This is a genomic window from Pseudomonas sp. SG20052 (assembly GCF_031766055.1).
In the GTDB taxonomy this organism is placed as follows: Bacteria; Pseudomonadota; Gammaproteobacteria; order Pseudomonadales; family Pseudomonadaceae; genus Aquipseudomonas; species Aquipseudomonas mandelii.
The window spans coordinates 5,781,354-5,894,381 of record NZ_CP134498.1; the positions used below are offsets into that span (position 1 = coordinate 5,781,354).

108 protein-coding genes, 4 tRNA genes and 1 pseudogene (2 of these 113 running past the window's edge) are annotated in these 113,028 nt (G+C 59.2%); 52 read left to right on the forward strand and 61 right to left on the reverse strand.

Going from position 1 to position 113,028, the window contains the following annotated elements; all coding sequences use genetic code 11:
• From acs to RHP74_RS26575, 4 genes are all read left to right on the forward strand, one after another.
• A protein-coding gene (gene acs, locus RHP74_RS26560) for an acetate--CoA ligase (protein WP_311096683.1) crosses the window boundary here: on the forward strand, positions 1 to 1,533 show its 3' portion. Its footprint begins 405 nt before the window's first position; 1,533 of the gene's 1,938 nt are visible here — the last part of the coding sequence; the start codon falls outside the window, past its left edge; the stop codon is at positions 1,531 to 1,533.
• Between the two features lie 175 nt (positions 1,534 to 1,708).
• The gene (locus RHP74_RS26565) at positions 1,709 to 2,725 is read left to right on the forward strand and encodes a class I SAM-dependent rRNA methyltransferase (RefSeq protein WP_010467591.1); all 1,017 of its coding nucleotides are present in this window, start codon (positions 1,709 to 1,711) and stop codon (positions 2,723 to 2,725) included.
• A 104-nt stretch (positions 2,726 to 2,829) separates the two neighbouring features.
• Complete coding sequence (locus tag RHP74_RS26570) at positions 2,830 to 5,784, forward strand: DUF748 domain-containing protein (RefSeq protein ID WP_311096684.1); 2,955 nt, start codon at positions 2,830 to 2,832, stop codon at positions 5,782 to 5,784.
• The gene (locus RHP74_RS26575; RefSeq protein ID WP_154501766.1) at positions 5,784 to 6,080 is read left to right on the forward strand and encodes a DUF2845 domain-containing protein; all 297 of its coding nucleotides are present in this window, start codon (positions 5,784 to 5,786) and stop codon (positions 6,078 to 6,080) included. The genes RHP74_RS26570 and RHP74_RS26575 overlap by 1 nt, the downstream gene beginning before the upstream one ends.
• Positions 6,081 to 6,365: 285 nt before the next feature.
• Here RHP74_RS26575 and RHP74_RS26580 read toward each other — a convergent pair whose 3' ends face one another.
• Positions 6,366 to 6,719 (reverse strand): BON domain-containing protein, encoded by a 354-nt coding sequence (locus RHP74_RS26580; protein ID WP_010467586.1) that lies wholly within the window; start codon positions 6,717 to 6,719, stop codon positions 6,366 to 6,368.
• Positions 6,720 to 7,031: 312 nt separating this feature from the next.
• A complete protein-coding gene (locus RHP74_RS26585) occupies positions 7,032 to 7,439 on the reverse strand; it encodes a pilin (protein ID WP_311096685.1) in 408 nt (135 codons plus the stop codon).
• Positions 7,440 to 7,664: 225 nt separating this feature from the next.
• Here RHP74_RS26585 and pilB point away from each other — a divergent pair, with 225 nt between their 5' ends.
• Genes pilB through yacG form a run of 5 tightly spaced genes read left to right on the forward strand, consistent with a single transcriptional unit; the run spans position 7,665 to position 12,276 of the window.
• Positions 7,665 to 9,365, forward strand: coding sequence for a type IV-A pilus assembly ATPase PilB (pilB, locus tag RHP74_RS26590; RefSeq protein WP_010467584.1), 1,701 nt, complete (start codon positions 7,665 to 7,667; stop codon positions 9,363 to 9,365).
• A 2-nt stretch (positions 9,366 to 9,367) separates the two neighbouring features.
• Positions 9,368 to 10,585 carry a type II secretion system F family protein gene (locus tag RHP74_RS26595; RefSeq protein WP_010467583.1) on the forward strand — a complete coding sequence of 406 codons (1,218 nt, stop codon included), beginning with the start codon at positions 9,368 to 9,370 and terminating at the stop codon, positions 10,583 to 10,585.
• 1 nt (position 10,586) lies between these two features.
• A complete protein-coding gene (locus RHP74_RS26600) occupies positions 10,587 to 11,459 on the forward strand; it encodes an A24 family peptidase (protein WP_311096686.1) in 873 nt (290 codons plus the stop codon).
• Positions 11,456 to 12,079, forward strand: a complete 624-nt coding sequence (gene coaE / locus RHP74_RS26605) for a dephospho-CoA kinase (RefSeq protein WP_042932554.1) — start codon at positions 11,456 to 11,458, stop codon at positions 12,077 to 12,079. Before RHP74_RS26600 ends, coaE begins: the two co-directional genes overlap by 4 nt.
• Positions 12,076 to 12,276, forward strand: coding sequence for a DNA gyrase inhibitor YacG (gene yacG, locus RHP74_RS26610; protein WP_154913029.1), 201 nt, complete (start codon positions 12,076 to 12,078; stop codon positions 12,274 to 12,276). Before coaE ends, yacG begins: the two co-directional genes overlap by 4 nt.
• A 3-nt stretch (positions 12,277 to 12,279) precedes the next feature.
• Here yacG and RHP74_RS26615 read toward each other — a convergent pair whose 3' ends face one another.
• From RHP74_RS26615 to RHP74_RS26625, 3 genes are all read right to left on the reverse strand, one after another.
• Entirely contained in the window at positions 12,280 to 12,495 is a 216-nt protein-coding gene (locus RHP74_RS26615) for a hypothetical protein (protein ID WP_010467577.1), read from the reverse strand.
• A gap of 63 nt (positions 12,496 to 12,558) precedes the next feature.
• Complete coding sequence (locus RHP74_RS26620; RefSeq protein WP_083375730.1) at positions 12,559 to 13,248, reverse strand: energy-coupling factor ABC transporter permease; 690 nt, start codon at positions 13,246 to 13,248, stop codon at positions 12,559 to 12,561.
• Entirely contained in the window at positions 13,245 to 13,712 is a 468-nt protein-coding gene (locus RHP74_RS26625) for a hypothetical protein (protein ID WP_010467572.1), read from the reverse strand. Before RHP74_RS26625 ends, RHP74_RS26620 begins: the two co-directional genes overlap by 4 nt.
• A gap of 129 nt (positions 13,713 to 13,841) precedes the next feature.
• Here RHP74_RS26625 and RHP74_RS26630 point away from each other — a divergent pair, with 129 nt between their 5' ends.
• From RHP74_RS26630 to RHP74_RS26650, 5 genes are all read left to right on the forward strand, one after another.
• The gene (locus RHP74_RS26630) at positions 13,842 to 14,468 is read left to right on the forward strand and encodes a DUF1780 domain-containing protein (RefSeq protein WP_007970534.1); all 627 of its coding nucleotides are present in this window, start codon (positions 13,842 to 13,844) and stop codon (positions 14,466 to 14,468) included.
• The gene (locus RHP74_RS26635) at positions 14,465 to 14,992 is read left to right on the forward strand and encodes an MOSC domain-containing protein (protein WP_010467568.1); all 528 of its coding nucleotides are present in this window, start codon (positions 14,465 to 14,467) and stop codon (positions 14,990 to 14,992) included. Before RHP74_RS26630 ends, RHP74_RS26635 begins: the two co-directional genes overlap by 4 nt.
• Before the next feature lie 51 nt (positions 14,993 to 15,043).
• Complete coding sequence (locus RHP74_RS26640; protein ID WP_008028730.1) at positions 15,044 to 15,217, forward strand: DUF3094 domain-containing protein; 174 nt, start codon at positions 15,044 to 15,046, stop codon at positions 15,215 to 15,217.
• A gap of 60 nt (positions 15,218 to 15,277) precedes the next feature.
• Complete coding sequence (locus tag RHP74_RS26645) at positions 15,278 to 16,576, forward strand: NAD(P)/FAD-dependent oxidoreductase (RefSeq protein WP_010467566.1); 1,299 nt, start codon at positions 15,278 to 15,280, stop codon at positions 16,574 to 16,576.
• 304 nt (positions 16,577 to 16,880) lie between these two features.
• Positions 16,881 to 17,279, forward strand: coding sequence for a hypothetical protein (locus tag RHP74_RS26650; RefSeq protein ID WP_010467563.1), 399 nt, complete (start codon positions 16,881 to 16,883; stop codon positions 17,277 to 17,279).
• Between the two features lie 162 nt (positions 17,280 to 17,441).
• Here RHP74_RS26650 and RHP74_RS26655 read toward each other — a convergent pair.
• From RHP74_RS26655 to rluD, 7 genes are all read right to left on the reverse strand, one after another.
• Positions 17,442 to 17,518, reverse strand: a tRNA-Pro gene (locus RHP74_RS26655).
• Positions 17,519 to 17,613: 95 nt separating this feature from the next.
• Positions 17,614 to 17,689 (reverse strand) — tRNA-Lys (locus RHP74_RS26660).
• A gap of 5 nt (positions 17,690 to 17,694) precedes the next feature.
• A tRNA-Pro gene (locus RHP74_RS26665) sits at positions 17,695 to 17,771 on the reverse strand.
• Positions 17,772 to 17,780: 9 nt separating this feature from the next.
• Positions 17,781 to 17,856 (reverse strand) — tRNA-Asn (locus RHP74_RS26670).
• 300 nt (positions 17,857 to 18,156) lie between these two features.
• Positions 18,157 to 20,721 (reverse strand): ATP-dependent chaperone ClpB, encoded by a 2,565-nt coding sequence (gene clpB / locus RHP74_RS26675; RefSeq protein ID WP_010467561.1) that lies wholly within the window; start codon positions 20,719 to 20,721, stop codon positions 18,157 to 18,159.
• A 156-nt stretch (positions 20,722 to 20,877) separates the two neighbouring features.
• A complete protein-coding gene (gene pgeF / locus RHP74_RS26680; protein ID WP_077749385.1) occupies positions 20,878 to 21,597 on the reverse strand; it encodes a peptidoglycan editing factor PgeF in 720 nt (239 codons plus the stop codon).
• Positions 21,594 to 22,556, reverse strand: coding sequence for a 23S rRNA pseudouridine(1911/1915/1917) synthase RluD (gene rluD / locus RHP74_RS26685; RefSeq protein WP_007942311.1), 963 nt, complete (start codon positions 22,554 to 22,556; stop codon positions 21,594 to 21,596). The genes pgeF and rluD overlap by 4 nt, the downstream gene beginning before the upstream one ends.
• Positions 22,557 to 22,707: 151 nt before the next feature.
• Here rluD and RHP74_RS26690 point away from each other — a divergent pair, with 151 nt between their 5' ends.
• The 4 genes from RHP74_RS26690 to RHP74_RS26705 all read left to right on the forward strand — a co-directional run bounded on the left by RHP74_RS26690 (position 22,708) and on the right by RHP74_RS26705 (position 26,999).
• The gene (locus RHP74_RS26690; protein ID WP_311096687.1) at positions 22,708 to 23,730 is read left to right on the forward strand and encodes an outer membrane protein assembly factor BamD; all 1,023 of its coding nucleotides are present in this window, start codon (positions 22,708 to 22,710) and stop codon (positions 23,728 to 23,730) included.
• A gap of 113 nt (positions 23,731 to 23,843) precedes the next feature.
• Positions 23,844 to 24,077 (forward strand): PP0621 family protein, encoded by a 234-nt coding sequence (locus RHP74_RS26695; RefSeq protein WP_010467554.1) that lies wholly within the window; start codon positions 23,844 to 23,846, stop codon positions 24,075 to 24,077.
• Positions 24,067 to 25,656: an ATP-binding protein gene (locus tag RHP74_RS26700; RefSeq protein ID WP_311096688.1), complete on the forward strand. Its 1,590-nt coding sequence runs from the start codon at positions 24,067 to 24,069 to the stop codon at positions 25,654 to 25,656. The genes RHP74_RS26695 and RHP74_RS26700 overlap by 11 nt, the downstream gene beginning before the upstream one ends.
• A 2-nt stretch (positions 25,657 to 25,658) precedes the next feature.
• On the forward strand, positions 25,659 to 26,999 hold the full coding sequence (locus RHP74_RS26705; RefSeq protein ID WP_010467552.1) for a sigma-54 dependent transcriptional regulator: 1,341 nt from the start codon (positions 25,659 to 25,661) through the stop codon (positions 26,997 to 26,999).
• A gap of 129 nt (positions 27,000 to 27,128) precedes the next feature.
• On the opposite strand, the gene thiO is transcribed toward RHP74_RS26705, so the two are convergent.
• The 7 genes from thiO to RHP74_RS26740 are packed head-to-tail and all read right to left on the reverse strand — an operon-like array spanning position 27,129 to position 33,897.
• Positions 27,129 to 28,229, reverse strand: a complete 1,101-nt coding sequence (gene thiO / locus RHP74_RS26710) for a glycine oxidase ThiO (RefSeq protein WP_311096689.1) — start codon at positions 28,227 to 28,229, stop codon at positions 27,129 to 27,131.
• Positions 28,230 to 28,287: 58 nt separating this feature from the next.
• Positions 28,288 to 28,689, reverse strand: a complete 402-nt coding sequence (locus RHP74_RS26715; protein WP_083375726.1) for a type IV pilin protein — start codon at positions 28,687 to 28,689, stop codon at positions 28,288 to 28,290.
• 14 nt (positions 28,690 to 28,703) lie between these two features.
• Positions 28,704 to 31,814: a PilC/PilY family type IV pilus protein gene (locus RHP74_RS26720; RefSeq protein ID WP_311096690.1), complete on the reverse strand. Its 3,111-nt coding sequence runs from the start codon at positions 31,812 to 31,814 to the stop codon at positions 28,704 to 28,706.
• Entirely contained in the window at positions 31,801 to 32,271 is a 471-nt protein-coding gene (locus tag RHP74_RS26725) for a PilX N-terminal domain-containing pilus assembly protein (protein WP_042932549.1), read from the reverse strand. Before RHP74_RS26725 ends, RHP74_RS26720 begins: the two co-directional genes overlap by 14 nt.
• Positions 32,268 to 32,981, reverse strand: a complete 714-nt coding sequence (locus tag RHP74_RS26730) for a PilW family protein (protein WP_077749391.1) — start codon at positions 32,979 to 32,981, stop codon at positions 32,268 to 32,270. The genes RHP74_RS26725 and RHP74_RS26730 overlap by 4 nt, the downstream gene beginning before the upstream one ends.
• The gene (gene pilV / locus RHP74_RS26735; RefSeq protein ID WP_042932547.1) at positions 32,978 to 33,427 is read right to left on the reverse strand and encodes a type IV pilus modification protein PilV; all 450 of its coding nucleotides are present in this window, start codon (positions 33,425 to 33,427) and stop codon (positions 32,978 to 32,980) included. The genes RHP74_RS26730 and pilV overlap by 4 nt, the downstream gene beginning before the upstream one ends.
• Complete coding sequence (locus RHP74_RS26740; RefSeq protein WP_010467543.1) at positions 33,424 to 33,897, reverse strand: GspH/FimT family pseudopilin; 474 nt, start codon at positions 33,895 to 33,897, stop codon at positions 33,424 to 33,426. Before RHP74_RS26740 ends, pilV begins: the two co-directional genes overlap by 4 nt.
• 131 nt (positions 33,898 to 34,028) lie before the next feature.
• Between RHP74_RS26740 and RHP74_RS26745 the strand changes: the two are divergent.
• A pseudogene (locus RHP74_RS26745) lies at positions 34,029 to 34,556 on the forward strand (GspH/FimT family pseudopilin); the annotation flags it as partial.
• Here RHP74_RS26745 and ispH read toward each other — a convergent pair.
• The 6 genes from ispH to murJ form a co-directional block, all read right to left on the reverse strand.
• The gene (gene ispH, locus RHP74_RS26750; protein ID WP_010467539.1) at positions 34,554 to 35,501 is read right to left on the reverse strand and encodes a 4-hydroxy-3-methylbut-2-enyl diphosphate reductase; all 948 of its coding nucleotides are present in this window, start codon (positions 35,499 to 35,501) and stop codon (positions 34,554 to 34,556) included. The pseudogene RHP74_RS26745 and the gene ispH sit on opposite strands and share 3 nt — an antisense overlap.
• Before the next feature lie 157 nt (positions 35,502 to 35,658).
• Entirely contained in the window at positions 35,659 to 36,096 is a 438-nt protein-coding gene (gene fkpB, locus RHP74_RS26755; RefSeq protein ID WP_010467538.1) for an FKBP-type peptidyl-prolyl cis-trans isomerase, read from the reverse strand.
• 7 nt (positions 36,097 to 36,103) lie between these two features.
• Positions 36,104 to 36,616, reverse strand: coding sequence for a signal peptidase II (gene lspA / locus RHP74_RS26760; RefSeq protein WP_010467537.1), 513 nt, complete (start codon positions 36,614 to 36,616; stop codon positions 36,104 to 36,106).
• Positions 36,609 to 39,440 carry an isoleucine--tRNA ligase gene (ileS, locus tag RHP74_RS26765; RefSeq protein WP_010467536.1) on the reverse strand — a complete coding sequence of 944 codons (2,832 nt, stop codon included), beginning with the start codon at positions 39,438 to 39,440 and terminating at the stop codon, positions 36,609 to 36,611. Before ileS ends, lspA begins: the two co-directional genes overlap by 8 nt.
• Positions 39,441 to 40,391, reverse strand: a complete 951-nt coding sequence (ribF, locus tag RHP74_RS26770) for a bifunctional riboflavin kinase/FAD synthetase (RefSeq protein ID WP_010467535.1) — start codon at positions 40,389 to 40,391, stop codon at positions 39,441 to 39,443.
• Between the two features lie 129 nt (positions 40,392 to 40,520).
• Positions 40,521 to 42,059, reverse strand: a complete 1,539-nt coding sequence (gene murJ, locus RHP74_RS26775) for a murein biosynthesis integral membrane protein MurJ (protein WP_311096691.1) — start codon at positions 42,057 to 42,059, stop codon at positions 40,521 to 40,523.
• A 252-nt stretch (positions 42,060 to 42,311) separates the two neighbouring features.
• On the opposite strand from murJ, the gene rpsT reads away from it, so the two are divergent.
• Positions 42,312 to 42,590: a 30S ribosomal protein S20 gene (gene rpsT / locus RHP74_RS26780; protein ID WP_008154937.1), complete on the forward strand. Its 279-nt coding sequence runs from the start codon at positions 42,312 to 42,314 to the stop codon at positions 42,588 to 42,590.
• Positions 42,591 to 42,775: 185 nt separating this feature from the next.
• Here the strand turns inward: rpsT and RHP74_RS26785 are convergent, their stop codons facing one another.
• The 5 genes from RHP74_RS26785 to rplU all read right to left on the reverse strand — a co-directional run bounded on the left by RHP74_RS26785 (position 42,776) and on the right by rplU (position 46,536).
• Positions 42,776 to 43,240, reverse strand: a complete 465-nt coding sequence (locus RHP74_RS26785) for a CreA family protein (protein ID WP_010467533.1) — start codon at positions 43,238 to 43,240, stop codon at positions 42,776 to 42,778.
• A gap of 12 nt (positions 43,241 to 43,252) precedes the next feature.
• A complete protein-coding gene (gene proB, locus RHP74_RS26790) occupies positions 43,253 to 44,371 on the reverse strand; it encodes a glutamate 5-kinase (protein WP_010467532.1) in 1,119 nt (372 codons plus the stop codon).
• Between the two features lie 123 nt (positions 44,372 to 44,494).
• Positions 44,495 to 45,718 carry an Obg family GTPase CgtA gene (cgtA, locus tag RHP74_RS26795; RefSeq protein WP_010467530.1) on the reverse strand — a complete coding sequence of 408 codons (1,224 nt, stop codon included), beginning with the start codon at positions 45,716 to 45,718 and terminating at the stop codon, positions 44,495 to 44,497.
• 193 nt (positions 45,719 to 45,911) lie between these two features.
• Positions 45,912 to 46,187: a 50S ribosomal protein L27 gene (gene rpmA / locus RHP74_RS26800; protein ID WP_003215862.1), complete on the reverse strand. Its 276-nt coding sequence runs from the start codon at positions 46,185 to 46,187 to the stop codon at positions 45,912 to 45,914.
• A 34-nt stretch (positions 46,188 to 46,221) separates the two neighbouring features.
• Positions 46,222 to 46,536, reverse strand: coding sequence for a 50S ribosomal protein L21 (gene rplU, locus RHP74_RS26805; protein WP_003176051.1), 315 nt, complete (start codon positions 46,534 to 46,536; stop codon positions 46,222 to 46,224).
• 240 nt (positions 46,537 to 46,776) lie between these two features.
• Here rplU and RHP74_RS26810 point away from each other — a divergent pair, with 240 nt between their 5' ends.
• From RHP74_RS26810 to RHP74_RS26820, 3 genes are all read left to right on the forward strand, one after another.
• A complete protein-coding gene (locus RHP74_RS26810; RefSeq protein ID WP_010467528.1) occupies positions 46,777 to 47,745 on the forward strand; it encodes a polyprenyl synthetase family protein in 969 nt (322 codons plus the stop codon).
• A 179-nt stretch (positions 47,746 to 47,924) separates the two neighbouring features.
• Complete coding sequence (locus RHP74_RS26815) at positions 47,925 to 48,266, forward strand: zinc ribbon domain-containing protein YjdM (protein WP_010467527.1); 342 nt, start codon at positions 47,925 to 47,927, stop codon at positions 48,264 to 48,266.
• A gap of 205 nt (positions 48,267 to 48,471) precedes the next feature.
• Positions 48,472 to 48,729, forward strand: coding sequence for a hypothetical protein (locus RHP74_RS26820; RefSeq protein WP_010467526.1), 258 nt, complete (start codon positions 48,472 to 48,474; stop codon positions 48,727 to 48,729).
• Between the two features lie 113 nt (positions 48,730 to 48,842).
• On the opposite strand, the gene RHP74_RS26825 is transcribed toward RHP74_RS26820, so the two are convergent.
• The 3 genes from RHP74_RS26825 to RHP74_RS26835 all read right to left on the reverse strand — a co-directional run bounded on the left by RHP74_RS26825 (position 48,843) and on the right by RHP74_RS26835 (position 50,590).
• Positions 48,843 to 49,460, reverse strand: a complete 618-nt coding sequence (locus RHP74_RS26825; protein ID WP_010467525.1) for an FKBP-type peptidyl-prolyl cis-trans isomerase — start codon at positions 49,458 to 49,460, stop codon at positions 48,843 to 48,845.
• Positions 49,461 to 49,586: 126 nt separating this feature from the next.
• Positions 49,587 to 49,892 (reverse strand): DUF6482 family protein, encoded by a 306-nt coding sequence (locus RHP74_RS26830; RefSeq protein ID WP_145308778.1) that lies wholly within the window; start codon positions 49,890 to 49,892, stop codon positions 49,587 to 49,589.
• A 209-nt stretch (positions 49,893 to 50,101) separates the two neighbouring features.
• On the reverse strand, positions 50,102 to 50,590 hold the full coding sequence (locus RHP74_RS26835) for a TIGR00645 family protein (RefSeq protein ID WP_007943976.1): 489 nt from the start codon (positions 50,588 to 50,590) through the stop codon (positions 50,102 to 50,104).
• Positions 50,591 to 50,761: 171 nt separating this feature from the next.
• Between RHP74_RS26835 and RHP74_RS26840 the strand changes: the two genes are divergently transcribed.
• Complete coding sequence (locus RHP74_RS26840; RefSeq protein WP_311096692.1) at positions 50,762 to 52,591, forward strand: hypothetical protein; 1,830 nt, start codon at positions 50,762 to 50,764, stop codon at positions 52,589 to 52,591.
• A 24-nt stretch (positions 52,592 to 52,615) separates the two neighbouring features.
• Here RHP74_RS26840 and RHP74_RS26845 read toward each other — a convergent pair whose 3' ends face one another.
• Positions 52,616 to 52,936 (reverse strand): hypothetical protein, encoded by a 321-nt coding sequence (locus RHP74_RS26845; RefSeq protein WP_010467520.1) that lies wholly within the window; start codon positions 52,934 to 52,936, stop codon positions 52,616 to 52,618.
• 317 nt (positions 52,937 to 53,253) lie between these two features.
• Entirely contained in the window at positions 53,254 to 55,692 is a 2,439-nt protein-coding gene (locus tag RHP74_RS26850; RefSeq protein ID WP_010467518.1) for a Lon protease family protein, read from the reverse strand.
• Between the two features lie 276 nt (positions 55,693 to 55,968).
• Here RHP74_RS26850 and RHP74_RS26855 point away from each other — a divergent pair, with 276 nt between their 5' ends.
• The 4 genes from RHP74_RS26855 (at position 55,969) to RHP74_RS26870 (ending at position 59,541) form a co-directional block, all read left to right on the forward strand.
• A complete protein-coding gene (locus RHP74_RS26855; protein WP_010467516.1) occupies positions 55,969 to 56,457 on the forward strand; it encodes a DUF3015 domain-containing protein in 489 nt (162 codons plus the stop codon).
• Positions 56,458 to 56,550: 93 nt separating this feature from the next.
• Positions 56,551 to 58,404, forward strand: coding sequence for a DUF4105 domain-containing protein (locus tag RHP74_RS26860; protein ID WP_311096693.1), 1,854 nt, complete (start codon positions 56,551 to 56,553; stop codon positions 58,402 to 58,404).
• Between the two features lie 215 nt (positions 58,405 to 58,619).
• Positions 58,620 to 58,976 (forward strand): hypothetical protein, encoded by a 357-nt coding sequence (locus tag RHP74_RS26865; RefSeq protein ID WP_010467512.1) that lies wholly within the window; start codon positions 58,620 to 58,622, stop codon positions 58,974 to 58,976.
• A gap of 70 nt (positions 58,977 to 59,046) precedes the next feature.
• Positions 59,047 to 59,541, forward strand: a complete 495-nt coding sequence (locus RHP74_RS26870; RefSeq protein ID WP_311096694.1) for a GreA/GreB family elongation factor — start codon at positions 59,047 to 59,049, stop codon at positions 59,539 to 59,541.
• Positions 59,542 to 59,708: 167 nt separating this feature from the next.
• Here the strand turns inward: RHP74_RS26870 and ettA are convergent, their stop codons facing one another.
• A complete protein-coding gene (ettA, locus tag RHP74_RS26875; RefSeq protein WP_010467508.1) occupies positions 59,709 to 61,373 on the reverse strand; it encodes an energy-dependent translational throttle protein EttA in 1,665 nt (554 codons plus the stop codon).
• Positions 61,374 to 61,659: 286 nt separating this feature from the next.
• Between ettA and RHP74_RS26880 the strand changes: the two genes are divergently transcribed.
• The 5 genes from RHP74_RS26880 to RHP74_RS26900 all read left to right on the forward strand — a co-directional run bounded on the left by RHP74_RS26880 (position 61,660) and on the right by RHP74_RS26900 (position 70,028).
• The gene (locus RHP74_RS26880; RefSeq protein WP_311096695.1) at positions 61,660 to 65,508 is read left to right on the forward strand and encodes an EAL domain-containing protein; all 3,849 of its coding nucleotides are present in this window, start codon (positions 61,660 to 61,662) and stop codon (positions 65,506 to 65,508) included.
• A gap of 217 nt (positions 65,509 to 65,725) precedes the next feature.
• Positions 65,726 to 66,979, forward strand: coding sequence for a serine hydroxymethyltransferase (glyA, locus tag RHP74_RS26885; protein ID WP_010467504.1), 1,254 nt, complete (start codon positions 65,726 to 65,728; stop codon positions 66,977 to 66,979).
• Positions 66,980 to 67,233: 254 nt separating this feature from the next.
• Positions 67,234 to 68,547, forward strand: coding sequence for a C4-dicarboxylate transporter DctA (locus RHP74_RS26890; RefSeq protein WP_010467502.1), 1,314 nt, complete (start codon positions 67,234 to 67,236; stop codon positions 68,545 to 68,547).
• A 67-nt stretch (positions 68,548 to 68,614) separates the two neighbouring features.
• Entirely contained in the window at positions 68,615 to 69,319 is a 705-nt protein-coding gene (locus tag RHP74_RS26895) for a FadR/GntR family transcriptional regulator (protein ID WP_010467500.1), read from the forward strand.
• Positions 69,320 to 69,344: 25 nt separating this feature from the next.
• Entirely contained in the window at positions 69,345 to 70,028 is a 684-nt protein-coding gene (locus RHP74_RS26900) for a GntR family transcriptional regulator (protein ID WP_083375717.1), read from the forward strand.
• 99 nt (positions 70,029 to 70,127) lie between these two features.
• Here the strand turns inward: RHP74_RS26900 and yjiA are convergent, their stop codons facing one another.
• The 3 genes from yjiA to RHP74_RS26915 form a co-directional block, all read right to left on the reverse strand.
• The gene (gene yjiA / locus RHP74_RS26905; RefSeq protein WP_077749403.1) at positions 70,128 to 71,096 is read right to left on the reverse strand and encodes a GTPase; all 969 of its coding nucleotides are present in this window, start codon (positions 71,094 to 71,096) and stop codon (positions 70,128 to 70,130) included.
• Positions 71,097 to 71,258: 162 nt separating this feature from the next.
• A complete protein-coding gene (locus RHP74_RS26910) occupies positions 71,259 to 71,456 on the reverse strand; it encodes a YbdD/YjiX family protein (RefSeq protein WP_010467494.1) in 198 nt (65 codons plus the stop codon).
• Positions 71,457 to 71,470: 14 nt separating this feature from the next.
• Positions 71,471 to 73,537, reverse strand: coding sequence for a carbon starvation CstA family protein (locus RHP74_RS26915; RefSeq protein ID WP_169858201.1), 2,067 nt, complete (start codon positions 73,535 to 73,537; stop codon positions 71,471 to 71,473).
• Between the two features lie 159 nt (positions 73,538 to 73,696).
• Between RHP74_RS26915 and RHP74_RS26920 the strand changes: the two genes are divergently transcribed.
• On the forward strand, positions 73,697 to 74,065 hold the full coding sequence (locus RHP74_RS26920) for a PilZ domain-containing protein (protein WP_311096696.1): 369 nt from the start codon (positions 73,697 to 73,699) through the stop codon (positions 74,063 to 74,065).
• A 128-nt stretch (positions 74,066 to 74,193) separates the two neighbouring features.
• Here the strand turns inward: RHP74_RS26920 and radA are convergent, their stop codons facing one another.
• The 3 genes from radA to katB are packed head-to-tail and all read right to left on the reverse strand — an operon-like array spanning position 74,194 to position 77,751.
• Positions 74,194 to 75,561 carry a DNA repair protein RadA gene (radA, locus tag RHP74_RS26925; RefSeq protein ID WP_010467488.1) on the reverse strand — a complete coding sequence of 456 codons (1,368 nt, stop codon included), beginning with the start codon at positions 75,559 to 75,561 and terminating at the stop codon, positions 74,194 to 74,196.
• A 45-nt stretch (positions 75,562 to 75,606) separates the two neighbouring features.
• Complete coding sequence (locus tag RHP74_RS26930; protein WP_145308797.1) at positions 75,607 to 76,149, reverse strand: ankyrin repeat domain-containing protein; 543 nt, start codon at positions 76,147 to 76,149, stop codon at positions 75,607 to 75,609.
• A gap of 60 nt (positions 76,150 to 76,209) precedes the next feature.
• A complete protein-coding gene (gene katB / locus RHP74_RS26935) occupies positions 76,210 to 77,751 on the reverse strand; it encodes a catalase KatB (RefSeq protein ID WP_311096697.1) in 1,542 nt (513 codons plus the stop codon).
• Between the two features lie 285 nt (positions 77,752 to 78,036).
• Here katB and mscL point away from each other — a divergent pair, with 285 nt between their 5' ends.
• A complete protein-coding gene (mscL, locus tag RHP74_RS26940) occupies positions 78,037 to 78,450 on the forward strand; it encodes a large-conductance mechanosensitive channel protein MscL (protein ID WP_311096698.1) in 414 nt (137 codons plus the stop codon).
• Between the two features lie 49 nt (positions 78,451 to 78,499).
• Here the strand turns inward: mscL and RHP74_RS26945 are convergent, their stop codons facing one another.
• Positions 78,500 to 79,276: a ferredoxin--NADP reductase gene (locus tag RHP74_RS26945; protein WP_010467481.1), complete on the reverse strand. Its 777-nt coding sequence runs from the start codon at positions 79,274 to 79,276 to the stop codon at positions 78,500 to 78,502.
• Positions 79,277 to 79,621: 345 nt separating this feature from the next.
• Between RHP74_RS26945 and RHP74_RS26950 the strand changes: the two genes are divergently transcribed.
• Entirely contained in the window at positions 79,622 to 80,332 is a 711-nt protein-coding gene (locus RHP74_RS26950) for an autoinducer binding domain-containing protein (RefSeq protein ID WP_311096699.1), read from the forward strand.
• A gap of 188 nt (positions 80,333 to 80,520) precedes the next feature.
• The gene (locus RHP74_RS26955; protein WP_311096700.1) at positions 80,521 to 81,645 is read left to right on the forward strand and encodes a class I SAM-dependent methyltransferase; all 1,125 of its coding nucleotides are present in this window, start codon (positions 80,521 to 80,523) and stop codon (positions 81,643 to 81,645) included.
• 80 nt (positions 81,646 to 81,725) lie between these two features.
• On the opposite strand, the gene RHP74_RS26960 is transcribed toward RHP74_RS26955, so the two are convergent.
• Genes RHP74_RS26960 through RHP74_RS26970 form a run of 3 tightly spaced genes read right to left on the reverse strand, consistent with a single transcriptional unit; the run spans position 81,726 to position 84,401 of the window.
• Positions 81,726 to 81,893 carry a DUF2474 domain-containing protein gene (locus tag RHP74_RS26960; RefSeq protein WP_010467474.1) on the reverse strand — a complete coding sequence of 56 codons (168 nt, stop codon included), beginning with the start codon at positions 81,891 to 81,893 and terminating at the stop codon, positions 81,726 to 81,728.
• 57 nt (positions 81,894 to 81,950) lie between these two features.
• Positions 81,951 to 82,958, reverse strand: coding sequence for a cytochrome d ubiquinol oxidase subunit II (gene cydB / locus RHP74_RS26965; protein ID WP_010467472.1), 1,008 nt, complete (start codon positions 82,956 to 82,958; stop codon positions 81,951 to 81,953).
• A gap of 3 nt (positions 82,959 to 82,961) precedes the next feature.
• Positions 82,962 to 84,401: a cytochrome ubiquinol oxidase subunit I gene (locus RHP74_RS26970; RefSeq protein WP_311096701.1), complete on the reverse strand. Its 1,440-nt coding sequence runs from the start codon at positions 84,399 to 84,401 to the stop codon at positions 82,962 to 82,964.
• A gap of 486 nt (positions 84,402 to 84,887) precedes the next feature.
• On the opposite strand from RHP74_RS26970, the gene RHP74_RS26975 reads away from it, so the two are divergent.
• From RHP74_RS26975 to RHP74_RS26985, 3 genes are all read left to right on the forward strand, one after another.
• Complete coding sequence (locus RHP74_RS26975) at positions 84,888 to 86,126, forward strand: MFS transporter (RefSeq protein ID WP_311096702.1); 1,239 nt, start codon at positions 84,888 to 84,890, stop codon at positions 86,124 to 86,126.
• Between the two features lie 86 nt (positions 86,127 to 86,212).
• Positions 86,213 to 86,491, forward strand: a complete 279-nt coding sequence (locus RHP74_RS26980) for a type II toxin-antitoxin system RelE/ParE family toxin (protein ID WP_311096703.1) — start codon at positions 86,213 to 86,215, stop codon at positions 86,489 to 86,491.
• A 13-nt stretch (positions 86,492 to 86,504) separates the two neighbouring features.
• The gene (locus tag RHP74_RS26985) at positions 86,505 to 86,792 is read left to right on the forward strand and encodes a HigA family addiction module antitoxin (RefSeq protein ID WP_311096704.1); all 288 of its coding nucleotides are present in this window, start codon (positions 86,505 to 86,507) and stop codon (positions 86,790 to 86,792) included.
• A 6-nt stretch (positions 86,793 to 86,798) separates the two neighbouring features.
• Here RHP74_RS26985 and RHP74_RS26990 read toward each other — a convergent pair whose 3' ends face one another.
• Positions 86,799 to 87,350, reverse strand: a complete 552-nt coding sequence (locus tag RHP74_RS26990; protein ID WP_311096705.1) for a DJ-1 family glyoxalase III — start codon at positions 87,348 to 87,350, stop codon at positions 86,799 to 86,801.
• Positions 87,351 to 87,417: 67 nt separating this feature from the next.
• Entirely contained in the window at positions 87,418 to 87,876 is a 459-nt protein-coding gene (locus RHP74_RS26995; RefSeq protein WP_010467460.1) for a DUF4879 domain-containing protein, read from the reverse strand.
• Between the two features lie 215 nt (positions 87,877 to 88,091).
• On the opposite strand from RHP74_RS26995, the gene RHP74_RS27000 reads away from it, so the two are divergent.
• Entirely contained in the window at positions 88,092 to 89,387 is a 1,296-nt protein-coding gene (locus RHP74_RS27000; RefSeq protein ID WP_010467459.1) for an NCS2 family permease, read from the forward strand.
• Complete coding sequence (gene trmA, locus RHP74_RS27005) at positions 89,384 to 90,463, forward strand: tRNA (uridine(54)-C5)-methyltransferase TrmA (RefSeq protein WP_311096706.1); 1,080 nt, start codon at positions 89,384 to 89,386, stop codon at positions 90,461 to 90,463. The genes RHP74_RS27000 and trmA overlap by 4 nt, the downstream gene beginning before the upstream one ends.
• A gap of 54 nt (positions 90,464 to 90,517) precedes the next feature.
• Here trmA and RHP74_RS27010 read toward each other — a convergent pair whose 3' ends face one another.
• The 3 genes from RHP74_RS27010 to RHP74_RS27020 form a co-directional block, all read right to left on the reverse strand.
• Positions 90,518 to 90,964 (reverse strand): DUF2442 domain-containing protein, encoded by a 447-nt coding sequence (locus RHP74_RS27010; protein WP_311096707.1) that lies wholly within the window; start codon positions 90,962 to 90,964, stop codon positions 90,518 to 90,520.
• The gene (locus RHP74_RS27015) at positions 90,961 to 91,389 is read right to left on the reverse strand and encodes a DUF4160 domain-containing protein (protein WP_311096708.1); all 429 of its coding nucleotides are present in this window, start codon (positions 91,387 to 91,389) and stop codon (positions 90,961 to 90,963) included. Before RHP74_RS27015 ends, RHP74_RS27010 begins: the two co-directional genes overlap by 4 nt.
• 211 nt (positions 91,390 to 91,600) lie before the next feature.
• Entirely contained in the window at positions 91,601 to 91,807 is a 207-nt protein-coding gene (locus RHP74_RS27020) for a 4-oxalocrotonate tautomerase family protein (protein WP_083375707.1), read from the reverse strand.
• A gap of 115 nt (positions 91,808 to 91,922) precedes the next feature.
• Here RHP74_RS27020 and RHP74_RS27025 point away from each other — a divergent pair, with 115 nt between their 5' ends.
• The 3 genes from RHP74_RS27025 (at position 91,923) to RHP74_RS27035 (ending at position 94,275) form a co-directional block, all read left to right on the forward strand.
• Positions 91,923 to 92,834, forward strand: a complete 912-nt coding sequence (locus tag RHP74_RS27025) for a LysR family transcriptional regulator (RefSeq protein ID WP_010467449.1) — start codon at positions 91,923 to 91,925, stop codon at positions 92,832 to 92,834.
• Positions 92,835 to 92,974: 140 nt separating this feature from the next.
• On the forward strand, positions 92,975 to 93,415 hold the full coding sequence (gene aroQ, locus RHP74_RS27030) for a type II 3-dehydroquinate dehydratase (RefSeq protein WP_077749419.1): 441 nt from the start codon (positions 92,975 to 92,977) through the stop codon (positions 93,413 to 93,415).
• A gap of 5 nt (positions 93,416 to 93,420) precedes the next feature.
• Positions 93,421 to 94,275 carry a shikimate dehydrogenase gene (locus RHP74_RS27035; RefSeq protein ID WP_083375706.1) on the forward strand — a complete coding sequence of 285 codons (855 nt, stop codon included), beginning with the start codon at positions 93,421 to 93,423 and terminating at the stop codon, positions 94,273 to 94,275.
• 71 nt (positions 94,276 to 94,346) lie between these two features.
• Here the strand turns inward: RHP74_RS27035 and RHP74_RS27040 are convergent, their stop codons facing one another.
• Complete coding sequence (locus RHP74_RS27040) at positions 94,347 to 95,024, reverse strand: TetR/AcrR family transcriptional regulator (protein ID WP_042932539.1); 678 nt, start codon at positions 95,022 to 95,024, stop codon at positions 94,347 to 94,349.
• A gap of 102 nt (positions 95,025 to 95,126) precedes the next feature.
• On the reverse strand, positions 95,127 to 97,028 hold the full coding sequence (quiC, locus tag RHP74_RS27045; protein ID WP_311096709.1) for a 3-dehydroshikimate dehydratase QuiC: 1,902 nt from the start codon (positions 97,026 to 97,028) through the stop codon (positions 95,127 to 95,129).
• A gap of 386 nt (positions 97,029 to 97,414) precedes the next feature.
• On the opposite strand from quiC, the gene RHP74_RS27050 reads away from it, so the two are divergent.
• Positions 97,415 to 98,716: an MFS transporter gene (locus RHP74_RS27050; RefSeq protein ID WP_010467439.1), complete on the forward strand. Its 1,302-nt coding sequence runs from the start codon at positions 97,415 to 97,417 to the stop codon at positions 98,714 to 98,716.
• A 49-nt stretch (positions 98,717 to 98,765) separates the two neighbouring features.
• On the opposite strand, the gene RHP74_RS27055 is transcribed toward RHP74_RS27050, so the two are convergent.
• A complete protein-coding gene (locus RHP74_RS27055; protein WP_010467437.1) occupies positions 98,766 to 99,644 on the reverse strand; it encodes a DMT family transporter in 879 nt (292 codons plus the stop codon).
• A gap of 227 nt (positions 99,645 to 99,871) precedes the next feature.
• Positions 99,872 to 100,648: an IclR family transcriptional regulator gene (locus RHP74_RS27060; protein ID WP_010467435.1), complete on the reverse strand. Its 777-nt coding sequence runs from the start codon at positions 100,646 to 100,648 to the stop codon at positions 99,872 to 99,874.
• Positions 100,649 to 100,901: 253 nt separating this feature from the next.
• Here RHP74_RS27060 and RHP74_RS27065 point away from each other — a divergent pair, with 253 nt between their 5' ends.
• Both RHP74_RS27065 and RHP74_RS27070 read left to right on the forward strand, forming a co-directional pair.
• On the forward strand, positions 100,902 to 101,795 hold the full coding sequence (locus RHP74_RS27065; protein WP_077749423.1) for a neutral zinc metallopeptidase: 894 nt from the start codon (positions 100,902 to 100,904) through the stop codon (positions 101,793 to 101,795).
• Positions 101,796 to 102,755 (forward strand): alpha/beta fold hydrolase, encoded by a 960-nt coding sequence (locus tag RHP74_RS27070; RefSeq protein WP_311096710.1) that lies wholly within the window; start codon positions 101,796 to 101,798, stop codon positions 102,753 to 102,755.
• A gap of 98 nt (positions 102,756 to 102,853) precedes the next feature.
• Here RHP74_RS27070 and RHP74_RS27075 read toward each other — a convergent pair whose 3' ends face one another.
• From RHP74_RS27075 to RHP74_RS27085, 3 genes are all read right to left on the reverse strand, one after another.
• A complete protein-coding gene (locus RHP74_RS27075; protein WP_311096711.1) occupies positions 102,854 to 103,447 on the reverse strand; it encodes an HAD family hydrolase in 594 nt (197 codons plus the stop codon).
• Entirely contained in the window at positions 103,444 to 104,313 is an 870-nt protein-coding gene (gene tesB / locus RHP74_RS27080) for an acyl-CoA thioesterase II (RefSeq protein ID WP_311096712.1), read from the reverse strand. Before tesB ends, RHP74_RS27075 begins: the two co-directional genes overlap by 4 nt.
• Positions 104,314 to 104,416: 103 nt before the next feature.
• Positions 104,417 to 104,986, reverse strand: a complete 570-nt coding sequence (locus tag RHP74_RS27085; RefSeq protein WP_010467427.1) for a GNAT family N-acetyltransferase — start codon at positions 104,984 to 104,986, stop codon at positions 104,417 to 104,419.
• Positions 104,987 to 105,059: 73 nt separating this feature from the next.
• On the opposite strand from RHP74_RS27085, the gene RHP74_RS27090 reads away from it, so the two are divergent.
• The gene (locus RHP74_RS27090) at positions 105,060 to 105,980 is read left to right on the forward strand and encodes a histone deacetylase (RefSeq protein WP_010467425.1); all 921 of its coding nucleotides are present in this window, start codon (positions 105,060 to 105,062) and stop codon (positions 105,978 to 105,980) included.
• Positions 105,981 to 106,262: 282 nt separating this feature from the next.
• The gene (locus RHP74_RS27095) at positions 106,263 to 107,504 is read left to right on the forward strand and encodes a TIGR03862 family flavoprotein (protein ID WP_174604227.1); all 1,242 of its coding nucleotides are present in this window, start codon (positions 106,263 to 106,265) and stop codon (positions 107,502 to 107,504) included.
• Between the two features lie 162 nt (positions 107,505 to 107,666).
• On the opposite strand, the gene RHP74_RS27100 is transcribed toward RHP74_RS27095, so the two are convergent.
• Positions 107,667 to 109,001: a DEAD/DEAH box helicase gene (locus RHP74_RS27100; protein WP_077749917.1), complete on the reverse strand. Its 1,335-nt coding sequence runs from the start codon at positions 108,999 to 109,001 to the stop codon at positions 107,667 to 107,669.
• Between the two features lie 77 nt (positions 109,002 to 109,078).
• The gene (yedA, locus tag RHP74_RS27105) at positions 109,079 to 110,005 is read right to left on the reverse strand and encodes a drug/metabolite exporter YedA (RefSeq protein WP_288112833.1); all 927 of its coding nucleotides are present in this window, start codon (positions 110,003 to 110,005) and stop codon (positions 109,079 to 109,081) included.
• 163 nt (positions 110,006 to 110,168) lie between these two features.
• On the opposite strand from yedA, the gene RHP74_RS27110 reads away from it, so the two are divergent.
• Positions 110,169 to 110,624 (forward strand): Lrp/AsnC family transcriptional regulator, encoded by a 456-nt coding sequence (locus RHP74_RS27110; protein ID WP_010467415.1) that lies wholly within the window; start codon positions 110,169 to 110,171, stop codon positions 110,622 to 110,624.
• 288 nt (positions 110,625 to 110,912) lie between these two features.
• Here the strand turns inward: RHP74_RS27110 and RHP74_RS27115 are convergent, their stop codons facing one another.
• Positions 110,913 to 111,428 (reverse strand): Bro-N domain-containing protein, encoded by a 516-nt coding sequence (locus tag RHP74_RS27115; protein WP_311096713.1) that lies wholly within the window; start codon positions 111,426 to 111,428, stop codon positions 110,913 to 110,915.
• 714 nt (positions 111,429 to 112,142) lie between these two features.
• Between RHP74_RS27115 and RHP74_RS27120 the strand changes: the two genes are divergently transcribed.
• Positions 112,143 to 113,028, forward strand: partial view of an AAA family ATPase gene (locus RHP74_RS27120; RefSeq protein ID WP_154501821.1) — the 5' portion only. 110 nt of this gene lie beyond the right edge of the window; 886 of the gene's 996 nt are visible here — the first part of the coding sequence; the start codon lies at positions 112,143 to 112,145; its stop codon lies beyond the right edge, outside the window.

Genomic DNA, 113,028 nt, shown 5'->3' on the forward strand with positions numbered 1-113,028 from the left:
ATCTACATGCCAATGATTCCCGAAGCGGCCTACGCCATGCTCGCCTGTACGCGGATTGGCGCGGTGCATTCGGTGGTGTTCGGTGGCTTCTCTCCAGACTCTGTGCGCGACCGGATTCTCGACGCCGACTGCCGCACGGTGATCACTGCCGATGAAGGCGTGCGCGGCGGCAAATTCGTGCCGCTCAAGCAGAAGGTCGACGAGGCGCTGCAAAGTTGCCCGAACGTCAGCACCGTCATCGTCGTCGAGCGCACCCAAGGCAAAGTGGACTGGGTTGAAGGTCGCGATCTCTGGTATCACCAGGCGCTACGCGACGTCAGCGACGATTGCCCGCCAGAGCCCATGGACGCCGAAGACCCGCTGTTCATCCTCTACACCTCCGGCAGCACCGGCAAACCCAAAGGCGTACTGCACACCACCGGCGGCTATCTACTGCAAGCGGCGATGACCTTCAAGTACGTACTCGACTACCGCGATGGTGAAGTCTTCTGGTGCACCGCCGACGTCGGCTGGGTCACCGGCCACAGTTACATCGTCTATGGCCCGCTGGCCAACGGCGCGACCACGCTGATCTTCGAAGGCGTGCCAAGTTACCCGAACAGTTCGCGCTTCTGGCAGGTGATCGACAAACACCACGTCAACATTTTCTACACCGCCCCGACTGCGCTGCGCTCGCTGATGCGTGAAGGCCCAGAGCCGTTGAAGGACACTTCTCGCCAGAGCCTCAGATTACTCGGCAGCGTCGGTGAGCCGATCAACCCGGAGGCGTGGGACTGGTACTTCAACGTCGTCGGCGAACAGCGGTGTCCGATCGTCGACACCTGGTGGCAGACCGAAACCGGCGGCATCATGCTCAGCCCGCTGGTCAGCGCGCAACGGATCAAGCCCGGCTGCGCCACCCAACCGATGTTCGGCGTGCAACCGGTGCTGCTGGATGAAACGGGCAAGGAAATCAAAGGCGCCGGCAGCGGCGTGCTGGCGATCAAATCCAGCTGGCCGGCGCAGATCCGCAGCGTCTATGGCGACCCGCAACGGATGGTCGACACCTACTTCAAGCCCTACCCCGGCTACTACTTCACCGGCGACGGCGCGCGGCGTGATGAGGATGGCGATTACTGGATCACCGGCCGCATCGACGACGTGATCAACGTCTCCGGGCACCGCATCGGCACTGCCGAGGTAGAAAGCGCGCTGGTGCTGCACGACAGCATCGCCGAGGCCGCCGTGGTCGGTTATCCCCACGACCTCAAGGGCCAGGGCATCTATGCCTTTGTCACGCCCATGAACGGCACCGAGGCCAATGACGAACTGAAGAAGGAACTGCTGGCTCACGTCAGCAAGGAGATTGGCAGTTTCGCCAAACCGGACTTGATCCAATGGGCCCCGGCCTTGCCGAAAACCCGTTCGGGCAAGATCATGCGGCGCATCCTGCGCAAGATCGCGTGCAACGAACTGGACAGTCTGGGGGACACCTCGACCCTGGCCGATCCAAGCGTGGTGCAGGGGCTGATCGACAAACGTCTGAACCAGTAACGCACCTGACAGCATCGCGAGCAGGCTCGCTCCCACATTGGCTTTGTGCGAAACGCAAAACGCTCAGCCAACAATTAGCTCTGTGGGAGCGAGCCTGCTCGCGATGGCAACACCTCGACTTCACGCCAATGCTGTTAAACTCCCGCGCCAAATTCCCTCCTGCAAGGCGCACAGCATGTCTTCCTTGAATCAGGCGCTGCGCGCCGCCCTCGATCATCGCCAGGACCTGCTCGCCGAGCTGCATCAGCAAGGCACCGATTGCTATCGCCTGTTCCACGGCAGCCAGGAAGGCGCCGGCGGCCTGACCATCGACCGCTACGGCCCGCAACTGCTGGTACAAAGCTTCCACCAGGCGCTGGAACGTGACGCACTGCTGCAACTGCACGAGACCGTCAATCAACACCTGGGCCTCGATACGCTGCTGGTCTACAACGACCGTTCCCGGGGCAACTCGCGTATCGACCGCGAAGACACCGTCTACCGCGCCGACGAGGCAGCCCTGCAAGACTTGATCGGCCATGAATGGGGCCTGAACTATCGGGTTCGCGGTCGTCATGCCGGCCAGGATCCGCTGCTGTTTCTCGACCTGCGCAACACGCGCGGCTGGGTCAAGGAGCACAGCAAAAACAAAAGCGTGCTCAACCTGTTCGCCTACACCTGTGGTGTCGGCCTGAGTGCTGCGGCCGGCGGGGCAAGTGAGGTGTGCAACCTGGATTTCGCCGAGGGCAATCTGGCGGTCGGCCGCGAGAACGGTCTGCTCAATCCGCAATTGCCGGCCATGGAATTCATCCAGTCCGATTACTTCCCGGCCATCCGCCAACTGGCGGGGCTGCCGATCAGTCAGCGACGCGGGCAGAAACTGCCGAGTTACACGCGTCTCGACCAGCGTCAGTACGACCTGGTGCTGCTCGACCCACCCGCCTGGGCCAAGAGCGCGTTCGGCACGGTCGACCTGCTGCGCGACTACCAGAGCCTGCTCAAACCCGCGCTGCTGACCACCGCCGAGAACGGCGTGCTGATCTGCTGCAACAACCTGGCAAAGGTCAGCATGGACGATTGGCGCGAGCAGGTTTTACGTTGCGCAGAGAAGGCCGGGCGGCCGGTGCGTGAGTGGACCGTGATGAAGCCGGGCGGTGATTTCCCGTCCATGGATCAACAGCCGCCGCTGAAGACGTTGATTCTGCAACTCTGATCACGCAGGAAATTTCCTACGCAAATTTCTGAAAAACCAGAAGAGTGCGTTCACTTCGGAACCGGAATCGCGTGCCATACTCCAACGCACTCCGATTCAGACAGATGAAGCCACACATGCCCAAAGGATTGATTCGCGCTATTGGCGCATTGTTGACTGCTCTGGCCCTTTATAGCCTGCTGGGGTTTCTGATTTTGCCGGGCATCGCGTTGCGGGTCGCCAACCAGCAATTGGCCAATTACGCCACGATGCCCGCGACGATTTCCCGGATCGAGCTCAACCCCTTCAGCCTGGAAGTGACCCTCTGGGGCCTGGTCATCGGCGAGCCGGGCAAAGAACAGGTCGGTTTCGAACGCCTGTACGCCAACCTTCAAATCGACAGCCTGTGGACCAAGGCGCTGCACCTGTCCGATATCGAAATGGACAAACCCAAGACCGAAATCCTTTTCGGCAAGGACGGCAAGCTCAATCTGCTGGGCCTGTTCAAGATCCCCGCCAGCGAACCGACTCCGGCCGACCCGGATGCCAAGCCGTTCCCGTTGCGTATCGAGCGGATCAAACTGGCGGGCGGCAATGTGCACTTTCAGGATTTGCGCCCCAGCGAACCCATCGAATTCCTCTACGACAAACTCGACTTCGAGCTGAAGAACCTCAGCACGCTGCCGGAAGACAGTGCCGACATGACGTTGGTGGCCATCGGCCCGGGCGGTGGGCAGCTCGACTGGACCGGTAACTTCAGCCTGATCCCGATTGCCTCCGAAGGTAAGCTCAAGATCACCGACGGCAAGATGAAAGCCTTCTGGCCCTATGTGCGTGACGCGTTGCCCCTGGTGCTCGAAGACGGTGTCGTCAACCTGAGCACTGACTACAAGCTCAACTTGTCCAAGGAAACCGAGCTGCTGCTGAGCAACGTCGCCGTCAGCGTCGCGCCATTTGCCATCAAGGCCCCGGACGGTCGACCACTGGCCAAACTCGAGCGCCTGGACATCAGTGAAACCACGGTGGACCTGGCCAAACAGCAAGTGGTGGTCGGCAAGATCCGTAGCAATAAACTGGAAACCTGGGCCGCCCTGGAAGCCGACGGACAACTCGACTGGCAAAAACTGTTCGCCAGCCAACCATCCAAAGCTGCAGTAAAAGCCAACGCCGAACCGGCGAAAACGCCGGCGGCAGCCGATTCGCCTGAAGCCGAACCCGCGCCACCGAGCAAGCCGTGGCAAGTGCTGCTCAAAGACGTGCAACTGCGCAATTACCAGGTGCATCTGGCCGACCGCAAGGCACAACCGGCCGTGGCACTGGATGTCGGTCCGCTGAACCTCGATTTGCAAAATTTCGACAGCCTCAACGGCTCGCCTTTTAACCTCAAGCTCGACACCGGCGTGGGCAAACAGGGCAAGCTCATGGCCGACGGCGTGGTCAATCTGGCACCGGTCAGCGCCAAACTGAATGTGCAAACCAAAGACATCGACCTGCGTGTCGCCCAGTCCTACATCAACCCGCTCATTCGCCTGGAGCTGCGCAGCGGCATGCTCGGCAGTGATCTGGCGGTCGATCTGAAAAGCACCGAGCCATTGGCATTCAGCGTCACCGGTAAAGCGCAGGTCGATCAACTGCACACCCTCGACACCCTCAAGACCCGCGACTTCCTCAAGTGGCAGCAGCTGGTGCTCGAAGGTCTGAACTATCAGCATGGCGACAGCCTGTCGATCGACAAGGTCAACCTGTTCCAGCCTTACGTGCGTTTCATGATCAACGATGACCGCACCACCAACATCGATGACCTGCTGATCCCGCAACCGGCCGACACCGCAGCTGCCAAGACAGCCGCCAGCAAACCCGCCAGCAAGGACAAACCGCTGGGCATCCACATTGGCGGCATTGCGATCAATGACGGTTCGGCGAACTTCGCCGACTTCAGCCTGACCCCGAACTTCGCCACGGCGGTGCAACAACTCAACGGTCAGATCGGCACCATCGACAGCCGTCAGGCGAAACCGGCCAGCGTCGATATCAAAGGCAAGGTCGACCGTTACGCGCCCGTGACCATCAAGGGTTCCGTCAACCCGTTCGACCCGATGGCCAGCCTCGACATCGCCACCAGTTTCAAACGTGTGGAACTGACCACGCTGACGCCCTACTCCGGCAAGTTCGCCGGGTACCGCATCCGCAAGGGCCGGCTCAATCTCGACCTGCACTACATCATCGTCAAGGGCCAGCTCAAGGCCGAAAACAAAGTGGTGGTCGAGCAACTGCAACTGGGTGAAAAGGTCGACAGCCCGGACGCCGTGAGCCTGCCGCTGAAACTGGCGATCGCGTTGCTCAAGGACGTCGACGGCAAGATATCAATTGAGCTGCCGGTGACCGGCGACCTGAACAACCCGCAGTTCAGCGTCATGCCGATTGTCTGGCAGACCCTGCGCAACCTCATCGTCAAGGCGGCTGCCGCACCGTTCAAAATGATAGGCGGGCTGGTCAGTGGCGGGGGTTCAGAAGATTTGGGCACTGTCTCGTTTGCGCCGGGCTCCAGTGAGCTGAGCAAGGACGCCGAGGGTTCGTTGATCAAACTGTCCCAGGCCCTAAAGGAACGCCCTGCCCTGCGCCTGGAAATCGAAGGCACCGCAGCCGCCAGCAGCGACGGTCCGCTGATTGCCGAGCAACGGCTTGAGCGCGAATACCAGTACAACTACTACAAAATGCTCCAGCGACGCGGTGACAAGGTTCCGGCCCAGGCTTCATTGCTGCAAGTGCCGGACGGCGAGAAAGGTCCGCTGCTGGAAGGGATCTACCGCACGCGCCTGAAGACCCAGCCACCGGCTGAGTGGAAGGATCTGGGCAAGGAAGAACGCACCGCAAAAATGCGCGCAGACGTGATCAAATTCTGGAGCACCAGCGACGTGTTGCTGCGCCAACTGGGTCAGGAACGCGCCAGCAGCATCAAGGATTACCTGGTGGACAAGGCCCAGATGGCCGATGACCGTGTCTACTTCATCGACGCCCAACTGGGCGAGGCGGAAAGTGACGGTCGGGTGGTAACGCCGATGCACCTGGATGCCGAGTGATGTTCAGACAAGTGTTGATCAGCCTGACCCTGGCGCTGGCGGCCAGTCAGGCCTCGGCGGCCGATACCCTGCGCTGTGGCAGTCAGTTGGTCAGCGTCGGGGACAGGTCCAGCGAAGTGCTACAGAAGTGCGGTGAACCGGTCAGCCGCGATCTGCTGGGCTACAAGCGCAGCGCCAACCGACGGGAAGAGTTTCAGGTCGAAGAATGGACCTACGGGCCCAATGGCGGGATGTATCAATACCTGCGGTTTGAAGGTAATCGCCTGAAACAGATCACCAGCAAGCGCGGTAACTGAACCTCCGATCCGGAGTGGTTACATCACAAAATGTGGGAGCGAGCCTGCTCGCGATAGCGGTGTGTCATACAGCATTGTTGTTGGCTGACACACCGCTATCGCGAGCAGGCTCACTCCCACATTGGTTTGTGTGACGCCCACAATAGAACAGGCCCCCGACACGAATGTCGGAGGCCTGTAATGGCCACATCCTTGTGGCCTTTCGCATGAACTCTCCAGATGCGGCTGGCGTATTGCTCGGCCCGCCTGCCGCGCCTTCTCCCAGTCCAGGCGAGAAGTCTGGCCTTACTCGGCTTTCAGGCCGTCAGCGGAGACCGCCTGGACGCCTTTGATTTTCTTGGCGATGGCCACTGCGGTGGTTTTCTGTGCTTCAGTCACTGCAACAGTGGACGACAGGGAAACAACACCTTTGTTGGTCTCAACCTTGATGTCGGTACCAGGAATGCCTTTTTCGGTTACCAGGTCTGCTTTGACTTTGGTGGTGATCCAGGTATCGGAGGTAGCTTCTTTGGCTTGGGTCACTTCACCGGCGGCCAGGACCATTGGAGCCTGAGTCGCTTGGGTTTGAGCGAATGCAGCGTTGGCCATGGTCAGGGTCAGCGCGGTAGCAGTAGCGGCAGCGATAGCGAACTTCTTCATACGAGTAACTCCTGTTTTTCTAGAAAGTCTGCTGCGTGTCTTGTCAGCAGGGTTACTGGGTATATTGCGAACGCTGTGCCAACTTTGAGGCAGCCAATAAATTCTTATAAAACAACGACTTATAAAAACACCTGATTTCCGGAATCATGCAAAATGCATGACTTGGTGATTCTCTACATGCAAGTTGCGGGTTTTGACGTGGGCCTAAGGCCATGAATTGTCGAGAATTTCTTTCTTTAACGAGTTTTTTCCTTCAACAGACAAAAAAATGCCCCACCTCGTGAAAGGCGGGGCATTTGTTAACCGCAAGTATCAGACGCCTGTGCAGCCTTTAGGTGCGTACTCCTGATCCACTGTGGTGGCGCAAGTCCAGCCAGTCAGAGAGCGCGTCAGGGTAATGGTTTTGCTCAAGACCGGACCTGGAGCGTTGAGGATCGTGCAACCGATGGTGCCGGTACCATCAGTCGCGACACCCGCTGCCGTGGTTGTGCAATTGGAAGTCGTGGCGGTTCCGCCCACTTTTGTCAGATCCGGATTGGTACCAGAGTTCATGAGGTCCTCAAACGGGACTTTCAACGCCGTGATCTCTGCCAGACCGGCCGTCACCTTGGCACGCGCTTGATACTTCGAATAAGCCGGCAACGCAAACGTCGCCAGAATCCCGATGATCGCCACCACGATCAGCAGTTCGATCAGGGTAAAACCTTTTTGAGTATTCATAGACAGGCTCCATGCATGAGTCGAAATCTCATGATCTGAATGAACTTCAGCACAGCCCGTGCCAAGCGCTGCGCCCCCAGTTAGCAGGGCGTGAAGCCAGGTCAGGGACCTTTCCTACCCCCAGGATCCGCACTATCTGACACTATTTGTCACCTGACGGCCGCTGGTTTGGCTCAGCGCCTTGACTAGGCTATAAGTCATGAACTGTCTGCGTCCGGTATCCCCATGAATGACATCGCCCTAAGCGGTCTGGCCAAGCAACTGGTCATGGCCGAACTGCTCACTGAGCAAATCGCGCAACAGGCGTATCTGCAAGCCCAACGCAGCAAAATCTCCCTGGTCAGTTACCTGGTGCAGAACAAGCTGGTGAAGAGCCGGCAGGTTGCCGAGATTGCCTCGGAGCATTTCGGCATGGCGCTGCTCGACCTCAATTGCCTGGACAAGGAAGCCCAGCCTCGAGGGTTGGTCAGCGAGAAACTGATCCGTCAGCACCACGCCCTGCCCCTCTGGCGCCGTGGCAACAAACTGTTCGTGGGGGTTTCCGACCCGACCAATCATCAAGCCATCAACGACATCCAGTTCAGCACCGGTCTGAACACCGAAGCCATTCTGGTAGAGGACGATAAGCTCGGCGATGCCATCGAGAAGTTCTTCGACAACCAAGCAACCGGCCTGGAAGACATGGCCGATGTTGACCTTGACGGGCTGGACATCGAGTCGGTCGACGACAACAAAAAAGACGCCATCGCCGGCCAGGATGCCGATGACGCGCCGGTGGTGCGCTTCGTCCACAAGATGTTGCTCGATGCGATCAAGAGCGGCTCTTCCGACCTGCATTTCGAGCCCTACGAAAAAACCTACCGGGTGCGGATGCGCACCGACGGCATGCTGCGAGAAGTCGCCAAGCCGCCGAGCCAACTGGCCAACCGCATTGCGGCGCGGCTGAAAGTCATGGCCAGCCTCGACATCTCCGAGCGGCGCAAACCCCAGGACGGACGGATCAAGATGCGCCTGTCCAAGACCAAGTCCATCGACTTCCGGGTCAACACCTTGCCGACCCTGTGGGGCGAGAAAGTGGTGATCCGGATCCTCGACCCGTCCAGCGCACAAATGGGCATCGACGCCCTCGGCTACGAGCCTGAACAGAAAGCCTTGTACATGGCTGCACTGAAGCAGCCACAGGGCATGATCCTGGTCACCGGGCCGACCGGTTCGGGCAAGACCGTGTCGCTCTACACCGGGTTGAATATCCTCAACACCGTGGACATCAACATCTCCACCGCCGAAGACCCGGTGGAGATCAACATGGAAGGCATCAATCAGGTCAACGTCAATCCCAAGCAAGGGCTGGATTTCGCCCAGGCTCTGCGCTCGTTCCTGCGTCAGGACCCGGACGTGATCATGGTCGGTGAGATCCGCGACCTCGAAACCGCCGAAATCGCCATCAAGGCCGCCCAGACCGGGCACATGGTGCTTTCCACCCTGCACACCAACAGCGCCGCGGAAACCCTGACCCGCCTGCACAACATGGGCATTCAGGGCTTCAACATCGCCACCTCGGTCACCCTGATCATCGCCCAGCGGCTGGCGCGCAAACTGTGCAGCCATTGCAAGAAACCCATCGAGATTCCCCGCGAGGCGTTGCTCAAGGAAGGCTTCCCCGAGGAACGCATCGGCTCGTTCACGATCTATGAGCCGGTCGGTTGCGATCAATGCAACGGCGGTTACAAGGGGCGAGTGGGGATTTATGAAGTGGTGAAAAACACACCGGACCTGCAACGGCTGATCATGGCCGAAGGCAATTCCCTGGAAATCGACATTCAGATGCGCAAGGACGGTTTTAATGACTTGCGCACCTCGGGCTTGATCAAGGCCATGCAAGGCGTCACCAGCCTTGAAGAAATCAACCGGGTCACCAAGGACTGAACATGGCGGTCAAAGCAGCAAAAATCAGCGTCTACGCCTGGGAAGGCACGGACAGGAAAGGATCAAAGATGACCGGCGAGTTGAGCGGTCTCAACCCGGCCTTGATCAAGGCTCAGTTGCGCAAGCAGGGGATCAACCCCGGCAAGGTGCGCAAGAAATCCGCCTCGATTTTCAGTTTCGGCAATCGGATCAAGGCTCAGGAAATCGCCCTGTTTACCCGGCAAATGGCAACGATGATGAAAGCCGGCGTGCCGCTGCTGCAATCGTTCGACATCATCGGTGAAGGCTTCGACAACCCGGCCATGCGCAAACTGGTGGACGAGGTGAAGCAGGAAGTCGCGGCGGGTAACAGCTTCGCCGCGTCCTTGCGTAAAAAACCGCAGTATTTCGACGAGCTGTACTGCAACCTCGTCGACGCAGGTGAGCAGGCTGGCGCTCTGGATACCCTGCTGGAACGGGTGGCGACCTATAAGGAAAAGAGCGAAAGCCTCAAGGCCAAGATCAAGAAAGCCATGACCTACCCGCTGGCCGTGGTCTTTGTGGCGATCATTGTCACCGGGATTCTGCTGATCAAGGTGGTGCCGCAGTTCGAGTCGGTGTTCAAGGGCTTTGGCGCCGAGTTGCCGGCCTTCACCGTGATGGTCATCGGCTTGTCGGAGTTCTTGCAGGCCTGGTGGTGGATGATGCTTGGCGCGTTGATCGCCGCGATCTTCGGTGTGCGCCACGCCTTTAAAACATCCGAGGCCTTTCGGGACCGCACGGACACCTGGCTGCTGAAGCTGCCGCTGATCGGCACCTTGATGTACAAGTCCGCCGTGGCCCGTTACGCCCGCACCCTGTCGACCACATTCGCCGCCGGCGTGCCGTTGGTCGAAGCCCTGGATTCAGTGGCGGGCGCGACCGGCAACATCGTGTTCAAGCGGGCGGTGCTGCGCATCAAGCAGGACGTGTCGACCGGCATGCAGCTGAATTTCTCGATGCGCACCTCAGGCATCTTTCCCAGTATGGCGATCCAGCTGACCGCCATTGGCGAAGAATCCGGCGCTCTGGACGACATGCTCGATAAGGTCGCGAGCTTCTACGAGGACGAAGTGGACAATATGGTCGATAACCTCACCAGCCTGATGGAGCCGTTCATCATGGTGGTGCTGGGTGTTATTGTCGGTGGCCTGGTGGTTGCGATGTACCTGCCCATCTTCCAACTCGGCTCAGCGATCTGACATGCCCTTGAACGAAGTCCTGATCCTCTATCCGCTGGTGTTCGTGGTCATCGCCTTGGCAGTCGGCCTGCTGGTAGGCAGTTTCCTCAACGTGGTGGTCTGGCGCCTGCCGAAAATGCTCCAACGCGAATGGCGGCTGCAAGCCCATGACGTGTTGGGTGTTCCGCCCGAGGCACCGGGCCCCGCCTACAACTTGATGCTGCCTCATTCCCACTGCCCGCAGTGCGACCATCGAATCCGCGCCTGGGAAAACATCCCGCTGCTCAGTTATCTGTTTTTACGGGGTCGATGCTCGAACTGCGCCGCGCCAATCAGCAAACGTTATCCGCTGACTGAACTGGCCTGCGGTCTGCTCTCGGGGTTTATCGCCTGGCATTTCGGCTTCGGCTGGCAGGCCTGCATGGTGCTGGTGCTGACCTGGGGCCTGCTGGCGATGAGTCTGATCGACGCCGAGCATCAACTGTTGCCGGATGTGCTGGTACTGCCACTGCTGTGGCTGGGGTTGATCGTCAACAGCTTCGGGCTGTTCGTGTCACTGCATGAGGCATTGTGGGGCGCAGTGGCCGGTTATATGACCTTGTGGTCGGTGTTCTGGCTGTTCAAGCTGCTCACCGGCAAGGACGGCATCGGCCATGGCGATTTCAAGTTACTGGCCCTGCTCGGGGCCTGGGGCGGCTGGCAGATATTGCCGTTGACCATTCTGCTGTCATCGCTCGTGGGGGCCATCATCGGGGTGATTTTGCTGCGACTGCGCAATGCGCAAACCTCGACTCCGATCCCCTTCGGACCCTTTCTGGCAATTGCCGGCTGGATTGCCTTGCTCTGGGGTGGTCAAATAACCGGCTTCTATTGGCAGTTTGTCGGTTTGAAATGAATACCCCTGTGGAAAAACCCTGGATTCTCGGCCTGACCGGCGGCATCGGCAGCGGCAAAAGCGCGGCTGCCCAGCACTTCATCGACCTGGGCGTGCACGTGGTGGATGCCGATCACGCAGCCCGTTGGGTGGTGGAGCCGGGGCGCCCGGCGCTGGCGAAGATCGCTGAACATTTCGGCCCCGGCGTATTGCAAGCCGACGGACAACTGGATCGCGCGGCGTTGCGCAAACTGATTTTTGAGGTGCCGGAGGAACGCCGCTGGCTCGAAGCGTTGCTGCATCCGCTGATCGCCAAGGAAATCACCGATCACCTGGCCAAGGCACAATCGCCTTACGCGATTCTGGTTTCGCCGTTGCTGATCGAGTCCGGGCAGTACGCCATGACCCAACGGGTCCTGGTGATCGATGCCCCGGAACAGCTACAGATCGAACGCACCTTGCAGCGTGACCAGACCAGCGAGCAACAGGTCCAGGCGATCCTCAAGGCGCAATCCAGCCGCCAGGACCGCTTGAGCCACGCCGACGATGTGGTGGTCAACGACCGCGACCTCGCCTGGCTGCACAGCGAGGTCGAACGCCTGCATCACTTTTACCTTACTTTGCGTGGAGGCCAGTCATGAGCCAGATCCCAACCGTCGAATGCCCAACTTGCGGCGCCCCCGTTGAATTTAGCCCGGAGAGCAAATTCCGGCCATTCTGTTCGGACCGTTGCAAACTGATCGACCTGGGCGCCTGGGCGTCGGAAGAACACAAGATTCCGGTCAGCCCGGACGCCGAAGACGAGATGTTCAGCGAAGACTTCGACCCGCGTCACTGACACTCAAGGCCGCATAAAGCCGTAGTCCTGGTCTTCATCGAGGTTTTCCGCCAGAAAGCGCAACTCGTCGGCCAGGTCTTCGGCACTGCGCACCGCTTTGCTCTGCTGCACCACCGCGCTGAGCAAGGCGCGCAGGCTCAATCCCGGATCAAACCCTACTTCCTGTGCGTTATCCAGACTCTGACGCAACTCCTGCCTTGCCCATTCGTACACACTCATATCGATGCTCCTGTAGGTTTTGTGGAGCATGAAAGCGTCAGCGTTTTATCGATTTGATGTGGATCAAGATTTGGGATCGTCGTCTTTCCAGGGCGCCGAAAGGTAGCGTGTGCGGTTGAAGGTCTCCAGCCATTCCGGGCTGAACACCACCAGCGCGCTGACAATCATGCCGTTGATGAAGGCTTCGGGAAAAATCAGCAGCCACAGATAACCGACAAAATCCTCAAGCCAGTACGGCATCTCGAAACGTTCGTTGAACCACAACAGCCACAGCGCCAGTAATAGACACAGCAACGCTGACAACGCCGCGGCGAAGAAGCCGGAAACGAAGATATACACAAAGGGATTACGTGGCTGCGCGCGTTCGACCAGGATCGCACAGCATTCGGTCACCAGCACCGGCAGCACAATCAGCAGCGCACCGTTGACCCCGACGGCCGCCAGGTCCTGACGCCCGAGCAGCACCAGCCCGCATTGCGCCACCAAGGCACCGACGATCGCCAGTGGCCAGTCCAGCAGCAACGTCACAGCCGTCATGCCGATGAAGTGATACGACACGCCTGTATCGAAATCACGTCGCACCAGCCACAGCATGAACAGCGCGAACACTGTGCCAAACAGCAAATGCTGACGGCGGCTGTCGGTGAACAGCTCAACCCACGGCGCACGCCAGAGGGCCCAGAGCAGCACGGACACATAAATCAGCCAGCCGACTGTCAGCGTTTGCTGGGACAGCAGCTCGGCACCGATCATGGTCCAGCCTTCTCCAGTGCCTCATGCAACTGCGCGGCCGTGGCATATTCGTGTTGCGCAACCAATTGGCCATCTTTGAGTTGCAGCCACAGCACTTTATCCACAGCCCCGGGATAACGCGGCGCCACACGCCCCTCGCGGTCCAGCATGACCCGATAGGAATAATCACGCATGGCCGGAACGGCAAACATCTTCGCGATCAGCCGTGGCATGCGCTGGATGTCCGCTAAAAACACAACGTGGCGCGCCTCCAGATAACCCTTGGGCTCGCCTTTCAGCGCAGCGTCAACCAGTTTGGCGGCGTCCATGCTTCGCGCCACCAGCAACGTCTGAGTCTGATGATCGAGCGTATAGGCCTGGTCGAATTGATCGAGCAAGGTCCAGGGCGCGAGTCGCTCGCCCACCTCCACCGCCTGGGCCCATAAGGGCAGAAGCCCCAGTAGCAACACCGGCCAATATTTCACATTCACCCCCTTGTCGGATCAATTACACACAGTGGCCATCAGTCTACACCGCCCGATCCGACTGCCCAGTGACGTCCTTTACCGGTAAACGCTTTCTGCTTGTCGCATTTGAACGCTAAGCTTGGGCCTATGGATGACTCAGATTATTTACGCCTGCTGACCATCGCGGCCGAGCAAGCCAACGCCTTTCTGTCCAATGCCCGCAAATGGGAGCGTGAGCGTTGGGTTTGTCAGCGCCTGCTGCAAGGCCTGAACATTCCCTATCGCGCCGACGAGTTCGCGCCTGCCGGGGAGCCGCCGGACGTGCTGTTTCGAGACGCCAGTTTCGAGGTGTTCTTCGTCCTCGACGAAGGCCGGCGCCTCAACGACGAATGGCGCGATGAACTGCAACGCCGGCGCAGCGCGTTTTCCCTGAGCCAACTGGTGCGTCGCGAGGCCAAGCCCCGGCGCATTCCCGCCAATGAATTCCTGCTGAGACTGGCGCCGACCTTGCGTAAAAAAGCCCACAACTACAAAGAACGCGGCATGGACCTGGGGGAACTGGACATCATTGCGTTCGCCAGCCTCAAGCGTGAAGTACTGGACCTCAACAGCCATTTTCCGCCGCCGACCGAATATTTGCGCCAGGGCTGGCGCTCGCTGTCGTTGGTCGGTCCGACCTTCGCCCGAGTGCTGTTTGCACATCCGGACGCTCCGGACTTCCTGCGCAGTAACCTTGGCCGCAGCATCGTCTTCGACGTCGGGATCAGCCTGTGAGCCCATTGCAGGCATTAATCGCCGAAGTCCCGCAAGCCGGCCGCGTGCGCTGGATCGGCGTGCGCCCGGAGCCTCACGTGCCAATGATCGAACTGGATGCCGTTGAGGCGCGACTTGAAGCCGGCCTGACTGGCGATCGAGCCCGCCCGGGAGTCCGTAACGCACGGCAAGTGACGTTGATTCAGTGGGAGCATCTGGCGGTGATCAGTTCGCTGATGGGCCGCCCGCACGACAAACCGGTCTTGCCTGAAGATTTGCGGCGCAACCTCGTTATCAGTGGTATCAACCTGTTCAGCCTCAAGGGTCGTCGCTTCCGTATCGGCCAGGCAATTTTCGAAACCACCGGCTGGTGCCAGCCTTGCGCGCGCCTGCAAAACAACCTCGGCCCCGGGACGTTTCAGGCTGTGCGCGGACATGGCGGAATCACGGCCCGAGTGCTACAAGGTGGAATCATTCGCCTGGACGACAGGGTGAGCGTCGAGCCCATTCCCGACAGCGGCTATGCTCCGTTCAACGTTCGTTAATCAGCCTGTAGCTTCTACACCTTCAGCAACGTCTACCTGACGAGGCCCAATATGACCAGCCGCCTGAACCCCGACGACCAGAAGCATGTCGAAGAGTACCTGCACCTGTCCCAGCACCGAGTCGAGCGCCGGCCTTTCCGGCCGTGGATGCTCCTGGTGGTGGTGTTGGCAGTGACCATTGGTTTAGGCCTGTTGAGCCGATTTATCAGTTACCTGACGCTATGAGCTGCCTCGCGCTCGCTCGGTTGACTGCACCGATTTCTTTTAGCCTTGCGAGATATCCCTATGACTCATCGTATTGTCATCGTTGGCGGCGGCGCCGGCGGTCTGGAGTTGGCTACCCGTCTGGGTAAGACTCTGGGCAAACGTGGCACGGCCAGTGTGATGCTGGTCGACGCGAACCTGACCCACATCTGGAAGCCGTTGTTGCACGAAGTGGCGGCCGGGTCGCTGAACTCTTCCGAAGACGAACTCAACTATGTTGCCCAGGCGAAATGGAACCACTTCGAGTTCCAGCTGGGGCGCATGAGTGGCCTCGACCGCGAGCAGAAGAAAATCCAGCTGGCCGCCACTTACGACGAAGCCGGCCTGGAACTGGTACCGGCGCGTGAAGTGGCTTACGACTCGCTGGTGATTGCCGTCGGCAGTACCACCAACGATTTCGGCACGCAGGGCGCGGCGCAGCATTGCCTGTTTCTCGATACCCGCAAACAGGCCGAGCGTTTCCACCAGCAACTGCTCAATCACTACCTGCGCGCCCATGCCGGGCAGACCGACAAGGTCGAGCAGATCAGCGTCGCCATCGTTGGCGCGGGTGCCACCGGTGTCGAACTGGCAGCAGAACTGCACAACGCCGCCCACGAGCTGGCGGCCTATGGCCTGGACCGGATCAAACCGGAAAACATGCACATCACCCTGATCGAAGCCGGCCCCCGAGTGCTGCCAGCCCTGCCGGAACGCATCGGCGGGCCTGTGCATAAAACCCTGGAGAAACTCGGGGTCAATGTGATGACCAACGCCGCCGTCAGCGAAGTGACCGCTGATAGCTTGATCACCGCCGATGGCAACGTGATCAACGCCAGCCTGAAAGTCTGGGCCGCCGGCATTCGTGCGCCGGGTTTCCTCAAGGACATAGATGGCCTGGAAACCAACCGCATCAACCAGCTGCAAGTGCTGCCAACCCTGCAAACCACCCGCGACGAAAACATCTTCGCCTTCGGTGACTGCGCGGCCTGCCCGCAACCGGGCACCGATCGCAACGTACCGCCGCGCGCCCAGGCTGCGCACCAGCAAGCTTCGTTGCTGGCCAAATCGCTGAAACTGCGGATCGAAGGCAAGGCGTTGCCGGAGTACAAATACACCGACTACGGCTCGCTGATCTCACTGTCGCGTTTTTCGGCTGTGGGTAACTTGATGGGCAACCTGACCGGAAGCGTGATGCTCGAAGGCTGGCTGGCGCGGATGTTTTACGTGTCGCTGTATCGCATGCACCAGATGGCGCTGTATGGCGCGTTTCGTACGGCGATGTTGATGCTCGGCAGCAAGATTGGGCGCGGGACTGAGCCGCGACTCAAACTGCATTAACATCTTCAGCGTCCATTAGGGCCTCTTCGCGGGCACGCTTCGCTCCTACAAGTTCACCACCGATCTGTAGGAGCTAGGCTTGCCCGCGAATGAGGCACCTCGGTCCACTTGTGTGTCCCACTGTATCTCCCCCCTCGATTCCTCCCCTTCGCTTACAAACTCCCCCTTGCGCGACACAGTAGCGATACACCCCGCCCTTTAAATGGCCACATCCGAGCAAGGCAACTCGCCCGCTACGGTTATCGCCGCACTCACGTGGCGTCCTTTATCGAACGGTTGTGTCGTGCAACCCAGGAGTATTGAAATGTCCCGTACTACCAAAAACACTATTGGCCTGCTCGGCGCTGTTCTGGCCGGCGGCATGATGTTGTCCGGTTCCGTATTCGCTGCGCAGCCGTTGACCCAAGGCTATTTGCTGGCCTCGGCCGAACAGGTGGTGAAAACCCCTGAAGGCAAATGTGGCGAAGGCAAGTGTGGCGATGCGTCGATGGCGAAGACCGATACCGATGGCGATGGCAAGGTCTCCCGCGCCGAATTCCAGAAAGTCGCGCCGAAGTCCAATTTCGACAAGATCGACACCAACCATGACGGCTTCATCGACGAGCAAGAGGCTTACGACAACGTAAAAGCCAACTTCGAAGCCAATGGCAAGAAAATGCCAAAAGGTCTGTTCGAACATTTGAAAGACCAAGACGGCGCCTAAGCCTTCAGGAATCAAACCGCGTTTTTCCTTCGAGAAACGCGGTTTTTTTTCGGCTGGCGATTTACACCTGGAAGCGCTGCCCTGGAGTTATACGATAACTGAAGTGTTGTTTTTTGCAGACAAAAAAAATCCCCGTATCTTTCGATACGAGGATTTTTAATATGGTCGGGGTAAGGGGATTCGAACTCCTGACATCCTGCTCCCAAAGCAGGCGCGCTACCGGACTGCGCTATACCCCGGTAAAAAAAAGGCACCTTTTAAAGGCGCCTTCTGCGAACAGAGCTTTTGGCGTCTGATCTTAAGATCTGATCCCAGCGTTAACTGGTTTCAAAAATGGTGGGTCGTGTGGGATTCGAACCTACGACCAATTGGTTAAAAGCCAACTGCTCTACCAACTGAGCTAACGACCCAAAAATGGTCGGGGTAAGGGGATTCGAACTCCTGACATCCTGCTCCCAAAGCAGGCGCGCTACCGGACTGCGCTATACCCCGGTTTGAAATTGGCTCCGTGACCAGGACTCGAACCTGGGACCCAATGATTAACAGTCATTTGCTCTACCGACTGAGCTATCACGGAACTACATATTTCAATTACAACGTTTGACGCTTTGTTGCACTCTCTTCGACCCGTTCGCATCGCTGCGTTCGTGTGTCTGAGGCGCGCTATTCTACAATCTTAAGCACCTCTGTCAACCCCTTAAATTGCATTCAAGTTAATGATTTGCAACTTATTTCAGATTTCTGCTTGGGGAGCAGAAACCCTTACGGGCGACTTACTGCGGGGCGCACTTTACAAGCCTTTTCCTTTCAGTTCAACAACCTGACGAAAAAAAGGCCTCGCAATGCGAGGCCTTGTTTATTTCACCGCCGTGACGGGTCAGGCAAATACGATCTCGTCGTTCTCCACCTTGCCGACAGCCGTGTCGCCAGGCATGAATCGACCGGACAGAATCAGCTGTGCCAGCGGGTTCTCGATCCAGCGCTGAATCGCTCGTTTGAGCGGTCGTGCGCCGTACACCGGGTCGTAACCCACCGCGATCAGCTTGTCCATGGCCTCTGGACTCAGCTCCAGTTTCAACTCGCGCTCAGTCAGGCGACTGCGCAGACGACCCAACTGGATCTCGGTAATGCCCGCGATCTGATCCCGCGCCAACGGCTCGAAGATCACCACTTCGTCGACCCGGTTGATGAACTCCGGCCGGAAGTGCGTGGAAATCGCATCCATCACCGCCGCGCGTTGCGCCTCCCGATCACCGACCAGTTCCTGAATCTGCACCGAGCCCAGGTTGGAGGTCATGACGATCACGGTGTTTTTGAAATCTACCGTGCGGCCATGGCTGTCGGTCAAGCGGCCATCTTCCAGCACTTGCAGCAAGATGTTGAACACATCCGGGTGGGCCTTCTCGACCTCGTCCAGGAGGATCACCGAGTAAGGCTTGCGACGCACCGCCTCAGTCAGGTAACCGCCCTCTTCATAGCCCACGTAGCCCGGTGGCGCACCGATCAGCCGGGCCACGGAATGTTTCTCCATGAACTCGGACATGTCGATCCGCACCATCGCCTCTTCCGTATCAAAGAGGAACTCGGCCAGCGCCTTGCACAGCTCGGTTTTACCGACACCGGTCGGGCCGAGGAACATGAACGAACCGCTCGGACGATTCGGGTCGGACAACCCGGCCCGGGAACGCCGCACCGCGTTGGAAACGGCGATCACCGCTTCGTCCTGACCAATCACACGCTGGTGCAACAGGCTTTCCATCTTCATCAGCTTGTCGCGCTCGCCTTCGAGCATTTTCGACACCGGAATGCCGGTCCACTTCGAGACGACTTCAGCGATTTCTTCTTCAGTCACCTTGCTGCGAAGCAACTGGTTTTCGCTTTTGCCATGCTGGTCGACCATTTGCAGGCTGCGCTCCAGGTCCGGGATCACCCCGTATTGCAGCTCGGCCATGCGGTTCAGATCACCTTTACGGCGCGCGGCTTCCAGTTCCTGACGGGACTGTTCGATTTTCTGCTGGATCTGCGCAGAACCCTGTACCTCGGCTTTTTCCGAGTTCCAGATTTCTTCGAGGTCCGAATACTCACGTTCGAGTCGAACGATTTCTTCCTGCAACTTCTCCAGACGTTTCTTCGCCGCGTCGTCGCTTTCTTTCTTCAGCGCCTGGGATTCCACCTTCAGCTGAATCAGACGGCGCTCCAGACGGTCGAGGACCTCCGGCTTGGAGTCGATCTCCATGCGGATACGGCTGGCCGCTTCGTCGATCAGGTCGATGGCCTTGTCCGGCAATTGACGGTCGGTGATGTAGCGATGACTGAGCTTGGCCGCGGCAATGATGGCACCGTCGGTGATCGCGACTTTGTGGTGAACCTCATAACGCTCTTTGAGGCCCCGCAGAATCGCGATGGTGTCCTCTTCGCTCGGCTCGTCCACCAGGACTTTCTGGAAGCGCCGTTCGAGTGCCGCATCCTTCTCTATATATTGGCGGTACTCGTTCAGCGTGGTCGCACCAACGCAATGCAATTCGCCGCGTGCCAACGCAGGCTTGAGCATGTTGCCCGCGTCCATCGAGCCTTCGCCCTTACCGGCGCCAACCATGGTGTGCAGTTCGTCGATGAACAGAATGATCTGCCCTTCCTGCTTCGACAGCTCGTTGAGCAGCGATTTCAGGCGTTCTTCGAACTCGCCGCGGTACTTGGCACCGGCAATCAGCGACCCCATGTCCAGGGACAGCAGGCGCTTGCCCTTCAGACCATCCGGCACTTCACCGTTGATGATGCGCTGAGCCAGGCCTTCGGCAATGGCGGTTTTACCCACGCCAGGCTCACCGATCAGCACCGGGTTGTTCTTGGTGCGACGTTGCAGGACCTGGATCGTCCGGCGAATTTCGTCGTCACGGCCGATCACCGGGTCGAGCTTGCCTTCTTCGGCACGCTTGGTCAGGTCGACGGTGTATTTATCCAGCGCCTGGCGCGACTCTTCGTGATTGGCGTCATTGACCGCTTCGCCACCACGCAGGTTAGTGATCGCGTTTTCGAGGGCTTTTTTGCTGACGCCCTGACCGAGCAGCAATTTGCCGAGCTTGCTGTTCTCGTCCATCGCGGCGAGCAACACCAGTTCACTGGAAATGAACTGATCGCCCTTCTGCTGGGCCAGGCGATCGGCCTGGTTAAGCAGGCGCGCCAGATCCTGCGACATGTTCACGTCGCCGGTCGGGTTCTGGATTTTCGGGAGCTGGTCGAGCTCTTTGGTCAGCTCTTTACGCAAGCTGTTGACGTCAAAACCGACCTGCATCAGCAGGGGCTTGATCGAACCACCCTGCTGTTCAAGCATGGCCTGCATCAAGTGCGCCGGCTCGATGCCGGGATGGTCAAGGCCGACGGCCAGCGATTGGGCGTCGGATAGAGCTAACTGCAATTTGCTGGTTAAACGATCTATGCGCATGGGTCACCTTCCTTTTGAGCAGGCCGGACCTATAAAACATCCTGAATGAAGAAACCTGCCAGATACCTCATTAGATGTGGTCGATTCTGGGAGATTCAAGCGTCTTGGAATTGATGTAGATCAGAGAAGTCTAGCGTTCGTACCCCAGACAGGGCACTACAGCCAGATAAGAGAGGCAAACCGACCCGTGCGTGGATTGCGGCGGTAAGAAAAGAAGCGAGGATCGGTCACGGTGCAGAAACCGCCACCATAAACAGCGGTGACACCGCGCACAGCAAGGCGCAAACGCGCCAGTTCGTAGATGTCGGCCATGAACTTGCCAGCGTTTTGGCTGGGCACAAAGGCTTTGGCCGCTTCGGGCAGTTGCTGGACGAAGGTCTCGCGCACTTCCGGGCCGACTTCAAAGGCTTGCGGGCCAATGGCCGGGCCCAGCCAGACCAGCACGTCTTCTGGAGGCACCGCCAGGCTGTCGAGCGTCGCTTCGAGCACACCTGCCGCCAATCCACGCCAACCGGCATGGGCCGCCGCGACGCGAGTACCGGCACGGTCACAAAATAGCGCTGGCAGGCAATCGGCGGTCATTGCCGCGCAGGCAATGCCGGGGGTTGTCGTCCAACTGGCATCAGCGGTTGCCGTGATATTGGGGTCGGCATGGGCCACGGCAATGCCGTGAACCTGCTTTAACCAGGCCGGCTGAATAGAGAAATGATCGGTGAGGCGTCGGCGATTTTCGGCAACCGCTTCCGGGTTGTCGCCGACGTGATCGCCAAGGTTGAGGCTGTCGAACGGCGCCAGACTGACGCCGCCCGCACGGGTGGTAACGCAGGCTTTCACCCCGGCAGGCGCAGGCCAGTCGGGAATCAGCCAGTCACTCATCCGATGAACGCCTCGCGGTCTTGCTTGAGCAGCGTCAGCAACCAGACGAAATCATCCGGCAATGGCGATTCCCAGCTCATGCGTTTACCGGTGGTCGGGTGATCCAGCTCCAGGAACCGCGCATGCAGTGCCTGACGCGGGAACGCCTTCAACGATTCGACCATGGTCACACTGGCGGCCGGTGGAATGCGGAAGCGACCGCCGTAGGCAGGATCTCCGACCAACGGGTAGTTGATGTGGGCCATGTGCACGCGAATCTGGTGTGTACGACCGGTTTCCAGCTTCACCCGCACGTGCGTGTGAGAGCGGAAACGCTCAAGTACGCGGTAATGGCTGACGGCTTGCTTGCCCCCTTCCATCACGGCCATGCGCTGGCGTTGCTGGCCGTGACGACCAATCGGCGCATTGATCTTGCCGCCGGCCGTCACCACACCGATCACGATGCATTCATAGATCCGGCTTACGCTGCGGCTCTGCAATTGCGTGACAAGCTGTGTCTGCGCCTGAATGGTCTTGGCCACCACCATCAGACCGGTGGTGTCCTTGTCCAGGCGATGCACGATACCGGCGCGGGGCACATTGATAATGTCCGGCACGTGGTGCAGCAAGGCGTTGAGCAAGGTGCCATCCGCGTGACCGGCGGCAGGATGCACCACCAGGCCCGCAGGTTTGTTGATCACCAGGATGTCATCGTCTTCATAGACGATGTCCAGCTCGATGTCTTGAGCGATCCATTCGCCCTGAGCTTCCTGCTCGGCAGTCAGTTCAAGAATGGCGCCACCATGAACGATGTCTCGCGGGCGGATAACCGCCCCATCCACAGTCAGGCGGCCGTCTTTGATCCAGGCGGAAAGGCGCGAGCGCGAGTGCTCAGCGAATAATTGTGCGGCGACTTGATCGAGGCGTTGGCCGCCCAATTCGGACGGCACCTCTGCGCGAAGTTCAATTTTATCGGACATGCTCAGACTAGGCGTCGGCACAGCCTTTGGTTTCGGCTGCGCGCTTGTGGTTAAATACGGCGTCTTTTGCCCCGAGGCTATTCAACGGGGCGCTCATCATAACAGGACGGCCCCGCCCAAGACAGCGGCCGTCATAGGGACGCAAGCCGCCATGCAAGTGAAACACCTGCTGCTGATCGCCATCCTCGCATTGACCGCTGCTTGCTCATCGAAGGAAGTCGTAGACGAAAACCTTAGCGAAGTCGAGCTGTACCAGCAGGCTCAGACCGACCTGGACAACAATAGCTACACTGCCGCCACAGCCAAGCTGAAGGCGCTGGAGTCGCGTTATCCGTTCGGGCGCTACGCCGATCAGGCTCAACTCGAGCTGATCTACGCCAACTACAAGAACGCCGAGCCTGAGGCTGCGAAGTCTGCTGCCGAGCGTTTCATTCGTTTGCACCCACAGCATCCGAGCGTGGATTACGCGTATTACCTCAAAGGCCTGACCTCCTTCGACCAGGACGTCGGCCTGTTGTCGCGCTTCCTGCCGCTGGACATGACCAAGCGTGACCCGGGTGCGGCCCGCGACTCGTACAACGAGTTCGCCCAGCTGACCAGCCGTTTCCCGAACAGCCGCTACTCGCCGGACGCCAAGCAGCGCATGATCTACCTGCGCAACCTGCTGGCGGCCTACGAGATTCACGTTGCCGACTACTACCTGACCCGTCAGGCCTATGTCGCCGCTGCGAACCGTGGCCGTTACGTAGTGGAAAACTTCCAGGAAACCCCTTCGGTCGGTGACGGCCTGGCGGTGATGACTGAAGCCTACCAGCGTCTGCACCTGGACGACCTGGCAGCCACCAGCCTTGAAACCCTGAAGCTCAACTACCCGAACCACCCAAGCCTGGTAGACGGTCAGTTCAAGCCTTCGGTCGACGAAGCCGACAACCGTTCGTGGCTGAGCAAGGCCACCTTGGGCCTGATCGAATCCCGTCCTCCTCTGCCGCCGGGCGAAACCCGCGCCAACCAGGACGTGCAGAAGCAGTTCCAGGATGCCAAGGACGCGATTCCGAACGATCTGAAGCCTAAAGATGCAGATGGCGACGTGATCGAAGAAGAGGAACACGAGTCCGAAGCCAACAGCGAAGACCGCTCGTGGTTCAGCTACATGACCTTCGGCGTGTTCGACTGACACATCGGGTTATGCAAAAAGGGAGACTCTTGAGTCTCCCTTTTTTATTGCGCTGTGCGCAGGTCAGGTCCTTGGCTAAACTGCCTGCTCATTAGCCAATAAAGCAGCTCACCATGCTTCGTTTACTGTTCTGGATCGCCCTGATTGCCGCTGCGGTATGGTTCTGGCGCAAGTTCAAGGCTTCGAATTCCGCGCCCAGGTCCTCCGCCGAGCTGGATGCCGCACCGATGGTCCGCTGCGCGCATTGCGGCGTACACCTGCCCCGCGATCGCGCGCTGAGCCTTCAACAACAGTGGTATTGCAGCCAGGCTCACCTAGAGCAAGGCCCGGGCCCAAGTGGTCGCTGAGACGTCCACTCCCGGCGGCAAACAGGCACAGCGACTGCTGCGTCTTTACCATCTCTACCGTTTAAGCGTCGGCATCACCCTCGTACTGTTGATTTCCAGCAACATGGACAACCAGCTGCTGGCCTTCGCCCAGGATGACCTGCTGCGCAGTGGCAGTTGGTTGTACCTGGTGCTGAACATCCTGCTGGTGGTCTTTTGGCAGAACACCCGACGGCCGGCACAGCTTTTCAGCCTTGCATTGGTCGATGTCCTGCTGCTGTGCGGTCTGTTCTATGCCGCGGGCGGTGTGGCCAGCGCCATCGGCAACCTGCTCATTGTCTCGGTGGCCATCAGCAACACCTTGTTGCGCGGGCGTATCGGCTTGTTGATCGCGGCGGTCGCCGCCCTTGGCATCGTCGGCCTTGGCTTCCTCCTGAGTTTCAGTCACCCGATCAGTCCCGGCGAGTACCTGCAAGTCGGCACTCTCGGCGCGCTGTGTTTTGCCGCGGCGTTGCTCGTGCAAGGTCTGATCAGGCGACTGGAAGTCAGCGAAAACCTCGCCGAACAGCGAGCCAGTGAAGTGCTTGGCCTGGAAGCGCTCAATGCGCTGATCCTGCACCGCATGCGCACGGGTATTCTGGTGCTGGACGACCAGCGGCGGGTGCGACTGGCCAATCAAAGCGCCTTGACCTTACTGGGGCAGAACGACCTCGATGGTCTGTTGATCGACGACTATTCGCCGGCCTTGGTCGAACGCCTTCAGCTGTGGTTCAACAATCCATCGCTGCGACCGCAAAGCCTGAAAATCGCCAGCAGTGGCATAGAACTGCAACCCAGCTTCATTGCGTTGGACCAAAGCCCGAACCACCACACCCTGGTATTTCTGGAGGACCTCGCCCAGATCGCTCAACAAGCGCAGCAACTGAAGCTCGCCGCACTCGGGCGCCTGACGGCGGGTATCGCCCATGAAATCCGCAATCCACTGGGCGCCGTTAGTCATGCCGCGCAGCTATTGCAGGAATCCGAGGAACTGAACGGCGCGGATCGGCGTCTGACGCAGATTATTCAAGACCACTCTCAGCGAATGAATCGGGTTATCGAAAACGTCCTGCAACTGTCCCGCCGCCAGCAAACCGTACCGCAACGGCTCGATTTGAAGCCGTGGCTGGAGCATTTCGTCGCCGAAACCCGTGAAGGCGCGACCGATCGCCAGTTGATTCACCTGCACATCGGTCCGGGCGACTTCAAAACCCTGATGGACCCGAATCAGCTGACTCAGATTCTCGACAATCTGTTGCGCAATGCCTGGCGCCATAGCGCCCTGAATCACGACCTGGCGCAGGCCTGGCTCGAGTTGTTTGTCGAGCCCGACAGCCAGTTGCCGACGCTCGAAGTCCGGGACAACGGCCCCGGCGTGGCGCCGGACCAACAAACGCATTTGTTCGAACCGTTCTTCACCACCAGTAGCCAGGGCACAGGCCTGGGGCTTTATCTGTCCCGTGAGCTGTGCGAAAGCAACCAGGCCCGCCTAGACTTCAAACCACGCCAAGGCGGCGGCTGCTTTCGCATCACTTTTGCTCACGGACGGAAACAAAGTTGAACATGAGCCCACGGCCAAAAGTCCTGATCGTCGACGACGAACCGGATATCCGCGAACTACTGGAAATCACCCTGGGACGGATGAAACTCGATACCTACAGTGCCCGCAACCTTGGCGAAGCCCAGGCCTTGTTGATGCGCGAGACATTCGACCTGTGCCTGACCGACATGCGCCTGCCCGACGGCACCGGCCTTGAGTTGGTGCAGTACATCCAGCAACGTTACCCACACGTGCCGGTGGCGATGATCACCGCTTACGGCAGCCTCGAAACAGCGATCAACGCCCTCAAGGCAGGGGCTTTCGACTTCCTGACCAAGCCGGTTGACCTGACGCGCCTGCGCGAACTGGTCACCAGCGCCCTGCGCTTGCCGGCACCGGGTGGCGCCAGTACCGCCATCGATCGCCGGTTGCTGGGCGATTCACTGCCCATGCGCAACCTGCGCAAACAAATCGACAAACTCGCACGCAGTCAGGCCCCGGTGTACATCAGCGGCGAATCCGGCAGTGGCAAGGAATTGGTCGCCCGACTGATCCACGAGCAGGGCCCGCGGGCTAATCAACCGTTCGTCCCGGTCAATTGCGGGGCAATTCCGTCAGAGTTGATGGAGAGTGAATTCTTCGGCCATCGCAAAGGCAGTTTCAGCGGCGCCATCGAAGACAAACCAGGGCTGTTCCAGGCCGCCCACGGCGGCACACTGTTTCTCGACGAAGTGGCCGATCTGCCCTTGGCGATGCAGGTCAAACTGCTCCGAGCCATTCAGGAGAAAGCCATTCGCAGTGTCGGCGGTCAGCAAGAAATGGTGGTTGATGTCCGCATCCTTTGTGCCACCCACAAAGACCTCGATGCCGAAGTCACCGCCGAACGCTTTCGCCAGGATTTGTACTACCGGTTGAACGTGATCGAACTGCGCGTCCCCCCTTTGCGCGAGCGCCGCGACGACATCGAACCGCTGGCCAGCCATGTGCTCAAGCGCCTGGCGGCCGGCAGCGGTCAACCCGCCGCAAAACTCCATCCACTCGCCCTGGATGCGCTGAAAAGTTACCGTTTTCCGGGCAACGTACGGGAGCTGGAGAACGTGCTGGAGCGGGCTTACACCCTGTGCGAGGACAAACAGATTGAAGCCAGCGACCTGCGACTGGCCGAAGGTAACTGCACGGCAGAGAGCGGCGTGCCGGACCTGACGCAAATCGACAACCTGGAAGATTATCTGGAAAACGTCGAACGCAAACTCATCCTCCAGGCACTGGAGGAAACCCGCTGGAACCGCACGGCGGCGGCTCAGCGGTTGAATCTTTCATTCAGATCGATGCGATATCGGCTCAAGAAATTGGGTCTGGATTGAGGGCTCCTTCGCGGGCAAGCCTCGCTCCTACAGGGAGTGTGTCGTTCGCAAGTGTATTGAACGACTCAAACCTGTAGGAGCGAGGCTTGCCCGCGAAAGCGATCTGGCAGGCGATAAAGAATCTTGCTGTCAGATCCGCCCGGTCGGCGCATACGGCGCAGGATCAATAATCGGCGCCCTGCCCAACATCACATCCGCAAACAACTGACACGACGCCGGCGCCAGTACCAGCCCGTTACGGTAATGCCCGCAGTTGAGCCAAAGTCCATCGAACCCCGGCACTCGGCCAATGTAGGGAATACCCTCCGGCGAACCCGGGCGCAATCCAGCCCAATGCCCCACCACTTCGGCCTCTGCCAGCGCAGGAATCAACTCTACCGCTGATGCCTTCAGACTCTCCAGCGCCGAGTCGGTCGCCGTCTTGTCGTAGCCTTCATGCTCCAGCGTACTGCCTATCAGAATGTGTCCGTCGCGCCGGGGAATCGCATAACGCCCCTTGGCCAGCACCATGCTCGGCAGGAAGTCCGCTGCGCACTTGTACAGAATCATCTGCCCTTTGACCGGCTCGACCGGCAACTCAAGGTCCAGACTCTTGAGCAAGTCACCACTCCAGGCGCCAGCCGTCAGGACCACCTGATCACCGTGTATGGGGCCCACCGAAGTCTGCACGCCGACAACCCTGTCGCCTTCGCGAATAAACCCGCTGACTTCGCACTGCTCACGAATCGTCACGTTCGGCAGCGCCAACAATGCAGCCTTCAGGGACTTTACCAGCCGTGGATTACGCACGTTGGCCACATCAGCCATATAGATCGCCCGGGAAAACCCGGGGCCCAGCACTGGTACGGCATCGTGTGCCGCCGAGATATCCACAGCCCGCAACGGACGGTTTTCCCGCTCGGCCCAGGCCAACGCCTCGGCCTCGTCATCCAGATCCAGCCAGTACAGGCCGGTGGTATGCACTTCGGGATCAACCCCGGTTGCGGCGAACAGTCGCTCACCGAGCTGCGGATAAAAATCCTGGGACCAATGCGCCAGCGCGGTGACTGCCGGACTGTAGCGCCATGGATAGAGCGGCGAAACAATCCCGCCACCGGCCCATGACGATTCCTGCCCCACGCTCGAACGATCCAGCAACACAACACTTTGCACTTCGGATGCGAGATTGAACGCCGTCAGCAGCCCTATCACGCCGCCGCCGACAATCACCACTTGCTGTTGCCTGCTCATGTTCTGATCCAACCGGTAAATAGACAGAGGGCGCAAAAAAGGCGCCCGAAAAGGGAACTCAGCGACCCCAGCAATCTTTGGTCACCAACCCGGACGTCGCATTGACCATGCTTCTGACGCCGGTGTTGGTGAGGGTGAAATCCCCGCACTTGTCGGTCGCCATTGCAGCGCCGGTCTTGCGCGTTGCTGTCAGCAAAAAGGTTTGATCGGTCAGGGTCGGGGTGATGGTGTAAAAATCGTTGCCGGCGCTCAGTCCGGTGGCAGCGGTATAGACATTGTTCTTCGAGTAGAACCGCTCAAGGATCTGTGCCTGCTCGGAGAGCAGCCCCGCCACTTCGGTGCGGCGGCCCTTTTTCACGTACTCGGTGAGGCTCGGGGCACCAATGGTGATGACGATCCCGATGATCGCAATCACGATCATGATTTCGATCAGGGTGAAACCTCGGTTGGATCTACGCATTCCTTCACTCTCACTTACTGTATTTGTCGCCACATGATGCGACGGCTGCCGCCGCCGGATTTTTCCACCAGGGTGCTGATGCCGCCACTGGAGTCGTTCACAACCTTGCGGGTCGCGCCGTTGACGATGGCGTTCAGGGTCGGGATGCCACCGGTAAAAATCACTCCGCTGGACACCGTGTCCGTGCTGTCGACCGTCCCGTCGTTATTGGTGTCGAGCACCGCATAATTGAGCATCTTACCGCTGAACGCATCCAGTTCGACCAGTTTGCCGGTACCAAAGCTGGCACACGGGTCAGTGGTGTCCACACTCGCCGTGGTAAAGACGATCCGTCCCAGCACCAGGCTGGCCTGATTGATCACCCGCTCCCCCGTCAACACGCTGTTGTACACCAGCGGCAAGTACCAGCCCTTCTCCCCCGGATAGGTCACGTCGTTCTGGCTGGTGGTGATGAACTGTCCGGTGCTGCCCGAGAACACACCGGTCACCGCTTGTGCCTGCAAACTGGACACGGTGATCTGACCCGCGCCGCCCTCCGCATCCCACACGGCGTAGAACGCCTGCAAATCCTTGTTGGTCTTGTCGGCAGTCTCGTTGAATTTGCCGGTGCCGAAAAACACTTCCTTGCCGCCCAATGAATTGTCCGCCAGCAACGGCTGCACAGTAATGGGCTGAGTGGCGCCGCCCGCCGTGGTAAACAGCGGCTTGCCGGAGAATGCCACGCCCCAGGAGTCGGGGGCGGTAGCGCTCAAATCGAACTTCCATAACCGCCCTTTCAGGTCGCCACCATAGGCGGCCTGCACCACATTCTGCGAGTTGACCCTGAGCTTCACCGACGACAGGCCATTGTTGGTGTCGGCGCTGTCGACCACGATTTTCTTGATCAACGAGCCGTCACGAACGTCCACCACGTACAACGCCGCCCCCCCGGAGTTACTGCCATAGCCGTTGGAAATGAACGCGGCCCAGCGACCGTCGGCCAAGCGTGCCACTTCCGGCCGTGCATAGGCATAACCCAGATCATTGAAAGCGTTCGCAGTACTGGCCGTGGCCGGCGCACTGATTTCCCACAGCGCCTTGAACACGTTGCCCGCTGACGCATCGAACAGCTGCAACGCATAAAAAGTCCTGCCGCCAGCCCCGGTTCCGCCAATGGCCAGGGTTTTCCAGACGCTGCTGAACTGGGCATCGAACACCCCGACCTGACCGTCGACCAGAAACTTGTGGCTCACACCGTTGATGTACATCGGGTCGGCGATGTAGCGCAGTGATGGCAACACGCTGGACGGCATGTAGGCATAACGCCGGGTGCCATTGGCCGAGTTGATGACATTCACAAACCCGTCGTTGGCATTCACCACCAGGCTGGGACTCATGGTGGCGGCTTTGGTGGTCAGGTAGGTGCTGTAAGTGGTGTCCCCCACCAGATCAGAGGCGGTCTTGTCCGTGGGTGACGCCAGTACGAGGGGTGAATTGATGATGTCGCCGAGCAGCACGCTACGCACCTTGAGCCCGGTTTTGTTGGTGCCCTTGCTCCACTCCACCAGATCGCTGCCGGTAATGCCGGTGGGCAGGCTTTGGCTGAGGGAGGTCTGTTGTGCCGGGGAAAAACTGGCATACGCCAAGGTGACTGCGGCGTTGGTCAGGGTGTTCCAGGACTGGTAAGTCGGCGCTGTGGCACCTGGGACGATCGTGGTGTCGGTGGTCCAGAGTGTCGCAGAAGTATTCACGATACCCGCCGAGGTGAAGCCAAAGGACTTGATCGTGCCGCGCCAGTCCTTGGGGTCATAAATGGTCTGAAAGTAACTCGAATTGCTGGCCAGGGTGGTGCCGCTGGTGACGCCGCTGCCACCGGAACCGGCCTTGGAGGTGATGTCGCTCAGCGCCGAGGACAGCGCACTGCTGAGTCCTGCGCTGTCGGTCGCCTGATAGTACTTGCCCTGTCCGTAGTTGGCGGCGTCCGACAGCATTTGGTTCGCGGCGGTGAAGCCCACGGTATAGGTGTTGATGTTCTGCTTGGGAAAATCCCCAGCGTTCCAGCTTTTGCCTGCCAGATCGGTTCCCGTGGAACGCATGTCGATGTCGAAGCCAAACTTGGCGATGTCGTCCAGATACAGCGTGTCGCCTTCTCCATCACCATTGAGGTTGTCGCCATCGTTATTCACGCCATCCCAGTTTGGAAGGCGAGTGCCCGCCAGTGGGTCGGTGCCCGGGAAAGTCCGGTCAAAGGTCGGCAAGCCATCGGTGATCACCACGCCATAGTTTTTCTGGCAGCGATACTGGATCGGGCTGCTGTAAGTCGCCGGTGTCGAGTTGTAGACCGGCGCCAGGCCTCGAAAATAACGGTTTATTTCATAGTAGGTTTCCGCCAGCGGTGTATTGGCCACGGCACTCAAGCCGTTGATGGCAGAGATCAGGTTGTTGTAGTTGGTATCCGCCTGGGATTGGGTGACGCTGCCGCTCACCGCAGAGAGATCGCTGATCGATCGGGCGATGAAGCCACCACCACCGGAGTTGCTGGTTGTAGGCGGATTGAACGTCGCAAGACCGATACGCAGCGAGCGATTGCTGGAGACCAGGCTTGTGGAGACATCCTGGGCCACGCTGATCCGGTATTCATTGGGAATCGCGCTGGCGCCCGTGGTGAAATCCTTGCTCGAACCGTTGGCCAACCCCAGCAGATAAGCCAGGTAGTCGGCGGTGTAGCGCGTATTTTCATTGCCCACCGGATCCGGCAGCTTCAGGCAGATGGGTGTCAAACCGAGAAAGCCGCGATAAAAACCGTACCAGTTGCCGTTGGTCGAGCAACCGCCGCGATTGAGGCTCGACAGCAAAATATTGGTATCACTCATGTTCAGGTTCTGACCGCTTAAACAGGAGGTGTTGGAACTGCAAATCGCGATCTGCCCATAGTTGGCCGCCGGATTGAACCCCGACGCCCAAATGATGTTGTTCATGCTCCCCGAGTCGTCGATCAGCAGCATGACGTTCGGAGGGACGGCTGCGCCGCTCAACAGCGGTGAATCCGACGGCGTGAAGGCATACGCCGGTGCGGACAGGTAAAGCCCCAGTACCACGCCGTAAAGCAGCTGCCACACGCCACGGCGCCCTTCAGTACTTCGCATAAATACTCTCCACGACGCTGCGCGAGTTGCCCGCGATGCCGACAGCGGTCACCCGGTAAAGCGTCGCCGAGGTGTTGCTCGGCACATTCACGGCGTTGACCGTAGTGCCGATATTCTGCACCCCGTAAAAGCCCTTGCCCGAGGCGATCCAGGTCACGCCGGGGGTCGAACCGGGGCCGGCGGCAGTGACCGTCAACGCGTCCGACGGTGGCGCGCACTGGCTGCAGACCGGCAATGAATAGCTGTCCAGTTGCACCGCGCTTTCTCCCACGCGTAATGCAGCTTCGGCGCCCTGGAACGACTGGTTGCGCAAGCTCACGCTGCCGGCCATTTTTTCCTGCAGCGTGGCGTTCTGCATCGATGAAAGACCGATCAAGGTCAGCAACAGCAGAAACACCAGGCTGACCAGCAGCGCCATACCCCGCTGGGCATGAAACGTCATGGAGGCCTCCCTCATGGCAACCTGTTGCGCAAGGCGGCAACCACGGTGAAGGTTTGATTTTTAACCCGACTGTTCGGGTCGTAGAGAGTCATCGTCAGGCGCACACTGCGAATTCGCGCGGGGTCGGATGGGTTGGCGCTGTAGCTGGAAGCGGCTACATCGGTGGCCGAATTGGCGAGACCGAAAAGCACGCTGAAGGCACTGACGTTATCGACCAGTACGAACTGGGCCGGCGTGCCGGGACCGGAGCCCATCATGATTTTGTTATTGCTGAAGCTGTAGATCAGCCGCCGTATGGGAAACGCCAACTGCCCCGATGTCAGCGCCGGTGGATTCGTATACGCCGTCGCCGTATTTCGACAGTCGGAAACCACTGTCCAGGCTGGCGCCCCGCCACCCGCTCCCACATCGGCGGCCACCAGGGTCAATTTCTGGTTGGCATTATCCCAGCTGATCGGCGTTATCTGACTGGCAGCGAAGCTCCCCCCTGTACTTGAATCGGTGATCGTCCCCAGGCAGCCAAACATGCCGACCATGCGGATTTCCTGAATCATCTTGCTGAGCACAAAACGCGCATCTTCCTGCATGGCGGCGGCGGCGTTCTGGCTGATGTAGGTGTTCTTGGCGGCGATGAAGATCTGAGCCACGCCCAGCACCACAATCAAACTCAACGCGAGGGCAATCAACAACTCGATCAGCCCGAAACCTCTGCTGGACCGCCTCAAGGGGTTGCCACCGGGTCGACCGTGGCGCGACTGGTCAAGACAAAGCTGCGGCGCGAGTTGGCGATATTGGCGGCGCGCGAGTCATCCCAGGTGATGGTGATGGTGTACACGCGCTGATTCAGCGTAACGGTGCCAGTGGCCGTCGCACCGCCGAAATTGACGATATTGGTGGTGAAGTCGTAGAGGTCCTGATCGCGGGCGACGTTCAGGTTGCCCGACGTCGGAGGCGTCACAGTGTAGTCGGCGCCGGAATTGGCGCGGATACGGTCCATCATGTCGTAGGCGATAAAACTCGCCTGGCTGGTCATCCGCGAGCTGTCGGTGTATTTCAGCGCATTGAGCTGAATCGCCGCCGCGCCCAGCAGCCCCACGGTCAGAATCACCAACGCGACCAGCACTTCGATCAGCGTCATGCCCTCCTGTGCATGTTTGCCCCGTTCCCTCATCCGCAACTTCCACCCAATAGAATTCGTCCGTTCAAACACACATTCAGCGTCCTGGTTTGCGCCCCCAATACATAGCTGATCACCACGGGTGTGGCTGGCGCTGACAAACCACCCAGATTGTTGAAATCGATAGCGGTCACTCCTGAGGGTAGCGTCAGACTCGCGCCGCTGCTCAGTGCTGGAACAACCCGCAATACATTGGCCGGCGTGTTCGTACTGTCATATACCGCCAAGTCACCGGTCCAGGCGCCACCAACAGCGACCGGACGAACCCGAATGGAGACGCCCCGGTCGATGGCCTCAAGTCGTGCGAAATTGAGTCCGCGTTGCAGGTCGCCGATTTCGGTGTCTGCCTTGGTGCCTTGCACCGACCGGGTGAACGCCGGTACGGCCAGGGTGATCAGGATCAAAAAGACCGCGAGCGAGACCAGCAGCTCGATCAGCGTGAAACCTTTTGTACGATGATCCATCGATGCCCTCCGTTGCCGTCGGCTATACCTGCTTCTACACGCTAGAACATTCGACCGCCCGGCGTGCGGTTGATTTGCCATTACTCGCGCACGGAATGCGCGGGACGCAGCACTCCACGGAGGGAGATGACATGCATCAGCGAGGTTTCAGCCTGATCGAACTGCTCATGGGACTGACAATTGCCGGGATTGTTCTGCTGTTGGTCAGTCCGGCGTTCGCGGCCCTTACAGAATCGAATCATCGCGAGGCGGCGGCAAAGTCTCTTGCCAGTGGTATTCGCAGCGCCAGAAGCGAAGCTCTCGCGCGAAATCAGACCATCGTCATTCATGGCATCAACGACGACTGGGGTCAGGGCTGGCGCATCATTCTGGATATCAGCGGCAAAGGGCCGGAGGACAGCAGCAATCCGCTGCTGATTGAGCGCGTGAGTGGCGCTCGGGTGCCGATTGTTGGCAATTGGCCGGTCAGACGATACATCCGTTTCAGCCGTATCGGCGAGCCACAGATTCCTGGCCGGGCGTTTCAAGCGGGGACGCTGCACGTTTGCACAGTCCGCGAACCGGTTAGCCAGCTTCAGGTGGTGCTGGCCGCGACCGGTCGCGTCAGCCTGCGCAGCGATAAGGCTGAGCAGGCGCTATGTCCGGAGGAAAAAAAGTTAAAGCAGGGAGCGCACACGCAACTCTTTAGGCATGGAGAATGTGATGTTCTCCTCGCGACCCGCCAATTCATCGGCCCCGGTAGCACCCCAGGCCTGCAACTGCTGGATCACGCCACGCACCAACACTTCCGGTGCGGAGGCGCCAGCGGTGATGCCGATACGCTCGACACCGTCGAACCAGCTTTTTTGCAGGTCTTCGGCGCCATCGATCAGATAAGCCGGGGTGGCCATGCGCTCGGCGAGTTCACGCAAGCGGTTGGAGTTGGAGCTGTTCGGGCTGCCCACCACCAAGACCACATCGCATTCGTCGGCCAGTTGTTTGACGGCGTCCTGACGGTTTTGCGTGGCGTAGCAGATATCGTCCTTGCGCGGACCACCGATCGCCGGGAAGCGTGCACGCAGAGCGTCGATCACGCGGCTGGTGTCGTCCATGGACAGCGTGGTCTGGGTCACGAACGCGAGTTTGTCGGGATTGACCACCTGCAGCGCGGCGACGTCTTTCTCGTCTTCAACCAGATAGATGGCACCACCGTTGCTGCCATCGTACTGGCCCATGGTGCCTTCGACTTCCGGGTGACCGGCGTGGCCGATGAGAATGCATTCACGGCCGTCACGGCTGTAACGCGCGACTTCGATGTGCACCTTGGTCACCAGCGGGCAGGTCGCGTCGAACACTTTCAGGCCACGGCCAGCGGCTTCGGTCCGCACAGCCTGGGAAACCCCGTGGGCACTGAAGATCACGATGACATCGTCCGGCACCTGATCCAGTTCTTCGACGAAGATCGCCCCGCGAGCACGCAGGTCCTCGACGACGAATTTGTTGTGGACCACTTCGTGGCGCACATAGATAGGCGGCCCGAAGACTTCCAGGGCGCGGTTGACGATTTCGATCGCCCGGTCCACGCCGGCGCAGAAGCCACGGGGGTTGGCGAGTTTGATTTGCATGCTGTGCCTCGTGTCTTGCGCGCAAGAAATTAGAACATTACATCCCTGTAGCAGCGAAGCTTGCTCGCGAAAGCGGTGTGTCAGTCGACATTGATGGTGAATGTGATGACGCCTTCGCGAGCAAGCTCTGCCCCTACATTGGACCGCATTCGGTCAGTTACAGCGATTTGACGCTGATGATCTCTACGTCAAAGGTCAATGTCTTGCCGGCCAGCGGGTGGTTGAAGTCGATGGTCACTTGCTCGTCATCGAATTCCTTCACCACGCCAGGCAGCTCAGTATTGGCCGCATCGTTGAAGATCACCAGCAAACCCGGCGACAGTTCCATGTCCTTGAACTGCGAACGCGGGATGATCTGCACGTTTTGCGGGTTAGGCTGGCCAAACGCGTTTTCCGGCTGAATCGTCAGCGTGCGCTTGTCGCCTGCCTTGAAGCCGAACAGCGCTGCTTCGAAACCTGGCAACAGGTTGCCATCGCCGACCTGGAAGGTCGCCGGGGCTTTGTCGAAGGTGCTGTCGACGGTGTCGCCGTTCTCCAGGCGCAGTGCAAAGTGCAAAGTGACTTCCGTGTTCTGGCGGATGCGTTGCTCAGCCAATACCTGTTCAGTCATGAACGGCTTCTCCGGTCTTTTTACTTTTGAACATGTCCAGCGCGAGCATAACGGCGCCGACGCTGATGGCGCTGTCGGCAAAGTTGAACGCCGGGAAATACCAGCGGTTCTGCCAATGCACCAGAATGAAGTCGATCACATGGCCCAGGGCGATGCGGTCATACAGATTGCCCAGCGCCCCGCCCAGCACCAGCGCCAAAGCGACGGCCAGCCAGGTTTCGTTGCGCCCCAGACGCTTGAGCCACACCACCAGCACCGCACTGACCACCACGGCGATCAGGGCAAACAACCAGCGCTGCCAGCCGGAGCTGTCGGCCAGGAAGCTGAATGCCGCGCCGGTGTTGTAGGCCAGGGTCCAGCTGAAATAATCGGGAATCACCACGATTTGCTGGTACATCTTCAACGAGCCTTCGAAGTAGAACTTGCTGGCCTGGTCGATGACCAGGACCAGCAAGCTCAACCAGAGCCAGCTCAGCCGTCCGAAACGGCCAGCAGCGTTAGGCATAATGACGAACCTCGCCCGCACCGCTGATGTTGTCGACGCAACGACCGCAGATTTCCGGATGCTCCGGGTTCACGCCGACGTCTTCACGGCAGTGCCAGCAACGGGCGCACTTGGCGAAGGCCGACTTGACGATTTTCAGCTTCAGGCCGCTGACTTCGGTGACTACCGCGTCCGCAGGTGCCTGAACAAAAGGCGCCACGCTGGCGGTCGAGGTGATCAGCACGAAGCGCAGTTCGTTGCTCAGCTTGGCCAGGTCGGCGCTCAGCGCTTCTTCGGCGAACAGCGTCACCTCGGCTTGCAGGTTGCCACCGACGGCCTTGGCCGCGCGCTGGATTTCCATTTCCTTGTTGACCGCGACCTTCACCGCCATGATCCGCTCCCAGTAGGCGCGGCCCAGTTCGACGTTGTCCGGCAGTTCGGTCAGGCCTTCGTACCAGGTGTTGAGCATCACCGATTCGTTGCGCTCGCCCGGCAGGTATTCCCACAGCTCGTCGGCGGTGAAGGCGAGGATCGGCGCGATCCAGCGCACCAGCGCTTCGGAGATGTGGTACAGCGCGGTTTGCGCCGAGCGGCGCGCCTTGCTGTTGGCGCCAGTGGTGTACTGACGGTCCTTGATGATGTCGAGGTAGAAACCGCCCAGCTCCTGCACGCAGAAGTTGTGGATCTTGGAGTAGACGTTCCAGAAGCGGTATTCGCCGTAGTGCTCTTGCAACTCGCGTTGCAGCAGCAGGGTGCGGTCCACGGCCCAACGGTCCAGGGCGAGCATTTCCTCGGCCGGCAGGATGTCGGTGGCCGGATTGAACCCGGTCAGGTTGGAGAGCAGGAAGCGCGCGGTGTTACGGATACGCCGGTAGGCGTCCGCACTGCGTTGCAGAATCTGCTCGGACACCGCCATTTCACCCGAGTAATCGGTGGAAGCCACCCACAGCCGCATGATGTCGGCGCCCAGGGTGTCGTTGACCTTTTGCGGCGCGATCACGTTGCCCAGCGACTTGGACATCTTGCGACCGGACTCATCGACGGTGAAACCGTGGGTCAGCAGCTCGCGGTACGGCGCATGGTTGTCGATGGCGCAACCAGTCAGCAAGGACGAGTGGAACCAGCCACGGTGCTGGTCCGAACCTTCCAGGTACAAGTCGGCACGCGGGCCGGTCTCGTGGCCCATCGGGTGCGAACCGCGCAGGACGTGCCAGTGCGTGGTGCCCGAATCGAACCAGACGTCCAAGGTGTCGCTGATCTTGTCGTACAGCGGCGCCTCGTCACCCAGCAGTTCGGCAGCGTCCATCTTGAACCACGCTTCGATGCCTTCGACTTCAACACGCTTGGCGACTTCTTCCATCAGCTCGGCAGTGCGCGGGTGCAGCTCGCCGCTTTCCTTGTTCAGGAAGAACGGGATCGGTACGCCCCAGTTGCGCTGACGGGAGATGCACCAGTCTGGACGGTTGGCGATCATCGAGTGCAGACGTGCCTGGCCCCAGGCCGGGACGAACTGAGTCTCTTCGATGGCTTTCAGTGCGCGCTTGCGCAGGGTGTCGCCGCTGACAGGCTCTTTATCCATGCCGATGAACCACTGCGCGGTGGCGCGGTAGATCAGCGGGGTCTTGTGACGCCAGCAGTGCATGTAGCTGTGTTCGATGATGGTGGTGTGCAGCAGCGCACCGACTTCGGTCAGTTTGTCGACGATGGCCGGGTTGGCTTTCCAGATGAACTGGCCGCCGAAGAACTCCAGCGATGTCACGTAGACGCCGTTGCTCTGTACCGGGTTGAGGATGTCGTCGTTGACCATGCCGTACTTCTTGCAGGTCACGAAGTCGTCCACGCCATAGGCCGGGGCGGAGTGAACCACGCCGGTGCCAGCGCCCAGCTCAACGTAATCGGCCAGGTAAACCGGCGACAGGCGATCGTAGAACGGGTGACGGAAGTTGATCAGTTCCAGTTCTTTACCGGTGGTGGTCGCGATGACCGAGCCTTCCAGGCTGTAGCGGGCCAGGCACGACTCGACCAGCTCTTCCGCCAGCACCAGCAGTTTGTCGCCAACGTCAACCAGGGCGTAGTTGAATTCCGGGTGAACGTTCAGCGCCTGGTTGGCCGGGATGGTCCACGGGGTGGTGGTCCAGATCACGATCGAGGCAGGTTTGGCCAGGGACGCCAGACCGAAAGCGGCAGCCAGCTTGGCTTCGTCGGCAATCGGGAAGGCCACGTCGATGGTCGAGGACTTTTTGTTTTCGTACTCGACTTCCGCTTCAGCCAGGGCTGAACCGCAGTCAAAGCACCAGTTCACGGGCTTCAGGCCCTTGAACACGAAACCGCCCTTGACGATTTCGGCGAGCGCGCGGATTTCACCGGCCTCGTTCTTGAAGTCCATGGTCTTGTACGGGTTGGCGAAGTCGCCCAACACGCCCAGACGGATGAATTCGGATTTTTGCCCTTCGATCTGCTCGGTGGCGTAGGCGCGGCACAGTTCGCGGGTCTTGTCCGCGCCCAGGTTTTTGCCGTGGGTCACTTCGACTTTGTGTTCGATCGGCAGACCGTGGCAATCCCAGCCCGGAACATAAGGCGCGTCGAAACCCGACAGGGTTTTCGAGCGGATGATCATGTCCTTGAGAATCTTGTTCAGCGCATGACCGATGTGAATCGTGCCGTTGGCGTAAGGAGGACCATCATGAAGTACGAACTTCGGACGATCCTTGCCAATCTCGCGCAACTTACCGTACAGGCCAATGCTGTCCCAGCGCTGCAGAATCTGCGGTTCGCGCTGAGGCAGGCCGGCCTTCATTGGGAAGGCGGTGTCCGGAAGGTTTAGCGTGGCTTTATAGTCGGTCATTTAAGGCTCTTCATTAGCGATTGGCGCTAGGTGCGACAGGGCACGGGCGGCGGCAACATCCGCATTGATCGCCGTCTTAAGCGCCTCCAGAGAGGCAAAACGCTGCTCTTCACGCAGCTTGTGGTGGAAAACCACCGTCAAACGCCGGTCATACAGATCGCCGGCAAAATCTAAAAGGTGCACTTCGAGGTGGGCTTTGCCATCACCTTGTACCGTGGGCCGCACGCCAATGTTGGCGACGCCGGGCCAGGTCTTGCCGTCGATGTCGACGTTGACCAGGTACACCCCGGTCAAGGGCACGCGACGACGCTTGAGTTGAATGTTGGCGGTGGGCGTACCCAGTTGGCGCGCCAGCTTCTGGCCATGCAGGACCCGCCCGGTGATCTGGAACGGACGCCCGAGCAGCCGCTCGGCCAAGGCAAAATCGGCAGCGGCCAGGGCATTGCGGACCTGCGTGCTGCTGACGCGAATGCCGTCCAGCTCGACGGTTTGCGCCGCTTCAACGGTAAAGCCCTGAACGATGCCAGCCTGCTGCAGGAAATCGAAATCCCCTACCCGGTCACAGCCGAACCGGAAGTCGTCACCGACCTCCAGGTGCTGGACGCCGAGACCGTCGACCAGTATGGCATCGACGAATTCGCTGGCACTGAGCTTGCTCAGCCGGTGGTTGAAGGCCAGGCACAGGACCCGGTCGACACCTTCGTCGGCCAGCAGCTGCAGTTTGTCCCGCAGCCGGGCCAGACGGGCCGGGGCCGTGTCCGGGGCGAAGAACTCTCGCGGCTGTGGTTCGAAAATCACCACGCAGCTGGGCACGCCCAACTCGATAGCGCGCTCACGCAGCCTCGCCAGGATAGCCTGGTGGCCACGGTGAACACCGTCAAAGTTGCCAATAGTGGCGACACAGCCCCGATGCTGGGGGCGCAGGTTGTGGAGGCCTCGAACCAGCTGCATAACGCGCTTCTTGCTCATAAAGTGGTCGATTATAACCACACCCGGCGGCCGACGACAGGCAACACCGTAACCCAAAGTAATCGAGCCGACAAAACTGCCGGTTCGCCCATGTTTATCGAGGCCCAAGCCTCAGCTCAGCGCCTTGCGATTGAAGTCGCGCAAACGAAAGCCCATCAACAGCAGCATGCCGAAATAACTGATCACCCCGGCAGCGACCAACGCGCCCAGGCGCAGGAACCGCTCCAGCATTTGCCCCTGATCCCAGGCCGGCATGAAGTGCATCCCGGCCAGCAGCACAGCAGACATCACCAACACCGCAATCACAAGCTTCAGACCGAATTTGGCCCAACCCGGTTGCGGTTGATACATCTGCTGCTTGCGCAGCTGATAGAACAATAGCCCGGCGTTGATGCAGGCACCGATGCTGATGGCCAGGGCCAGACCGGCGTGAGCCAGCGGGCCGATGAGCACGAGGTTGAACAGCTGAGTAACGATCAGGGTGAAAATCGCTATTTTTACCGGAGTGCGGATGTTTTGTTGCGCATAAAAGCCCGGCGCCAGCACTTTGATCACGATAATTCCGAGTAAACCGACTGAATAAGCGATCAACGCCCGCTGTGTCATGGAGGCATCAAACGCGCTGAATTGGCCGTACTGGAACAGCGAAACGGTCAGCGGCTCGGCCAGAATCCCCAGTGCCAGAGAACATGGCAACACCAGCACGAAGCACAGACGCAGGCCCCAATCGAGGATTCGCGAATATTCGTGGCGATCTTTGCTGGCGTAGGTCTTGGCCAGGGTCGGCAGCAGAATGGTGCCCAACGCTACGCCCAGTACGCCGGACGGCAACTCCATCAAACGGTCGGCGTAATACATCCACGACACGGAGCCGGCGACCAGGAACGAGGCGAAGATGGTGTTGATGATCAGGGAAATCTGGCTCACTGACACGCCGAGAATCGCCGGTAACATCTGCTTCATCACCCGCCAGACACCGCTGTCACGCAGATTCAGGCGTGGCAGCACGAGCATGCCGATCTTTTTCAGGTGCGGCAGCTGATAAAGCAACTGCGCCAGGCCACCCACCAGTACCGCCCAACCCAAGGCCATGACGGGAGGGTCGAAGTATGGCGTGAGGAATACCGAAAAGACGATCATGCTGACGTTGAGCAACGTCGGCACGAAAGCCGGCACCGAGAATCGGTTGTACGTATTGAGGACCGCACCGGCCAATGAAGACAGGGAGATCAGCAATATATAAGGAAAAGTCACGCGCAACAGATCGGTAGTCAGCTCAAATTTTTCCGGGGTATCGGTAAAACCCGGCGCGGTGGCCCAGATGACCCACGGCGCGGCGAGGATGCCCAGCGCGGTAACCAGGGCCAGTACCAGCGTCAGCAAGCCAGACACGTAAGCGATGAACGTTCGCGTCGCCTCCTCGCCCTTCTGGCTCTTGTATTCAGCAAGAATCGGCACGAATGCCTGGGAAAAGGCACCCTCGGCGAAGATTCTTCGCAGCAGATTGGGCAGTTTGAAGGCGATAAAGAAGGCGTCCGTCGCCATCCCGGCGCCAAATGTGCGTGCGATGAGGGTGTCACGAACGAACCCCAGAATCCGGGAAAGCATCGTGATAGAGCTGACGGCGGCCAACGATTTGAGCAGATTCATTGAAAGAGTTTGTGCCTGTCGATAAACAGCAGGCGAACAAAGCGCCTACTTATGCGATACTCCGCGCCGCAGCAGCACAGAGCCAAAGCTCGCGAGTTTACAGGTCAAGCGCCGGAAATAAATATCCCGCCTCTTTATACCTACCACTTAGCGGAACGTCTCAACCGCCCTTGACAAGACATCAACTCATCGGCATGATTCGCGGCCTATTTTGTTTGCTATTTCCTAAAAAGTCTTTCGAGGAGCTCGACGGTGGCCAACACACCTTCCGCCAAAAAACGTGCAAAACAGGCTGAGAAGCGTCGCAGCCACAACGCCAGCCTGCGTTCCATGGTTCGTACCTACATCAAGAATGTAGTTAAGGCCATCGACGCAAAAGACGCTGAAAAAGCTCAAGCAGCTTACGTTCTGGCTGTGCCAGTTATCGACCGTATGGCCGATAAAGGCATCATCCACAAGAACAAGGCAGCTCGTCATAAGAGCCGCCTGAACGGTCACGTCAAGGCTCTGAACCTTGCTGTAGCCGCATAAGCGATAAGCTTGTTGAAAAACCGACCTCAGGGTCGGTTTTTTATTGCCTGCGATTTGGTAAACGCCGCGCAAAAAAAATGTGGGAGTGGGTCTGCTCGCGATAGCGGTGCAACACTCAACATTGATGCCGACTGTTACACCGCTATCGCGAGCAGGCTCACTCCCACATTTCGATTTGCGCCAGCTTATTGGGCGTGCGTCCACGGCAGGATCGGGATCGCCGTCACCGCATTCTGCGGGCTGCCTTCGATCAAGCGATCGCTGTAGACCAGATACACCAGCGTATTGCGCTTCTTGTCGAGGAAGCGAACCACCTGCATGGTCTTGAACACCAGTGACGTGCGCTCCTTGAACACCTCATCGCCATCCTTCAGCTCACCCTTGAAGCTGATCGGACCTACCTGACGGCACGCGATAGACGCTTCAGCGCGATCTTCCGCCAAACCCAGCCCACCTTTCACACCGCCGGTCTTGGCCCGCGAGAGGTAGCAAGTCACACCCTCAACCTTCGGATCATCAAACGCCTCGACGACGATACGGTCGTTCGGGCCGACGAACTTGAACACCGTCGATACTTGGCCAATCTCCTCAGCCGAAGCCAGCAGCGGCATTGCCAACAGCAGACCCAACAATCCTTTTGCCACACGCATTCAAATATTCCTTCAGACCAGAATCAGGTTATCGCGGTGAACCAGTTCCGGCTCCGCCATGTAACCCAACAGACCGACAATCGCCTCAGACGACTGACCGATGATTTTTTGTGCTTCCAGCGCGCTGTAGTTGGCCAGGCCACGGGCAATTTCACGACCGTCCGGCGCCACGCACACCACCATTTCACCGCGCCGGAAACTGCCTTGAACCAGTTTGACGCCAACCGGCAGCAAACTTTTGTTGCCCTGGGACAGCGCGGTCACTGCACCCGCATCCAGCACCAGGGTGCCACGGGTCTGCAGATGACCGGCCAGCCATTGCTTGCGCGCCGCCAGCATGCCGCGCTCAGGTGACAACAAGGTGCCGATGCGCTCGCCCGCCTTCAGGCGATCCAGCACACGTTCAATGCGCCCACCGACGATGATGGTGTGCGCACCGGAACGCGCCGCCAGACGTGCGGCACGTAATTTGGTCTGCATGCCGCCCCGACCCAACGCACCACCGGTACCGCCAGCGACGGCATCCAGCGCCGGATCATCCGCACGCGCCTCGTAAATCAGGTTGGCGTCGGGGTTGTTGCGCGGATCGGCGTCGAACATGCCGTCGCGATCGGTGAGGATCACCAGCAAGTCCGCCTCAACCAGGTTGGCCACCAGCGCCGCCAGGGTGTCGTTGTCGCCGAAGCGGATCTCGTCGGTGACCACGGTGTCGTTTTCGTTGATCACCGGGATCACTTTCAGCTCGACCAACGCACGCAGGGTGCTGCGGGCGTTCAGGTAACGCTTGCGGTCAGACAAGTCATCGTGCGTCAGGAGAATCTGCGCGGTATGCCGGCCATGCTCGGCAAAGCTCGACTCCCAGGCTTGCACCAGGCCCATCTGACCGATGGCGGCAGCGGCCTGCAGCTCGTGCATTGCACTGGGTCGCACGGTCCAGCCCAGGCGACTCATCCCCGCCGCCACCGCCCCGGAGGACACCAGCACCAGTTCGACGCCCGCCTCATGCAAAGCCACCATCTGCTCGACCCAGACACTCATTGCCGCGCGATCCAGGCCCTTGCCGTCAGCCGTCAGCAAAGCGCTGCCGATCTTCACGACCCAACGCTGCGCACCTGTCACCTTGCTCCGCATCATCTTCAACCTTAGCTTGAGGGCAGCACGACCCAGCGCCGCCCGTAACGTTATTCGTGACTACCGATTTCCAGATACTAAAACGCCGCTCGATTGAGCGGCGCTTAAGTTTACTGCAACGAATCAGTCACGCACGTAAATGATTTCCGGACCGTCTTCGTCATCCACATCTTCTTCGTCCCAGTCATCGTCGCCGATGTCATGGACCGACTTCACGCCGCTGCGACGCAGGGCACGCTGGTCATCCAGCGCTTGCAACTGGGCACGGGCTTCGTCTTCGATGCGCTGATCGAGCTCGGCCAGCTCTTCCTTGTAAACCGGGTCGTTAGCCAGACGGTCAGCACGATCTTCCATGTAACGCATGATGTCGTGGCACAGACGCTCGGTGCCCAGCTTGGAGATGGCGGAGATCACATAGACCGGACCGGTCCATTCCAGGCGATCAACGATTTCCTTGACGCGAGCGTCATGCTCTTCTTCAAGGATCTGGTCGCACTTGTTCAGCACCAACCAGCGATCACGCTCAGCCAGGGACGGACTGAACTTGGTCAGTTCGCTGACGATCACTTCAGCAGCATCCGGAGCGCTGGCGTCATCCAGCGGCGCCATGTCCACGAGGTGCAACAGCAAACGGGTACGCGACAAGTGCTTGAGGAAGCGAATCCCCAGGCCAGCGCCATCGGAAGCACCTTCGATCAGGCCCGGAATGTCCGCGACCACGAAGCTCTTCCAGCGATCGACGCTGACCACACCCAGGTTCGGCACCAGCGTGGTGAACGGGTAGTCGGCGACTTTCGGCTTGGCGGCCGATACGGAGCGAATGAAGGTACTTTTACCGGCGTTCGGCAAACCCAACAGACCGACGTCAGCCAATACTTTCATTTCCAGCTTGAGATCACGCGCCTCGCCCGGTTTACCCGGAGTGGTCTGGCGCGGAGCACGGTTGGTACTGGATTTGAAACGGGTGTTACCCAGACCGTGCCAGCCGCCATGAGCCACCAGCAGTTTCTGGCCAGCCTTGGTCAGGTCGCCGATCACTTCCTGAGTGGCGGAGTCGATGACGGTGGTGCCAACCGGAACACGCAGCACCAGCTCTTCACCTTTCTTGCCGGTGCAGTCGGTGCTGCCGCCGTTGGAACCGCGCTCGGCATCGAAGTGCCGGGTGTAACGGTAGTCCACCAGGGTGTTGAGGTTTTCGTCGGCGATCATGTAGACCGAGCCGCCATCACCACCGTCACCGCCGTTCGGGCCGCCGTTTTCAATGAATTTCTCGCGACGGAAGCTCATGCAACCGTTGCCGCCGTCACCGGCTTTTACTCGAATCGATACTTCGTCAACAAACTTCATAACAAAACGCCTCTCGTCATACGGACGAGCCGAAAAAATCTAGACATAAGACTCTTGCAAAAATGAGCGCAGCGACCTCAATCAACGACCGCAAATCCAGCGCTGGAGCCCATCACAAACAGCTTTGCAAGAGACTCACCCCACAAACGAAAAAGCCCCGTCGCGAGACAGGGCTTTTCCAGCAACTACGCAATTATGCCGCGACGACTTCAGTCTTCGGGACAATGCTCACGTAACGGCGGTTGAAAGCGCCTTTTACTTCGAACTTGATCACGCCGTCGATTTTAGCGAACAGAGTGTGATCTTTACCCATGCCAACACCGTAACCGGCGTGGAATTGGGTGCCGCGCTGACGCACGATGATGTTGCCCGGAATGATAACCTGGCCGCCATACATCTTCACGCCAAGGCGTTTGGCTTCTGAGTCGCGACCGTTACGGGTACTACCACCAGCTTTTTTGTGTGCCATGAGTCAATTCTCCTAGTGAGGAATTAGGCTGAAATTAAGCCTGAATACCGGTGATTTTGATCTCGGTGTACCACTGGCGGTGGCCCATACGCTTCATGTGGTGCTTACGACGACGGAACTTGATGATGCGGACTTTATCGTGACGACCTTGGGAGATCACTTCAGCCACAACGGTAGCGCCAGCAACAACTGGAGCGCCGATGTTCACGTCATCGCCATTGGCGACCAACAGAACGCGATCAAAAGTAACGGATTCGCCGGTAGCGATTTCCAGTTTTTCGATCTTCAGGTATTCACCTGGGGCGACCTTGTATTGCTTGCCACCAGTAACAATTACTGCGTACGACATGGTATTTCTCCGATAATCCTGCTCACCCAGCTCTTTATAAGAAGAGGTATTGGCTGGCATGGCTGCATTGGGCTGGAAGGCCTGTTTGCAATTGCGTAAGGCAGGTGCTGCCCAGGAAGTTCAGGGTGCGCGATTGTACGCAAGCTGCCGGGGCGATGCAAGAGGCCGTCCATCGTGCCTTGACACCCGCCGACGTGGGTCCTAGCATGCCGCGCAACCCTTCTGGAGCAACTGTCGCTGATGCAACCCCAAGCTTTCTACCGCGCGGTGGCGGACGATTTTAGCGCCGTCGACGGCATCATCAAGAAGCAGCTGACTTCCCGAGTGCCGCTGGTATCGAAAATCGGCGATTACATTACCTCGGCTGGCGGTAAACGCCTGCGTCCCCTATTAGTGTTGCTGTGTGGCAAGGCTCTGGGTCGCGAAGGCGATGACCTGCGCCTGCTGGCCGCGACCATCGAGTTCCTGCACACCGCCACCCTGCTGCACGACGACGTGGTCGACATGTCCGGCATGCGCCGTGGCCGCTCGACCGCCAACGCCATGTGGGGCAACGCGCCAAGCGTGCTGGTGGGCGACTTCCTGTATTCGCGCTCCTTCGAAATGATGGTCGAACTGGGCTCCATGCCGGTGATGAAGATCCTTTCGCAAGCCACGCGCATCATCGCCGAAGGCGAAGTGTTGCAGCTGTCCAAAGTGCGTGATGCCAGCACCACCGAAGAAACCTACATGGAAGTCATCCGCGGCAAAACCGCGATGCTCTTCGAAGCTTCGACCCACAGTGCGGCAGCCCTGGCTGGTGCCACACCGGAACAGAGCGAAGCGCTACGCACCTTCGGCGATCATCTGGGCGTGGCCTTCCAACTCGTCGACGACCTGCTGGACTACCGTGGCGACGCGGAAACCCTGGGCAAGAACGTCGGTGACGACCTGGCCGAAGGCAAGCCGACCCTGCCGCTGATCTACACCATGCGCGAAGGCACGCCGGAGCAGGCTGCACTGGTGCGCAAGGCGATCCAGAAAGGCGGTATCGAAGACCTGGAAAGCATCCGCGAAGCCGTGGAAGCATCCGGTTCGCTGGATTACACCGCGCAACTGGCCCGCGATTACGTAGCCCGTGCAATCAAATGCCTCGACGCGCTGCCCGCCAGCGAATACCGCGATGCATTGGTTGAGCTCAGTGAGTTTGCGGTCGCCCGTACGCACTAACTGCACCGTAATACCCTGTGGGAGCGAGCCTGCTCGCGAAAGCAATCTGTCAGTCGAATGCTGACTGGCACACCGCTTTCGCGAGCAGGCTCGCTCCCACAGTTTTTGGCGTCGCCCCCTCCCAGCTAAAACCCTATATAATGTGCGCTTTTTAGCGATCCTGAATCCAAGGAGCTTTAGTGAGCACGTTGCCACCCTGCCCAAAATGCAATTCCGAGTACACCTACGAAGACGGCGCTCAGCTGATCTGCCCCGAGTGCGCCCACGAGTGGTCCGCCAGCGGCGAAGCCGAAGCGGCGTCCGATGACACCGTGAAAAAAGATTCGGTCGGCAACGTCCTGCAGGACGGCGACACCATCACCGTGATCAAGGACCTGAAGGTCAAAGGCACGTCGCTGGTGGTCAAGGTCGGCACCAAGGTCAAGAACATCCGCCTGTGCGATGGCGATCACGATATCGACTGCAAGATCGACGGCATCGGCCCGATGAAGCTCAAGTCCGAGTTCGTCAGAAAAGTCTGATTCTGTTGTCTTCCATCCCGCGCCCTGCGTGGGATGGTGCTTCACCCGCCCCGCCTCCCCCCACATATCCTCGCAATAGCCAAACGCCAGCCGTTTTGACCTTACGCAATCTTTACCCGGAAAAAATCACAAACCGCCAATAGGTCCTTGCTATTTGATGAATAAGAATTATTCTCATTGAAACCCATCAATGGAGATGAGACCCATGACTTATTTGATCGATGCCTGGCTGGACCGCCCACACCCCTACCTCAGGATCCTGCATCGGGAAACCGGGGAAGTCTGTGCAGTGCTTGAAGAAGAAGCCTTGAACGAGCTGCAGGATCAGGGTGATCTGGACGTCAATGGCTTGAGTTCCTGCGAGCCGGTGGTGCTCAAGGAACTGGTGCGCAATCTGTTTCTGTTCTGCTACGCCCGGGCGTTGCGCCCGACGAGCGATCTGAACCACAAGATCGAAGTATGAGTAGCACTAAACCCCGTAGGAGCGAGGCTTGCCCGCGAACCTGACAACTCGGTTCTGACTTGAACCGAGGTGATGCATTCGCGAGCAAGCTTCACTCCTACAGAATCAAGAGCTTACAGAACGTCGAGCAGTTCGACGTCGAATACCAGAACGCTGTGCGGCGGAATGCTGCCAACGCCTTGAGCGCCGTAAGCCAGTTCGCTCGGCACGTACAGGCGCCATTTGCTACCGGCATTCATCAGTTGCAGGGCTTCGGTCCAGCCAGCGATCACGCCGCCAACCGGGAATTCTGCAGGCTGGCCACGATCGTAGGAGCTGTCGAACACAGTGCCGTCGATCAGGGTGCCGTGGTAGTGAGTGCGCACTTGATCTTCACGGGTTGGCTTGGCGCCTTCACCTTGAGTCAGCACTTCGAATTGCAGGCCCGAGGCCAAGGTGGTGATGCCGTCACGCTTGGCGTTTTCAGCCAGGAAAGCCAGGCCTTCGCCAGCGGCCGCTTCGGCTTTTGCAGCTGCTTCGGCCTGCATGATTTCGCGGATCACCTTGAAGCTGGCGGACATTTCTTCCTGACCTACACGGCTAGGCTTACCGGCGAACGCGTCGGTCAGGCCAGCCAGGATCGCGTCCAGGTTAACGCCCGGTGGCGGGTTGTCGCGCAGTTGGTCGCCCAGCTGACGGCCAATGCCGTAGCTGACGCGGGTTTCGTCGGTGGACAGATTTACTTCGGACATGACACTGCTCCGCTGTGCGGACGGCCCGGGAACTTGCCGTGCGTGCACAGCGCGTCCCGGAGCGCCCGGAACCAAAAGGGCCAGCAGACTAGCACAGATGCCGTTGCGCTGATCAGGGGGTCATTGCTACCAGCGAGAACTGAAGGCGATCGGCACCTTCAGGCCCTCTTCTGCACTGGCACCGAGTCCGCACATTTCATCATGGACCGACGTGTGCACAAGGTTGAAAGGCAAGGTGGGGAAGCGGTGCAGCACTTGACGCGCATGCTCCACCGAACGCAGGTGGAGCATATGGTCGTGGGCATCACTTAACGGATACGCCGCCCCATGCATGCGCGCCTCCAGCAGGTAGATCCCGCCTTCCATAGAAATCAGGTTCAGCTCATCGACTTTCCCTGCGATGGCATATGCACGTAATTCAACAAGGTTCATGAATGCACCTCATACGGTGTCAAGCCAATATCAATACATGCATAGGCTTCGGCACCTCAAAGTACAAGCCACAAACGACACCGCCCGTCTGTTTGCACCTGACTGTAGGAGCGAGGCTTGCCCGCGAAGACTGTGTGACTGGCAACAACTGTATCGACTGACACGGCCCCTTCGCGGGCAAGCCTCGCTCCTACAGGGCTTTGTGAGCGTCAGTGCTTGGTCAGCTTATCCAGATAACCCATGGCAAACGCCGACACGACGAACGTCATGTGAATAATCACGTACCACTTCAAATGCTCGGGATCGACGTTCTTGGCGTCCATGAAGATCCGCAGCAGGTGGATCGACGAAATCGCCACGATGGAGGCCGCCACTTTCATCTTCAGCGAAGACGAATCCATGGTGCCCAGCCAGTTGAGCTTTTCCTTGCTGTCGTCGATGTCCAGCTGGGAAACGAAGTTCTCGTAACCGGAGATCATCACCATCACCAGCAAGCCACCCACCAGTGCCATGTCGATCAGCGACAGCAGCACCAGGATCAGGTCCGACTCGGCCATCGAGAATACGTTGGGAATGACGTGGAAAACTTCCTGGAAGAATTTCAGCGCCAGCGCCAGTAGCCCAAGGGACAGACCGAAGTAGATCGGTGCCAGCAGCCAGCGGGAGGCATACATTGCATTTTCGATAAAGCGTTCCATTGAATCTCACACGTGATGTTGAAAATGGCCGCAAGTATACCAGCCCCCTGTCTATACCCTGAAGCAGCCAGAAACCTTCGGCAAATCCGCGACCTGCGCGTGTGCCACAAAGTTTTTCTGCTAGTGTCCAGACTATTGACAGCTCAGCGACATCGGACAGGAAGACTGGAAATGGATGTGCGATTGCCAATAACGAGTGCCGGCATTTGCCTGGCTCTGCTGCTGGGCGGCTGCTCACCCAGCGATGAGAAGCGCCAGACTAGCCTCGAGGAAAAGACCGCGCAGTTCGAGAAGTCTCTGGATGCGATTGAGGATCCAAAGCTCAGGGATGCCGTTGCCGAACTCGGCGGTTCACTGCTGTTGCTCGAGCGTGCGCAACTCAAGCTCGACAGCAAACCCGTGGAAACCGAATACGGCGAAGACGCTCTCGCCGTGCTCAAGCACTACCCCACGCCTCAGGCTTTGGTCGACACCTACATCAACGGCCTGTTCGTGCTGCACAAGGATTCCAGTTCCGACTACCTGACCGACCTGCAACCGGTGTTCCCTTTCAACTTCAACATTCCGGCAGCGTTTCTCTTTCCCCATGGCCTGGAATGGCAATCGGTGACCTTGAGCAACAAGCGCGTCATCGCGTTCCAGCCGGAATGGTCGGAAACCGATCCCGGCATTCAACTGAGCCCCTCCAGTTCCAACCTGACCAACCCGGATGATCTGACGGTGACCTATCCGTTCATCGACGGTCTGGACATGGACAACAAGAACCAGCCTCAACCGGTGAGCCTGCAAGGCAAGGTCGAGGTCATCGCCCCGCGCCGGCTCTACACCTTCGACCTGACAAAAAAAGACGTTGGCCAGACCCGCACCAACGACAACCTCAGCGTCACCTTGCTGAAACTGGGCAACAACTACGCCGAAATCGAATTCAACAACAGCGCACCACTGGCTCCTGAAGTCAGCGAAACACCGTTGAATCCGCTGATCGTCCAGGCCAGGGACATCACCGGGCAATTCCTCTCGCGATCGGGTTCGATCAACGAAACCGCTGCGCAAATTGCCTTCTATCAAAAACAACTGGCGAAAATTCAGCAGCAGAAAGCCTGGAGCGAGACTTTCGAAAAGCAGATCGACGAAGAACAGCGCACCTTCGAGGCGCAGCAGAAGAATCATTACACCAAAGTGTATTTCAACGGTCCGGTCGAAACCGTTGAAGTGAGCGTTCTGGATTTCTCGGCCGCCACGCTGACCCACAAGGACCTGAACCTGTCGGTGCGCCGCTTCGACTCACACACCACGGCAAAAACCATCCAGCCACTGACCCTACCGGTGGTGGTGTATGACGATCAGGCCCCGACCTGGCTCAAGGGCGCGACATTGAATGAGGAACAGCTGAAGAAGGGCATCATCGTCAGTCAGTCGGTGGATGACCCCAGCGCCGCACGCATTGAGTTCGACCACCCCAGAAGCTTCAATGACGAGATGCTCGGTACATCGTTCAGCGCTGGCGATAGCCCGGTCACGTTCTTTACGGAGGATGGCAGTGGCAAGCGCGATGGGCCGATCGAGCTGCCGCTTGAGGCTTACGAGGTCGATCCGCTACGTGGCGCCATCACCTATGACTTGAACCTGTTTCCGGAAACACCGGCCTATGCAGTGGGCTCCATGCCGCTGTTTCTGGCGACGGTGGCCAAACAAACGCTCGACGCCCATACGTTGCCCAAAGGCCTGGAACTCAAAGGCAATGCCTTGGTGGTTGATTTGAAGCTGTTTCCTGCCCAGGAGTGGCGTTTTTTCGCCAAGGACGACTCTGGAAACTATCTGAAAGAAATCCTTTCGGTCACTCACGACGCGAGCGCAGAAGGCCCGGCGCTATTTGCCGTGCATTACTTCTATGGCCAGCCAACACGTCTGGAAACCTATCAGCGAACCGACCTCACCACGGTGCAATATGGTTTCGAGGTCAAACTGGCCAAGGCGGATTTGAGCCACCTTGATCAATAACCGGTTTCAGTGGCCCCGCCGAACTCAGCCATTGAGGTTGCGGCAACGGCCCCCGTTGATTTCCCGCAGCTGGGCTTGCAGGTGCAGGCACCAGATTTGTGGGTCATCGGCCAGTTCGTAGCCATGCAGCGTCAGGCTTTCAACAATCGTGTCGAGGATGGACTCCGCCACGAAAGGCCCATGAAACGGTCCCTGCGCCTTGATGGCGGAAGGTTGTTCGCCGGCCATTCCGGCGGCGAAGAGCAAGGTCCACATGCCCGTATCCCCCGCCAACGGACGGATGGCACACTCGATACGGGTCACAAGGCCCAGGCATTGACGGGTGAGGCAGAGGTTGCGCGACATGGCGGCGACCCTCGGTAGATCCGGTGTTCAGCCCCCACGGGAAGGCTGTCTCGATCCAGTGATTACTGTCGATATCCTTGAGCTGAGAATAGAAGAAAAGTCTGACTAGCACGTCAAGTCAGACCAGAAGGCGCCGAATGGTCATTGTGTGAATATTGGCGTCAGAGTGATGGCACTTTCTTGAAGTGGACACATCCCAAATGTGGGACTGATCCTGCCCGCGATAGCGAACTTTCAGCCAACACATGTGTTGGATGAAAGTGCCACATCGCGAGCAGGCTCGCTCCCACTGTGGATCGGGGTGATCCTCAGATCGGTCAGGCCGGTTTTGCTTCCACCAGGGCTTCCAGCGCCGCTTCTTTCTCGGCTTCCTTGAGGTCTTCTTCGCTGATCATTTCCGCGATCACGCGCAAGCGTTCCACCACCCGTGCGTTAACGCTGCCTTCGGGGAACTGGCCATCGGCATCCGGTGCACCGGCAGGCTCTCCGACCAACAGGCTCAACGCCTCGTCAGCCTGGCGCACGGCGTAGACATGGAACTGCCCCGCACGCACCGCCGAGAGCACCTTCTCGTCGAGCATCAGCGTGGCGACGTTGGCGTGAGGAATGATCGCCCCCTGCTCCCCGGTCAGCCCACGGGCTTCGCAGAGTCGGAAGAAGCCTTCGATCTTCTCGTTGACCCCGCCTACCGCCTGCACTTCACCGAACTGGTTGATCGAGCCGGTGATCGCAAAGCATTGCTTGAGCGGCGTTTTCGACAGGGCCGAAATCAGCGTGCACGCCTCGCCCAGCGACGCACTGTCGCCATCGACGTAACCGTAGGACTGCTCCAGCGCGATACTCGCGGAAATCGCCAGCGGGAATTCCTGGGCGTAACGACTGCCCAGATACCCGGTGAGGATCATCACGCCCTTGGAGTGGATCGGCTGGCCGAGGTTGACCTCGCGCTCGATGTCGACGATGCCGCTGCCGCCCGGGTAGACCGTGGCGGAAATCCGCGCCGGCACACCGAACGCCGAGTCGCCGACTTCCAGCACGGTCAGCCCGTTGCACTTGCCGACGGCGGCGCCGTCCGTGTCGATCAGGATGATCCCGGCGAGCATGTCATCGAGAATCCGCGCAGAGACCCGCCCGGTACGGGTGGCCTTGGCCTTTAGCGCCCGTTCGATATGCCCGGCATCGGTCATCTCGTCCCCCGCCAGGTGACGAATGAAGTCCGCCTCGCTGACCAGTTGGAACAGATCACCGATGCGCGCCGACAAACGCCCCTGGTGTTCGGCCAGGCGCGCGCTGTAAGTCGCCAGGCGCGCCACGGCATCGGCCGTCAGCGGCGCCATGCCTTCTTCCGAGGTGCGGGTTTTGAGCAACTGGGCGAACTGCTCCAGGCTCTCGTCGACCATCGGGATGTCTTCGTCGAAATCCACCAGGACGCGGAACATCTCCTGGAAGTCCGGATCGAGGTCTTGCAGCGTGTAATACAGCTGACGCGCACCGATGATGACGACTTTGACCTGCAACGGAATGTGTTGCGGCGTCAGGGTCACGGTGGCCAGGCGGCCCAGCTCACCAAGCGGCGATTCCATCTTCAGCTTGCGCGATTGCAGGGCGCGCTTGAGCGCATCCCACACGAACGGCTCGCTGAGCATTTTTTCCGCTTCTAGGATCAGGAAACCGCCGTTGGCCCGGTGTAATGCGCCCGGCCGCAGTTGCCGATAGGTCGTGTACATCGCGCCCTGATCGGTGCTGTATTCAATGCGGCCAAACAGGTTTTCGTAAGTCGGGTGCGGTTCGAAGACCACCGGCGCACCGCCGCTGGACGAATGACCGACCACCAGGCTCGGGGCGTATTGCTCTTCCAGCAATTTGCGGGCGACGGCGTCGGTCTTGCTGTCGTCCACCAGTTGCTCGACCACGGTCTTGAGCAGGTAGACCTGCATGGCTTGCAGGTAACCGCAAACGGCGGCGTTCTCGGCGTATTTCTCCGACAACGGCGACAGCAACGGCTGCAAGGCCAACGTGATGGTTTCTTCGTTGAGGTGGCGCAGCTGATTGCTCGACTCGCGCTTCCATTGCGGCAGGCTGGCGAGCTCTTCGTTCAGTCGCTCCTCCAGACCGGAAATATCGTCGTGAAAACGCTCGCGATCGGCTTCCGGCAACTGGGCGAATTCCGCTTCGTCCAGGGCCTTGCCTTCGCTCATGGGCGTGAACGCGATGTTGCTGGCGTCGCGGTAAAGCGCGACCTCCTTTTCCAGCGCCAGGCGCTCGATCACGTCCAGTGCCTTGTCGTAGCGCTGGTTGAAGGCGCGGTCGATGGCGCTTTTTTTCTGCTGGTAGGACGGATGCTCGAACACTGCCGGAAAAGTCGCCAGCAGGTTGTCGATCAAGCCGTTGATGTCACCGATGAAGGCGCCAGCAGTGCCCGATGGCAATTCCAGTGCACGAGGCTCGCGAGGCTCATCGAAATTATTGACGTAGACCCAGTCAGCCGGGGTCTGCAGGCGCTTGCCTTCGGCTTTCAGGTAGCGTTTGACGAACGAAAACCGGCCGGTGCCGGGCTCACCCATGACAAATACGTTGTAACCGGGGCGTGGCATGGCCACGCCGAACTGCAAGGCTTCGACCGCACGTTCCTGGCCAAGCACACCGCGAAAGGGCTCCAGATCATTGGTGGTAGAGAAGCTGAACTGTTCAGCGGAAAACGGACGGGTCAGCGCTTCAGGCGCTAGACGCAAGCTGGCAGCAACAGGATCAGGCATCGGGCTTCCTTACATCAGGCGGGGCAGATAGCGGCATTCTGGCGCTGCCCATACCTCACTTGCAAGGCGCGCCTCCAGCCAAAGCATAGACAAACCGTCATCTCCAGGCCGGCCGGGGACAAATCAATGATTTCAACGAATGTTTTGCAAAAAATCACGGAACCCCGGGAACGTGCCTAAACTCCAAACTGCGCGGCTGGATTAATAACTGGCCCACTGGCGCCGGATTGGGCCAGACCCCTTGTCCATTGGTATGCACATAAAGAGAACAAAGCTATGAAACGGATTCTTCTCGGTACTCTCTTCACCGCTGTATCCATCAACGCCATGGCCCAAGCGCCAGGCGGCCCGGATTGCGGTTGGGGCAACATGCTGTTCGAAGGTCAGCGTGGCACCCCGGCTCACTTCCTGGCATCCACCACCAACGGCACTTCCGGTAACGCAACGTTCGGTATGACTTCTGGTACCAACGGTTGCTCGACTAATGCGTCGCTGACTTATGGCGGCAAATCCTGGTTTGCCATGAATGGCATGATGAACGAGCTGTCCGAAGACATGGCCAAAGGTAACGGCGAAGCGCTGACGACCTATGCCGTGGTACTGGGCGTGGCGCCGGAAGACCGTGCGCACTTCGCCGCTGTGACTCACCAGCACTTCCAGCAGATCTTCAGCAAGGCTGACGTGACCGCTGACGACGTGCATACCAACACCCTGGCCGTTCTGAAGAACGATCCACGTCTGGCCAAGTACGCTACTCAAGCTTAAGCTCGACCCACCCGCTCCTTTCGGGGGGCGGGTTTTATTTTTTGGACCTGTCCCCCTTGGGTCTTTATTTTTTTTCGACTTAAGTTGCTCACTATGCTCAAACGCCTTGCCTGGCTGGCGCTCTGTGTCTGCGCCCCGCTGTCCGCCGCGCCACATGTCGACAATCAACGTTTGCAGCAACTGGCCAACGACCCTTTCTGGATTTCCCTGGGCCATTACGAAACCGCCAAGCTGGGCGGCTGGCGCAGCTATGTCAGCGACAAAAAGTTCTTTCTCGCACCCGACGGTAACGAACACCCCGACCGCGAACTGGCGGCCACCGTGCAGGCGCTGTACGCCCCGGCCAGTGCGGGCGAACAACATGCCCAATGTGTGTACCCGGCGCGCACCCGCTGGTTGAAAGCGCAGCTCAACCTGACTGATTTGCCGGCGCTCGATTGCACTGAGTTCACGCAATGGTTCAAGGATGTCTCGCCCCATAGCGCGGTGATGATTTTCCCGGCGGCTTACCTGAACAGTCCGTCATCGATGTTCGGCCATACCTTGCTGCGCATCGACCAGGCCGATGTGCAGATTGATCACACCGCGCTGCTCAGTTACGCGATCAACTTCGGCGCCTACATCGAAGGTTCGGATAACAGCATCCTCTACGCCTGGAAAGGCTTGATGGGCGGCTATCCGGGGCTGTTCGCGCTGGTGCCGTATCAGGAAAAACTCTCGGAATACCGCAGCCTCGAAAACCGGGACCTGTGGGAGTACCGGCTGAACCTGACGCAGGCAGAAACCGAGCGCATGGTCGAGCACGTCTGGGAGTTGAAGCAGATCCAGTTCGACTATTTCTTTTTCGACGAAAACTGCTCCTATCGCCTGCTTGAGCTGCTGCAGGTGGCGCGGCCAAGCCTGCGCCTGACCGAACAGTTTCCACTGACGGCCATTCCGACCGATACCGTCAAAGCGGTGAAAGAAGCCGGGCTGGTGGAATCCATTCAGTATCGTCCGTCCCGTGAACGGGAACTGCTGAGCCGCGCCGAGCCGTTGACTGACGAAGAACAGGAGTGGGTGCTGAAAGTCAGCGCCGACCAAAAGCAATTGCAGACACCGGCGTTCAAGGCTCAACCGCGCGACCGCCAGGCGCTGATCATCGATGCGTCTTACCGCCTCGAACGCTATCGCGCCAACGGTCAGGAGCGCGACCCTGAGAGGGCGCAACGCAGTTTCGAACTGCTGCGAGCGATCAACCAGAATCCCGCCCCTGAGCTGGACATCCCGAGGCCCGGCCTGCCCGAGGACGGTCATGAATCCCGCACCTGGCAGGCCGGCATCGGCACCCGGGGCGACAAGGCCTTTGGCGAATATGGCCTGCGCATGGCGTATCACGACCTCAACGATAACGCCGAGAGCTTCCCGCTCGGTGCGCAGATCGAAATCCTGCAGATGAAACTGCGCCAGTACGAAGGCAATGACTGGCAGTTCCAGCAACTGGACCTGGCGACCATTCGCTCCCTGACGCCGCGTAATGAGTTGTTGAAGCCATTATCGTGGCAAGTCACGGGCGGCCTGGAACGCGTGCCAGGCAAGCATGACGATGAAACGCTGGTCAGCCACGTCAACGGTGGTGGTGGCGGCACCTGGCAGTTGGGTGAAGACATGCTCGGCTTTGCACTGGGCACCGTGCGTGTCGAACACAACAACGACTTCGCGGGCTTTATCGCACCGGCGGCAGGTTTCAATAGCGGTCTGCTGTGGAAAAACCCACTGGGCAACTTCAGCCTGGAAACCAAGGGCGATTTCTTCACCAACGGCGAGGTGCGCCGCAGTGTGAGCCTCAACCAGCAGTGGGAACTGTCGCGCAACCTGGGCCTGCGCCTGAGTGCCCAGCGCGAATTCAGCCACCTCGCCTCGCCCGAGAACGAAGTGATGCTTGAGGTAAAGTGGTACCACTATTGACCTGACACCCCACCGTCCCCGTGGGAGCGAGCCTGCTCGCGATGGCGGTGTATCAGTCGACATCAGTGTTGACTGATACACCGCCATCGCGAGCAGGCTCGATCCCACAGCGGATGTGTGGTGGCCAACAGATTAATCACACGCCTTTCACAACTGCCTCACGAATCCACTCCTAGACTTCACCCATAGGCCGTCCAACGGCTCGGGAGTCGAAGATGTGGCGTTGCGCAGGTGTGCTGGGATTGTTGATGTTGATCGCGGGTTGCCAGACGACCCACGAGGATTTGATCGCCAAGGGTTATCCACCGGCGTTCGCCGATGGTTTCGATGACGGTTGCAGCAGTGGCCGACAAGCTGCCGGGGCAATCACCGGGGAATTTCGCAAGAACGTCCCGCGTTATCTCAAGGACAAGCAGTACGCCGAAGGCTGGAGCGACGGTTTTCGCCAGTGCCAGGCCATGCGCGAAAGCGAGGATCGCGAGGACTATCGCAGCCACCACTGGGACGACCGCGACAAAGCCTGGCAGCAACAAAAGGACCAGGACGCCGCCCGTGCCTATCGTTCGCAATGAGTCGCGGACAGACATCCATCGAAACTAAAAGCCTGCAACCATGGCCCAAACCCTATAACGGGAGAAAACCATGAGTCGCGCTTTCGTCAATGAAGATAACGCCGCCGCGCAAGCCGATCAGCCGGTCGAACGGCAAGTCAGCACACAGCCCAATTACGTCACGCCCGCCGGGCTGGCGCAGCTTCAGGCGAAAGTCGCCGAAGTGCAAAACCTGCTCAATGGACAGAGTGCGAAAGGCGAACTCGCGGACAAACAGCGCCTGGCCGATCTGGAACGTGACTGGCGATATTTCAATCAACGCCTGCAAAGCGCTCAGTTAGTCGTACCGGCCTCCTCGACCGATAAAGTCCAGATTGGCGCGTGGGTAACGTTTGCCGATGAACAGGGCCACGAACAGCGTGTGCAGTTGGTGGGTGAGGATCAGGCGGATGCGGCGAGTGGGCTGATCAACTGGGGCTCGCCGCTGGGGCGGGCGTTGTTGGGCGCGCAGGTCGGGGATGAAGTGGTGTGGAAGCGGCCGGTGGGGGATTTGATAATTGAGGTATTGAGCATAGAGATCGAGTGATCGTCAGGCCGTCATCGCTAACAGGCTGGCTGCCACAGTGGATTTGTGCCGCTCACATATCCCCTGTGGGAGCCAGCCTGCTGGCGATGGCCGCGCCGCGGTGTCACTGAAACCCATAAAAAAACGGAGCCCCGAAGGCTCCGTTTTTTCATGCAACCCGCCCGATATCAGGCCAGTTTCTTGTGCCGTACACGATGCGGCTGGGAAGCCGCTTCGCCGAGGCGTTTCTTGCGATCGGCTTCGTACTCGGTGTAGTTACCTTCGAAGAACACCGCTTGCGAGTCGTCTTCGTAAGCCAGGATGTGCGTCGCGACGCGGTCAAGGAACCACCGATCGTGAGAGATCACAATGGCGGCGCCCGGGAAGTCCAGCAGGGCTTCTTCCAGGGAACGCAAGGTTTCAACGTCGAGGTCGTTGGACGGTTCGTCGAGCAGCAGGACGTTACCGCCCTCTTTCAAGGTCAGGGCCAGGTGCAAGCGACCGCGCTCACCACCGGACAGGTCCTTGACGAACTTCTGCTGGTCGCCGCCCTTGAAGTTGAAGCGACCGACGTAGGTGCGCGACGGGATCTCGTAGTTGCCGATGCGGATCTGATCGGAACCGTCGGAGATTTGCTGGAACACCGTCTTGCTGCCGTCCAGGTCTTCGCGGCTCTGATCGACGCACGCCAGTTGCACGGTTTCGCCGACTTCGATGCTGCCCGAATCCGGCGTTTCCTTGCCCATCAGCATGCGGAACAGGGTCGACTTACCGGCACCGTTACCGCCGATCACGCCAACGATGGCGCCTTTTGGCATGGAGAACGACAGGTTGTCGATCAACACGCGATCGCCGTAACCCTTGGAAACGTTCTTGAACTCGATGACCTTGTCACCCAGGCGTGGACCGGCCGGGATGTAGATCTCGTTGGTTTCGCTGCGCTTCTGGAATTCCTGCGACTGCATTTCTTCGAAGCGTTGCAGACGAGCCTTGGATTTGGACTGGCGGGCCTTGGCGCCTTTGCGCACCCACTCCAGTTCTTCCTTCATGGCTTTTTCGTGAGCCGACTGCTGCTTGGATTCGGCAGCCAGACGGTCGGACTTGGCTTCCAGCCAACCCGAATAGTTGCCCTCGTAAGGGATACCGGCGCCGCGGTCGAGCTCGAGGATCCAGCCGGCGACGTTGTCCAGGAAGTACCGGTCGTGCGTGATCGCGACCACGGTGCCCGGGAAGTCGTGCAGGAAGTGCTCCAGCCAGGCGACGGAATCGGCGTCCAGGTGGTTGGTCGGTTCGTCGAGCAGCAGCATGTCCGGAGCAGACAGCAGCAGGCGGCACAGGGCCACGCGACGCTTCTCACCACCGGAGAGGAATTCGATCTTGGCATCCCAGGCCGGCAGACGCAGCGCATCGGCGGCGACTTCCAGTTGGCGATCCAGGTTGTGACCGTCGCTGGCTTGCAGGATGGCTTCGAGCTTGGCCTGTTCGGCGGCCAGTTTGTCGAAGTCGGCATCTTCATCAGCGTAAGCGGCGTAGACCTCGTCCAGGCGAGCCTGGGCGTTCTTGATCACGCTGACCGCTTCCTCGACCACTTCACGCACGGTCTTGGTCGGGTCCAGGATCGGCTCTTGTGGCAGGTAGCCGATGTTCAGCTCCGGCATCGGACGCGCTTCGCCCTCGAACTCGGTGTCGACGCCCGCCATGATTTTCAACAGCGTGGACTTACCCGAACCGTTGAGGCCGAGCACGCCGATCTTGGCGCCGGGGAAGAAGGACAGCGAAATATTTTTCAGGATTTCCCGCTTCGGCGGAACAACTTTGCCCAGCCGATGCATGGTGAAGACGTATTGAGCCATGGAGAACCTTGGGTCAGTGACAGATGAATGATTGGAGCGCAGGCGATGCCTGGCCAGACTGTGCGCGTCGTCAGATTGATAATGTATCAATGCATGAGCGCTGAAAAAGTCTGAGTCTAGGAGCTGGAACGCTCCCGCGTAACCGGCAAAGCTACCTGAATGACAGATGGCAGTCCAGCCGGGAGGGGCTGGCACTTCGCCACAACACAAGGCATGCTAGCCGCCCTCCGGGCGTCCGGCTTATAGTGCACGTCGCGCCAGTCCAGCCAAACCGCAGGATTACAGTTTGTCCAATGTCTCTCCGCCTTCGTCCGTGAGCGCACCTCATCCTGCGCCCGGCGCGCCCCTGCGCGGATCCTTGAAGGGTGCGCTGGCGATACTCGTGCTGTTGTTGCTCGCCTTGCTGTTCTGGCAGCTGCTGGATCAGCTGCGCGAAACACAGAAGCACCAGCGGCAATACACCATCGACTACACCGCCGATCTGGCCGCGCAAGTCAGCCTGAACATGGCGCTCAACGCCCAGATTGCACTGAACCTGCTACCGATCGTCGAACAACCGCAAAGTGCCGACGAACAGCAGGCGCTACTGCGCAAACTGCAACAATCGCTGCCTGACCTGCGCAGCCTGGCGCTACTCAGTCCTTCCGGCAAAGTCCTCAGTGACAGCGCCGCCGACGCCCAAGATGCCGATTACCTGGGTGAACTGGTCCGGCGCAGCCGCGCCCAGGCCCACTATTTCAGCAATGCCGACGACGGTTCAGTGGTGCATCTGCTGCTGCATCAAGCCAGCGGCAGCAGTCGTGGCTACTGGGCCCTGCGCCTGACACCGACGTTTTTCTCGTCACTGACCAAACAAAACGAAGCCGGCATCCGTCCGCTGTGGCTGGTGGAAAACCGGGTCAATCACCAGATCATCAGCCGCGATGAAGCGTCGCCTTCGGTCAAACCGAGCGCGTTATCCCCCGACGATCTGGCCAAAAGTGTGCTGACAGTGCCCCTGAGCAGCAGCGACTGGCAACTGCGCGGACTGTTCGATCGCCAGCAAGTGCTCGAACAACTGTTGCCGGCATTCATCGGCAAATGCCTGCTGGGCCTGGCCTTCTCCCTGCTGCCGTTCATCGTGTTGCTGAACATTCGCCGCCGTCAGCGCCAGTTGCATGAAGGCCGCCGCCGCTATCACGATATTTTCGAAGGCACGGGCGTTGCCCTGTGCGTACTGGACGTCTCCGGGCTCAAGACCTTCTTCGACAAAGCCCAACTGCACAGCAGCGAGCAACTCAAGGCGTGGCTCGACAGACCGGAGCAACGCCAGCAACTGCTCCAGGAACTGCGCATCACCGAGGTCAACCAGGTCGCCCTGCAATTGCTCAACGTCAACTCCTGCGCTCAGGCCTGGAAACTGTTGATTGACGGTTGCCCGCTGGACGGCACCGCCATCGGCCACCAAGTGATCGAAACGGTGTTCAACCAGCAGAGACAGCTCGAGCTGGAAATCAAACTCCAGGACCTCAATGGCCGCGACCAGCACCTGTGGCTGGTGCTGCGCCTGCCGGAAGATTACGCCGACTATAAAGCGGTGATCCTGAGCATCACCGACATTACCAGCCGTAAACTCATCGAGCTGTCGCTGCTGGAACGCGAAGGGTTCTGGTCCGATGTGGTGCGCACTGTGCCGGACCACCTGTACGTGCAGGACGTGATCAGCCAGCGGATGATTTTCAGTAACCACCACCTGGGCCAGACCCTCGGTTACAACCGTACCGAGTTGCACCAGATGGGCGAGTACTTCTGGGAAATCCTCCTGCACCCCGAAGATGCCGATGACTACCACCGCTCGCGCCAGGCCCAGCGCCACGGGGGTTACACCCAATTGCTGCAATGCCAGTTGCGGTTCCGTCATCGTGACGGCAAGTGGCGGCGTTTCGACATTCGCGAACAGGCACTGGCGCGGGACAAACACGATCAAGTCACGCGGATCATCGGCGTGGCCAAGGACATCACCGAACAGATCGAAGCCAGTGAATCCCTGCGTGACAGCGAGCAGCGCTACCGGATGCTCGCCGAAAGCATCAGCGACGTGATTTTCTCCACCGACAGCAAAATGGCACTCAATTACGTCAGCCCGTCGGTGCATGCCGTGCTGGGCTACGACGCCGAGTGGATCTTCCAGAACGGCTGGCAATCGACCATCGCCAACCCGCAGCAACTGACCGGCATTTACGGCCTGATGGATCGGGTCAGCAAAGCGCTGGATAAACCCGAGCAACTGGCGCTGCTGCGCACTCAGGTGCAGACCCAACTGTTCCTGTTCGATTGCCTGCGGGCCGACGGGCGCAAGATCCCGATCGAGCTACGGCTGGTGCTGGTCTGGGACGAACACGGGGCCTTCGAAGGCGTGCTCGGCGTCGGGCGCGACATCAGCCAGCAGCGCCGGGCCGAAAAAGACCTGCGCATGGCGGCCACGGTTTTCGAACATTCGACGTCGGCGATCCTGATCACCGACCCGGCCGGCTACATCGTCCAGGCTAACGAAGCGTTCAGTCGCGTCAGCGGTTATGCCGTGGAGCAGGTGCTGGACCAGCTGCCAAACATGCTGACCGTCGACGAGCAGCAGGAAGCCCATCTGCGTTATGTGCTCAAACAACTGCATCAGAACAGCACCTGGGAAGGCGAAGTCTGGCTCAAGCGGCGCAACGGCGAGCATTACCCGGCCTGGGTCGGCATAACGGCGGTGCTCGACGATGAAGGTGACCTGGCCAGTTACGTGTGCTTCTTCAGCGACATCAGCGAGCGCAAGGCCAGTGAGCAGCGGATTCACCGCCTCGCCTACTACGACGCCCTGACCCACCTGCCCAACCGCACGCTGTTCCAGGACCGCCTGCACACCGCGCTGCAATCGGCCGAGCGGCAGAAGTCCTGGGTCGTGCTGATGTTCCTCGACCTCGACCGTTTCAAGCCGATCAACGACTCCCTCGGTCACGCCGCCGGCGACCGCATGCTCAAGGAAATGGCCACGCGCCTGCTCGGTTGCGTCGATGATGACGACACCGTGGCGCGCATGGGCGGCGATGAATTCACCTTGTTGCTGCAACCGCGGGCCAACCGTGAGGTCGCCTTGAACCGGGCGATCCATGTCGCCGAGCAGATCCTCGCCAGCCTGGTGAAACCGTTCGTGCTGGAAGGGCGCGAGTTCTTCGTCACCGCCAGTATCGGCATCGCGCTGAGCCCGCAGGATGGCAACGAACTCAGTCAGCTGATGAAAAATGCCGACACCGCGATGTACCACGCCAAGGAGCGCGGCAAGAACAACTTCCAGTTCTATCAGGCGGACATGAACGCCAGCGCCCTGGAGCGCCTGGAGCTGGAAAGCGACTTGCGCCATGCCCTGGAACAAGACGAATTCGTTCTGTACTACCAGCCGCAGTTCAGCGGCGACGGCAAACGCCTGACCGGCGCCGAAGCGCTGCTGCGCTGGCGTCATCCACGTCGCGGCCTGGTGCCGCCGGGGGATTTCATTCCGGTGCTCGAAGAGCTCGGGCTAGTGGTGGATGTCGGTGACTGGGTGATCAGCGAAGCCTGCCGTCAGCTCAAGACCTGGCATCAGGCCAAGGTGCGGGTGCCGAAGGTATCGGTGAACATTTCGGCCCGGCAATTCTCCGACGGCCAACTCGGGACGCGGATTGCCACCATCCTCAAGGAGACCGGCCTGCCGCCGGCGTGCCTGGAGCTGGAGCTGACCGAGAGTATCCTGATGCGCGAAGTCAGCGAAGCGATGCAGATCCTCGCCGGATTGAAAAACCTCGGCCTGAGTATTGCGGTCGATGACTTCGGCACCGGGTATTCCTCGCTCAACTACCTCAAGCAATTCCCGATCGACGTGCTGAAAATCGACCGCACCTTCGTAGATGGCCTGCCGTCGGGTGAACAGGATGCGCAGATTGCCCGGGCGATCATTGCGATGGCCCACAGCCTGAATCTGGCGGTGATCGCCGAAGGTGTGGAAACCCACGAGCAGCTCGATTTCCTGCGTGAGCATGGTTGCGATGAGGTTCAGGGGTATCTGTTCGGCCGGCCGATGCCGGCGAGCCGGTTTGAGGCGCAGTTCAGCAATGATGCGCTCTTCATGTTTGATTGATTGGAGCCAACAGCTCCAATCAATCAAACATGAAGAAAGCTGGAAGCTTCAAGTGGCAAGCTTCAAGCAGTGGCCGGTCCGCTTTTGACTTGCCGCTTGAGGCTTACAGCTAGAAGCTGAATTCCTTTCGTCTGCGACATGATGTCCTTTCATATGCCATCTAAAAGCGGTTGAGTTAGAATGCCCCCCTTTTCTGCCCCGATCCTTGAGGACCGCCATGTTCAGCCGTGATTTGACTATTGCCAAGTACGACGCCGATCTTTTTGCCGCCATGGAGCAAGAAGCTCAGCGCCAGGAAGAACACATCGAGCTGATCGCTTCGGAAAACTACACCAGCCCAGCGGTGATGGAAGCTCAAGGCTCGGTACTGACCAACAAGTACGCCGAAGGCTACCCGGGCAAGCGCTACTACGGTGGTTGCGAGTTCGTCGACGTGGTTGAGCAACTGGCCATCGACCGCGCCAAAGAACTGTTCGGCGCCGATTACGCCAACGTTCAGCCACACGCCGGTTCCCAAGCCAACAGCGCCGTGTACCTGGCACTGCTGCAAGCGGGCGACACCATCCTGGGCATGAGCCTGGCCCACGGCGGTCACCTGACCCACGGCGCCAGCGTTTCCTCCTCCGGCAAGCTGTACAACGCCGTTCAATACGGCATCGACGCCAACGGCCTGATCGACTACGACGAAGTCGAGCGTCTGGCGGTTGAGCACAAGCCAAAAATGATCGTGGCCGGTTTCTCTGCCTACTCGCAGATTCTGGACTTCCCGCGTTTCCGCGAAATCGCTGACAAAGTCGGTGCCTACCTGTTCGTCGACATGGCCCACGTGGCCGGTCTGGTCGCCGCTGGCGTCTACCCGAACCCGGTTCCGTTCGCTGACGTCGTGACCACCACCACGCACAAGACCCTGCGCGGTCCACGTGGCGGCCTGATCCTGGCTCGCGCCAACGCCGACATCGAGAAGAAGCTGAACTCCGCGGTATTCCCGGGCGCCCAGGGTGGCCCGCTGGAGCACGTGATCGCCGCCAAAGCGATCTGCTTCAAGGAAGCGCTGCAGCCTGAATTCAAGGCCTACCAGGAGCAAGTAGTGAAGAACGCCCAGGCCATGGCCGAAGTGTTCATCGAACGTGGTTTCGATGTGGTTTCCGGCGGGACCAAGAACCACCTGTTCCTGCTGTCGCTGATCAAGCAGGAAATCTCCGGTAAAGACGCCGACGCCGCTCTGGGCAAAGCGTTCATCACCGTGAACAAGAACTCCGTGCCAAACGACCCACGCTCCCCGTTCGTCACCTCCGGCCTGCGCTTCGGTACTCCGGCTGTGACCACTCGCGGCTTCAAGGAAGCAGAGTGCAAAGAACTGGCCGGCTGGATCTGCGACATCCTGGCTGACCTGAACAACGAAGCGGTGATCGACGCCGTTCGTGAGAAGGTCAAGGCCATCTGCAAGAAGCTGCCGGTGTACGGCGCTTAATTGCGGCGCTAAACCGCAGCCATAAAAAACCGGCCACCTGATGGCCGGTTTTTTTTCGCCCTGGATTTGTAGGAGCCGGCACCACTGGTCAGACCGGTCATGCCAATTATGCAATTTCCGCTTGCGATCACCCAAAAACAGCGCCTAGACTGCGCCTGCACTGGACATACCGGTAAGACCACAATAATTAAGTCCTGAATCTGATGCGCCCACTCAAGCGCACGGCAGCCAGGACACCGACCAGGATTCCTCCCATGCTCAGATGGTGCTCGCGTTCAATCTTCCTCCAAGTGGTTCTCGGACTGGTGCTCGGCATCGTCTGCGGGCTGACCCTTCCTGAATACTCCGCCCAGCTCAAACCGCTCGGCGATGGCTTCATCAAACTGATCAAGATGCTCATCGGCCTGATTGTGTTTTGCGTAGTGGTCAGCGGTATCAGCGGTGCCGGCGACTTGAAGAAGGTCGGACGCATCGGCCTGAAATCGGTGATCTACTTCGAAATCCTGACCACCATCGCCCTGGTGATTGGTCTGGTGTTCGCATTCACCACCGGCATCGGCAGCGGCGCGAACATTCATCTGGATCAGCTTTCCGCTGCCGACATGGGCGACATCGCCCAGCGCGGCCAGCACATGCAAACCACCTCCCAGTTCTTGATGAACCTGATCCCCACCTCGGTCATCGGCGCCTTCGCGGAGAACAACATCCTGCAAGTCCTGCTGTTTTCAGTGCTGTTCGGCAGTGCGCTGAACCTGGTGGGCGAAGCAGCGTCGGGTATTTCCCGGCTGATCAATGAGCTGAGCCACGTGATCTTCCGCATCATGGGCATGATCGTGCGCCTGGCGCCGATCGGCGTGTTCGGCGCCATCGCCTTCACCACCAGCAAATATGGCCTGGATTCCCTGCAACACCTGGGCAGCCTGGTCGGCCTGTTTTACCTGACCTGCGTGGCGTTTGTGACATTGATTCTCGGCCTGGTGATGCGCCTTTCGGGCCTGAAGATGTGGCCGTTGCTCAAGTACCTGCGCGAAGAACTGCTGATCGTCATGGGCACCGCTTCGTCCGACGCCGTGCTGCCACAAATCATGCGCAAGCTTGAGCACCTGGGCATCGGCAGTTCGACGGTGGGGTTGGTGATTCCGACGGGTTACTCGTTCAACCTCGACGGGTTCTCGATCTACCTGACCCTCGCCATCGTCTTCATCGCCAACGCCACCGGCACGCCGCTGGCCATGACCGACTTGCTGACGATTCTGCTGGTCTCGCTGATCACCTCAAAAGGGGCCCACGGGATTCCCGGTTCGGCGCTGGTGATTCTGGCAGCGACACTCACGGCGATCCCGGCGATTCCGGTGGTCGGCCTGGTATTGGTGCTCGCGGTGGACTGGTTCATGGGCATCGGCCGGGCGCTGACCAACCTGATCGGCAACTGCGTCGCCACCGTGGCCATCGCCCGCTGGGAGAAGGACATCGATATTCAACGGGCGAACAAAGTGCTTTCCGGCCAGGTGGGGTATACCTTCCAGCCGAGAAAACCCGTCGCCCCGGCACATCAGCAGGAATTCTGAATAAACGCCGTGCCTGTCTTCGGGCAGGCACGGTCAACAACCGTTTTGGATGCTCATGGAGCGAACAGTGATTACCTCGTCGACCGTTGTGAACTCAGTCGTAGAAAAACTCCGGGCCGCTTTGGCCCGTGGTCAGTGGCGCTCCGGCGAAATGCTGCCTGGGCAGCGTGAGCTGGCCGAACAACTGGGCATCAGCCGCCCGAGCCTGCGTGAAGCGGTGATCGTGCTGGAAACCCTTGGCCTGGTGCGCTCGATGCCCGGCAAAGGCGTGGTGGTGCTGGACGCCCATCTCAGCGACAGCCAAAGCCACGACAGCGCGGTCGCCGGCGCCAGCCTGGAAGATGTCTTGCAACTGCGCTACACCCTCGAGCCGTTCATCGTCGGCCTGGTCGCGCAGTCGATCAGCAGCAAGGAGGTCGGGCAACTGCGCCTGACCTTGATGGACATGCGCGAAGCGCTGGAGGCCAACGACAGCGAGGCCGGGGTGAACGCCTACATCGCGTTCCACGAAGAACTGTTCACGCTGACCTCGAACCCGATTTTCCAGAGCGTGGTGCAGCAGACCAGCAATGCCCTCAAGCAAAGCGCCGAGGTGCTGCGCAACTCCCCCGAGCATCTGGCTGAGCGCCTTGAGGAGAACGAAGCCGTGGTGCGCGCGATTCGCAGCAAAAACAGCGCCCAGGCCAGTGCCGAGATGCGCCGGCACATCCTTCGGGAAGGCCAGCGGATGGGCATTGAACTGAATATTCCAGACGACAACTTCGGCAGTTAAAACTTCTTCGAACCGGAGACAGGCCATGAACAGCTTCGCTTCACCGCAAACACTCACTGCCCTGCCCCTTCCACCGCGGGCGGAAGATCTCTATTCGCGGATCTTCGACGCCATTCTCGAACAGCGCCTCAATGCGTCCAGCCGCTTTACCGAAGAAAGTCTGGCGCGGATGTTCAGCGTTCGACGCAGTGACATTCGTGGCGTGCTGACGCGTCTGTCTCATCAGCAAATCATCGTCCTTCGGGCGAACCATCGGCCCCGCGTTGCCACGCTCGATGCAGAACAGACTCGGCAGACGCTGCATGCCCGACGACTGACCGAGACCACCTTGGTGCGGCTGGCCTGCCGACAACCTCGTGCGCAACCCTTGAACCGCCTGCATGCCCTGCTTGAACGCGAACGCCACTGTACAGAGCGCGGCCCGGCGATCCGGTTGTCTGGGGAGTTTCATTTGCTGTTGGCGGAAATGGCGGGAAATGCACCATTGGCGCATTTTCTTGGCAGCCTGGTGCCGCTGACTTCATTGGCGATTGCGCAGTTTGATGCGCAGATGGAGGCCCCTTGCGCGTGGCATGAGGACATTATCAATGCGCTGGAGCGTGGGGATGCGGTGACTGCCGAGGCTTTGCTAAACCGCCACCTCGATATTCTTGAACAGATGTTGCTGGATCCGGTACCCATCCCAGGCAAAAATCGTGTTGCCGGTTAGATCGCCTTCACGGGCAAGCCTCGCGCCTACAAGGGCTACGCAGAACCTGTAGGAACGAGGCTTGCCCGCAAAGACGTCATCACCGATGAACACACTCTTTCAATCCGCCGCCACCCGCGCAAACCCCTCACGGATTTTCTCTTCCGGCAAATCATCGGCAATGAACACGATCACGCTTTCGCGCGCCTCGTCCTCTGCCCAATCCGTGTCCCAGTCGAATCCGTAAAGCTTCAACACGCCCTGAAACACCATGCGCCGCGGCTCGCCAACGATGTTCAATACACCTTTGTAGCGCAGCAATTGCTTGCCATGGTCTTCCAGCAGCTCGTTCATGAACTCGCTGAGCTTGTCGATATCCAGCGGCTTGTCGGTGCGCAGCACCAGGCTGGAGATCCGGTCGATGGAGGGCGCCTTGGTCACCGGACGCAGGCTGACGCCGCCGAGGTCGGCATTCAGGTTGAAACCGCGCACGTCGAGCAATTCGGCCAGGTCGATCTTGCCGTGTTCGACCACTCGAATCGGCGCGCGACGGTTGATGCGGGTCAGGCGCTCGCTCAACGCGGTAAACGTCGCTTCGTCCACCAGATCGCGCTTGCTCACCAGCAAGCGGTCGGCAAAACCGATTTGCGCCTGGGCGATGGTTTGCGTCAGGTGAGTGTCGGCGTGCGCCGCGTCTACCAGGGTGATGATGCCGTCGAGGATGTAACGCTCGCGCAGCTCTTCATCGATGAAAAAGGTTTGCGCCACTGGCGCCGGGTCGGCTAGGCCGGTGCATTCGATCACCAGACGGTCAAAGGCAATTTCGCCGCTGTCCAGGCGTTCGAGCAGCAGGTACAAGGCCTTGGTCAGGTCGGTGTGGATGGTGCAGCAGACGCAGCCGTTGGACAGCGTCATCACTTGCACCGGTTCATCGCCCAACAACTGGGTGTCGATACCGGCGTCACTGAATTCGTTCTCGATCACCGCGATTTTCAGGCCGTGCTCGGCTTTGAGCAGGTGGCGCAGCAGCGTGGTTTTACCGGCGCCGAGGAAGCCGCTGAGGATGGTTACCGGGATGGGAGAGGACAACTGGAATCTCCTGTTTCACAAAATTAAAAAGCAACACAAAACAAGTGTGGGAGCTAGCCTGCCAGCGATGGCGGACTGTCAATCAACAGTGATGTTGAATGTTCAGCCGCCATCGCTAGCAGGCTAGCTCCCACAAGGATTGCTGTTAACCCGACAACCGGGTCAACAGCACTTCGGCCCACCCTTGCCACCGTAACGAGCCTCTTGGCGTTCCCGGAAGAACATCTCGTAGCTCATCATCGGTTTGTCCGGGTGTTTGGTTTGCATATGCTCGACGTAGTTGTCGTAGTCGGGCATGCCGACCATCAGGCGCGCGGCCTGACCGAGGTATTTACCGAGGCGACTCAGGTCATTGAACATGGTGCAATCCTCGATTACGCATCCGGCACCGCCTGGAACGGTGCTTCTTTATCCGTGCGTCCTTTGCTGCCCCAGGCGGAGATACCGACCTTGAGCGCATAGAACAGGATGCTGAAGACCACGAACAGGAACAGCGCCGTCAGCGTTGCGTTGGTGTAAGCGTTGAAGATCACGTGCTGCATCTGAGTGATGTCCTTGGCCGGGGCGAGGATCTGACCGTTGGCCAGCGCATCGCTGTATTTTTTCGCCAGCGACAGGAAGCCGATCGCCGGGTTGGCGTCGAACAGCTTGATGAAACCGGCGGTGGTGGTGCAGATCAGCAGCCACACGGCTGGCAGCATGGTCACCCAGACGTAACGTTGGCGTTTCATTTTGATCAGCACAACGGTGCCGAGCATCAGCGCGATACCGGCCAGCATCTGGTTGGAGATACCGAACAACGGCCACAAGGTGTTGATGCCGCCCAGTGGATCGATGACGCCCTGGTACAACAACCAGCCCCACATCGCCACACAACCAGCGGTCGCGATCAGGTTGGCGGTCCAGGACTCGGTGCGTTTCAGCGCCGGCACGAAGGAACCGAGCAAATCCTGCAGCATGAAACGCCCGGCACGGGTGCCGGCATCAACAGCCGTCAGGATGAACAGCGCTTCAAACAGAATCGCGAAGTGATACCAGAACGCCATGGTGTTTTCACCCGGCAGGACACTGTGCAGGATCTGCGCGATACCGACCGCCAGGGTCGGCGCACCGCCGGCACGGGCCAGGATCGTGGTTTCACCGATGTCCTTGGCCACCGCTTGCAGCGCTTCCGGGGTGATTGCAAAGCCCCAGCTGCTGACGGTTTGGGCCACGGTCACCACATCGCCGCCGACGACTGCCGCCGGGCTGTTCATGGCGAAATACACACCTGGCTCGATCACCGAAGCCGCCACCATCGCCATGATGGCGACGAAGGATTCCATCAGCATGCCGCCGTAACCGATGTAACGGGCGTTGACTTCGTTATCCAGCAATTTCGGCGTGGTGCCGGAGGAGATCAGCGCGTGAAAACCCGAGACCGCGCCACAGGCGATGGTAATAAACAGGAACGGAAACAGACCGCCCTTCCACACAGGGCCAGTACCGTCGATGAACTGGGTCAGCGCCGGCATCTTCAGCTCAGGCATGGTGATCAGGATGCCGATCGCCAAGGCCACGATGGTGCCGATTTTCAGGAAGGTCGAGAGGTAGTCGCGCGGCGCCAGAATCAGCCAGACCGGCAGCGAGGCGGCTACAAAACCATAACCGACCAGCATCCACGTAATCTGTACGCCAGTGAAGGTAAAGGCTTTGGCCCAGACCGGATCGGCGGCAATCTGCCCACCGAGCCAGATCGAGCCCAGCAGCAACAGCACCCCGACCACGGAGATTTCGCCGATGCGGCCCGGGCGGATGTAGCGCATGTAAATGCCCATGAACATCGCGATCGGGATGGTCGCCATCACCGTGAATATGCCCCAAGGACTTTCGGCCAGAGCTTTCACGACAATCAATGCCAGCACCGCGAGGATGATGATCATGATCAGGAAGCAGCCAAACAGCGCAATGGTCCCGGGGATGCGGCCCATTTCTTCACGGACCATGTCGCCCAGGGAACGGCCGTTGCGGCGAGTGGACATGAACAGGACCATGAAGTCCTGAACCGCACCGGCCAGCACCACGCCGGCAATCAGCCACAGCGTACCGGGCAAATAGCCCATCTGTGCAGCCAATACCGGACCGACCAGCGGCCCCGCGCCAGCGATGGCGGCGAAGTGGTGACCAAAAAGAATGTGTTTGTTGGTGGGGACGTAGTCCAGACCATCATTGTTGAGCACGGCGGGGGTGGCCCGTCGCGGGTCGAGTTGCATCACATTGTTGGCGATGAACAGACTGTAGTAACGGTAGGCAACCAGATAAATGGCCACGGCTGCGACCACAATCCACAAGGCGTTGATCGCCTCGCCTCGACGCAATGCCACGACACCAAGGGCGCACGCTCCCACGATTGCCAGCAGCAGCCAGGGTAGATGGCGTAGCAGGCTATTATTATTTTTCATTTTATGATTCCAGCCAGGGTGGACAAGAAAGACAGCCACCCCGAGTTTAGCTCGCCTGACGGCAAAGGCCATACCCCGACATTGGTCTAGAGGACTGTCCTCACTGGCAGGCTTTGACCGTGGCGGTCTATAGTCAGCGAACATCAAGAGGATTGCGCCATGAGTGAGCTCCCCGCCGATCGCCGCCGCTTCAAACGTATTGCGTTCGATGCCAGAACAGAGCTGAGCCAGGGAGAGTTCATCTGGCCGGTAAAGCTGATCGACCTGTCACTCAAGGGACTGCTGATCGAGAAGCCCGAGCCGTGGCTGGGTAATCCGGACTGGCATTTCCTAGTGGATATTCATCTTAACGAAGACGTCGAGATCAAGATGGATGTGATGTTGACCCACGATGATCATGGTCAACTCGGGTTCGTCTGCAAGCACATCAGCCTGGAATCGATTGAACGCCTGCGGCGGTTGATCGAGTTCAACCTGGGGGATCCCAAGGAACTGGAGCGCGAATTGGGCGCGCTCATAGAAGTCTGAAGACTCGACACTGATCCAATGTGAAGCGAGCCTGCTCGCGATAGCGGTATGCCAGTCGACATAAATGTTGAATGTCAGATCGCTATCGCGAGCAGGCTAGCTCCCACAGGATTGTGCGCTGCCTGCGACTACTCGAACAATGCGTCGAGGGCCTGCTCCAGACGGGTCACGGCAATAATCTGCAACCCCGGCGGCGCCTCCTTGGGCGCATTGCCCTTGGGCACGATGGCGCGTTTGAAGCCGTGCTTGGCGGCTTCCTTCAAGCGTTCCTGGCCACTCGGCACCGGGCGCACTTCGCCCGACAGCCCGACTTCACCGAACACTAGCAAATCATGGGGCAGCGGACGGTTGCGCAAACTGGACATGACCGCGGCCATCAACGCCAGGTCGGAGGCCGTTTCCAGTACCTTCACCCCGCCGACCACGTTGAGGAAGACGTCCTGATCGTGGGTCGGAATCCCGCCGTGACGATGCAGTACCGCCAGCAACATCGCCAGACGATTCTGATCCAGCCCCAGCGTGACCCGGCGCGGGTTCGCCAAATGGCTGTCATCCACCAGCGCCTGGACTTCCACCAGCATCGGCCGCGTTCCTTCCCACGTCGCCATGACCACGCTGCCGGGAACTTCTTCTTGCGCACGAGTGAGAAAAATCGCTGACGGGTTGGAGACTTCTTTCAGGCCCTTGTCGGTCATGCCGAAAACGCCCAACTCGTTGACAGCGCCGAAACGGTTTTTCACCGCGCGCAACAGACGCAGCCGTCCATCGGATTCGCCTTCGAAATACAGCACCGTATCGACCATGTGCTCCAGCACGCGCGGCCCGGCCAAGGCGCCTTCTTTTGTCACGTGGCCGACCAGGAAAATCGCTGTGCCGCTCTGCTTGGCATACCGCACCAGCAACGCGGCACTTTCCCTCACCTGCGACACGCCGCCCGGTGCCGATTGCAGTTGTTCGGTGAAGATGGTCTGAATGGAGTCGATCACCATGACCTTGGGCTTTTCGACCCGGGCGGTGGCAATGATGGTTTCGATGCAGGTTTCGGTCATCACCCGCAGTTGATCCTGCGGCAGGCCCAGACGTCGGGCGCGCATGGCCACCTGCTGCTGGGATTCTTCACCGGTGACGTACAGCGCCGGCATGACTTTGGCGAGGTTGCACAAGGTTTGCAGGAGAATGGTCGACTTGCCGATGCCCGGATCACCGCCGATCAGCACCACCGAACCATCCACCAGGCCACCGCCCAACACCCGATCGAGTTCGCTGGACGCGGTAGAGAAGCGCGGAATCTCTTCGACGCTGACTTCGGCCAGGGTCTTGATCTGAGCCTGCTGGCCGGTCCAACCGGTGCGACCGCTGGGTGCTGCGGCGCCGCCGCTCTCGACCATGGTTTCGGTCAGCGTGTTCCAGGCCCCGCACTCGCCGCACTGGCCGGCCCACTTGGGGAAGGTTGAGCCGCACTCGGTGCAGCCGTACATGCGCTTGGCCTTGGCCATCTGAACTCCCGGCAAAAACCGCGATGATAGCTCAGCTGACGCGGATCAGCGCGGCACCGCTGTGCGGATTTCACCGTTGGCCAGACGCGCGGCGCTGTTGCCCAACGGATCTTCGGCATTCAGGTCGGCGCCCTTGGCCTTGAGCTCATCCAGCAATTCGACTCGCTTGAACAGTCCCGCGTACATCGCGGCCGTCTGGCCAGCGCCGTTACGTTGGTCGGGGCTGCAATGGGCGGCCAACAGGGTTTTGGCGATCTGGATTTCGCCCTTGAAAATGGCGCCCATCAGGGCGGTGTTGCCGCGCTGATCCTGCGCGCAGGCGTCGGCCCCGGCCGCGAGCAAACGGTCCACGGCGGCTGTCTGGCCATGATAGGCCGCAAGAATCAGCGCGGTGTAACCCTTGCTGTCGCGGGTATCGAGGGCGTAACCGGCCTCAATGAAGGTATCGAGCATCGGCACATCGCCACGGCGGGCGGCGTCGAAGTAATAATTTTTCAGTTGAGCCTTCAGCGCTGCGGGATCTTCGGCCGGCGCGCCGAATACGCTGAACGACACGCACGCCAGAAACAGCGATAGACAAAAACGCATGGCAAGCTCCTTGGTCTGACGGGACCTCGTCAGAGGCCCCGCTTTTTCAGGCAAATGCGATCAGTCCGCCAGTTTGGCCGCCAGTGCCTTGACCCGGCCCAGATCACCCTTGGCCACCTTGGTCACGCCGCTCCCGTATTCCGGGTCGGCCTTATAAAGGAAGGACAGGATGATGTGCTTGCTCTCGTCATCGGTGGTGGCCAGTGAGCCGCCGAAGCTCTCGATCAGGTCCTTGCGTTCTTTCTTGCTGAACGAGCGATACAGATCGCCGGCTTGCTTGAAGTTCTGCTCACGCTGGATCTTCGCCTGCTGCGTGCTGCCCGACAGGGCCGACTGGCTGTAACGTGCGGTTTGCGGCTCGTCACGAGGTAGCAAACGGCTCGGCTGATAATTCACGCCGCTGCTGCTATGGCCGATGTTCATCGCGCCATCCTGATTACCGTTGTTCACGGCGACCTTGGGTGCATTGATTGGCAATTGCAGCGCATTGGCGCCCAGGCGATACAGTTGAGTATCGGCATAAGAGAACACCCGTCCTTGTAATAAGCGATCTTCGGAAGGTTCGATGCCTGGAACAAGATTGGCCGGTGCCATGGCAACTTGTTCTGTTTCCTGGAAGACATTTGCCGGATTTCGGTTCAACACCATTTGTCCAACTTTTCGTTCAGGAACTCCGGGCCAGATTTTGGTTGCGTCCAATGGATCGAAATCAAACTTGTACAAGTCTTTAGGATTTAACACCTGGACGTACAAGTCCCATTTTGGAAAGTTACCCTTGTTAATATGAGACACCAAATCATTAGTCATATGACTGTAGTCTCGACCTTGAACGTTGGTTACTGCTTTTGGATCGAGGTTATTAATCCCCTGCAGACTTTTCCAGTGAAACTTCACGTAGTGAACTTCACCCTTGGCATTAACTAACTTGTAAGCATGAACACCGTTACCGTCCATTTCCCGATAACTGGCGGGTGTACCGGAATTGGAATACAACTCCGTCAGCGTGCGAGTGGCTTCTGGAACATGGGAAAAGAAATCGAAGCGGCGGGCATCATCGTCCAGGTTGGTACGTGGGTCCGGCTTGAAGGCGTGGACCATGTCCGGGAATTTGATGGCATCACGAATGAAAAAGGTCGGAAAATTGTTGCCGACCAGGTCCCAGTTGCCGTCCGCCGTATAGAACTTGGTGGCAAAGCCACGGGGATCACGCAGGGTTTCTGGCGAATGGTTGCCGTGGACGACCGCCGAGAAACGCACAAACACCGGCGTGCTTTGACCGCCAGCGAATACCTTGGCCTTGGTCAGGTCACTCAGGTCGTCCGTCACGGTAAAGGTGCCGTGGGCACCGGTGCCGCGGGCATGCACGACGCGCTCGGGAATGCGCTCGCGATCAAAGCGTTGGAGCTTCTGGATCAGTTGCACGTCCTGTAGCAGCACCGGGCCATTGGCACCGGCGGTTTGCGAATTCTGGTTGTCGCCGACGGCAGCACCGTTATCGCGGGTCAGGGGGGCAGCGTGGACGGAGAAGGTCAGCAGGCTGGCGGTTAATACGCCAAGGGTACGCCGATGGGGGAAAGCCCCAAGGCCAAGGGTCGAAGTCATATCAGGTTCCTCTGTTTTCAAGGCGCACTCCAAGTGCGCTGCCCAGAGGCTAGAGGCCCGGAGCGCAGAACATAAATAGAAAGAACGTAATGCGATGATTCAGAGAATTGTGTGGCTAATCAGCCTGTTAGCGCGTAGTTCGCGCGCGATTGCTGGCACTTTGCAAACTAAATGCCTGCAAATGTGTCGATAAACATGGGCATTGTAAGAAGGCGTTTCGAGCAGGACAGGATTTGCTGATTTACACTGCGTTCACCAACCTCATCTGTAACAAGGAAATAACCTATGGGCGTGATAAGTGAGTTCAAGGCCTTCGCGGTCAAAGGTAATGTGGTCGACATGGCCGTTGGTATCATCATCGGCGCCGCGTTCGGCAAGATCGTTTCATCGTTTGTCGGCGACGTGGTGATGCCGCCAATCGGCCTGCTGATCGGTGGGGTGGACTTCAGTGACCTGGCGGTTACCCTCAAGGCAGCCAACGGCGATATCCCAGCGGTGGTGCTGGCCTACGGCAAGTTCATCCAGAGCCTGATCGACTTCATCATCGTCGCCTTCGCGATCTTCATGGGCGTCAAAGCCATCAACCGTCTGAAACGCGAGGAGGCCGTGGCGCCCACCCTGCCGCCGGCTCCAACCAAGGAAGAAGAGCTGTTGAGCGAGATCCGTGACCTGCTCAAGGCCCAGAACAATCAGCCCTGAAGGCTGGTTGCGTACAAAAGAACGGCGCCTTCGGGGCGCCGTTTTTTTTTTACCAGAAGTTCTCCACCGCCACTTGGCCGGGTCGTCGACTGAGGCTCAAGTGCATGTCCCGCTGCTTGAGCAGCTTGCGTGTGTCATCGATCATCTGGGGGTTGCCGCAGAGCATGACCCGCGAGTGCTCGGGCGTCAGCGCCACCCCCGCCACCCGCTCCAGTTCTCCGTTGTCTATCAGCGTCGTGATTCGCCCGTTAAGGGCGCCGGGGTGCTCCTCGCGCGTGACGGTCGCGATGAACTGCAACTTGTGCGCGTATTCGGCCAGATAGTCGCGCTGCGCCAGCCCCGCGATCAGCGCCTGATAAGCCAGCTCGCGGGCTTCCCTTACGCTGTACACCAGGATGATCCGCTCGAATTTCTCCCACACCTCAAAGTCCTGCAGGATCGACAAAAATGGCGCCACGCCGGTGCCAGTGGATAGCAACCAGAGATCACGACCGTCGACGAAACGATCCAGCGTCAGGTAGCCGAAGGCCTGACGGTCCACCAACAGCGTATCGCCGACCTCCAGCCGACTCAGTTCGCTGGTGAACTCCCCGCCTGGCACCACGATGGAAAAGAACTCGAGAAATTCGTCATGGGGCGAGGAGACCATTGAATAGGCGCGCCATACCGTGCTGCCATCGGTCCGGGTAACGCCCAACCGGGCAAATTGCCCCGCCCGAAAACGAAAACCGGGGTCTCGGGTGGCCCGCAACGTGAACAGGTTGGGGGTCAACGGCTGAACGTCGGTCAGGGTCTGGCGAGTGAATTTTTCTGCGCTGGCGGTCATGGGGTGCTCCATTCAACAGATGCCCCAGTGTCCCGCAAAGCGAGTGATGTAAACACCGGTGATTTGTAGTGGCTTTAGACGAGGCACCCATGTTCTGGGGTTACTGATGCGATTGTAAGTGCCCCTCCTGTCACACTAACCAAAGGGTACAACACAAAATTCAATAGAAGCATTAGGTACCACATATAACGTTTGTTAATCCTGACTAAGAACCAGTTATTTACTTTTCAACCTTTTCAAGAGCAAAAAAATTGCAGCCTCTTCGTAGGAATACTCCTACACTCGTGACGTGCCGGATTTCGGATCCAATGTGCACCCCCAGATACCCAGTATGGAGTTACGCCAATGGAAATGTGGAAGGAATCACGTTTAAGACAGATATCTGAAGCGAGAGACGTTGGAGATGCTTATGAGATATCACTGGATTTCGTCAAAAGCCTTGGCTTTAATTTTTGTGCATTTTCAATCACTTCTCACTTACGAGGCCCACACTTCGATAGTGTGAATTTCAACAACTACCCAAGTAGCTGGAACGCGGAATATGAACAAAATCACTTCAGAGAAATAGACCCAGTAGTAGCTCATTGCAATCATTCAACAATGCCCATTTTATGGGAAGAGAAGGTTTATTCGAAGACACCAACGCTGTGGCAAGCACAGAAACAACTCGGTTTGCAGTATGGCTGGTCGCAATCGCTCCATGGCGACAACGGGCTGCGCAGCATGCTCAGCCTGGCAAGAAGCGACGGCCCCATCACCCCCTATGAATGGTATGAAAAACTGGGCTACACGATGTTCATCAGCAACCACCTGCATGGGCTCGTCGCTAAAAAATTGCCTGATCGCGTGAAGGATTACTGCAAACCGCATTTATCGGCACGCGAGATCGAGATATTGAAACTGTCAGCCGATGGCAAAACCGCCTACGAGATAGGCATCATCCTATGCATCACTGAACGCACCACAAATTTTCATATTCACCGAGTGATAATGAAACTGGGCGTCAACAACAAGCTTGCGGCAGTGGTCGCAGCCACCAGGGCGTGCTTGATCTGAGCAGTACGCCTGAATACCCAGGAGGAAAAACCTGCGGGTAATCCAAAAGAAAAAAACGTACCATTTGCGGCTCCTCCAGAGTGTTGACGAATGCACCATTACGTCGCAGTCCACTCGGACGGTCCCGCCCGCTACAACGCTTCAGGCAGCGGGACACCACACCCGTTGACTACCCAGAGCCCCGCCTCATGCCCCTGCTCGAAACGCCCTTCGCCCAACTCGATCTGATCCGTCAGCCAGAACAGCAGAACGAACCACTGCAAGCTTTCGATGCCGCAGACGAGTACATGCTCAATTATCTGGCCGAGCAGCAACCGGCCGCGGACACCCGCGTGCTGGTGCTCAACGATAGCTTCGGCGCGTTGGCCGCGAGCCTGGCGGGGCACGTTGTGGTGACCAGCAGCGGCGACTCGTTTCTGGCCTTCCAGGGCCTGGAAAAGAATCTGATCCGCAACGGCCAGGCCTTTGATGCCGTGCCGAGCGTACCGGCCAACGAAGCCTTTGCGGGGCCGTTTGACCGCGTGTTGATCCGGGTGCCGAAAACCCTGGCCTTGCTGGAAGAGCAACTGATTCGCCTGCAAAGCCAACTGGCCCCGGGTGCTCAGGTGATTGCAGCAGCGATGGTCAAGCATCTGCCCCGTGCCGCCGGTGATCTGCTGGAGCGTTACATCGGCCCGGTGCAAGCCTCGTTGGCGGTGAAAAAAGCCCGGCTGCTGATCGCAACGCCTGAAGCCAAAAGCCCTGCCGTGTCGCCCTACCCTTCACGCTATCAACTCGACACACCGGCGATCGAACTGCTGAACCACGCCAATGTGTTCTGCCGCGAAGGGCTGGACATCGGCACTCGAGCATTTCTTCCACACTTGCCACAGAACCTCGGGACAGCGCGCGTTGCCGATCTCGGTTGTGGTAACGGCGTACTGGCAATCGCCAGCGCTCTGCAAAACCCTGAGGCCCATTACACGCTGGTGGACGAGTCATTCATGGCGGTGCAATCGGCCGCCGAAAACTGGCGCGCAGCTCTGGGTGATCGTGACGTGATCGTCCGCGCCGACGATGGCCTGGCCGGACAAGAACCGCAATCGCTGGACGTTGTGCTGTGCAATCCACCGTTTCACCAGCAACAAGTCGTAGGCGACTTTCTCGCCTGGCGGATGTTCCAGCAAGCGCGCGAAGCTCTGGTAACCGGCGGTGCGCTGTACATCGTCGGCAACCGTCACCTGGGTTACCACAGCAAGCTCGCGCGGCTGTTCCGTGGCGTCGAGCAAGTGACGGCCACGCCGAAATTCGTCATTCTCAAAGCCCGCAAATAATCGCAGGTAAAAAAAACCCTCCGTGACAGGAGGGTTTGAATCCGTGCCGCAAGGCAACGGGGATGGGAATGTCGGGTGTTTCAGTGCGTGGACAGACCTGCGGCGTTCATGAACATGCGCATCAGGCTGGCCACGATAAACAGGGCCCCCACGCTACCGACCCAAATCAAGGCCAACCAACCGAGCCGCTGCCAAAGCGGTTTTTTCTCTGCCGCCTTGATTTCCTCCAGGGAATGTTTGCCAGCCATCATCTTGACCTCCTCTGAAACGGCGCAGGTTCAAGCCCTGCGCCATTGTCGTGTGCGCTAGTGATAACCGTCTTCGTGGGTCACCTTGCCGCGGAACACGTAGTAGCTCCAGAAGGTGTAACCCAGGATGAACGGGATGATGAACAGCGTACCGACCAGCATGAAGCCCTGGCTTTGCGGCGGTGCAGCAGCGTCCCAGATCGAGATCGAAGGCGGTACGATGTTGGGCCACAGGCTGATGCCCAGACCGCTGTAGCCGAGGAAGATCAGCACCAACGTCAGCAGGAATGGCGTGTAGTTCGCATTGCGGGCCACGGCGCGGATCAGACCGTACATGGTCACCAGCACCAGGATCGGTACCGGCAGGAACCAGAACAGGTTCGGCAGGGTAAACCAGCGGGCCGCGATCTCGGCATGGGCCAACGGGGTCCAGATACTGACGATACCGATCACCGCCAACACCACGAACGCCAACGGCCGCGCCAGATCATGCATCTGCTGCTGCAACTTGCCTTCGGTCTTCATGATCAGCCAGGTGCAACCCAGCAGCGCATAAGCCACCACCAACGCGAGGCCGCAGAACAGGGTGAACGGTGTCAGCCAGTCCAGTGAACCACCGGCAAACTGGCGATTGACCACTGGCAACCCATCGATGAATGCACCCAGCGCCACCCCCTGGAAGAAGGTTGCAGCAATCGAACCACCGATAAACGCCTTGTCCCACAGATGACGCTTGTGGTCCTTGGCCTTGAAGCGGAACTCAAACGCCACGCCCCGGAAAATCAGCCCGATCAGCATGAAAATCAGCGGCAGGTACAGCGCCGAGAGCACCACCGAATAGGCCAGCGGGAACGCGCCGAACAACGCCGCGCCACCCAGTACCAGCCAGGTTTCGTTGCCGTCCCAGACCGGGGCGACGGTGTTCATCATCACGTCACGGTCGGTCTTGCCCGGGATGAACGGGAAGAGAATCCCGATCCCCAGGTCGAAGCCGTCCATGACCACGTACATCATGATGCCGAAGATGATGATCACGGCCCAGATCAGCGGAAGATCAATACCCATGACTCAAATCTCCTTGGTCAGGCTGGGACCGTGGTCGTCGTCGGCGGAATCGTCGGCGGCGGACAGCGGACGGGCCGGCGTGCGTTTCTTGCCTGGACCACCTTCGGGCGTTTCCTTGCCTTCGTCGATCTTCGGCCCTTTGCGCACCAGGCGCATCATGTAGCCCAGACCGGCACCGAACAGCGCGAAATACACCACCACGAACAGGACCAGCGTGATGCTCATCTGCAGGAAGCTGTGACTGGAGGACGCGTCCGCCGTGCGCATCAGCCCATAGACCACCCACGGCTGACGACCGATTTCAGTGGTGAACCAGCCCGCGAGGATCGCGATCAGGCCGGATGGGCCCATCCACAACGCCAGATATAGGAACGGACGCGAGGTGTACAACTTGTCGCGCTTGCGCAGCCACAGGCTCCACAATCCTGTAAAGATCATCAGCATGCCCAGACCCACCATGATCCGGAACGACCAGAACACAATGGTGGAATTCGGCCGGTCTTCAGGCGGGAAGTCCTTGAGCGCCGGCACTTGCTTGTCCAGGGAATGGGTCAGGATCAGGCTGCCCAGGTAGGGAATTTCTACCGCGTATTTGGTCCGCTCTTCTTTCATGTCGGGCCAGCCGAACAGGATCAGCGGGGTCGGCTCATCGCCGTGATTTTCCCAGTGACCTTCGATCGCAGCGATTTTCGCCGGCTGGTGCTTGAGCGTGTTGAGCCCGTGAAAGTCACCGATGACCGCCTGAATCGGCGCCACGATCAATGCCATCCACATGGCCATCGAGAGCATGGTGCGGATCGCCGGGTTGTCCTTGCCGCGCAGCAAATGCCAGGCCGCGGAAGAGCCGACGAAGAAGGCAGTCGCGACGAACGCGGCCGTCGCCATGTGCATCAGGCGGTAGGGGAATGAGGGGTTGAAGATCACGGCGAACCAGTCGGTTGGAATGACCTGGCCATTAATGATTTCGAATCCTTGCGGGGTCTGCATCCAACTGTTGGAGGCGAGAATCCAGAAGGTCGATATCAGCGTGCCGATGGCAACCATGACCGTGGCGAAGAAGTGCAGATTGCGCCCGACCTTGTTCCAGCCGAACAGCATGACGCCGAGGAAACCGGCCTCAAGGAAGAACGCTGTGAGGACTTCGTACGTCAGCAACGGCCCGGTCACGGAACCGGCGAAATCCGAGAAGCGGCTCCAGTTGGTGCCGAACTGATACGCCATGACCAACCCGGACACCACACCCATGCCGAAGTTGACGGCAAAGATCTTCGACCAGAAATGGTACAGATCGCGGTAAGTGTCGTTGTTCGTCTTCAGCCACAAACCTTCGAGTACCGCCAGGTAACTCGCCAGGCCAATGGTGATAGCCGGGAACAGGATGTGGAACGAGATGGTGAACGCAAACTGAATTCGGGCGAGATCAAGCGCCTCCAAACCGAACATAAGTCTTCCTCTGTCAGGTAATACCGGCTGAAGGCTTGCGGCCTGCACCCACTGCCCCCACGGATATGGAGTGTGGCGAATTAGAATTCGTTCTTTTTTTACAAACGTCACAACGTAGGGAGTCTGGCCATCTGGCCACCGGATCATTTCCACAAGGGTCTTGATCTGGATCAAGCAATGGTTAAAAGAGTAGTCCCATTTTTGACGATGGACGGTGTGGTCTTTTGCCGCGTGACAGGTTGCCTCATAGCTCTACTCATGAACTGAAACACATTACCGGTGGGAGCGAGCCGGCTCGCGAAGCAGTGTGTCAGGCAGCAGAGGTGTCGACTGATACTCCATCATCACGAGCAGGCTTGCTCCCAAAGGGGAATGTCGGTGTTTTTGGAGATCGGTGTCTAGCTAACTAAATTTTCCCAGCCTGCAACTTCTGGTTACAGCTTGGTGATAATCTCGACCCTCACCTCGCTCAAGACCTGCCCTCAGATGCCCAGCCAAGCGCCCTTGCTGTTACGCCATCACCGCCCTTTTATCGCGTTCTGGCTGGCTCGGGTGTTTACCGCCAGCGGTTTTCAGATGCTCACCGTGGCCATCGGCTGGAATCTGTATCAACTGACCGGCAATGTGCTCGACCTGGGCTTGGTAGGGCTGGTGGAATTTGCTCCACGGGTTTTGTTCATGCTGCACACCGGGCACGTTGCGGACCGCTATGACCGGCGCAAGGTCGCGGCGATCTGCCAATCTCTGCAAGCGATGATTGCCCTCTCCCTGGCCATCGGCAGCGCAACCGACCATGTCACCCGCGAGATGATCTTCATCCTCGCGTTCCTGCTGGGGGCTGCGCGCTCCTTCGAGATGCCGACCACTCAGGCCCTGCTGCCGAGCATCGTGCCCAGCGCGCTGTTCCCCCGCGCCGTCGCCGCCGCGCAGTCGGCTCAACAATCAGCCACCATCGTCGCCCCGGCCCTTGGCGGTTTGCTCTATGCCTTCGGCAGCGTCTGGGTGTATGGCCCGACCGTGATCCTCTACCTCATTGCCTGCTTGTTGATGCTCAACCTGCCCGCCCGGCAAACACCGCTGAACAAGGGCAAGGCGACGCTGGACTCATTGCTCGCAGGCATCCGCTTCATTCGCAGTCGGCCGGACATTCTCGGGGCGATTTCCCTGGACCTGTTTGCGGTATTGCTCGGCGGGGCAACGGCACTGCTGCCGGTGTTCGCCAAAGACATCCTGTTGACTGGCCCCTGGGGCCTGGGTCTGTTGCGCTCAGCCCCGGCCGTCGGTGCGCTGCTGATGTCGCTGTACCTGGCGCGTTTTGCCGTGGAGCGCAAAGTCGGGCGGGTGATGTTCACGGCCGTCGGTGTGTTCGGCGTCGCGACCATCGCGTTCGGCCTCTCGACTTCGTTCTGGTTTTCCCTGGCCGTGCTGGTGGTGTTGGGCGCAGCGGACATGATCAGCATGGTGATCCGCGCCTCCTTCGTGCAACTGGAAACCCCGGACGAAATGCGCGGCCGGGTCAGCGCCGTGAACGGTTTGTTCATCGGTGCTTCGAACCAGTTGGGCGAGTTCGAATCCGGCCTCACCGCCCATTGGTTCGGCACCGTGCCGGCGGTGGTCATGGGCGGTATCGGCACGCTGGTGGTGACCGGGGCGTGGATCAAATTATTCCCGACCCTGGCCAATCGCGACCGCATGCATGTGTCGGAGGAAGAAGTGAAGGTCTGAAGCGGGTTCCGATCACAGTTTTGCCGACCAGGTGCAATACATAGATAGTGCTTTAAGTGTAATGTATCGCCTTACACTTCCACCCCATGATCAAATCCTTTCAACACAAAGGCCTTCGAGGCTTCTATGAAACAGGTTCGACTCGTGGGATTCGCGCAGACCATGCAAAGCGTCTGTCTCGAATGCTTCAGTTCATGGACCGTGCAGCGTTACCGGGCGACCTAGACCTGCCGGGATGGCGATTGCATCCACTGCGGGGTGAATTGGCCGAGTATTGGTCCCTGAGCGTTTCGGGGAATTGGCGAGTTATTTTTCGTTTTATCGGCTCGGATATCGAACTGGTCGACTATCTGGACTACCACTGACAGGAGGCAGGAAATGCCCATGCACAACCCGCCACACCCTGGCGAAACGCTTTTGACGGATGTATTGCCCGAGCTAGGCATCAGTGTCACAGAGCTGGCCCGCCACTTGGGGTTTGCTCGTCCACATCTTTCACGCGTACTGCATGGCCACGCGCCGATCAGTCCGGATTTGGCGGTACGTCTGGAGCGAGCCGGGATTGGCAAGGCGCGGATGTGGTTAGGGGTCCAGGCCGACTATGACCTCTGGCAAGCGGAGCATCGCGAGCAACCGGTTATCGAACCCATTGCCATCCACGCCTGACGCTTTTCAAACTACCAACTCCCCCGCCACAGCAGTCCGCGCGGCTGTACCGCACAGTTGCTCCACCAGCGCCAGCGCAAACGGCAGCGCCGCCCCCGATCCCTGGGCAGTGATGCAATTGCCGTCGACCACCACGGGCTGGTCGACAAAATTGCAGCCCGACAATTGATGGCTGGCCGATGGCAGGCAGGTCATGCGCCGCTGACGCAAGACGCCAAAGGCTTGCAACGCCAGCGCCGGGGATTCACCGATGCCGGCGAACAGGCGCCCGGCGGCGGCCTGGTCCTTGATCAACTGTTGCAGGGGTTGATGCGCGGCGAGGTGCTGGGAGCCCACCTCGCCTCCAGGCAATACGAGAAGGTCGAACGGCTGGGCCAGCAAGTCCACCAGCATTGCATCGGCGGTCAGGCGGGTACCGCGGGCACAAGTGATCATGCGTCGCCCCTCGATGCTCGCCGCCACCACCTCAACCTTGGCGCGGCGCAATACATCGATCAGGGTGACGGTTTGCAGGTCGTCGATGCCCTCGGCGAGGGTAATCAAAGCTCTATAGGTCATGGGCGCGGTCCACAGGATGATCTTTAAAGAGTAGTCAGCTTTCCTGACCCTTGTTCGAGCGCAGCCGTTACTTGATGTAAAGCTGTGTCGACATCGTGTTGCGGGGCGCGTTGATGGACGTGTTGCTGAAGGTGAAGATGCCGTCCTGCTTGCCCTTCAGATCGAAGATGTACAGATAGCCGACGGTTGTTTCTCCGGATGCGCACTCCTTCAGGTTGCCGGTTTGATAGGCACACACCGCCGTCCGGGTGCCGTCTACGTTAAAACCATCCAGCGCGACGTGCGGACTAAGGCTGCCATATCCAATTTCCAGAACGTAGACCTTGATGTCCGGACCACTGTGGTCGCAGCTCGTCTGCTCCTGTTTCTCGACAATGTTTTCAAGACCACAGCCCGGCGATTGGACCTTGATCACTTTCACCTGGCTCAACGGAGCCGCCATCGCCGCCGAAGCAGTTTGCGCCCCCAGCCACAACGCCATCGCGACGCCCACCACCGCAATCCCACGCTTTTTAATGCACTTCATAACGCCCCCCCAAAACCAGCGCGCAGTATGGCTCACTTCGCTTTACGGCAAAACATCGACGACGATCGCAGCCATAAGCAGCCATAGCCCCACGCTGCTGGTATGATGCGCGGCTTTTTCCGGCCCACAGAAAATTACCAGGCGCTATCAGCGGTCTGTGCTTTGCTGTTGAGGTCGATACATTCACGGCGCCCGGCGCGCCACGGGGAGCAGACATGCTGGAAAGGCTGTTTCAACTCAAGGCACACAACACCAACGTGCGGACCGAGATTCTGGCGGGCGTCACGACCTTCTTGGCCATGGCCTACATTCTGTTCGTCAACCCGAGCATCCTCGGCGAGACCGGCATGGACAAGGGCGCGGTGTTTGTCGCGACCTGTCTGGCAGCAGCCATCGGCTCCACGGTGATGGGCCTGATCGCCAACTACCCGATCGCACTCGCGCCGGGCATGGGCCTGAACGCCTTCTTTACCTACACCGTGGTCCTGCACATGGGCCACACCTGGCAAGTGGCGCTGGGGGCGGTGTTCATCTCGGCGGTGCTGTTCTTCCTGCTGTCGATCTTCCGCATCCGCGAATGGATCATCAACAGCATCCCGCTGCCGCTGCGCTCAGCGATTGCCGCCGGTATCGGCCTGTTCCTGGCGCTGATCGCCCTGCATAACGCCGGCATCGTAGTCAGCAACCCGGCGACCATGGTTGGCCTCGGTGATTTGAAGCAACCCGCTCCGATCCTCGCGACCCTCGGTTTTGCCCTGATCGTTGCCCTCGAAGCGCTCGCCGTGCGCGGTGCGGTGCTGATCGGCATTCTGGTCGTGACCATCGCGTCCATCGCATTGGGCTTCACGCCGTTCGGCGGCGTGATGTCGATGCCGCCGTCCCTGGCGCCGACCTTCCTGCAACTGGACATCAAAGGTGCGCTCGACATCGGCCTGGTCAGCGTGATTTTCGCTTTCCTGTTCGTCGACCTGTTCGATAACTCCGGCACCCTCATCGGCGTCGCCAAGCGCGCCGGCCTGATGGGCAAGGACGGCCATATGCCGAAAATGGGCCGCGCCCTGATCGCCGACAGCACCGCGGCCATGGCCGGTTCGCTGCTGGGCACCTCGACCACCACCAGCTACATCGAATCCGCCGCTGGCGTGAGTGCCGGTGGCCGTACCGGCCTCACGGCCGTCGTGGTGGCGATCCTGTTCCTGCTGGCGCTGTTCTTCTCGCCGTTGGCCGCCAGCGTTCCGGCGTTCGCCACCGCACCGGCGCTGCTGTTCGTCGCGGTGTTGATGACATCCGGCCTGGCCGAAATAGACTGGGATGACATCACCGTCGCCGCACCGGTCGTGGTCACTACGCTGGCCATGCCGTTTACGTACTCCATCGCCAACGGCATCGCCTTCGGTTTCATCTCCTGGACCGCGATCAAGTTGCTGTCCGGCCGCGGCCGTGAGCTGAACCCGGCGCTGGTGATTCTTTCGATTCTGTTTGTGATCAAGTTGGGTTGGTTCAACGCATGACTTTTGATTCCCAGGCCTACGCCATTCAGCTCGAAGAAAAGGTCACGCGCCTGCGCGATCTGCTGGCCCCGTTCGATGCACCGGAACCTGCGGTGTTTGACTCGCCGCTGAAAAATTTCCGCCTGCGTGCCGAATTCCGCCTGTGGCGCGAAGGCGGTGATCGGCATTACGCGATGTTTTCCCAGGAAGACAAACGCACGCCGATCCTGATCGAAGCGTTCCCGATCGCCAGCCTGCGCATCAATGAACTGATGCCGCAGCTCAAGGCGGCCTGGAAGGCAAGTGCGGCGCTGAGCCACAAGCTGTTTCAGGTGGAGTTTCTGACCACCCTGGCCGGCGATGCGATGATCACCCTGTGCTATCACCGTCCACTGGATGAACACTGGCACGCGGCGGCATCGAAACTGGCCACCGACCTGAACGTCAGCGTTATCGGTCGTTCGAAAGGCAAACGCGAAGTGATTGGCCATGATTACGTGGTCGAGAAACTCGACGTCGGTGGTCGCACGTTCAGTTACCGTCAGCCCGAAGGTGCATTCACCCAGCCCAACGGCACCGTGAACCAGAAGATGCTCAACTGGGCTTACGACGCCCTCGGCGATCGCCCGGACGATTTGCTGGAGCTGTATTGCGGCAACGGCAACTTCACCCTGCCGCTGGCGACCCGTGTGCGCAAAGTGCTGGCCACGGAAATCAGCAAGACTTCGGTCAACGCCGCACTGAGCAACCTCAGCGAAAACGCTGTGGATAACGTCACCCTGGTGCGGTTGTCCGCAGAAGAGCTGACCGAAGCCCTGAATGAAGTTCGCCCGTTCCGTCGCCTGCAGGGGATCGACCTGAAGAGCTACGAATTCGGTAGCGTCTTCGTCGACCCGCCTCGCGCCGGCATGGACCCGGACACCTGCGAGCTGACCCGACGCTTCGACAACATCCTCTACATCTCCTGCAACCCGGAAACCCTGGCCGCCAACATCGCCCAGTTGCACGACACCCATCGCATCACCCAGTGCGCGATGTTCGACCAGTTTCCGTGGACACATCACATGGAATCCGGGGTGTTGCTGACCCGTCGTTGAAAGTCAGTCGCTTAGACAAATCAGCCGTCATCACGACGGCTTTTTTGTGGGTGCTCAATCGGTGACATCTGTCTTGCGCGGACGCCCGCCTTTTCGGCCATTGGCCCGCGCGGCCTCGGCTTTGGCGGCGCTGCTTTGGCGACCATTGCGCGAGGCGATGACCGAGGCAGCCATGTCCATCAACGGCTTGCTCGCCGAAATCATCCCAGCGATGGACACGTGCAGATCCTTGCCTTCATGGCACAGGGCGGTTCCGGAAAAGCCGACTTTGAGGTTTGCGAAATCCTCGACGTCGAAATCATCAAATTCCGGATAGTGCTGCACGGGCAGCAGCACGCCACTGCCATCAATGAAACTGACCGCCAGACAAGGCTTCACAAACCTCACCGAAGTCGACTGCAATCCGCTTTTCTGGCGCACTTGCCCACGCTGGATGGCTTCATCCAGCACGGCCTCGGTGACAGGTCGATCGGCCAGCATGCCTGCCTGTATCGTTTTCATAGTTGGATCTCCACACCCTCAGGAGCGCCGATCAGCGCCAACAGGGTCTTGTTCGTCTCGGGTTCATAGCAAGCCGAGCCAATCATCCAGGCCGTACTCGCAATCCTTTTTATCACCACGACTTCGCTGGCCTGCCAGTCCCAAATCTGATGATCAAGACAGACCGTGTGCAACTCGCCCCACCAGATGGCACGGGCGCGGCGCAAGTGGTCGGGTTGGCCGAGTGCGTGACGCAATCCTTCCAGCACGGCCACTGGCGGCCGATTTGAATGAGGAACCACATCCCACAGCTCGACGCTGTTGTGCCAAAAGCAGAATTTGAAGCGTGCGCTCCAGCTTCCGGCGTCCACATGTGCGTGAGGCGGACAGTGCTCATCACGCAACATGATCACCATTGAAAACCCTTTGTAGCTGAATAACCGCATACCAACCCATCCGTTAGGTTAAGGAATCCGAAGACCCGACATTCCCTGGAAAACCGACGATTGGCGCGACGCCAAATCGCCTTTACGCCTCTGAGACTAGCGCCAAGCCTCGCCTTGGACCGGTGGATAACGGCGCAAAATAGTAAGCAATCCTTTCGCCGCGCCCGCAAAAAAGCCGTCACGAGGACGGCTCTGCGGGCGTGTAACACCCTCATTCCGGCAGGTTTTTTCGATACTCGGTGGTGGTCATGCCGGCATAACCCCAGTTATCGGTGTCGACTTCTTCGATCACGATGTGGGTCAATTTCGGATCCTTGCCGAGGACTCGCTCCAAGGTGTCGGTAATCTCGGCGATGACTTGGGCTTTCTGCTCCCGGGTGACGCCGTCACGGGTAATACGCACGCTGACGAAAGGCATGATGCTGCTCCTGGCCGGTTATCAAAGAAGACGCCGGTCAAGTAAAGCACCGCCGGGCCGATTTCATCTACAGTGGCGAAATCCAGTCCCTCATTAACCCCCGGTGTCATCCATCATGCAGCGAGTATTCGACGATCTTCAGCTGGGCAGCATCGAACTGTTTTGCCTCGCCGCCGAGGCCGGCAGCTTTACGGCGGCCGCGTTGGTGGCGGGTGTCACACCGGCCGCCGTAAGTCGATCGGTGTCGCGCATGGAAGAACGTCTGGGCGTGCGGCTGTTTGCGCGTACCACCCGCAGCGTCAAGCTGACCGACAGCGGTCGCCGCTATTACGAGGAATGTCGTCAGGCCCTGGCGCAGTTGGTGGAGGCTCAGCGCGAGGTCATGGGCCAGCAACAGCAACCGTCCGGGACACTGCGCATCAGTATTCCCACGACGTATGCGCACCATCGGATCTTGCCGTTGTTGCCGGCATTCCGGGCGCGTTTTCCAGACGTGAAAGTCGAATCGCACATCAGCAATCGCAACATCGATTTTGTCGGCGAAGGCTATGACATGGCGATCCGCGTGCGGGCGATTCCGGATTCCGGGCTCATCGCCCGGCACCTTGAGGACGCCGCCCTGGTGATGATTGCCAGCCCCGATTACCTGAAGCGCGCGGGCACCCCGCAAAGCCTGGACGACCTTGCTCAGCACGAATGCATTCAATACGAATTGCCCAGCAGCGGTCGGCGCATTGCCTGGCTGTTCAACGACGACGGCGTCCCGCGGGAGATTCTTGCCGAGGGCAGCCTTAGTTGTTCTGACGACGTACTCGGCGGCGTGACCCTGGCCAAACACGGGGCGGGGCTTTTTCAAACCTACCGATTCATCGTTGAAAACGAACTGGCCGATGGCTCATTGGTGGAAGTGCTCAAGCCGTATGGCGGACGCTCGCGCCCCTTCACCCTGCTCTATCCACAGACCCGTCATATGCCGCTTAGACTGCGGGCATTTATCGATTTCCTGGTCGAGCATCTGCCGCGATAAGTCGTGCGACTGTCCGATCACCGCACACAAAACCTCAATGAAACCGCTCTTCAATTGACCGAACTAACCAGCTAGTACAATTTATCTCCACAGGCTGATCACCCCAGCCCATTCCAAAAATAATATGTGGAGAGACTTCGATGTCCCCTATCGTTCTGGTCCTCAACGGCCCGAATCTGAACCTGCTCGGCACCCGCGAACCGGCGACTTATGGTCACGAAACCCTGGCCGATATCTCTGCCCTGTGCGGGCGCGCCGCCGAAGAGTTCGGCCTGGCAGTGGAGTTTCGCCAAACCAACCATGAAGGCGAATTGCTTGACTGGATTCACGCGGCCCGTGGCCGTTGCGCCGGGATTGTCATCAACCCGGCGGCCTGGACGCACACGTCAGTCGCAATCCGCGATGCCTTGGTCGCCAGCGAATTGCCGGTGGTCGAAGTTCACCTGTCCAACGTTCACGCCCGCGAACCCTTCCGGCATCACTCCTTCGTTTCCGCCATTGCCACAGCGGTGATGGCCGGTTTCGGCAGCCATGGTTATCGCCTGGCGCTGGATTACTTCAGCCAACGTTTGAAGGGGTAAGCGCCGTGACTCAGAACAACGCGGTACTGGCCGGGCTGATCGGCGCCGGCATCCAGGCTTCCCGTACTCCGGCACTGCACGAGCATGAAGGTGATGCCCAGGGTTTGCGTTATCTGTATCGCTTGATCGACCTCGATCAGTTGAAACTCGACAGCAGCGCCCTGCCCGATCTGTTGATGGCCGCCGAACGCATGAACTTCACCGGCCTGAATATCACCTTCCCGTGCAAGCAGGCGATCATCCCGTTGCTCGACGAATTGTCGCCGGAAGCTCGCGGCATCGGGGCGGTGAACACGGTCGTGCTGAAGGACGGCAAGCGCATCGGCCACAACACCGATTGCCTCGGTTTTGCCGAGGGTTTTCGCCGGGGCTTGAAGGACGTTGCCCGCGAGCGTGTGGTCCAGATGGGCGCTGGCGGGGCCGGGGCGGCAGTGGCCCACGCGCTGTTGAGCGAAGGCGTACAGCTACTGAGTATTTTCGATGTGGAGATCAGCCGTGCGCAGTCCTTGGCGGACAATCTCAATCAACACTTCGGCGCTGGCCGGGCCGTGGCGGGGCATGATTTGCCGAGCACGCTGGGCCAGGCGGATGGGTTAGTGAACACCACGCCCATGGGCATGAAGAAACTGCCGGGCATGCCGGTTCCGGTGGAGTTGCTTCGGGCTGAGTTGTGGGTGGCGGAGATTGTTTATTTTCCGCTGGAAACCGAGTTGCTACGCAATGCCCGCGCCTTGGGTTGCCGAACGCTGGATGGCGGCAACATGGCGGTGTTTCAGGCGGTGAAGGCGTTTGAGTTGTTCAGTGGCGTGGTGCCGGATGCGCAGCGGATGTTGGCGCATTTTCAGAGCATGAATGGCTAAGGTTGAAAGTATGAGGGCTGCATCGCAGGCCAACGGGGCGATGCGGCGTTCCGACGCCCCCTCGCCACAGGTCAGGCCTGCAGGTATCGCAAAACCGACTCGCAGATCATTTCCCGATGACGCTGCTTGATGCTTTCGTCCGGCAAGTCGATCTGAAAAATCTCACCAAAGGTATGGCGGTTGGACACGCGATAAAAGCAGAACGAGCTGATCAGCAGATGCACATCCAGCGGCTCAAGCCCTGAACGGAATACGCCCTCTTCAGCCCCGCGACGCAAAATCACGCCCAGGGAATCGAGGATGGTGTTGTTCATCGCCTTGATCGCATCGGAACGCTTCACGTATTCCGCGTTGTGAATGTTCTCGATGCTGACGATGCGCACGAAATCGACGTTGCGGTCATGGTGGTCGAAGGTGAATTCCACCAGTCGCCGAATCGCCTCCACCGGCGCCAGTTCGGCCAGGTGCAGATGGTTTTCCGTGTTGCGGATGTCGCCGTAGAGTTTCTCCAGCACCTCGACGTACAGCTGTTCCTTACTGCCGAAGTAGTAATAAATCATGCGTTTTGAGGTGTGGATGCGCTCGGCGATGGCATCGACGCGAGCACCGGAAAGCCCTTGCTGGACGAATTCGACAATCGCCTCTTGAAGGATGTTCTCGCGGGTCTTTTCCGGGTTGTTCTTGCGACTCTTGCGGGGCCCGGCAATCGGTTCGGCGGGCACTGCGGAGAGTTCTGAAGTTATCGTCATTGCGGGCTCACGGCCATCACTGCACAGGCTGGCGATTATGGGCCGCCCCGCACAGTGAAGGAAGCCGCGCGGCAGCGGTTTGTCGCCGTGTTTACGATTTTCCTACAACTTTGCCAGACGTACCGCACCACTTCGGGATTTGGCCATGGCCGCCAGGCGTACCGCCACATTGGCCGCACCGTAACCGGCGTAGCCATTTTTGCGCTGGATGATTTCAAAGAAGAACCGCCCTTCGAACGGCTCCGTGTACACATGGAACAGCTCGCCGCCCTGGGCATCGCGGTCATACAGAACGTTGAAATACGCCAGTTCACTGAGGAATTCGTCGTCGAAATCGAACCGTGCAGCGAGGTCATCGTAATAGTTGAGCGGAATATCCAGCAGCGGCACGCCCGCCTCTTTGGCACGACTGACTTCGGCAAAGATGTCATCGCAATCAAACGCGATGTGATGCACGCCGGAGCCGCGATAACTCGACAGCGCGTGTGAGATCGCGGTGTTGCGGTTTTCGGAAATGTTCAGCGGCAGGCGAATCGAACTGTCACGACTGCGCAACGCTCGACTTTTCACCAACCCGTAAGGATCGGGCAGCACCACTTCGTCATCGGCTTCGAAATCCAGCAGGCTCTTATAGAACAGCACCCAACTGTCGAGACTGTCGGCCGGCAATGCCATCGCCATGTGGTCGATGCGTTTGAGGCCACCACCGGCCACGGCAGCCGGTTGCAGATGGAAATCAGTGCCGTAGACATCGGCGTCCTGATCCACCAGATAAATCAGGCTGCCATCCGGTGCGCGCACGGCAGCGAGCTCAAGTTCATTGGGACCGACCAGTCCGCGATACGGTTGCCCCTTGTAAGCCACGGCCCGAGCGAGCGCACTGGCGCTGTCCGTGACCCGCACGGCGGTGGCGCACAGCGACGGACCGTGCGCTTCGAAAAAACTGTGGGCAAACGAGTAAGGCTCGGAATTGAGGATCAGGTTGATGTCACCTTGACGCAGCAGGCTCACGCTCTTGGAGCGATGTTGCCCGGCCTTGACGAAACCCAGTCGCTCCAGCCAGTGGGAAAGCTTGGCGCCAAGGCTTTCGTCCACAGCGAATTCGAGAAACTCGATGCCGTTGTATTCGCTGGCCTTGGGCGTCTCGAACAGAATGTCGAGGCTGACCGCCGGTGTCGTTTCCTGTGCCAGACGCTGACGGGTTTTCTCCTCCAGATACAGCAACGAACGCAAACCGTCGGCGGCATTGGCCCGAGGCGGTGCGGCACGGAAACCGTCGTTGAAGATTTCCAGCGACAGCGGCCCGGTGTACCCACTCTTGATGATCGGAGCCAGGAAGCCCGGCAAATCGAATTCGCCCTGACCCGGGAAGCAGCGGAAATGTCGGCTCCACTCGAGCACGTCCATGGCCAGAATCGGTGCGTCGGCCATTTGTACGAAGAAGATTTTATCGCCAGGGATCTCGGCGATCGCACTCGGATCACCCTTGAGCGACAGCGTGTGAAAGCTGTCCAGCAGCACACCGAGGCTTGGGTGATCGGCCTGACGGACGATGTTCCACACCTGTTGCCAGGTGTTCACATGCCGGCCCCAGGCCAGCGCTTCGTAGCCGATCCGCAACCCGCGTGCGCCGGCGCGTTCGGCCAGCAGGCGCAAGTCGTCGATGAGGATATTTTCATCACCGATGGAATCGGCGGACGCGTTACTGCACACCAGCACCAGGTCGGTGCCCAGTTCCTGCATCAGGTCGAACTTGCGCTCGGCCCGTTCCAGATTGCGATGCAAACGGTCGCGGCGGCAGCCTTCAAAGTCCCGAAAGGGTTGAAACAGTGTGATCGCGATCCCGAGATCGGCGCACATCTGCTTGATTTCCCGCGGGCTGCCGTCGTAATAGAGAAGGTCGTTTTCGAAGATCTCCACACCGTCGAACCCGGCGGCGGCAATGGCTTCGAGTTTTTCCGGCAGGGTACCGCTCAAGGAAACGGTGGCAATGGAACGCTGCATATTTCGGCTCCCGGTGGTGGAGACAATCTTGTTAAAGGCGTCGCACCCTTTTTGCAGGAGCGAAGCTTGCTCGCGAAGGCGATCTTGAGGACGCCATCGCCGGCAAGCCTGGCTCCTACAGGGATCGCGTTTCTCTTGGGGGAATTATTGGCTTGGCGGTCGAACACAGCAATTTAAAGTGTACTACCCAGTTAGTTTTGCGTGCGATTATCGAACACAATGGCCCTTGGCGAATTGACGATTTTTCGTCCACTGCCCAACATCGACGACACATTGAGCCCGGTCACACACATCGGTCTCGATGACCAAAGACTCAGAACACCACATAAAAATAATCGGTGGCCTACATGACTCCTTCTCAAAGCTCTCCCGTGGAGCGTTCCTCCATGACTCCTGCCAGCGGCGGTATCGGCGACAAGATTCGCGGCGCCATGGCGGTCGGCAAGACCCGTTGGGGCATGCTGGCATTGGTGTTTTTTGCCACCACGCTCAACTACATCGACCGCGCTGCACTGGGCGTCATGCAGCCTATCCTCGCCAAGGAGATGAGCTGGACGGCGATGGACTACGCCAACATCAACTTCTGGTTCCAGGTCGGCTACGCCATCGGTTTCGTGCTGCAAGGCCGGTTGATCGATCGGGTCGGCGTGAAGCGCGTGTTCTTCTGCGCAGTGTTGCTCTGGAGCCTGGCGACCGGCGCCCACGGCCTGGCCACGTCGGCGGTCGGCTTCATGGTCTGCCGGTTCATCCTCGGTTTGACCGAAGCCGCCAACTACCCGGCTTGCGTGAAAACCACGCGCTTGTGGTTCCCGGCCGGCGAGCGCGCCGTGGCCACCGGCATCTTCAACGCCGGCACCAACGTCGGCGCAATGTTCACGCCGATGCTGCTGCCGCTGATCCTGCACGTGTGGGGCTGGCAAGCCGCGTTCCTGTGCATGGCGTCACTGGGCGGGATCTGGTTGCTGTTCTGGGGTTTGAAGTACTTCAACCCGGAAGACCATCCGAGCGTCAAACAATCGGAACTGGACTACATCCAGAAGGAAGTCGAGCCGGAGCAGACCCGTGTACCGTTCTCGAAAATCCTGCGCATGCGTGGCACCTGGGCCTTCGCCCTCGCCTACTCCATCACCGCACCGGTGTTCTGGTTCTACCTGTACTGGCTGCCGCCGTTTCTCAATCAGCAATACAACCTGGGGATCAACGTGACCCAGATGGGTATCCCGCTGATCATCATCTACCTGACTGCAGACTTCGGCAGCGTCGGCGGCGGGATCCTGTCCTCGCTCCTGATCGGCCGCGGCATGAATCCGATCAAGGCGCGCCTGTTGTCCATGTTCCTGTTCGCCTGCTGCATCGTCGGCGTAATCATGGCGGCGGGTTCGAGCAGTCTGTGGGTCGCGGTGTTCGCCATCTCTCTGGCCATCGGTGCGCACCAAGCCTGGACCGCCAACATCTGGAGCCTGGTGATGGACTACACGCCTAAACACATGATGAGTACGGTATTTGGCTTCGGCGGCATGTGCGCAGCCATCGGCGGTATGTTCATGACTCAGTTGGTCGGCCACATCCTGACGGTCACCAACAACAACTACACCGTGCTGTTCACCCTGATTCCGGCGATGTACTTCATTGCCCTGACCTGGATGTACTTCATGGCACCGCGCAAGATTCCTACTGTCACCGAGTAAAGTCCCCTCCCTTGGCAGGCCTGGTTCCAGGCCTGCCTGTTTGATTTTCCTACCGACGACTCTGTTGCCACGCCGCCGCCAACCCGCTGCAGCAAATCACCGCGATCCCGATCACTGTGGTCAGGGTCGGTGTGTGGGAGAACAGCAGCCAGCCCAGCAAACCGGCAAAGACGATCTGGCAGTAACCGAACGGCGCCAACAACGCGGGCGCGGCGTGGCGGAAGGCCTGAGTCAGAAACAAATGCGCGGTCATACCGCAGGTCCCCAGCGCCACCATCATGAAACCATGCCCCAGTGTCGGCACTTGCCAGAAGAACGGCACCAGCGCGCTCATCACCAGGGTGTTGCACAAGCCGGCGAAGAAGTTGCTGGTGGTCGGGCTGTCGATGTTGCTGAGCTTGCGAGTGAGCAACTGATAAAAGCAGAAAAACAGCGCTGAACAGAGCGGCAGCAACACCGCCGGCGTGAACAGATCGCCACCGGGGTGGACGATGATCAATACGCCGACAAACCCGCAAATCACCGCGATCCATTGGCCACGTGTCACGCGCTCCCCCAACAGCGGCACCGAGAGCGCAGTCACCAGAACCGGCGCAAGAAAGTTGACCGCCGTCGCTTCAGCCAACGGGATGTACTGCAGGCCGGTGGTAAAAAACAAACTGGTGCCCAACAGGCACAACGCCCTCACCAACTGCAGCATCGGTCGTTTGGTCCGTAGGACGCGCAACCCGGACTGCGGCAGAAAAATCCCGGCCATCAACAAGGTGTGCACCACATAACGAGCCCAGACCACCATCACGATCGGATAGAAGCCCGAGAGGTATTTCGAAAAAGCGTCATGGCTGGAAAACAGGAAAGTGGCGACGACAATCAGCAAAATCCCTTTGAAGGGCTGGTTAACGCCGGAGAGCGGAGTGCTGGCGGTCATGGGTTTCCCTTGAGAAGTGAAACGTGTCTCGGGCGGCGAGCTCCAATAATTTAGAACCTGGTTCCAGATTCCAACACAAGCTTCAGCCGAAAGTGTTCGAATACCGCACAGTTTCACGATCAATAAAAATCAACCGTGGGAGTGAGCCTGCTCGCGATGGCGGACTGACATTCAACATTTGAGCTATTTGAAAGTTCACTTTCGCGAGCAGGCTCGCTCCCCATAAATTAGCTGAACAACTCCGACGCCAGACTCGCCGCCGCCAGTTCCTCGGTATACCTCAACAACAGCGGCGCCAATTCATGCAACCGCGCCCCCGGCATCCGCGCACTCGGTCCGGCGATGCTCAGCACACCGATCACACGACCCTCGCTCGGGTGCCGCACCACCGCCGCGATCGCCGAGGTGCCCACCGCCGAGCTTTCCTCGACCCAGGCATAGCCCTGCTCCCGTGCCAAACGCAGACGCTCGAGCAGTTCAATGTTGGATCGCGGAGCATTCGGCCCGAGGTCTTTTGGCTGCTCGCCGCCCTGGCGCTCAACCAGCGACAACGCTTCGGCATCGCTCATGCACGCCAGCCACGCATGGCCCGACGCGGTATAAAACAACGGCGCATCGCGACCCATTTCCGGGTCGTAGCGCAGGCCGGAACGGGCCCCCTGGGACTTGGCAATCCAGATCTGCCGCTCGCCTTCAATCACCCCCAAACGCACCAACTCCCCGGTGTCCTGGGCCAGGCGATCCAGCACTGGCTGAACGATATCGGCGCCGCTGCCCGACAAATAACGAAACCCCATCGCCACCAGTTTGGTGGACAAGTGATACCGCAGGTTCTCCGGATTCTGCCGCACATAACCCAACCTGATCAGTTCCGCGAGCAGGCGGTGAGTTGCGCTTTTCGGGATATCCAGTTGCTCCGCGAGCATCTGCATCGGCAAACCGCGAGGGTCACTGGTGAGACTTTCGAGCACATTGAAGACACGTTCGATCTGACTGCCGGCCATGGGAGGTTCCACCTACAATTTGCCTGATTCTAGAAGATGAACCCTGTAATGCGAAATCTGGAACCCGATGCTCGACAGACCCGCGGGTCGCCCGTTCGATAAAAATCCGCGCCCTGACGGAATTCAATGGGTGATCCATGTTCCTACAGTCAGCGATTCTTCCGGCCAGTGAACGAAATGCCGGACAGCCGGACTGGCGCCGCCCCCCCACACCAGCAACACTCATCACCACGGACAATCAGAGGATTCCCACATGCTATGGAAAAAAGGCCGACGCAGCGACAACGTGGTCGACGCCCGTGGTGATGATGCCGGCAGCGGTGGCGGTGGGATGCGTTTTGGTGGCGGCAAAGGCCTGAGCCTGACCGCGATCATCCTGATTGTGGGGATCGGCTGGCTCACCGGCCAGGACCCGATGCAAATCCTCGGGCAACTGACCGGACAAATGACCGAGCAATCGGCACCGGCCACCAACCAGAGCCGCAAGGCGCCGCCGGCCAACGATGAAGGGGCCGAATTCGTGCGCTCGATCCTCGGCGATACCGAAGACACCTGGGGCCAGATTTTCCAGCAGGCCGGTCGGCAGTATAAAAACCCGACGCTGGTGCTGTTCAGCAACCGGGTTAATTCGGCCTGTGGTCTGGCGACATCGGCGACCGGACCGTTCTATTGCCCCGCCGACCAGAAGGTCTACTTGGACATGGCTTTTTTCCAGGAAATGTCACAACGCTTTTCCGCGGCCGGTGACTTCGCTCAGGCCTACGTGATCGCTCATGAAGTCGGACACCACGTTCAGACATTGCTCGGCGTTTCCGCGAAAATTCAGACAGCTCGCCAGCAAGGCCGGCAGATGGAAGGTGATGGCGGCTTGTTGGTGCGTCAGGAGTTGCAGGCCGATTGCCTGGCCGGTGTCTGGGCCAACAATGCGCAGCAGCGTCTGAACTGGCTGGAACCGGGTGACATCGAAGAAGCCTTGAACGCGGCCAACGCCATCGGCGATGACCGTTTGCAACAACAGGGGCAGGGTCGGGTGGTACCGGACTCGTTTACCCACGGCACATCGGCGCAAAGGGTGCGCTGGTTCAAAACCGGATTTGCGCAAGGCCAGGTGGGCCAGTGCGATACCTTTGCGGCGAAAAACCTTTAAATGAATAAGTGGTTGTTGATGTTGTTGTTCACCTGCGCGAGCACCCAGGCTGCGGAGCAAGGCGTCAAAGAGCTCAGCCCCGGGCGGTTGTTGTTGAAAGAAGGTGAGATGGCGGTGAGCCTCGGCCCGGCGCCCGCGAAAATCGAACGCGTGCTGATCATCATCCATGGTCGTCTGCGCAACGCTGAAACCTATCGCCAGAGCGCCGAGCGCGCAGCGGAACTGGCCGGGCAAAGTGCAAGCACCCTGGTGATCGCGCCGCAATTCCTCAACGAAACCGACATCGCACTTCATCCTGTGGCAGACACGGTGTTGCGCTGGCAGGGCAATGACTGGATGGCAGGAGGTTTATCCACCGCTCCTTTTGCGCTGAGTTCCTTTGCAGCCCTCGATCAAATCATCGAGCGAGTCGGCGACCATCGACAGTTTCCGGACGTGAAGCAAATCATCCTCGCCGGCCACTCCGGTGGCGCTCAGGTGGTGCAGCGATATGCGTTGCTGGCCCGCGAGCAACCGGCCTTGACGGCCGCCGGCGTGAAGCTTCGCTACGTGGTCGCCAACCCTTCGTCCTATGCGTATTTCAATGAGCAGCGGCCAGTGGCGTTCAACCATGCGGCGTGCCCCGGTTTCAATCGCTGGAAATACGGGCTGATGGATTTACCGGTATATGCCAGTGGGCAAACGGCACCACAGATTGAAGGAAATTACGTCAAACGGGACGTGACTTATCTGCTCGGGCAGCAAGACACCGACCCGCAGCATCCGGCGCTGGACAAAAGTTGCGAGGCCGAAGCCCAAGGAGCCTATCGTCTGGTTCGCGGGAAGAATTTTTTCAATTACCTGCTGCGTCGTAATCCGAAAGGGGTGAATCAGCGGCTGGTTGAAGTGCCGGGGGTCGGGCATAACGGGGATGGGATGCTGACGTCACCGGAGGGGCAGAAGGTATTGTTTGGTCAGTGAGTTTGTATGGCCTGATCTGACGTCTTCGCGGGCAAGCCTCGCTCCTGCAAGGGCAGCGCGCCCCACTGTAGGAGCGAGGCTTGCCGGCGAAGAAGCCCTCAAGCCGAAAGCATCTCCCGCAACACCGCACAATCCGCCGCATGCCAATCCGTCAGCTCCGGCCAAGGGTTATCCGGCAGATTCACCAACACCGTCCGCGCCCCCGCCGCTCGGCCGCAATCCAGATCAAAGCGGTAATCACCGACCATCACCATCTCGCTCGCCGGCACGTGCCAGGCCTCGGCCAGTTTCAATAAACCACCGGGATGCGGTTTAGCCGGTGCTTCATCACGCCCCAGCACATCCTCCACGGCAAAACAGTCAGCCAGGCCGATCGCTTCCAGGGTTACGTGCGCCAGCTCCCGGGCATTGCGCGTGAGAATGCCAAGACGATAACCGCGCCCGGCCAACTCCCGCACCAGCTCCACCGCACCCGGCGCCGGTTTCGAACCCAGCGCCAAGTCCCGTTCGTGCTCCAGCAGCCAAGCATGCTTGGCGGCCGCTTCATCGGCCGGCAGCGCCGCGAGGTGGGTCAGGATGTCGTCTTCGGCGGGAATCGCCAACGCCACGCGGATCGCCGCGAAGTCATGCACGGCCACCGTCAGGGTGCCGTCCATGTCGAACACCCAGTGCCGCACCTCGGCCAGGCTCATGCCCAATCCTTGCGGTGACGGATCAAGCCTTCCTGAGTCACCGAAGCCACCAGTTGACCGGCGCGGTTGAACACGCTGCCGCGGGAGAAACCACGAGAATTACCGGCCCATGGGCTGTCCATTGCGTACAGCAACCAGTCATCGGCGCGCAGATCGGCATGGAACCACAGCGCATGATCGAGGCTGGCGACTTGCATGTCTTTCTGCCAGACCGATTTGCCATGGGGCTGCATCGAGGTGGTCAGCAGACCGAAGTCCGAGGCGTAGGCCAGCAGGTATTTGTGCAACGCCGGAGAGTCGGCCAAAGCACCGTCGGCGCGAAACCAGACGTACTTGACCGGATCGGACGGTTGCGGGTTGTAGGGATCTTTCTCGGTGATCGGTCGGAATTCGATCGGCTTGGGGCACAGAAATTTCTCGCGCATGTGCTCAGGGATCAGGTGCGCACGCTGCTGGGTGAGTTCCAGTTCCGAGGGCAGGTTTTCCGGGCCGACCACGGTCGGCATCTCGGCCTGATGCTCGAAGCCTTTTTCGTCGTACTGGAACGAGGCGCTGCAGGTAAAGATCGGGTTGCCTTTCTGGATCGCCGTCACCCGACGCGTGCTGAAACTGCCGCCATCACGCACCCGGTCAACCTGATACACCACAGGCAACGCGGAATCGCCCGGGCGCAGGAAATAACCGTGCATCGAATGCACATGGCGCGCTTCTTCGACTGTCTGACTGGCCGCCGACAACGACTGACCGATCACCTGACCGCCGAACAACTGACGAAAACCCAGGTCCTGACTGCGGCCACGAAACAGGTTTTCTTCGATCGGTTCCAGGGTCAGCAAATCGACCAGATCATCCAACACTTGGCTCATTCAGACTCTCCTCACACAAAGCTTGCCGCGCAGTCTTGGCTGCGGCGGTCGATTCAGTTTATGGCCAGGGCCCATGGCAGCCATTGTAAACGTCCGTGACTGCTTATCCATGCAAGGTTTGCAGCCATTGTTCACGGGAGATGCGATACAGCACATGGTGACGCAGGGGATGATCGGCCGCGAGCTTGGGATGGTCAAAGTCATCGGCTGAATCATGGTGCATGCCGATCGCCTGCATGACTTTTTCCGAAGGCAGGTTGTCTTTGGCGGTAAACGACACGACTTCTTGCAGCGCCAACCGATCAAAGCCGCAGCGCAGAGCGGTCCACGCCGCCTCACTGGCATAACCCAAGCCCCAATGCTCGCGCGCCAGGCGCCAGCCGATTTCGGTCGCAGGGGTGAACGGCGCATCGAAACCAACCACACCGAGGCCGGTGAAACCGATGAATGCCCCGGTGTCCTTGCGCTCCAGCGCCCAGAGACCAAAGCCATGTTCGGCAAAATGCCCGCGAATCCGCCCGATCAGCGACGCACTTTCCAGACGACTTAAAGGCGCCGGAAAATATCGCATCACCTGTGGATCGGCGCACATCGCCGCAAACTCCGGCAAATCCTCATCGCGCCACTGCCGCAACAGCAGTCGTGCGCTCTCGAGTTCCAGTATCGGCTCCATCTTTGCTCCCCTTTCCATGCCGCAAGTCTACAACGCTGGTAGGATCCTTCACTCATTCCTACCTGAATTCGTTATGCCGCTGCCGCTGATCTACCACGAAGACTACAGCCCCGAATTCCCGGCGGATCACCGCTTTCCCATGGACAAATTTCGCCTGCTGCGCGATCACTTGGTGGACAGCGGCCTGACCCGGGACGCCGACCTGCTGCGCCCGGAGCTCTGCCCCCCGGAGATTCTCGCCCTCGCCCATGACGCTGCCTATATCGAACGCTACATGAGCGGCGAGTTGTCCCGCGAAGACCAGCGGCGCCTCGGCCTGCCCTGGAGCGAAGCGCTGGCCCGACGCACCGTGCGGGCGGTCGGCGGATCGTTGCTTGCGGCAGAACAGGCGCTGGAACATGGGCTGGCCTGTCATTTGGCCGGAGGCACCCATCACGCGCATTACGACTATCCGGCGGGTTTCTGCATCTTCAATGACCTGGCGGTGATCAGCCATTTCCTGCTGGAAAGCGGCCGTGTGAATCGGGTGCTGATCTTCGATTGCGACGTGCACCAGGGCGACGGGACTGCACGGATTCTGCACAACACCCCGGAGGCCGTGACTGTTTCCCTGCACTGCGAAAAGAATTTTCCTGCACGCAAGGCTGAAAGCGACTGGGACATCCCGTTGCCCAAAGGCATGGGCGATGCCGATTACCTGAAGGTGGTGGATGACGCGCTGAATTATTTGCTACCGCTCTACCAACCGGATCTGGTGTTGTATGACGCCGGCGTCGACGTGCACAAGGACGACGCCCTCGGTTACCTGAAGCTGACCGACGAAGGCGTGGCCGCTCGCGATGAAAGCGTGATGCGCCACTGCCTGGGTCGGGATATTCCGGTGGTAGGAGTGATTGGCGGCGGCTACAGCAAGGACCGCCAGGCCCTGGCGCGCCGCCACGGCATCCTGCATCACAGCGCGCAACGGGTCTGGCAGTCATCAGGGTGTCATTGAGGTGTGAGTCTTTACCCACAATGCCTGTGGAACTGCCTGTGGATAACCTGAGTGAAAGGGTCTGCAGGCCATGCTTCATATAGCATGCAGAGCACTGGTTGTTTTTTGATCACTATTTTATGAACACCCCGGAACCAATGTGGGAGCGAGCCTGCTCGCGATGAGTCCATCACATCCAACATCGATGTCGACTGACCCACCGCCATCGCGAGCAGGCTCACTCCCACAGGGATCTGTGCTGATAGAATGCCCGGCTTATTCCGCCGAACCGCAGCGCACTCCATGACCCAGCCCTCGACCTCCTCCCCTTCTCACGTCGCCATCATCGGCGGCGGCCCCGCCGGTCTGATGGCGGCCGAAGTGCTGAGCCAGGCCGGGATCAAGGTCGACCTGTACGACGGCATGCCGTCGGTGGGGCGAAAATTCCTGCTGGCCGGTGTCGGCGGCATGAACATCACCCATTCCGAAGCCTACCCGGCGTTTCTCTCGCGCTATGCCGAACGCGCGCCGCAGATTGCCCCGCTGCTTCGCTCATTCGGCGCTGATGCGTTGTGCCAGTGGATTCATGACCTGGGCATCGAAACCTTCGTCGGCAGCTCCGGCCGGGTGTTTCCGACCGACATGAAAGCCGCACCCCTGCTGCGCGCCTGGCTCAAGCGTCTGCGCGAGGCCGGCGTCGTTATCCACACCCGCCACCGCTGGCTCGGCTGGGATGACCATGGTGGGTTACGCATCGACAGCCCCGATGGCGAAACCATCATCAAGCCCGACGCCACCTTGCTGGCCCTCGGCGGAGGCAGCTGGTCACGCCTTGGTTCGGACGGCGCGTGGATGCTGCCATTGGAGCAGCGAGGCGTAGGACTGATGCCGTTGCAACCGAGCAATTGCGGCTTCGAGGTGCAGGCCTGGAGCGAGTTGATGGTCAGCAAATTTGCTGGCGCGCCGCTGAAGAACATCGCCATCGGCCTCAATGACGACGTGCCGCGCTTGGGCGAATGCGTGATCACCGCGACCGGGATCGAAGGCAGCTTGATCTACGCCCTCTCGGCACCGATTCGCGAGGCCATCAATCAGCACGGCTCCGCCACCGTTCATCTTGACCTGTTGCCGGGCCGGCCTGTGGATAAAGTTCAGGCGGCGCTGAGCAAACCCCGTGGCTCCCGCTCCATGTCCAAACACCTGCACAGCCAGCTCGGGATCGATGGGGTGAAAGCGGCGTTGCTACGCGAACTCACACCGGCCGAAAGCTTTGCTGATCCGGCGTTGCTGGCCAGGGCGATCAAGGCGTTGCCCCTGATGCTGGTTAAAACCCGTCCACTGGACGAGGCCATCAGCAGCGCCGGAGGCGTGATGTTCGAGTCGATGGATGAACGGCTGATGCTCAAGCAATTGCCTGGGGTGTTCTGCGCGGGGGAAATGCTCGATTGGGAAGCGCCGACCGGCGGCTATCTGCTGACCGCGTGTTTCGCCAGTGGGCGTGCGGCGGGTTTGGGGATGGTGGAGTGGTTGAAGCGCAAGGCTTGAAACCGAGGCGCGCCCTTCGCGGGCAAGCCTCGCTCCTACGGATGATCATTCCCACGCTCTGCGTGGGAATGCCTCTTCGGACGCTCCGCGTTCGGCTTTGAAGGGACGCGGAGCGCCCCGGGCTGCATTCCCACGCAGAGCGTGGGAACGATCTTTACGAGATCAAGGCTTCTTCTTACGCGGCCCAGTGTTAAACACCGGCACTTTGCGCACAGGCTTGATCGAAGGCTCCGGCGCCGAAGCATCCCCACTCTCGACCCACTTACCCAGATTGCGTTTACCGCCACCGGAGGTCTTCGGCTTCTTCGGTTTTTTCGGCTTCTTGACGACCTGACCGCTGGCGTCGGTATCCGGCACCCGGTGCTCAGGTTCGAAGTCATGTTCCATCTGCCGTGGCAATGTCTGACGGGTCAACGTCTCGATGGCCGACAGCAGATTCACTTCATCGGCACACACCAGCGAAATGGCCTGCCCGCTTGCACCCGCGCGACCGGTACGACCGATCCGGTGGATGTAGTCCTCCGCCACGATCGGCAGGTCGAAGTTGACCACCAATGGCAAATCTTCGATATCCAGACCACGGGCCGCAACGTCGGTGGCCACAAGAATCTGCACTTCACTGGCCTTGAACCGGTCCAGCGCACGCTGACGGGTTGCCTGCGGTTTGTCGCCGTGGATGCCGTCGGCATTGATGCCCAGGCCCTGGAGTTTTTCCACCAGCGCGTCCACACCATTGCGGGTCTTGGCGAACACCAGCACCTGCTTCCACTTGCCCTTGCGCATCAAGTGAACGAACAGTTCAGGCTTGCGCTTCTTGTCCACCACCACGACCCACTGCTTGACGGTGCTGGCAGCGACGTTGCGCGGGCTGACTTCGATGCTCAGCGGATCGTTGAGCATTTGTCCAGCCAGCAAGCGGATCGCGTCGGAGAACGTCGCGGAGAACAGCAGCGTCTGACGTTGCTTGGGCAGCACGCGATAGATATTCCCCAGCTCCTCGGAGAAACCCAGATCAAGCATGCGATCGGCTTCGTCCAGAATCAGGGTTTGCAGCTGATTGAACTTGAGGGCCTTCTGGCGATACAGATCGAGCAAACGACCCGGCGTCGCCACCAGCACGTCAACACCCTTGCGCAGCTTCATCATTTGCGGGTTGATGCTGACGCCGCCGTACACGGCATAAGTGCTCAACGGCAGGTTCTCGGCGTACTGACGCACGGCTTCGTGAACCTGTTCGGCCAGTTCGCGGGTCGGCACCAGGATCAGTGCGCGCACCGAGTTAGACGCCACTTTCGGCCCTTCCATGGCCAACAATTGCAGGAGCGGCAGCGCGAAGCCGGCGGTCTTGCCAGTGCCGGTCTGGGCGGCGGCCATCAGGTCGCGACCGGCCAGCACCGCCGGAATGGCTTGCGCCTGAACCGGCGTCGGGGTCTGGTAGCCGAGCGTCTCGAGAGAGCGCAGCAAGGGTTCGATCAGGCCAAGGGTGGCGAAAGTCATGGGATTACCGTAGGAAAATTCAGCGCGGGTTTTTCAAAACAAGTGTGCGAAAAAGATGCAATGCCGCGCAGTTTACCCTAATTCACACTCGATTCTGTCTGCACCACAGCAGCAGGTCGTTCCGGTGCCCGACGCCACTGCGGCAATCCGATCAACACCACAGCACTGATAATCACCAACATGGCCAGCGCTTCTTCGATGCCAATGGTCTCCCCGGCAAATACGATCCCCAGCAACACCGCGACCGCAGGGTTGACGTAGGCATAACTGGTCGCCGCCGCCGGACGCACGTTTTTCAACAGGTACATGTAAGCGTTGAAGGCGATGATCGAACCGAAGAAGGTCAGGTAGGCCAGGGCTGCCCAGCCTTCGACCGGCGGCATCGCCTGCAGATGCTCGCCGCTCAGCGCGCTGCCGATCAGCAATGCCACGCCGCCCACCAGCATTTCCACGGCACTGGCCATGGCGCCCTGAGGCAATGGCAATTGTTTGCTCCAGACCGAGCCGAACGCCCAGGACGCGGCCGCGAACACCAGCAACGCCGCACCCAGCGGGCTCGATTGCAGGTTGGAACCGAGATTGAGCATGGCAATGCCGATCAGCCCGAGCACAATGCCGGCCCATTCGAGACGGGTATTGCGCGCGCCCCAGAAATAGCCGCAGAGCAAGGTAAACAGCGGCACTGTCGCCACCGCCAGTGCCGCAACACCGGAAGCGACACCTGTGTGTTCGGCCACACTGACCGCGCCGTTACCGCACGTCAGCAGCAAAATTCCGATGATCCCGGCGGCTTTCCACTGCGCCCAGGTCGGGGCCGGTGCCCCGCGCCAGCGCAGGAAGGCGTACATCAAACTCCCGGCGATCACGAAACGGATGCCGGCGAGCAGCAACGGCGGCCAGTACGCCACGCCGATGCGGATCACCAGGTAAGTCGAGCCCCAAATCACGTACAACGCGAAAAAGGCGGCGATCAACGGTAAGGGGAAACGACGTAAGCCAGGCATGGGCAGCTCGATGACAGGACAATGTGAACGGCTATTCTAGAAAGGCCAGCGGCTTAAAATAAGTTACAAAACCTGTTTATAGCGCCGGTACACTTTTCAAAACACGGAGATTGACGCTATAAGCCGTGTTTTCGAAAGTCAGTCATTTTTCAGGTATACGACGATGGATAAATACGACCGCATGCTGCTCAGCGCCCTGCTGGAAAACGGCCGTGCGTCCTACGCCGACCTGGCGCGCAAGGTCAACCTGTCCGCCCCGGCCGTGGCCGAGCGCGTGGCCAAACTCGAAGCCAGCGGGGTGATTACCGGTTACCAGGCGAAAGTCGACATGGCCAAGCTTGGGCTGCCGATCCAGTGCGTGATCGAGTTGCGCCTGAACCAGCATGGAAATCAAAAAGCCTACGACGACCTGATCAAAATCCCACAACTGACGGAATGCCACCGGGTCACGGGTGATCCGTGCGTGATCATGCAGGCTGCGGTGGGTTCGATGCCGGAGCTGGAAGAGCTGATCAACCGGATCGCCAAGTTCGGGTTCAGCAAGACCTCGATTGTGCTGTCGAGCGCGATAGAGAAGCGCGTGCCGCTGGGGCAACTGGAAGGCAACAGCAAAGTCTGAAAACGGCGCAGTCCCTGTAGGAGCGAGCCTGCTCGCGATAGCGGAGTATCAGTCGACATCAACGTTGAATGATAAATCGCTATCGCGAGCAGGCTCACTCCCACAGGGGATTTGCAGTGCTTTCAGAACCCGCGATGGCGCTTAAGGCCAGGTGCGACGTCAGGTTGGCCGCCATTTCAGCATCGGCCATGGCCCGGTGAGCCTGTCCACAACCCCACCCCCACGGATGTCACCTGATTCCTGTGGGAGCGGCGGTGCGACGATTCGACTTGCCCGCGAAGCGATCTGTCAGACGCCGCAGTAACTTGCAGGCAACAAGCCCGGCATATCCCGCAGGCGCACCCAAGGTTCTTTGCGCCAATGCAGCAGCCGCAGCGTTCCTCCCGCCCATTCCATCGCCCGCATATGCGGCGCTTGATTCGAAATGGACCCCGCATCTTCCCGCAGCATCGGCACCACGTCGTGTGTCAGCCAACGCCGTAAATGGCGGTTCTCCGGGCAGTAGTGATAGACCAGCATCGCGTACACGCCGGACTCGCTAAGCATCAGTGTCTCTTGCGAGCCATCGTTTCCAGACAGTCGCATCACTTGCCGCTGATCCAAATCAAGCTTGAGCGCTTGCCGTCCGTTTAGCTCCACCCCCATCAGCCGCCCGATATCGCGAGCACAGAACCAAGCCTCTGCATGCAGCAACAGGGCTCGCAGCTGGATGTGATGACGGATGAATGTTTTGGGGATGAGGTGAGCTGCGCTCGTAGCTGATTGCGCAGAGTCTTCGGGGGGATTGGGGGTAACTTTGATCATGGCGAATCTCCTGAGAAAGTCGGAGCTGCCAGCATCACTTGCAGATGATGGGTGGCAGCTATGCGCGGGTCTGCAAGACCGAGTAGGAGACCACCCCGGCAGACCCGAAGGTCTCCCGCACACAGCTACCATAAATCGATGGTCGCTCATTAAAGCGACGCGATTATAGGTGCGCCGGTGGTCTCATAACAAACTGTCGGCGGGCTTGCAGACCCGGTCGCTGAATTGGCAGCGACAGTCAAAAGGTTATCGATGCCACAGATGAGGGGCAAGACAGACATTCCCTATTATTCGGTAGGACCGATCATCAAACCGGAGGCGTCCTTAAACACTCCAGTCCCCCTGTGCAAATGCGAAATCTCCATTTCGAAATAGTTTTCGTCCACCTTGAGCGCTGAAATTTCGTGCAACTGAGCAAGGTCAAAAACCTCGATACACTGCAGCAGTAAAGCTGTCGTGGTCTCGAAATTCTGCCTATGGGAGGAAGCTGAACACCCTCCGATCAAAGCCCATTGGCTCTCTACAAAGAAAAACAGCCATCTGCAGCTAAATCTCCAGCACAACGACAGCAGCTATGCAAAAATGCCGTCCAAAAGCTGCATTGAAGCTACATTTTCAGGGAAAGAAGCTAGGACTTAAGTCCGTCCACTGCTTAGAGCCGCAGCAAAATTAATACGCCTCAACACATAATGTGATGAGGCTGGGAGATAATAAATGGCACGGGCCGACTTACTTGTTAGCCTTGTTCAGTCTGGTATACGAGGCGACAAGACTAAATTACGAAAGGTGACGGAAGCATTAATTGCTGAAGAGCGCTCGAAACAGCATAAGATTCTTGCAGACAGATTAGAAAGTGTTCTGAATAACACTCCAGACACTCCTTCCATTGCGCCCACAAATACTATTACAGTGGCGAATCGTCAGCCTGATTTTTTCAGCGAAAAAATCCCACAACGAAAAATCGAAGACTTAATACTTCCGAAAGATGTTTCAGACGTATGCAGAAGCTTAGTCCAAGAACACCATCGAGTTGAATTGCTGCGATCTTACAACTTAGAGCCTAGAAACAGAGTTTTGCTGATTGGACCGCCAGGAAACGGAAAAACCTCACTAGCCGAAGCTATCGCAGAAGCACTCATGGTTCCCCTGTTAGTTGTTCGCTATGAAAACATAATAGGCACCTATCTTGGCGAGACAGCAGTACGTTTGCGCAATCTTTTTGATTATGCCGCAAGCAGGAAATGTGTACTCTTTTTTGATGAATTTGAGACTCTCGGCAAAGAGAGAGGCGACACTCATGAAACTGGCGAAATAAAACGAGTTGTAAGTTCACTATTATTGCAAATAGACAATCTACCGAGCCACGTAGTGGTCATCGGCGCGACCAACCATGCAGAATTGCTTGATCGCGCTGTCTGGCGAAGATTTCAAGTAAGAATGAATATCCCGAGTCCTACCAGAGCGCGCCTTACCGAATGGTTTGAGCGCTACCAGACAAAATCAAAAATGTCGTTCGGACACACGCCCTCTTCTTTAGCTCGGAGATTGCACGGATCGAATTTTTCCGAAGTAGAGGATTTTTGCAAAAACATAATACGCC

Excerpts from the sequence above, each read along its gene's own strand:
- RHP74_RS26570 (WP_311096684.1), top strand. The coding sequence starts at position 2,830 with ATGAAGCCACACATGCCCAAAGGATTGATTCGCGCTATTGGCGCATTG.
- RHP74_RS27060 (WP_010467435.1), bottom strand. The coding sequence starts at position 100,648 with ATGGCCGGCAGTCAGATCGAACGTGTCTTCAATGTGCTCGAAAGTCTC.
- RHP74_RS26645 (WP_010467566.1), top strand. The coding sequence starts at position 15,278 with ATGACTCATCGTATTGTCATCGTTGGCGGCGGCGCCGGCGGTCTGGAG.
- RHP74_RS27095 (WP_174604227.1), top strand. The coding sequence starts at position 106,263 with ATGACCCAGCCCTCGACCTCCTCCCCTTCTCACGTCGCCATCATCGGC.
- tesB (WP_311096712.1), bottom strand. The coding sequence starts at position 104,313 with ATGAGCCAAGTGTTGGATGATCTGGTCGATTTGCTGACCCTGGAACCG.
- RHP74_RS26960 (WP_010467474.1), bottom strand. The coding sequence starts at position 81,893 with ATGGCTGGCAAACATTCCCTGGAGGAAATCAAGGCGGCAGAGAAAAAA.
- RHP74_RS26595 (WP_010467583.1), top strand. The coding sequence starts at position 9,368 with ATGGCGGTCAAAGCAGCAAAAATCAGCGTCTACGCCTGGGAAGGCACG.
- mscL (WP_311096698.1), top strand. The coding sequence starts at position 78,037 with ATGGGCGTGATAAGTGAGTTCAAGGCCTTCGCGGTCAAAGGTAATGTG.
- RHP74_RS26845 (WP_010467520.1), bottom strand. The coding sequence starts at position 52,936 with ATGTCGCGCAACCTCTGCCTCACCCGTCAATGCCTGGGCCTTGTGACC.
- RHP74_RS26720 (WP_311096690.1), bottom strand. The coding sequence starts at position 31,814 with ATGCGAAGTACTGAAGGGCGCCGTGGCGTGTGGCAGCTGCTTTACGGC.
- trmA (WP_311096706.1), top strand. The coding sequence starts at position 89,384 with ATGACTTTTGATTCCCAGGCCTACGCCATTCAGCTCGAAGAAAAGGTC.
- clpB (WP_010467561.1), bottom strand. The coding sequence starts at position 20,721 with ATGCGCATAGATCGTTTAACCAGCAAATTGCAGTTAGCTCTATCCGAC.
- RHP74_RS26580 (WP_010467586.1), bottom strand. The coding sequence starts at position 6,719 with ATGAAGAAGTTCGCTATCGCTGCCGCTACTGCTACCGCGCTGACCCTG.
- rluD (WP_007942311.1), bottom strand. The coding sequence starts at position 22,556 with ATGTCCGATAAAATTGAACTTCGCGCAGAGGTGCCGTCCGAATTGGGC.
- cgtA (WP_010467530.1), bottom strand. The coding sequence starts at position 45,718 with ATGAAGTTTGTTGACGAAGTATCGATTCGAGTAAAAGCCGGTGACGGC.
- RHP74_RS26945 (WP_010467481.1), bottom strand. The coding sequence starts at position 79,276 with ATGACCGCCAGCGCAGAAAAATTCACTCGCCAGACCCTGACCGACGTT.
- RHP74_RS26955 (WP_311096700.1), top strand. The coding sequence starts at position 80,521 with ATGCCCCTGCTCGAAACGCCCTTCGCCCAACTCGATCTGATCCGTCAG.
- RHP74_RS26650 (WP_010467563.1), top strand. The coding sequence starts at position 16,881 with ATGTCCCGTACTACCAAAAACACTATTGGCCTGCTCGGCGCTGTTCTG.
- RHP74_RS26830 (WP_145308778.1), bottom strand. The coding sequence starts at position 49,892 with ATGAACCTTGTTGAATTACGTGCATATGCCATCGCAGGGAAAGTCGAT.
- RHP74_RS27100 (WP_077749917.1), bottom strand. The coding sequence starts at position 109,001 with ATGACTTTCGCCACCCTTGGCCTGATCGAACCCTTGCTGCGCTCTCTC.
- RHP74_RS26950 (WP_311096699.1), top strand. The coding sequence starts at position 79,622 with ATGGAAATGTGGAAGGAATCACGTTTAAGACAGATATCTGAAGCGAGA.
- RHP74_RS26910 (WP_010467494.1), bottom strand. The coding sequence starts at position 71,456 with ATGTTCAATGACCTGAGTCGCCTCGGTAAATACCTCGGTCAGGCCGCG.
- glyA (WP_010467504.1), top strand. The coding sequence starts at position 65,726 with ATGTTCAGCCGTGATTTGACTATTGCCAAGTACGACGCCGATCTTTTT.
- radA (WP_010467488.1), bottom strand. The coding sequence starts at position 75,561 with ATGGCCAAGGCCAAGCGCATGTACGGCTGCACCGAGTGCGGCTCAACC.
- RHP74_RS26620 (WP_083375730.1), bottom strand. The coding sequence starts at position 13,248 with ATGATCGGTGCCGAGCTGCTGTCCCAGCAAACGCTGACAGTCGGCTGG.
- RHP74_RS26785 (WP_010467533.1), bottom strand. The coding sequence starts at position 43,240 with ATGCGTGTGGCAAAAGGATTGTTGGGTCTGCTGTTGGCAATGCCGCTG.
- RHP74_RS26850 (WP_010467518.1), bottom strand. The coding sequence starts at position 55,692 with ATGCCTGATCCTGTTGCTGCCAGCTTGCGTCTAGCGCCTGAAGCGCTG.
- RHP74_RS27020 (WP_083375707.1), bottom strand. The coding sequence starts at position 91,807 with ATGCCTTTCGTCAGCGTGCGTATTACCCGTGACGGCGTCACCCGGGAG.
- RHP74_RS26990 (WP_311096705.1), bottom strand. The coding sequence starts at position 87,350 with ATGACCTATAGAGCTTTGATTACCCTCGCCGAGGGCATCGACGACCTG.
- yedA (WP_288112833.1), bottom strand. The coding sequence starts at position 110,005 with ATGCCTGGCTTACGTCGTTTCCCCTTACCGTTGATCGCCGCCTTTTTC.
- RHP74_RS26715 (WP_083375726.1), bottom strand. The coding sequence starts at position 28,689 with ATGCGTAGATCCAACCGAGGTTTCACCCTGATCGAAATCATGATCGTG.
- RHP74_RS26980 (WP_311096703.1), top strand. The coding sequence starts at position 86,213 with ATGATCAAATCCTTTCAACACAAAGGCCTTCGAGGCTTCTATGAAACA.
- RHP74_RS26970 (WP_311096701.1), bottom strand. The coding sequence starts at position 84,401 with ATGTTCGGTTTGGAGGCGCTTGATCTCGCCCGAATTCAGTTTGCGTTC.
- RHP74_RS26835 (WP_007943976.1), bottom strand. The coding sequence starts at position 50,590 with ATGGAACGCTTTATCGAAAATGCAATGTATGCCTCCCGCTGGCTGCTG.
- RHP74_RS26870 (WP_311096694.1), top strand. The coding sequence starts at position 59,047 with ATGAGTCGCGCTTTCGTCAATGAAGATAACGCCGCCGCGCAAGCCGAT.
- lspA (WP_010467537.1), bottom strand. The coding sequence starts at position 36,616 with ATGCCTAACGCTGCTGGCCGTTTCGGACGGCTGAGCTGGCTCTGGTTG.
- RHP74_RS26740 (WP_010467543.1), bottom strand. The coding sequence starts at position 33,897 with ATGGATCATCGTACAAAAGGTTTCACGCTGATCGAGCTGCTGGTCTCG.
- RHP74_RS27040 (WP_042932539.1), bottom strand. The coding sequence starts at position 95,024 with ATGACGATAACTTCAGAACTCTCCGCAGTGCCCGCCGAACCGATTGCC.
- pilB (WP_010467584.1), top strand. The coding sequence starts at position 7,665 with ATGAATGACATCGCCCTAAGCGGTCTGGCCAAGCAACTGGTCATGGCC.
- RHP74_RS26600 (WP_311096686.1), top strand. The coding sequence starts at position 10,587 with ATGCCCTTGAACGAAGTCCTGATCCTCTATCCGCTGGTGTTCGTGGTC.
- RHP74_RS26695 (WP_010467554.1), top strand. The coding sequence starts at position 23,844 with ATGCTTCGTTTACTGTTCTGGATCGCCCTGATTGCCGCTGCGGTATGG.
- aroQ (WP_077749419.1), top strand. The coding sequence starts at position 92,975 with ATGTCCCCTATCGTTCTGGTCCTCAACGGCCCGAATCTGAACCTGCTC.
- cydB (WP_010467472.1), bottom strand. The coding sequence starts at position 82,958 with ATGGGTATTGATCTTCCGCTGATCTGGGCCGTGATCATCATCTTCGGC.
- RHP74_RS27015 (WP_311096708.1), bottom strand. The coding sequence starts at position 91,389 with ATGCGGTTATTCAGCTACAAAGGGTTTTCAATGGTGATCATGTTGCGT.
- pgeF (WP_077749385.1), bottom strand. The coding sequence starts at position 21,597 with ATGAGTGACTGGCTGATTCCCGACTGGCCTGCGCCTGCCGGGGTGAAA.
- RHP74_RS27000 (WP_010467459.1), top strand. The coding sequence starts at position 88,092 with ATGCTGGAAAGGCTGTTTCAACTCAAGGCACACAACACCAACGTGCGG.
- RHP74_RS26810 (WP_010467528.1), top strand. The coding sequence starts at position 46,777 with ATGCAACCCCAAGCTTTCTACCGCGCGGTGGCGGACGATTTTAGCGCC.
- RHP74_RS27110 (WP_010467415.1), top strand. The coding sequence starts at position 110,169 with ATGGATAAATACGACCGCATGCTGCTCAGCGCCCTGCTGGAAAACGGC.
- RHP74_RS27115 (WP_311096713.1), bottom strand. The coding sequence starts at position 111,428 with ATGATCAAAGTTACCCCCAATCCCCCCGAAGACTCTGCGCAATCAGCT.
- yacG (WP_154913029.1), top strand. The coding sequence starts at position 12,076 with ATGAGCCAGATCCCAACCGTCGAATGCCCAACTTGCGGCGCCCCCGTT.
- RHP74_RS27050 (WP_010467439.1), top strand. The coding sequence starts at position 97,415 with ATGACTCCTGCCAGCGGCGGTATCGGCGACAAGATTCGCGGCGCCATG.
- RHP74_RS26900 (WP_083375717.1), top strand. The coding sequence starts at position 69,345 with ATGAACAGCTTCGCTTCACCGCAAACACTCACTGCCCTGCCCCTTCCA.
- RHP74_RS27090 (WP_010467425.1), top strand. The coding sequence starts at position 105,060 with ATGCCGCTGCCGCTGATCTACCACGAAGACTACAGCCCCGAATTCCCG.
- RHP74_RS26985 (WP_311096704.1), top strand. The coding sequence starts at position 86,505 with ATGCCCATGCACAACCCGCCACACCCTGGCGAAACGCTTTTGACGGAT.
- RHP74_RS26615 (WP_010467577.1), bottom strand. The coding sequence starts at position 12,495 with ATGAGTGTGTACGAATGGGCAAGGCAGGAGTTGCGTCAGAGTCTGGAT.
- RHP74_RS26975 (WP_311096702.1), top strand. The coding sequence starts at position 84,888 with ATGCCCAGCCAAGCGCCCTTGCTGTTACGCCATCACCGCCCTTTTATC.
- RHP74_RS26820 (WP_010467526.1), top strand. The coding sequence starts at position 48,472 with ATGACTTATTTGATCGATGCCTGGCTGGACCGCCCACACCCCTACCTC.
- katB (WP_311096697.1), bottom strand. The coding sequence starts at position 77,751 with ATGACTTCGACCCTTGGCCTTGGGGCTTTCCCCCATCGGCGTACCCTT.
- RHP74_RS26865 (WP_010467512.1), top strand. The coding sequence starts at position 58,620 with ATGTGGCGTTGCGCAGGTGTGCTGGGATTGTTGATGTTGATCGCGGGT.
- RHP74_RS26930 (WP_145308797.1), bottom strand. The coding sequence starts at position 76,149 with ATGCGTTTTTGTCTATCGCTGTTTCTGGCGTGCGTGTCGTTCAGCGTA.
- ispH (WP_010467539.1), bottom strand. The coding sequence starts at position 35,501 with ATGCAAATCAAACTCGCCAACCCCCGTGGCTTCTGCGCCGGCGTGGAC.
- RHP74_RS27010 (WP_311096707.1), bottom strand. The coding sequence starts at position 90,964 with ATGAAAACGATACAGGCAGGCATGCTGGCCGATCGACCTGTCACCGAG.
- ileS (WP_010467536.1), bottom strand. The coding sequence starts at position 39,440 with ATGACCGACTATAAAGCCACGCTAAACCTTCCGGACACCGCCTTCCCA.
- RHP74_RS27070 (WP_311096710.1), top strand. The coding sequence starts at position 101,796 with ATGAATAAGTGGTTGTTGATGTTGTTGTTCACCTGCGCGAGCACCCAG.
- RHP74_RS26920 (WP_311096696.1), top strand. The coding sequence starts at position 73,697 with ATGAGTGAGCTCCCCGCCGATCGCCGCCGCTTCAAACGTATTGCGTTC.
- RHP74_RS26825 (WP_010467525.1), bottom strand. The coding sequence starts at position 49,460 with ATGTCCGAAGTAAATCTGTCCACCGACGAAACCCGCGTCAGCTACGGC.
- murJ (WP_311096691.1), bottom strand. The coding sequence starts at position 42,059 with ATGAATCTGCTCAAATCGTTGGCCGCCGTCAGCTCTATCACGATGCTT.
- RHP74_RS27055 (WP_010467437.1), bottom strand. The coding sequence starts at position 99,644 with ATGACCGCCAGCACTCCGCTCTCCGGCGTTAACCAGCCCTTCAAAGGG.
- RHP74_RS26840 (WP_311096692.1), top strand. The coding sequence starts at position 50,762 with ATGGATGTGCGATTGCCAATAACGAGTGCCGGCATTTGCCTGGCTCTG.
- RHP74_RS26630 (WP_007970534.1), top strand. The coding sequence starts at position 13,842 with ATGGATGACTCAGATTATTTACGCCTGCTGACCATCGCGGCCGAGCAA.
- thiO (WP_311096689.1), bottom strand. The coding sequence starts at position 28,229 with ATGAGCAGGCAACAGCAAGTGGTGATTGTCGGCGGCGGCGTGATAGGG.
- RHP74_RS26855 (WP_010467516.1), top strand. The coding sequence starts at position 55,969 with ATGAAACGGATTCTTCTCGGTACTCTCTTCACCGCTGTATCCATCAAC.
- quiC (WP_311096709.1), bottom strand. The coding sequence starts at position 97,028 with ATGCAGCGTTCCATTGCCACCGTTTCCTTGAGCGGTACCCTGCCGGAA.
- RHP74_RS26640 (WP_008028730.1), top strand. The coding sequence starts at position 15,044 with ATGACCAGCCGCCTGAACCCCGACGACCAGAAGCATGTCGAAGAGTAC.
- coaE (WP_042932554.1), top strand. The coding sequence starts at position 11,456 with ATGAATACCCCTGTGGAAAAACCCTGGATTCTCGGCCTGACCGGCGGC.
- pilV (WP_042932547.1), bottom strand. The coding sequence starts at position 33,427 with ATGAGGGAACGGGGCAAACATGCACAGGAGGGCATGACGCTGATCGAA.
- RHP74_RS27025 (WP_010467449.1), top strand. The coding sequence starts at position 91,923 with ATGCAGCGAGTATTCGACGATCTTCAGCTGGGCAGCATCGAACTGTTT.
- RHP74_RS26575 (WP_154501766.1), top strand. The coding sequence starts at position 5,784 with ATGTTCAGACAAGTGTTGATCAGCCTGACCCTGGCGCTGGCGGCCAGT.
- ribF (WP_010467535.1), bottom strand. The coding sequence starts at position 40,391 with ATGCAGCTGGTTCGAGGCCTCCACAACCTGCGCCCCCAGCATCGGGGC.
- RHP74_RS26725 (WP_042932549.1), bottom strand. The coding sequence starts at position 32,271 with ATGAGGGAGGCCTCCATGACGTTTCATGCCCAGCGGGGTATGGCGCTG.
- ettA (WP_010467508.1), bottom strand. The coding sequence starts at position 61,373 with ATGGCTCAATACGTCTTCACCATGCATCGGCTGGGCAAAGTTGTTCCG.
- RHP74_RS27085 (WP_010467427.1), bottom strand. The coding sequence starts at position 104,986 with ATGGAGCCGATACTGGAACTCGAGAGCGCACGACTGCTGTTGCGGCAG.
- RHP74_RS26860 (WP_311096693.1), top strand. The coding sequence starts at position 56,551 with ATGCTCAAACGCCTTGCCTGGCTGGCGCTCTGTGTCTGCGCCCCGCTG.
- RHP74_RS26565 (WP_010467591.1), top strand. The coding sequence starts at position 1,709 with ATGTCTTCCTTGAATCAGGCGCTGCGCGCCGCCCTCGATCATCGCCAG.
- RHP74_RS27065 (WP_077749423.1), top strand. The coding sequence starts at position 100,902 with ATGCTATGGAAAAAAGGCCGACGCAGCGACAACGTGGTCGACGCCCGT.
- RHP74_RS26995 (WP_010467460.1), bottom strand. The coding sequence starts at position 87,876 with ATGAAGTGCATTAAAAAGCGTGGGATTGCGGTGGTGGGCGTCGCGATG.
- rplU (WP_003176051.1), bottom strand. The coding sequence starts at position 46,536 with ATGTCGTACGCAGTAATTGTTACTGGTGGCAAGCAATACAAGGTCGCC.
- RHP74_RS27075 (WP_311096711.1), bottom strand. The coding sequence starts at position 103,447 with ATGAGCCTGGCCGAGGTGCGGCACTGGGTGTTCGACATGGACGGCACC.
- RHP74_RS26705 (WP_010467552.1), top strand. The coding sequence starts at position 25,659 with ATGAGCCCACGGCCAAAAGTCCTGATCGTCGACGACGAACCGGATATC.
- RHP74_RS26915 (WP_169858201.1), bottom strand. The coding sequence starts at position 73,537 with ATGAAAAATAATAATAGCCTGCTACGCCATCTACCCTGGCTGCTGCTG.
- RHP74_RS26890 (WP_010467502.1), top strand. The coding sequence starts at position 67,234 with ATGCTCAGATGGTGCTCGCGTTCAATCTTCCTCCAAGTGGTTCTCGGA.
- proB (WP_010467532.1), bottom strand. The coding sequence starts at position 44,371 with ATGCGGAGCAAGGTGACAGGTGCGCAGCGTTGGGTCGTGAAGATCGGC.
- RHP74_RS26690 (WP_311096687.1), top strand. The coding sequence starts at position 22,708 with ATGCAAGTGAAACACCTGCTGCTGATCGCCATCCTCGCATTGACCGCT.
- RHP74_RS26585 (WP_311096685.1), bottom strand. The coding sequence starts at position 7,439 with ATGAATACTCAAAAAGGTTTTACCCTGATCGAACTGCTGATCGTGGTG.
- rpmA (WP_003215862.1), bottom strand. The coding sequence starts at position 46,187 with ATGGCACACAAAAAAGCTGGTGGTAGTACCCGTAACGGTCGCGACTCA.